Origin of the sequence: Candidatus Kuenenia stuttgartiensis (assembly GCF_900232105.1) — a bacterium.
GTDB classification, from domain to species: Bacteria; Planctomycetota; Brocadiia; order Brocadiales; family Brocadiaceae; genus Kuenenia; species Kuenenia stuttgartiensis_A.
In genome coordinates, this window is sequence record NZ_LT934425.1 from 2,248,883 (window position 1) to 2,364,225 (window position 115,343).

At 41.4% G+C, this 115,343-nt stretch carries 102 protein-coding genes and 2 pseudogenes (1 of these 104 cut by a window edge); 53 read left to right on the forward strand and 51 right to left on the reverse strand.

Going from position 1 to position 115,343, the window contains the following annotated elements; all coding sequences use genetic code 11:
- From KSMBR1_RS10330 to KSMBR1_RS10390, 13 genes are all read left to right on the forward strand, one after another.
- Nucleotides 1-1,487, forward strand: partial view of an LPS-assembly protein LptD gene (locus KSMBR1_RS10330; protein WP_099325257.1) — the 3' portion only. Its footprint begins 1,363 nt before the window's first position; 1,487 of the gene's 2,850 nt are visible here — the last part of the coding sequence; its start codon lies off the left edge, out of view; its stop codon occupies nt 1,485-1,487.
- A 17-nt stretch (nt 1,488-1,504) separates the two neighbouring features.
- Complete coding sequence (gene coaD / locus KSMBR1_RS10335; RefSeq protein WP_099325258.1) at nt 1,505-2,005, forward strand: pantetheine-phosphate adenylyltransferase; 501 nt, start codon at nt 1,505-1,507, stop codon at nt 2,003-2,005.
- On the forward strand, nt 2,002-2,799 hold the full coding sequence (locus KSMBR1_RS10340; RefSeq protein WP_099325259.1) for a TIGR00282 family metallophosphoesterase: 798 nt from the start codon (nt 2,002-2,004) through the stop codon (nt 2,797-2,799). Before coaD ends, KSMBR1_RS10340 begins: the two co-directional genes overlap by 4 nt.
- A gap of 6 nt (nt 2,800-2,805) precedes the next feature.
- A complete protein-coding gene (gene xseA / locus KSMBR1_RS10345) occupies nt 2,806-4,044 on the forward strand; it encodes an exodeoxyribonuclease VII large subunit (protein ID WP_099325260.1) in 1,239 nt (412 codons plus the stop codon).
- A gap of 98 nt (nt 4,045-4,142) precedes the next feature.
- Entirely contained in the window at nt 4,143-4,394 is a 252-nt protein-coding gene (locus tag KSMBR1_RS10350; protein ID WP_099325261.1) for an exodeoxyribonuclease VII small subunit, read from the forward strand.
- 53 nt (nt 4,395-4,447) lie between these two features.
- On the forward strand, nt 4,448-6,382 hold the full coding sequence (gene dxs, locus KSMBR1_RS10355; protein WP_099325262.1) for a 1-deoxy-D-xylulose-5-phosphate synthase: 1,935 nt from the start codon (nt 4,448-4,450) through the stop codon (nt 6,380-6,382).
- A 154-nt stretch (nt 6,383-6,536) separates the two neighbouring features.
- Nucleotides 6,537-7,325: an NAD(+)/NADH kinase gene (locus KSMBR1_RS10360; protein WP_157820519.1), complete on the forward strand. Its 789-nt coding sequence runs from the start codon at nt 6,537-6,539 to the stop codon at nt 7,323-7,325.
- Entirely contained in the window at nt 7,312-7,515 is a 204-nt protein-coding gene (locus KSMBR1_RS10365) for an ATP-binding protein (RefSeq protein WP_099325264.1), read from the forward strand. The genes KSMBR1_RS10360 and KSMBR1_RS10365 overlap by 14 nt, the downstream gene beginning before the upstream one ends.
- A gap of 36 nt (nt 7,516-7,551) precedes the next feature.
- The gene (locus KSMBR1_RS10370) at nt 7,552-8,646 is read left to right on the forward strand and encodes a 3-methyl-2-oxobutanoate dehydrogenase subunit VorB (RefSeq protein WP_099325265.1); all 1,095 of its coding nucleotides are present in this window, start codon (nt 7,552-7,554) and stop codon (nt 8,644-8,646) included.
- A gap of 1 nt (nt 8,647) precedes the next feature.
- On the forward strand, nt 8,648-9,385 hold the full coding sequence (locus KSMBR1_RS10375) for a thiamine pyrophosphate-dependent enzyme (protein ID WP_099325266.1): 738 nt from the start codon (nt 8,648-8,650) through the stop codon (nt 9,383-9,385).
- 9 nt (nt 9,386-9,394) lie between these two features.
- Nucleotides 9,395-9,940, forward strand: a complete 546-nt coding sequence (locus KSMBR1_RS10380; protein WP_099325267.1) for a 2-oxoacid:acceptor oxidoreductase family protein — start codon at nt 9,395-9,397, stop codon at nt 9,938-9,940.
- A 112-nt stretch (nt 9,941-10,052) separates the two neighbouring features.
- Nucleotides 10,053-10,643, forward strand: coding sequence for a TetR/AcrR family transcriptional regulator (locus KSMBR1_RS10385; RefSeq protein WP_099325268.1), 591 nt, complete (start codon nt 10,053-10,055; stop codon nt 10,641-10,643).
- Between the two features lie 196 nt (nt 10,644-10,839).
- Entirely contained in the window at nt 10,840-11,454 is a 615-nt protein-coding gene (locus tag KSMBR1_RS10390; protein ID WP_099325269.1) for a DinB family protein, read from the forward strand.
- Between the two features lie 543 nt (nt 11,455-11,997).
- On the opposite strand, the gene KSMBR1_RS10395 is transcribed toward KSMBR1_RS10390, so the two are convergent.
- On the reverse strand, nt 11,998-12,831 hold the full coding sequence (locus KSMBR1_RS10395) for a hypothetical protein (RefSeq protein ID WP_157820520.1): 834 nt from the start codon (nt 12,829-12,831) through the stop codon (nt 11,998-12,000).
- Between the two features lie 2 nt (nt 12,832-12,833).
- Nucleotides 12,834-13,916 carry a hypothetical protein gene (locus KSMBR1_RS10400; protein WP_099325271.1) on the reverse strand — a complete coding sequence of 361 codons (1,083 nt, stop codon included), beginning with the start codon at nt 13,914-13,916 and terminating at the stop codon, nt 12,834-12,836.
- 572 nt (nt 13,917-14,488) lie between these two features.
- On the opposite strand from KSMBR1_RS10400, the gene KSMBR1_RS10405 reads away from it, so the two are divergent.
- The 5 genes from KSMBR1_RS10405 (at nt 14,489) to KSMBR1_RS10425 (ending at nt 19,621) form a co-directional block, all read left to right on the forward strand.
- A complete protein-coding gene (locus KSMBR1_RS10405) occupies nt 14,489-15,622 on the forward strand; it encodes a PEGA domain-containing protein (RefSeq protein WP_099325272.1) in 1,134 nt (377 codons plus the stop codon).
- A gap of 175 nt (nt 15,623-15,797) precedes the next feature.
- Nucleotides 15,798-16,700 (forward strand): CsgG/HfaB family protein, encoded by a 903-nt coding sequence (locus KSMBR1_RS10410; protein ID WP_157820521.1) that lies wholly within the window; start codon nt 15,798-15,800, stop codon nt 16,698-16,700.
- Nucleotides 16,701-16,870: 170 nt separating this feature from the next.
- Complete coding sequence (locus KSMBR1_RS10415) at nt 16,871-18,436, forward strand: COG3014 family protein (RefSeq protein WP_157820522.1); 1,566 nt, start codon at nt 16,871-16,873, stop codon at nt 18,434-18,436.
- Nucleotides 18,437-18,580: 144 nt separating this feature from the next.
- Nucleotides 18,581-19,009: a YcfL family putative periplasmic lipoprotein gene (locus KSMBR1_RS10420; protein WP_099325275.1), complete on the forward strand. Its 429-nt coding sequence runs from the start codon at nt 18,581-18,583 to the stop codon at nt 19,007-19,009.
- Nucleotides 19,010-19,027: 18 nt separating this feature from the next.
- On the forward strand, nt 19,028-19,621 hold the full coding sequence (locus tag KSMBR1_RS10425; protein ID WP_099325276.1) for a penicillin-binding protein activator LpoB: 594 nt from the start codon (nt 19,028-19,030) through the stop codon (nt 19,619-19,621).
- Nucleotides 19,622-19,691: 70 nt separating this feature from the next.
- Here KSMBR1_RS10425 and KSMBR1_RS10430 read toward each other — a convergent pair whose 3' ends face one another.
- The 5 genes from KSMBR1_RS10430 to KSMBR1_RS10450 all read right to left on the reverse strand — a co-directional run bounded on the left by KSMBR1_RS10430 (nt 19,692) and on the right by KSMBR1_RS10450 (nt 24,970).
- A complete protein-coding gene (locus KSMBR1_RS10430) occupies nt 19,692-21,023 on the reverse strand; it encodes a sigma-54-dependent transcriptional regulator (protein ID WP_230405713.1) in 1,332 nt (443 codons plus the stop codon).
- Between the two features lie 157 nt (nt 21,024-21,180).
- The gene (locus KSMBR1_RS10435) at nt 21,181-22,320 is read right to left on the reverse strand and encodes an ATP-binding protein (RefSeq protein WP_099325278.1); all 1,140 of its coding nucleotides are present in this window, start codon (nt 22,318-22,320) and stop codon (nt 21,181-21,183) included.
- A 104-nt stretch (nt 22,321-22,424) separates the two neighbouring features.
- A complete protein-coding gene (locus tag KSMBR1_RS10440; RefSeq protein ID WP_099325279.1) occupies nt 22,425-22,994 on the reverse strand; it encodes a pyruvate kinase alpha/beta domain-containing protein in 570 nt (189 codons plus the stop codon).
- Nucleotide 22,995: 1 nt separating this feature from the next.
- Nucleotides 22,996-23,805: a molybdopterin-synthase adenylyltransferase MoeB gene (moeB, locus tag KSMBR1_RS10445; RefSeq protein WP_099325280.1), complete on the reverse strand. Its 810-nt coding sequence runs from the start codon at nt 23,803-23,805 to the stop codon at nt 22,996-22,998.
- A 292-nt stretch (nt 23,806-24,097) separates the two neighbouring features.
- A complete protein-coding gene (locus KSMBR1_RS10450) occupies nt 24,098-24,970 on the reverse strand; it encodes a DUF362 domain-containing protein (protein ID WP_099325281.1) in 873 nt (290 codons plus the stop codon).
- A 232-nt stretch (nt 24,971-25,202) separates the two neighbouring features.
- Between KSMBR1_RS10450 and KSMBR1_RS10455 the strand changes: the two genes are divergently transcribed.
- The 4 genes from KSMBR1_RS10455 (at nt 25,203) to ftcD (ending at nt 32,819) form a co-directional block, all read left to right on the forward strand.
- Entirely contained in the window at nt 25,203-26,873 is a 1,671-nt protein-coding gene (locus tag KSMBR1_RS10455) for an SHOCT domain-containing protein (protein WP_164994300.1), read from the forward strand.
- A 667-nt stretch (nt 26,874-27,540) separates the two neighbouring features.
- Nucleotides 27,541-29,097 (forward strand): hypothetical protein, encoded by a 1,557-nt coding sequence (locus tag KSMBR1_RS10460; protein WP_099323647.1) that lies wholly within the window; start codon nt 27,541-27,543, stop codon nt 29,095-29,097.
- Between the two features lie 870 nt (nt 29,098-29,967).
- Complete coding sequence (locus KSMBR1_RS10470) at nt 29,968-31,725, forward strand: beta-xylosidase family glycoside hydrolase (RefSeq protein ID WP_099325284.1); 1,758 nt, start codon at nt 29,968-29,970, stop codon at nt 31,723-31,725.
- Nucleotides 31,726-31,808: 83 nt separating this feature from the next.
- Nucleotides 31,809-32,819, forward strand: a complete 1,011-nt coding sequence (ftcD, locus tag KSMBR1_RS10475) for a glutamate formimidoyltransferase (protein ID WP_099325285.1) — start codon at nt 31,809-31,811, stop codon at nt 32,817-32,819.
- A 77-nt stretch (nt 32,820-32,896) separates the two neighbouring features.
- Here the strand turns inward: ftcD and KSMBR1_RS10480 are convergent, their stop codons facing one another.
- Nucleotides 32,897-33,154, reverse strand: a complete 258-nt coding sequence (locus tag KSMBR1_RS10480; RefSeq protein WP_157820523.1) for a glutaredoxin family protein — start codon at nt 33,152-33,154, stop codon at nt 32,897-32,899.
- A 506-nt stretch (nt 33,155-33,660) separates the two neighbouring features.
- Here KSMBR1_RS10480 and KSMBR1_RS10485 point away from each other — a divergent pair.
- From KSMBR1_RS10485 to KSMBR1_RS23415, 3 genes and pseudogenes are all read left to right on the forward strand, one after another.
- The gene (locus KSMBR1_RS10485; protein ID WP_099325287.1) at nt 33,661-34,953 is read left to right on the forward strand and encodes an MFS transporter; all 1,293 of its coding nucleotides are present in this window, start codon (nt 33,661-33,663) and stop codon (nt 34,951-34,953) included.
- A 209-nt stretch (nt 34,954-35,162) separates the two neighbouring features.
- Entirely contained in the window at nt 35,163-35,297 is a 135-nt protein-coding gene (locus KSMBR1_RS22720; protein WP_261341062.1) for a hypothetical protein, read from the forward strand.
- A 123-nt stretch (nt 35,298-35,420) separates the two neighbouring features.
- Nucleotides 35,421-35,713, forward strand: a pseudogene (locus tag KSMBR1_RS23415) (helix-turn-helix domain-containing protein); the annotation flags it as partial.
- Nucleotides 35,714-35,803: 90 nt separating this feature from the next.
- Here the strand turns inward: KSMBR1_RS23415 and KSMBR1_RS10490 are convergent.
- From KSMBR1_RS10490 to KSMBR1_RS10535, 11 genes are all read right to left on the reverse strand, one after another.
- Nucleotides 35,804-37,588, reverse strand: coding sequence for a GmrSD restriction endonuclease domain-containing protein (locus KSMBR1_RS10490; protein ID WP_099325288.1), 1,785 nt, complete (start codon nt 37,586-37,588; stop codon nt 35,804-35,806).
- Nucleotides 37,589-38,021: 433 nt separating this feature from the next.
- Nucleotides 38,022-38,258: a hypothetical protein gene (locus tag KSMBR1_RS10495; protein WP_099325289.1), complete on the reverse strand. Its 237-nt coding sequence runs from the start codon at nt 38,256-38,258 to the stop codon at nt 38,022-38,024.
- Between the two features lie 9 nt (nt 38,259-38,267).
- Nucleotides 38,268-39,059 (reverse strand): Fic family protein, encoded by a 792-nt coding sequence (locus KSMBR1_RS10500; protein ID WP_099325290.1) that lies wholly within the window; start codon nt 39,057-39,059, stop codon nt 38,268-38,270.
- Between the two features lie 5 nt (nt 39,060-39,064).
- On the reverse strand, nt 39,065-39,187 hold the full coding sequence (locus KSMBR1_RS22725; protein WP_261341063.1) for a hypothetical protein: 123 nt from the start codon (nt 39,185-39,187) through the stop codon (nt 39,065-39,067).
- 544 nt (nt 39,188-39,731) lie between these two features.
- The gene (locus KSMBR1_RS10505; RefSeq protein WP_099325291.1) at nt 39,732-40,421 is read right to left on the reverse strand and encodes an alpha/beta hydrolase; all 690 of its coding nucleotides are present in this window, start codon (nt 40,419-40,421) and stop codon (nt 39,732-39,734) included.
- Nucleotides 40,418-41,131, reverse strand: coding sequence for a hypothetical protein (locus KSMBR1_RS10510; protein WP_099325292.1), 714 nt, complete (start codon nt 41,129-41,131; stop codon nt 40,418-40,420). The genes KSMBR1_RS10505 and KSMBR1_RS10510 overlap by 4 nt, the downstream gene beginning before the upstream one ends.
- Nucleotides 41,128-42,384 (reverse strand): cytochrome c3 family protein, encoded by a 1,257-nt coding sequence (locus tag KSMBR1_RS10515; protein WP_099325293.1) that lies wholly within the window; start codon nt 42,382-42,384, stop codon nt 41,128-41,130. Before KSMBR1_RS10515 ends, KSMBR1_RS10510 begins: the two co-directional genes overlap by 4 nt.
- Nucleotides 42,385-42,548: 164 nt before the next feature.
- Nucleotides 42,549-43,421 carry a cytochrome c3 family protein gene (locus tag KSMBR1_RS10520; RefSeq protein ID WP_230407992.1) on the reverse strand — a complete coding sequence of 291 codons (873 nt, stop codon included), beginning with the start codon at nt 43,419-43,421 and terminating at the stop codon, nt 42,549-42,551.
- Nucleotides 43,422-43,533: 112 nt separating this feature from the next.
- The gene (locus KSMBR1_RS23420) at nt 43,534-43,848 is read right to left on the reverse strand and encodes a hypothetical protein (protein ID WP_099325295.1); all 315 of its coding nucleotides are present in this window, start codon (nt 43,846-43,848) and stop codon (nt 43,534-43,536) included.
- Nucleotides 43,849-44,317: 469 nt separating this feature from the next.
- The gene (locus KSMBR1_RS10530; protein WP_157820525.1) at nt 44,318-44,896 is read right to left on the reverse strand and encodes a Reeler domain-containing protein; all 579 of its coding nucleotides are present in this window, start codon (nt 44,894-44,896) and stop codon (nt 44,318-44,320) included.
- A gap of 41 nt (nt 44,897-44,937) precedes the next feature.
- Nucleotides 44,938-45,684: a carboxypeptidase-like regulatory domain-containing protein gene (locus tag KSMBR1_RS10535; RefSeq protein WP_172953482.1), complete on the reverse strand. Its 747-nt coding sequence runs from the start codon at nt 45,682-45,684 to the stop codon at nt 44,938-44,940.
- A 164-nt stretch (nt 45,685-45,848) separates the two neighbouring features.
- On the opposite strand from KSMBR1_RS10535, the gene KSMBR1_RS10540 reads away from it, so the two are divergent.
- A complete protein-coding gene (locus KSMBR1_RS10540; protein ID WP_099324133.1) occupies nt 45,849-47,732 on the forward strand; it encodes an IS1634 family transposase in 1,884 nt (627 codons plus the stop codon).
- Nucleotides 47,733-47,773: 41 nt separating this feature from the next.
- Here the strand turns inward: KSMBR1_RS10540 and KSMBR1_RS10545 are convergent, their stop codons facing one another.
- A complete protein-coding gene (locus KSMBR1_RS10545; RefSeq protein WP_157820526.1) occupies nt 47,774-48,136 on the reverse strand; it encodes a hypothetical protein in 363 nt (120 codons plus the stop codon).
- A 701-nt stretch (nt 48,137-48,837) separates the two neighbouring features.
- Between KSMBR1_RS10545 and KSMBR1_RS10550 the strand changes: the two genes are divergently transcribed.
- From KSMBR1_RS10550 to vapC, 13 genes and pseudogenes are all read left to right on the forward strand, one after another.
- On the forward strand, nt 48,838-49,398 hold the full coding sequence (locus tag KSMBR1_RS10550; RefSeq protein ID WP_164994279.1) for a hypothetical protein: 561 nt from the start codon (nt 48,838-48,840) through the stop codon (nt 49,396-49,398).
- A gap of 303 nt (nt 49,399-49,701) precedes the next feature.
- Nucleotides 49,702-49,893: a hypothetical protein gene (locus tag KSMBR1_RS10555; protein WP_099325300.1), complete on the forward strand. Its 192-nt coding sequence runs from the start codon at nt 49,702-49,704 to the stop codon at nt 49,891-49,893.
- 138 nt (nt 49,894-50,031) lie between these two features.
- Nucleotides 50,032-50,313 (forward strand): annotated as a pseudogene (locus KSMBR1_RS10560) (isocitrate/isopropylmalate family dehydrogenase); the annotation flags it as partial.
- 46 nt (nt 50,314-50,359) lie between these two features.
- Nucleotides 50,360-50,557 (forward strand): DUF2281 domain-containing protein, encoded by a 198-nt coding sequence (locus KSMBR1_RS10565; RefSeq protein WP_099325301.1) that lies wholly within the window; start codon nt 50,360-50,362, stop codon nt 50,555-50,557.
- Entirely contained in the window at nt 50,544-50,885 is a 342-nt protein-coding gene (locus KSMBR1_RS10570; RefSeq protein ID WP_197705163.1) for a type II toxin-antitoxin system PemK/MazF family toxin, read from the forward strand. The genes KSMBR1_RS10565 and KSMBR1_RS10570 overlap by 14 nt, the downstream gene beginning before the upstream one ends.
- A gap of 413 nt (nt 50,886-51,298) precedes the next feature.
- A complete protein-coding gene (locus KSMBR1_RS10575; RefSeq protein WP_099325303.1) occupies nt 51,299-53,059 on the forward strand; it encodes a hypothetical protein in 1,761 nt (586 codons plus the stop codon).
- On the forward strand, nt 52,984-54,447 hold the full coding sequence (locus tag KSMBR1_RS10580) for a phospholipase D-like domain-containing protein (protein ID WP_099325304.1): 1,464 nt from the start codon (nt 52,984-52,986) through the stop codon (nt 54,445-54,447). The genes KSMBR1_RS10575 and KSMBR1_RS10580 overlap by 76 nt, the downstream gene beginning before the upstream one ends.
- Nucleotides 54,422-56,029: a hypothetical protein gene (locus KSMBR1_RS10585; RefSeq protein ID WP_099325305.1), complete on the forward strand. Its 1,608-nt coding sequence runs from the start codon at nt 54,422-54,424 to the stop codon at nt 56,027-56,029. The genes KSMBR1_RS10580 and KSMBR1_RS10585 overlap by 26 nt, the downstream gene beginning before the upstream one ends.
- Complete coding sequence (locus KSMBR1_RS10590; RefSeq protein WP_099325306.1) at nt 56,026-57,213, forward strand: hypothetical protein; 1,188 nt, start codon at nt 56,026-56,028, stop codon at nt 57,211-57,213. Before KSMBR1_RS10585 ends, KSMBR1_RS10590 begins: the two co-directional genes overlap by 4 nt.
- A gap of 947 nt (nt 57,214-58,160) precedes the next feature.
- Entirely contained in the window at nt 58,161-59,663 is a 1,503-nt protein-coding gene (locus KSMBR1_RS10600) for a DUF2779 domain-containing protein (RefSeq protein ID WP_099325308.1), read from the forward strand.
- A 305-nt stretch (nt 59,664-59,968) separates the two neighbouring features.
- Nucleotides 59,969-60,442: a HEAT repeat domain-containing protein gene (locus KSMBR1_RS10605; protein WP_099325309.1), complete on the forward strand. Its 474-nt coding sequence runs from the start codon at nt 59,969-59,971 to the stop codon at nt 60,440-60,442.
- 591 nt (nt 60,443-61,033) lie between these two features.
- Nucleotides 61,034-61,261, forward strand: coding sequence for a type II toxin-antitoxin system antitoxin VapB (gene vapB, locus KSMBR1_RS10610; RefSeq protein ID WP_099325310.1), 228 nt, complete (start codon nt 61,034-61,036; stop codon nt 61,259-61,261).
- Nucleotides 61,261-61,662, forward strand: a complete 402-nt coding sequence (gene vapC, locus KSMBR1_RS10615) for a type II toxin-antitoxin system tRNA(fMet)-specific endonuclease VapC (protein WP_099325311.1) — start codon at nt 61,261-61,263, stop codon at nt 61,660-61,662. Before vapB ends, vapC begins: the two co-directional genes overlap by 1 nt.
- A gap of 411 nt (nt 61,663-62,073) precedes the next feature.
- On the opposite strand, the gene KSMBR1_RS10620 is transcribed toward vapC, so the two are convergent.
- From KSMBR1_RS10620 to KSMBR1_RS10640, 5 genes are all read right to left on the reverse strand, one after another.
- Entirely contained in the window at nt 62,074-62,658 is a 585-nt protein-coding gene (locus tag KSMBR1_RS10620; RefSeq protein ID WP_099325312.1) for an MBL fold metallo-hydrolase, read from the reverse strand.
- 57 nt (nt 62,659-62,715) lie between these two features.
- Nucleotides 62,716-63,360 carry a pentapeptide repeat-containing protein gene (locus KSMBR1_RS10625; protein ID WP_099325313.1) on the reverse strand — a complete coding sequence of 215 codons (645 nt, stop codon included), beginning with the start codon at nt 63,358-63,360 and terminating at the stop codon, nt 62,716-62,718.
- Between the two features lie 39 nt (nt 63,361-63,399).
- A complete protein-coding gene (locus tag KSMBR1_RS10630; protein WP_099325314.1) occupies nt 63,400-64,197 on the reverse strand; it encodes an HD-GYP domain-containing protein in 798 nt (265 codons plus the stop codon).
- A 118-nt stretch (nt 64,198-64,315) separates the two neighbouring features.
- Entirely contained in the window at nt 64,316-66,199 is a 1,884-nt protein-coding gene (locus KSMBR1_RS10635; RefSeq protein ID WP_099324133.1) for an IS1634 family transposase, read from the reverse strand.
- Between the two features lie 18 nt (nt 66,200-66,217).
- A complete protein-coding gene (locus KSMBR1_RS10640; RefSeq protein WP_157820527.1) occupies nt 66,218-66,667 on the reverse strand; it encodes a hypothetical protein in 450 nt (149 codons plus the stop codon).
- Between the two features lie 298 nt (nt 66,668-66,965).
- On the opposite strand from KSMBR1_RS10640, the gene KSMBR1_RS10645 reads away from it, so the two are divergent.
- Nucleotides 66,966-68,708, forward strand: coding sequence for a hypothetical protein (locus KSMBR1_RS10645; RefSeq protein WP_099325316.1), 1,743 nt, complete (start codon nt 66,966-66,968; stop codon nt 68,706-68,708).
- 221 nt (nt 68,709-68,929) lie between these two features.
- On the opposite strand, the gene KSMBR1_RS10650 is transcribed toward KSMBR1_RS10645, so the two are convergent.
- On the reverse strand, nt 68,930-69,766 hold the full coding sequence (locus KSMBR1_RS10650; protein ID WP_099325317.1) for a glycosyl hydrolase: 837 nt from the start codon (nt 69,764-69,766) through the stop codon (nt 68,930-68,932).
- Nucleotides 69,767-69,925: 159 nt separating this feature from the next.
- On the opposite strand from KSMBR1_RS10650, the gene KSMBR1_RS10655 reads away from it, so the two are divergent.
- Nucleotides 69,926-71,662 (forward strand): IS1634 family transposase, encoded by a 1,737-nt coding sequence (locus KSMBR1_RS10655; RefSeq protein WP_099325318.1) that lies wholly within the window; start codon nt 69,926-69,928, stop codon nt 71,660-71,662.
- 64 nt (nt 71,663-71,726) lie between these two features.
- Here the strand turns inward: KSMBR1_RS10655 and KSMBR1_RS10660 are convergent, their stop codons facing one another.
- A complete protein-coding gene (locus KSMBR1_RS10660; protein ID WP_099325319.1) occupies nt 71,727-72,356 on the reverse strand; it encodes a glycoside hydrolase 5 family protein in 630 nt (209 codons plus the stop codon).
- Between the two features lie 90 nt (nt 72,357-72,446).
- Nucleotides 72,447-72,734 (reverse strand): hypothetical protein, encoded by a 288-nt coding sequence (locus KSMBR1_RS10665; RefSeq protein WP_099325320.1) that lies wholly within the window; start codon nt 72,732-72,734, stop codon nt 72,447-72,449.
- 532 nt (nt 72,735-73,266) lie between these two features.
- Here KSMBR1_RS10665 and KSMBR1_RS10670 point away from each other — a divergent pair.
- Together KSMBR1_RS10670 and KSMBR1_RS10675 are read left to right on the forward strand one after the other, a co-directional pair.
- Nucleotides 73,267-73,974: an IS110 family transposase gene (locus tag KSMBR1_RS10670; RefSeq protein WP_099325321.1), complete on the forward strand. Its 708-nt coding sequence runs from the start codon at nt 73,267-73,269 to the stop codon at nt 73,972-73,974.
- A 97-nt stretch (nt 73,975-74,071) separates the two neighbouring features.
- Nucleotides 74,072-75,175, forward strand: a complete 1,104-nt coding sequence (locus tag KSMBR1_RS10675) for an IS4-like element ISCku3 family transposase (RefSeq protein ID WP_076611654.1) — start codon at nt 74,072-74,074, stop codon at nt 75,173-75,175.
- 226 nt (nt 75,176-75,401) lie between these two features.
- Here KSMBR1_RS10675 and KSMBR1_RS23425 read toward each other — a convergent pair whose 3' ends face one another.
- Genes KSMBR1_RS23425 through KSMBR1_RS20975 form a run of 5 tightly spaced genes read right to left on the reverse strand, consistent with a single transcriptional unit; the run spans nt 75,402 to nt 78,381 of the window.
- A complete protein-coding gene (locus KSMBR1_RS23425) occupies nt 75,402-75,704 on the reverse strand; it encodes a CHC2 zinc finger domain-containing protein (protein WP_099323524.1) in 303 nt (100 codons plus the stop codon).
- A gap of 11 nt (nt 75,705-75,715) precedes the next feature.
- Entirely contained in the window at nt 75,716-76,507 is a 792-nt protein-coding gene (locus KSMBR1_RS10685) for an ExeA family protein (RefSeq protein ID WP_099323525.1), read from the reverse strand.
- A 2-nt stretch (nt 76,508-76,509) separates the two neighbouring features.
- Nucleotides 76,510-77,565 (reverse strand): Mu transposase C-terminal domain-containing protein, encoded by a 1,056-nt coding sequence (locus tag KSMBR1_RS10690; protein WP_230407994.1) that lies wholly within the window; start codon nt 77,563-77,565, stop codon nt 76,510-76,512.
- 52 nt (nt 77,566-77,617) lie between these two features.
- Nucleotides 77,618-78,070 (reverse strand): helix-turn-helix domain-containing protein, encoded by a 453-nt coding sequence (locus KSMBR1_RS23430; protein ID WP_164994994.1) that lies wholly within the window; start codon nt 78,068-78,070, stop codon nt 77,618-77,620.
- 38 nt (nt 78,071-78,108) lie between these two features.
- On the reverse strand, nt 78,109-78,381 hold the full coding sequence (locus tag KSMBR1_RS20975; RefSeq protein WP_131493604.1) for a hypothetical protein: 273 nt from the start codon (nt 78,379-78,381) through the stop codon (nt 78,109-78,111).
- Nucleotides 78,382-78,486: 105 nt separating this feature from the next.
- Between KSMBR1_RS20975 and KSMBR1_RS10705 the strand changes: the two genes are divergently transcribed.
- Nucleotides 78,487-78,897: a hypothetical protein gene (locus tag KSMBR1_RS10705; protein ID WP_099323529.1), complete on the forward strand. Its 411-nt coding sequence runs from the start codon at nt 78,487-78,489 to the stop codon at nt 78,895-78,897.
- Nucleotides 78,898-79,162: 265 nt separating this feature from the next.
- Complete coding sequence (locus KSMBR1_RS10710; protein WP_261341098.1) at nt 79,163-79,474, forward strand: hypothetical protein; 312 nt, start codon at nt 79,163-79,165, stop codon at nt 79,472-79,474.
- A gap of 799 nt (nt 79,475-80,273) precedes the next feature.
- Here KSMBR1_RS10710 and KSMBR1_RS10715 read toward each other — a convergent pair.
- The 18 genes from KSMBR1_RS10715 to KSMBR1_RS10815 all read right to left on the reverse strand — a co-directional run bounded on the left by KSMBR1_RS10715 (nt 80,274) and on the right by KSMBR1_RS10815 (nt 101,706).
- Nucleotides 80,274-80,981 (reverse strand): sulfite exporter TauE/SafE family protein, encoded by a 708-nt coding sequence (locus KSMBR1_RS10715; protein ID WP_099325323.1) that lies wholly within the window; start codon nt 80,979-80,981, stop codon nt 80,274-80,276.
- Nucleotides 80,962-82,362 carry a cytochrome c oxidase accessory protein CcoG gene (ccoG, locus tag KSMBR1_RS10720; RefSeq protein ID WP_099325324.1) on the reverse strand — a complete coding sequence of 467 codons (1,401 nt, stop codon included), beginning with the start codon at nt 82,360-82,362 and terminating at the stop codon, nt 80,962-80,964. The genes KSMBR1_RS10715 and ccoG overlap by 20 nt, the downstream gene beginning before the upstream one ends.
- 1 nt (nt 82,363) lies before the next feature.
- Nucleotides 82,364-82,945, reverse strand: a complete 582-nt coding sequence (locus KSMBR1_RS10725; RefSeq protein ID WP_099325325.1) for a cbb3-type cytochrome c oxidase N-terminal domain-containing protein — start codon at nt 82,943-82,945, stop codon at nt 82,364-82,366.
- A complete protein-coding gene (locus tag KSMBR1_RS10730) occupies nt 82,942-83,112 on the reverse strand; it encodes a CcoQ/FixQ family Cbb3-type cytochrome c oxidase assembly chaperone (protein WP_099325326.1) in 171 nt (56 codons plus the stop codon). Before KSMBR1_RS10730 ends, KSMBR1_RS10725 begins: the two co-directional genes overlap by 4 nt.
- A 1-nt stretch (nt 83,113) precedes the next feature.
- Complete coding sequence (gene ccoN, locus KSMBR1_RS10735) at nt 83,114-85,246, reverse strand: cytochrome-c oxidase, cbb3-type subunit I (RefSeq protein WP_099325327.1); 2,133 nt, start codon at nt 85,244-85,246, stop codon at nt 83,114-83,116.
- Nucleotides 85,247-85,317: 71 nt separating this feature from the next.
- Nucleotides 85,318-85,470 carry a cbb3-type cytochrome oxidase assembly protein CcoS gene (gene ccoS, locus KSMBR1_RS23435; RefSeq protein ID WP_099325328.1) on the reverse strand — a complete coding sequence of 51 codons (153 nt, stop codon included), beginning with the start codon at nt 85,468-85,470 and terminating at the stop codon, nt 85,318-85,320.
- A gap of 915 nt (nt 85,471-86,385) precedes the next feature.
- Nucleotides 86,386-88,884: a YfhO family protein gene (locus tag KSMBR1_RS10750; RefSeq protein ID WP_099325330.1), complete on the reverse strand. Its 2,499-nt coding sequence runs from the start codon at nt 88,882-88,884 to the stop codon at nt 86,386-86,388.
- 1,156 nt (nt 88,885-90,040) lie between these two features.
- Nucleotides 90,041-90,673: an MBL fold metallo-hydrolase gene (locus KSMBR1_RS10760; protein ID WP_099325332.1), complete on the reverse strand. Its 633-nt coding sequence runs from the start codon at nt 90,671-90,673 to the stop codon at nt 90,041-90,043.
- Nucleotides 90,673-90,915, reverse strand: a complete 243-nt coding sequence (locus tag KSMBR1_RS10765; protein ID WP_099325333.1) for a hypothetical protein — start codon at nt 90,913-90,915, stop codon at nt 90,673-90,675. Before KSMBR1_RS10765 ends, KSMBR1_RS10760 begins: the two co-directional genes overlap by 1 nt.
- Before the next feature lie 303 nt (nt 90,916-91,218).
- Complete coding sequence (locus KSMBR1_RS10770; RefSeq protein ID WP_099325334.1) at nt 91,219-91,425, reverse strand: hypothetical protein; 207 nt, start codon at nt 91,423-91,425, stop codon at nt 91,219-91,221.
- A gap of 902 nt (nt 91,426-92,327) precedes the next feature.
- Entirely contained in the window at nt 92,328-94,790 is a 2,463-nt protein-coding gene (gene gyrB / locus KSMBR1_RS10780; RefSeq protein ID WP_099325336.1) for a DNA topoisomerase (ATP-hydrolyzing) subunit B, read from the reverse strand.
- Complete coding sequence (locus KSMBR1_RS10785; protein WP_157820528.1) at nt 94,790-95,131, reverse strand: DciA family protein; 342 nt, start codon at nt 95,129-95,131, stop codon at nt 94,790-94,792. The genes gyrB and KSMBR1_RS10785 overlap by 1 nt, the downstream gene beginning before the upstream one ends.
- Before the next feature lie 115 nt (nt 95,132-95,246).
- The gene (dnaN, locus tag KSMBR1_RS10790) at nt 95,247-96,347 is read right to left on the reverse strand and encodes a DNA polymerase III subunit beta (protein ID WP_099325338.1); all 1,101 of its coding nucleotides are present in this window, start codon (nt 96,345-96,347) and stop codon (nt 95,247-95,249) included.
- Nucleotides 96,348-96,677: 330 nt separating this feature from the next.
- On the reverse strand, nt 96,678-98,096 hold the full coding sequence (dnaA, locus tag KSMBR1_RS10795; protein WP_099325339.1) for a chromosomal replication initiator protein DnaA: 1,419 nt from the start codon (nt 98,094-98,096) through the stop codon (nt 96,678-96,680).
- Between the two features lie 36 nt (nt 98,097-98,132).
- Nucleotides 98,133-98,393 (reverse strand): DUF2835 domain-containing protein, encoded by a 261-nt coding sequence (locus tag KSMBR1_RS10800; RefSeq protein ID WP_099325340.1) that lies wholly within the window; start codon nt 98,391-98,393, stop codon nt 98,133-98,135.
- Nucleotides 98,394-98,480: 87 nt separating this feature from the next.
- On the reverse strand, nt 98,481-99,716 hold the full coding sequence (locus tag KSMBR1_RS10805) for an amidohydrolase family protein (protein WP_099325341.1): 1,236 nt from the start codon (nt 99,714-99,716) through the stop codon (nt 98,481-98,483).
- Nucleotides 99,717-99,913: 197 nt separating this feature from the next.
- Complete coding sequence (locus KSMBR1_RS10810) at nt 99,914-100,798, reverse strand: MTAP family purine nucleoside phosphorylase (protein ID WP_197705165.1); 885 nt, start codon at nt 100,796-100,798, stop codon at nt 99,914-99,916.
- Complete coding sequence (locus KSMBR1_RS10815) at nt 100,792-101,706, reverse strand: 2-oxoacid:acceptor oxidoreductase family protein (RefSeq protein ID WP_099325343.1); 915 nt, start codon at nt 101,704-101,706, stop codon at nt 100,792-100,794. The genes KSMBR1_RS10810 and KSMBR1_RS10815 overlap by 7 nt, the downstream gene beginning before the upstream one ends.
- 291 nt (nt 101,707-101,997) lie before the next feature.
- Here KSMBR1_RS10815 and KSMBR1_RS10820 point away from each other — a divergent pair, with 291 nt between their 5' ends.
- The 8 genes from KSMBR1_RS10820 (at nt 101,998) to uvrA (ending at nt 115,271) form a co-directional block, all read left to right on the forward strand.
- The gene (locus KSMBR1_RS10820; RefSeq protein WP_099325344.1) at nt 101,998-103,374 is read left to right on the forward strand and encodes a beta/alpha barrel domain-containing protein; all 1,377 of its coding nucleotides are present in this window, start codon (nt 101,998-102,000) and stop codon (nt 103,372-103,374) included.
- Nucleotides 103,375-103,661: 287 nt separating this feature from the next.
- Nucleotides 103,662-104,834: an ADP-forming succinate--CoA ligase subunit beta gene (sucC, locus tag KSMBR1_RS10825; protein ID WP_099325345.1), complete on the forward strand. Its 1,173-nt coding sequence runs from the start codon at nt 103,662-103,664 to the stop codon at nt 104,832-104,834.
- Nucleotides 104,815-105,696: a succinate--CoA ligase subunit alpha gene (gene sucD, locus KSMBR1_RS10830; protein WP_099325346.1), complete on the forward strand. Its 882-nt coding sequence runs from the start codon at nt 104,815-104,817 to the stop codon at nt 105,694-105,696. The genes sucC and sucD overlap by 20 nt, the downstream gene beginning before the upstream one ends.
- 253 nt (nt 105,697-105,949) lie before the next feature.
- The gene (locus KSMBR1_RS10840; protein ID WP_099325348.1) at nt 105,950-108,058 is read left to right on the forward strand and encodes a M1 family metallopeptidase; all 2,109 of its coding nucleotides are present in this window, start codon (nt 105,950-105,952) and stop codon (nt 108,056-108,058) included.
- Nucleotides 108,059-108,569: 511 nt separating this feature from the next.
- Nucleotides 108,570-109,310, forward strand: a complete 741-nt coding sequence (locus KSMBR1_RS10845; protein ID WP_099325349.1) for a cupredoxin domain-containing protein — start codon at nt 108,570-108,572, stop codon at nt 109,308-109,310.
- Nucleotides 109,311-109,394: 84 nt separating this feature from the next.
- Nucleotides 109,395-110,177 carry a c-type cytochrome gene (locus KSMBR1_RS10850; RefSeq protein ID WP_099325350.1) on the forward strand — a complete coding sequence of 261 codons (783 nt, stop codon included), beginning with the start codon at nt 109,395-109,397 and terminating at the stop codon, nt 110,175-110,177.
- A 52-nt stretch (nt 110,178-110,229) separates the two neighbouring features.
- Entirely contained in the window at nt 110,230-111,867 is a 1,638-nt protein-coding gene (locus KSMBR1_RS10855) for a multiheme c-type cytochrome (protein ID WP_099325351.1), read from the forward strand.
- 578 nt (nt 111,868-112,445) lie between these two features.
- Nucleotides 112,446-115,271 carry an excinuclease ABC subunit UvrA gene (uvrA, locus tag KSMBR1_RS10860; protein ID WP_099325352.1) on the forward strand — a complete coding sequence of 942 codons (2,826 nt, stop codon included), beginning with the start codon at nt 112,446-112,448 and terminating at the stop codon, nt 115,269-115,271.
- Nucleotides 115,272-115,343 lie beyond the last annotated feature (72 nt).

The following is a 115,343-nucleotide window of genomic DNA, read 5'->3' on the forward strand; positions in this document are numbered from 1 at the left end:
CAGTTGAAACATATTATCTGAATGACCAGGGAGAGTATGATATTAATCGCATACCTGTGGACGAAGAAGACCGCGGGAGCATATTATGGCGGCACCGGCAGGAGTTGCCGTACGATGTGCGCATGGATATGGAATATTCTTATCTGAGCGACCCAAGATTCCTGAGGGAATATTTACCACATGAATTCAAGACGGAAAAAGACCGCGAAACGGTATTCTATCTTCGAAGAACGGAGGATAACAGGGCGGCGACGTTTCTCGTAAATCAGCAATTCAACGGATTTGACACAACGGTAGATTCTTTAAGGGAAAAAAATTATGCGGAACGGCTTCCTGAGGTAAAATACCAGATCATTAGCGAGCCTCTTTTGGACAACCGGATGTTGTTTTCATCAGAAAGCTCAATAACGTATTTTAACAACACTGTTGAACAATCGGCTGATTTCCGGAAATACCATCCTACCCTTACCGGTTTTGATTCTGGAACGGTAAATGAAGCAACCGAAACCCGGCCGGTGGCAAGAATTGATAGTGTTGCCCGTGTAAGTTTTCCGTTTAAACCATGGATTTTTAATATTAATCCATTTGTCGAGGGGAGGGCTACCGGGTATTCTGAAAGCATAGACACCTCAGACGGGGTGGCGGAAGAACATGGGGATGTGACAGGTCGCTTTATTCCTACATTTGGACTTGACTGGAGTTCTACGCACTGGAGGACATATAGCGTATACAATGATTTTTTCAGGATTAATCGTTTACGTCATATATTTATCCCGGAGCTGCGTTATATTTACAGCCCTTTTGTTACTCGTGACCCGGGTGAATTGTATCAGTATGATGAAATCGATGCTTTGGATTCCTCTCAGATATTGGTTATGGGCGTGAAAAACAAATTACAGACAAAACGGGGGAAACCGGGACATGAAAAAACGGTGGATTTTATTGATTTCAACCTGGATTATTATATGTTTCCCACAAATTCCGGCATTTACACGGAGGGGATCAACGGGATTATTGTAAGAAAAGATAATTTTATTAATCTTGATTTCCGCTGCCAATTAAACGATATCGTTGCTATTGTTTCCGAAAGGAACGAATTTAATACTGAAGAGTTTCAGTTTGACGTCCTTTCTTATGGCGCGGAAGTGGTCAATCCCCCTGACTGGCAGTTTTTTGCAGGACATAGGTTTATCAGAGATATCAGTTCCATGATAATGCTTGCGGCAAATTACCAGATTAATGAAAAATGGAGTATTATGGGGAAGGAAAAATATGATCTGAAAACCTCGCTAGCCGATGATGATGACGGCGAGGGGAGACGCGAGGAACGGAAAAATTTAAAAACAAGCTTTGTGCTGTCCCGTTATTTTCATGACTGGGTAGGAAGCATTACCCTTGAATTAGACCCCATTAGAAATGATAATTCTTATCGCTTTGATATTAGCCCCAAGGGTCTTCAGCAAACCACGAGCCGCTTTTGGTTTTAATACACAGGGTGCAATCTATGAGAACAGCAGTTTATCCGGGGATGTTTGATCCTGTTACAAATGGACATCTTGATGTTATCCGGCGGGGAAGTGTTATTTTTAGCGGACTAATTGTCTCTGTTGGATGTAATCCGTTAAAACAAGCGTTGTTTTCTGTAGAAGAAAGAATGGAGATGATCAGGCACAATGTTAAGGATTTTAAAAACGTTGAAGTAGATTGCTTTGAAGGTATGCTGGTGGATCATCTGGCAAAAAGAGGAACAAATATTATACTGCGTGGCATACGCACGGCATCTGATTTTGAATATGAACGGAACCGGGCATTAACAAACAGGGTATTCGATAAAAATGCAGAAACAGTATTTGTAATGGCAAGTGAACAATATTTATTTCTAAACTCCGCCCTGATTAAAGAAACGGCCAGTCTGGGCGGAAACGTAAGCAAATTTGTCCCTCCGGACGTTGAAAGAGGTTTAATGCAAAAATTTAAACGCTTACAAAGAAAGAAGACGACATGAAGGTTAACGTCCTTATTTTAGGCGATATTGTGGGTAGTCCGGGACGCACGATAATAAAAAACAAACTGAAATCTTTTATGGAGAAGGAAGAGATACATTTTTGTATTGCAAACGGAGAAAATGCGGCAGCGGGGGCCGGCATTACAGATCAAATCACAAAAGAATTATTTTCTTACGGCGTGGATGTCATCACTATGGGCGACCATGTGTGGGATAAAAAGGAAAAGGTTCACGTCCTGGAAATACATAAAAATATTATACGGCCGCTTAATTATTCTCCGTATGCCATTGGAAAGGGCTTTGTGGTTGCAACGTCAAAGCTGGGATATCCCATTGGAGTGGTTAACCTGCTTGGCAGGGTATTCATGAAGCCCATAGATTGTCCTTTCAGGGGAGTGGAGAAGATTTTGGGGGTGCTTTCTAATGAAACGTCGATGATTTTTGTTGATATGCATGCGGAAGCGACCTCCGAAAAAATAGCAATGGGTTTGTTCCTGGACGGTAGAGTCAGTGCAGTTGTCGGTACCCATACACACGTAATGACTGCAGATGAAAAGATATTGCCAAAGGGAACTGCTTATATAACCGATATAGGCATGACGGGCCCTCATGAATCCATATTGGGCAGAAAATCCGATTGCGTGCTAAAGGCGATTATGACGCAAATGCCCACGCGGTTCGAAGTGGCAGAGAATGATGTGCGGATGAATGGTGTAAAGATTGTTGTGGACAGCCAAACAGGAAGGGCCGAAAGCATAATGAGAATCGAAGTGAAAGAAAAAGAAGCAAGTTGAGCAGCAATGAATAATCTGTTTCCTCTTATATCAGATGCGGTAAGGAGTCAAAAGAGAATACTGACCATTTCCGGGATTACCGGTAAGATACGGAACTCGCTGGAACAGGGGTTTTCCCACGTATGGATTACCGGAGAGGTGTCCAATTTAAAAAAACCATCCTCCGGCCACTTGTATTTGACGCTGAAAGATGAACATGCGCAGATTCAGGCGGTCATATTTAAATCCGTCGCCAACTGGATAAAATTTGACTTAAAGGACGGAATGGAAGTCCTGGCCTTTGGTTCTATCACTGTTTACGAGCCCCGCGGACAATATCAAATAATCATTGAAAACATCGAGCCAAAAGGATTTGGTGCACTTCAACAGGCATTTTTGAAACTGAAAGAACGATTGGGGAAGGAGGGTTTATTTGACCCATGCTACAAGAAACCCCTTCCGTTGCTTCCCCAAAAGATTGCCATCGTAACATCCCTTACCGGTGCGGCAATAAAGGATATCCTGAATGTCATCAACAGAAGGTTTGCGAAGATGGAAATCCTCATTTATCCAGTGAGGGTTCAGGGCGAGGGCGCTGCCCGGGAAATTGCCAATGCCATTGATAACCTGAATACTATTGCCGGGATTGATGTGATTATTGTGGGTAGAGGCGGAGGGAGCCTGGAAGATTTATGGGCGTTTAATGAAGAGGTTGTTGCCAGAAGCATTTTTACCTCAAAGATACCCGTCATTTCCGCAGTAGGGCATGAAATTGATGTCACTATTTCTGACCTGGTCGCAGACATAAGGGCGTTGACCCCGACAGAGGCTGCTGAACTGGTAGTTCCCTGCTATGATCAGTTAACAGATGCTTTGGAAAAAATTAAAGCTAGACTTATACAATCACTCTATAATAAAATAAAAACAGATCGAAGTCGTTTGTTACGAGCGGAACATAGCTTTCCCTTTAAGAGGCCGTTTGACAGGATACATAGATTACAACAGGTACTGGACGAGAATATGCAAAGGTTGGTTATGTTGTGCGGTCATACCTTGAAAATGGAAAAGGAGCAGTTGAAAGGACTTGCAAACAGACTGGAGAGCGTAAGCCCGCTAAAGGTGCTGCAAAGAGGATATTCAATTACCACTGTCCTGCAGAATGATATCCCTGTAAAATCCTGCAAGGAACTGTCGTCCGGTACAAAGGTAAGAACCAGATTATATGATGGCAGTTTTGTTTCCTCGATAATTGAAATTGAAGGGTAAGCGGGATTGCCTGAAATATATTGGTAGGAGAGGTAAGAACGTTAAAATAAGCGTATATATAAGCAAAAATTTCTGATTGATGATGGGCATTGTAGTATATGGCAAAAGTAAAATTTGAGGAGGCGTTAAAGGGACTTGAAAAAATTGTTGATAAACTGGAGAAGGGAGATATGCCCCTCGATGAAACGTTATCTGAATATGAAAATGGCATAAAATTGTACAAAAAGTGTGTTTCTATGCTGGACGAGGCAGAAAAAAAAATCCAGATATTGGTAAAGGATGAAAATGGCTCTTTCAGCACCAGAGATTTTATTGATAACAGTACGAATGACACGAATAACGCACCGTAAAAAAATAATATGTGTAGAGAGATTTTTAACAATAAACAATACCAAAGAGACAAATGAATAATATCTTAGACTCCGTTGAATTTCCGGAAGACCTGAAAAAGTTAAACCCGGAAGATTTGCCCAAACTGGCAAGTGAAATCCGTTCCTTTATTGTGGACGTCATATCAAAAAATCCCGGACATCTTTCCTCAAACCTCGGAGTGGTGGAATTGACGATGGCGCTCCATTATTGTTTCGATTTCAGGAAAGACAGAATTGTCTGGGACGTTGGCCATCAGGCGTATGTCCACAAGATACTTACCGGCAGGAAAACACATTTCTCCATACTGCGCCAATATAAAGGACTCAGCGGCTTTCCGGATAAAAATGAAAGCGTATATGATCCTTTCACATGCGGCCATAGCGGTGATGCGATATCTTCCGCCCTGGGATTGTCATGTGCAGATGAGATTATCGGATACAAACGATCCATTGTGGTGGTGGTGGGAGATGGCGGCATAGGGGCTGGTATGTCTCTGGAAGCATTAAACCATGCAGGCGATATTAAGAAAAATCTACTTGTTGTCTTAAATGATAATGAGATGTCTATTTCCAACACCGTAGGGGCAGTTTCGAAATATTTGAACAAAATACGAACAATGCCGATTTATGCGGATATAAGAAAAGAGTTACGCGGTTTGATAAAAATATTGCCGGTGCTTGGGAAGCCTATGGAGAAAACACTGGAACATCTTGTTGAATTGGTAAAAATCGGTGCTACTCCGGGGCGTATTTTTGAAGACCTCGGATTCAATTATTTCGGGCCGATTGACGGGCACGATTTTAAGGTATTAACAGAAACAATAAATGATATTAAGCATTTAAACGGCCCTGTGTTGCTGCATGTGATAACAGAAAAGGGGCGTGGTTTTGAACCTGCATACCAAAACCCCACGCAATTCCACAGCTCCGGGAAATTTAAGCTTTCTGAAGGCAAAATAGAGAAAGAGGTACAGGATGCAGGGAAAATTTCTTACACAAAAGTTTTTAGCGATGCGCTGGTGGAATTCTCAAAAACGAATCCTTCTATCGTAGGCATTACTGCGGCTATGCCGGACGGCACGGGTATGATTTCCTTTGGGGAAAAATTCCCGGACAGATATTTTGACGTGGGTATTTGTGAACAACATGCCGTTGGACTTGCAAACGGTCTTTCAACCGAAAAATTGAAGCCTGTGGTGGCAATATATTCCACATTTTTGCAGAGGGCATATGACCAGGTCTTCCATGATATTTGTTTACAAAAAAATCCAGTAGTTTTTGTCATGGACAGATCCGGGGTGGTTGGCAATGATGGCCCTACCCATAACGGCGTGTTTGATATAGCGTATCTCCGCAATTTGCCCGGCATTGTATTGATGTCCCCTAAAGACGGAAGCGAACTAAGGGCAATGCTAAAGATTGCCATCGATTCTGATGAGATAATTGCAATTCGCTATCCAAAAGAAAATATACCCGATGAAAAAATCGATTTGGAATGCAAGCCGTTTGGGATTGGAGAGGCTGAGATTCTAAGAGAAGGCAAAGACGGCGTGCTTCTGGCGTATGGTTGTATGGTACAAAGATGCCTGCAGGCGGCGGAACAATTGTCGGGAAAAGGCGTCGAAGCCACGGTAGTAAATGCCAGATATGCAAAACCCCTTGATAAAAAACTTATTTTGTCATTAGTAAGAAAACACAAACTGATTCTTACTGTTGAAGACCATGCGCTTGCGGGAGGTTTCGGCTCCGCCGTGCTTGAGATGGTTTCTGATGAAAAAGAGGATGCGGGCAAAATTGTAAGGATGGGTATTCCTGACAGATTTATGGAACATGGGCCAAGAGAGGTTATATTGAAAAATCTTGGTTTGGATGCTGACGGTATTGCAGATACATTTATTGCATCTCTCGATCTAACGGAAATAAAAGGCTCATTCGCAAATACAGGTAAGCGGCATTTAGCCGTTTAGTAGCTTCGGCAGTCTACAAGCTACAGTCGGTAGATTGCAGATTGAGGACTGAGGACTGTTTTCGTGCTTGTTTGGTTCTGGCTGTGCCAGCTTAGGGTGAATAATGAAAAAAATCCTCGTGCTAGGAAATTTTACAAAGAAAAAAATACATGATATGGTGTCGGGCTTAAAGCCATGGCTTAATAAATATGTCGAAACAGCGATTGTCGATTTGTCTCAGGACGAAATCCCTGAAGGCATATATGAAATGGCCGTGGTGTTTGGCGGCGACGGCGCTATTTTGTCCACCTGCAGAAAACTGTCCGGGAATCAGATACCCATTATTGGCGTACACATGGGGCGGTTCGGTTTCCTGGCAGAAATCACGGAACGGGAAGTTTGCAAGTCTATGGAAAAAATCTTTTCCGGAAAGTATTCGATACGCAAAAGAATGCTTCTTCATTGCCGCATTCAACGGAGGGACAAGGTTATTTGTGAGTCAATAGGCGTAAATGACGTCGTCATCTCCCGGTCTTCTTTATCGAGATTAATTTCCATACGATTGCTTATCGATGGCGAAGACGTTGCAACATACAGGGCTGATGGACTGATTATATCAACGCCTTTAGGATCAACGGCACACTCCTTATCTGCCGGGGGACCTTTAGTAACACCGGATTTGAACGCGTTTATTATAGTGCCCGTTTGTCCCCATACGCTCACAAACAGACCATTGGTGGTTTCCGGCAATACGAAGATTGAAATCGAACCGCTGTCGCAATCTCCAAGCATCGGCATGACCGTTGACGGGCAAATATATACCGAATTGGAAGGTGGAGATAAGGTGATGGTCGAACGGTCAGATATTGAAATACAAATGGTTGATACCGGAGAAAGGACTTTTTACGGTGTTTTGCGTGAAAAATTAAACTGGGGAGGACCTCCGAATTATGGCCGTAATTAAGATAAAGGAAAATTATTGCAAGGGATGCCTTTTATGCGTTCCCGTATGCCATCATAATTCTCTGGTTATTTCGGAAACACTGAATGATCAGGGACTGTACCCCGTAAGATTTAAAGAAGGGGGAAAATGCGACGGTTGTAAAAAATGTGCCATAATGTGTCCTGATGTTGCAATAGAAATTTATAACTGATGCTGTTTAATTCATGCAACTTTTTAGATACTGCGTATTATGAAACAATTACTAACGGGCAATGAAGCTGCCGCAGAGTCGGCAGTTTATGCAGGCTGCCGATACTATTATGGGTATCCCATTACGCCTCAAAATGAGCTGATTAATTATATGTCCGTGAGAATGCCTCAGGTAAAAGGCACATTCATTCAGGCGGAGAGTGAAATTGCCGCCATAAGTATGGTGCATGGCAGTGCAGCCGCCGGAGGCCGCGCTATGACTTCTTCGTCCAGCCCCGGAATAAGCCTGAAGCAGGAAGGCATATCCTACCTTGCGGGAAGCGAGCTCCCCTGTGTTATCGTCAATATTCAGCGCGGAGGGCCTGGTTTAGGCGATATCTCCGCTTCGCAGGCGGACTATTTTCAGTCGGTCAAAGGCGGCGGACATGGCGATTATCGGTTAATAGTGCTTGCGCCTAGTTCTGTCCAGGAAATGGCAGACCTTGTTTATGATGCATTTGATTTGGCGGATAGGTATTGCAACCCTGTTTTGATCCTGGGAGACGCACAGATAGGGCAACTGATGGAGCCGGTCGAATTTAAAAAGGAATTCAGGGAAAATCTGCCGTTAAAAGATTGGGCGCTGACCGGCGCTGATAACCGCAGCAGGAGAATAATAAAATCATTTTATTCCGTCAAAGGGGAATTAGAGGTATTTAACGCCAAGTTGCAGAACAAGTATAAGGAAATCGAGAAAAATGAGGTACGGTATGAAGCCGTGAATATTGACGAGGCGGACGTTGTATTAGTGGCTTACGGCACCTCTGCGCGTATTTGTAAGGAAGCCATGAGAAAAAGTGCCCAGTTTGAATTCCGGGTCGGACTAATACGCCCGATAACATTGTGGCCCTTTCCGGGTGAATATATAAGAAAAATATCTGAACGGGTAAAATGCCTGTTAGCCGTTGAAATGAGCGCCGGCCAGATGGTGGAAGACGTTAGGCTTGCGGTTGAAGGAAGATGTCCTGTCCACTTTTATGGCAGAACAGGCGGCGGCGTACCTACTTCTCTGGAAATAATAAATAAAATAGTGGAAATATTGCCGAAAAACATGGCGGCAAAGACACCTTTACCATTTGCCGGGGTGAAATAATATGCAGGCTATTTACGAAAAACCGGAAACTTTCATAGACACACCAACACATTTCTGTCCCGGCTGTGGACACGGAATTGTGCTAAGACTTATTGCCGAAATTATTTATGCGTGGGGCATTCGTGGCAAAACCATCGGACTTGCCCCCGTTGGGTGCGCCGTTCTTGCGTATAATTATCTTGATATTGACATGTGCGAAGCCGCACACGGCAGACCGCCTGCAGTCGCCACCGGTATCAAGAGGGTACACCCGGATCATTTTGTATTTGCCTATCAGGGAGATGGTGATTTAGCGGCAATTGGTATGGCTGAAATTATTCATGCGGCAAACAGGGGAGAGCATATTACGTTTATTTTCGTCAACAATGCAATCTACGGCATGACAAACGGCCAGATGGCGCCGACAACCTTGATAGGGCAGAAAAGCGCCACGACGCCTAAAGGCAGAAATCCTTCGAACGATGGATATCCTATTCGTATCTGTGAATTATTGTCTGTCCTTGAGGGCAGCAGCTATATTGAAAGAGTAAGCCTTTCGTCTCCTGAAAACATCCGGAAAACGAAAAAAGCAATTGAAAAAGGATTTAAAACACAAAAGGAAAAGAGAGGTTTTTCTTTGATAGAGATATTGTCCCCCTGCCCGATATACTGGAGAATGGGCGCAAACGAATCTATGAAGCATATTGATGAAACAATGACCGGTACCTTTCCCCTCGGTATTGTAAAGGATTGGGAGTAAAGAAGCAGAATGACGGAAAAGATTATCTTGGCGGGTTTTGGCGGACAAGGCATGATGCTGCTGGGGAAATTGCTTGCACAGACTGCAATAGCGGACTCCCTTTACGTAACATATTTTCCTTCCTATGGCACCGAGGTAAGAGGCGGCACCGCGGTGTATCACCTCGTTATTTCCAGCGAAGAAATATTTTCCCCGCTCATAGAAGAAGCTGACACACTGATCGTCATGAACCAGCCTTCTTATCAAAAATATAAAGACTTGATAACGCACGGCGGTTTGTTGCTTTTAAACTCTTCTATGGTTAAATTTGATTCATTTCCCGATGTGAAAATATATCCCATACCGGCAACGGAAATTGCCAGTAAACTGGGAAATGTGTTAGTTGCCAACATTGTTATGCTGGGCGCTTATTTGGAGGTAAAAAAATTATTTACTGCCGAGAGCATTCTAGGCCAGCTAAATATCTCATTGTGTGGAAGAAAAAAGGATTTACTGGCTATCAACCAGCAAGCTTTGGAAAAAGGCATGCAAGCAATACATTCCCTCAACGTATAGAATTTTACCTTTCCCGTGATATCCCCCCCGCTTTAATATTTTTTGTGCCATAAGCTCATGGATATTTCATCTTTACCCTTGACAGACAAGTCTGTCTGGTATATGTTGAATTATGGATAATAAAGCTGAGAATTCTCCAAGAGACAGAATAATAGAAACCGCATTGCGGTTATTTTATGAGCAGGGGTATATTGCCACTGGCATTAACCAGATAATTGCTGAGTCGCAGGTTGCAAAGGCAACGTTTTACCACCATTTTTCCTCAAAAGAAAATCTTTGCGTCTCGTATTTGCAGGTGCGTCATGTTGTCTGGATGGGTTGGTTAAGAAGCAGCGTTGAAAAACATACATCTATTGAAGACCGTATCAAAGGGGTATTTGGATTTTTAAGTGAGTGGATGACAAAATGCAATTTCAGGGGGTGTGCGTTTTTAAATATTGCATCCGAGGTACCTTCTCTTAACAGCAAGATCAGGACAGAGGTAGTAAAACATAAGGACGACTTAAGGTTATATTTAAAACAAATGTTATCTCGATTAAAGGCTTCTGATAAGCGTTATAATAATATTAATATTAAGAAGGATGTGGATATGGTTTATGTTTTGATAGAAGGAGCAATTGTTGCCAGTCAAAACTATGGACAGGCATGGCCTGTCAAGGCAGCCAGAGACGCCGCATGCATATTATTAAATATAGATATCTAAAAAATTTTTGATATTCAAAGACAGACTTGTCTGCCTTTAGTAATTCAATGTTTAGGAGGTTTAATCTTTTGCGACACTATAGTTTTTTGAAAAGGACTAAAATGTTACAAAGCTTTTTATTATACCGTTAGGGGTTTCTATTTTGAAACTCACCCAATTTATACAATTATATTGAATTAATGAAAGGAGATTGCAGATGGCATATAAATTCCTTGTAGATACTTATGAAACTGAACGTATTAAAACGCTCACCACCTGGAGTACGTTTAAAGATGACGACTTAAAAAGACGCCCTCACCCGCAGGACAAAAGGGGAAGAAATGCACATGAGCATATGGTTCATCAATGCATGGGAGAGAATGTGTGGTTTTGCAATATGCTTGGAATTGATGTAGGGGCTCTTCCATTACCATCAAATGAAACACGGCTGGAATTTATTAAATGCTATGCGAAAGATTCCGGGAAACGCCTGGATGCATTGAGAGAAAAAGATAATGCATGGTGGGAGGAAGAAGTAAGCTTTTTTAATGTCAGGCGTTCACGCGCCTGGATTGTCACAAGGAGAATTGCCCATACCGCTCACCATCGTGGGCAGATGACAATGCTGCTCAGAATTATAGGCAGGGAAATTTACAGTACGTATGGCCCAACTGCAGATACAGGAGGTTTAATGCAAAACAAGGCGGAAACAATATATCCATATCCAAGTATCGAAGCCTTGATTGAAGGAGAAACGGCTGGAGGCAATAATAAAGCTCCATTACCAGGGCCAGGTGACAAACCATGTACTGAACGGCCCGAAACAAAATAATTAAGGAACATGGCGTGGCAGGGTGGAAGCAGAATGGTTTAACCACATTGCGCTACATGATTTTTGGACTTTTGCAGACATTCCATACTTGCGGTTTGACAAATTAAAATCTCTAAAATTAAGTATGGTGTCCCCTGAATTATGCCAGTGAATTTCTTTCATAGTCTTTAAACACTGCGTAGACTACAAGGGGAAACATTGCAAATTGTTTTTTAGTAAAACACGATACAAAATGTTAAGGATTCTGAAGATTGAGCGGATTTCCACTATGCACAAACCGCTCATCTTTAATATGCTGCTGTAGAAAGAAAATGGGAAAATACACAGGGAAGAGTTTATTATGAAGCTAGGGAGAAAAGCAGGTAGAATATTAAGCGTCTTTGGAGTTTAGCGAGGCCATGTCATTTTGAAAGATTTGACCTCCGGTGTCCTTGCTAAAAATAGTGCCGAGGTTGACCTTGCAGAGTAAATTGATATGAAGCAGCCTTTGGCAAGTTCAGAGAATTATTGAGGGAATACAAATCGTTATAAAACATATTGCAATTATTTTTTAAGGAATACGAGCCGTATTCTATCAACTATTTTCTTCCATTTTTCGTCTGTGAAGAAACGTCTTTTTTCTTTAATTTTTTGCATATTTTCTGTTGTAATTTTCACAGTAGCATCAGAGGCGCCGGAAATGGGTGATTTGTTTTTTTTCCTTTCTGCAGGTTTTCCAATGGATTCTTTTCTGTTCTTGTCATCTACGTAAGCTATTATGCGAAATTGCCCTGCTTTCAGCATGTCGGTGGTGCATCCAAATGCAAAATTTGATGGTGAAAAAGAAGACGAATTAACTGTTTTTTTCAGTTTTCTTAATCCTTCTTCAACAAAAGGAATAATGATTGTGCCGGAGGGAGTTTGCGATTCCGGCAGAACTTCCATGCTTTCGGTTTGAGGCTGGGGCGGGACTCTATCAGGAATCAGACTTTCCAGAGTGTAGGACGCAGATGGGTTATTTACCAGATTATCTGCTTTCCGGAAATTTATATCGGTCCAGGGATTAAGCACCCCTGTGTAATTGTCTACTATCTCTGGCATTTTTTTCCATAAAATTTTCCTGTGAATACGACCTGTGCAAATGCCCTCCAGGGAATAAATGTCCCTGCCGAATTCATCTTTGAACATACTGCTTTGAAGGGTAAAAAGCACAGTAGTTTCCGGAAAATTTATGCAAAAAAGCGGTTTAAGCGGGGCTTTTGCGTATGCGAAACGATATTTTTTAAAAAAATCAATAAAGCGTTCAAGCAGGTGTGTCTCTTTAGAAGAAAGTAAAGGAGACGTAACAATCCACCGGTAGTCAGCAGTCAAAGTCCTCGAATATATGAATCGTTCCACATTCACGCAAAAAGCCTTACCCTTTTCCTGGTATAATCCATAAGTGTATCTATATGGCTTTCAAACTTAAGCAAGGATTCTTCGTCTCTCTTTTTCTTTTCCGAGGACTTGCGGGCGATTTCAGCAGCGCTTGGCCTGCCGCGTAAAAATGACCAGATTGAGTTTAATGTCCCGGCATCCTGAAGCACCTGCTCTATGGTTTTTTGATAATCAGATATAGATTCCTTTGCCGCATTTTTCATTTGCAACAAGGAAAAGCCAAGACAAAAATAAAGAACATATTCCGTGTTAAACGGTTGGGGCAGTCCTATAATTTTGTCTTCCGCTAAAAAAGGGATATCCATAGGGCTATCCGAATCGGTTTTCGGGGTAATTTTTCTTTCTACATTTTCTTCACCAATAACAGAAACCGGCAGGATACCGCCATTCCAGTTGCTGTTATTCCGGCAAAGTTTCACCACCGGGTCAAATACTTCCATTCCCTTATCAAGGAGTTGTTTATAATCTTCTTCCTTCCAGCAGGAATCAACAGAATCGGCCTTGGTAAGAACAATTAAGATGTTCAATTTTCTGTTGGGGTATATTCTGTCAAACCTGTTCATTATCAGATTAATAATCTTAGCACCGGAAAAATGTCTGATTTCATCAATTCTGGTAAAATGAGTAAGATGATAAGCATCTGCAACAATCACCACCACATTGCTTTCGATTAAGTGAAAAAACAGCGCTTCCAGTTCTTTTTCATCTCTATGTGCAGGTTTAAAAATATGTGATAAAAGCCCTCCTCTGAAGTCCACCCATTCTATATTTGTAATTTTATGGTTTGTTAGGTATTCGATTGCAAATGGATATACGGTGGTTTTATTCGTTCCGAGAGGCCAGTAACCTGCATGCTCTACGGTATTTTCCATAAAATCAACCAGTACATCAACTTCTTCATTAAAAGACGCCAATTCATCATCATTTTTTAGCCTTGGGATCAAAGCATAATCATGGTCTGCGTTTCCCGGCGCCAGGGTGGAGGCCATTCCGTGCATGAGAGTGGTTTTACCGGACCCTGAGTATCCTAACATGGTAATTTTCATTGCATCTTTCCTAAATAAAACAAGCCTGAAATATAAATCAACATAATACCATAATGTTAGTCAATATATTTTGGTATTTCAATTAATTTCCACAATCGAGGAACAATCATACCTCCGAAGATATACTCAACAGGCTCATAATGTGTGAATTCAACGCTGACAGTGTGAAGACGCATTACTGAAAAAAAATATTGAGAACAAATTCTAATATTGAATATCGAAATACGAAACAAATCCTAAATTCAAATGCTTTGAATGTTCAAAACATTTGTCATTGCGGGGAGTGGAGCGACTAAGCTTCGGGCTGGATGAGGATTGAAACCCCCAAGTTTTTCTATAATCATAATTATCCCTTCGGGGTTCTCCTTTTTTCCCGGAATTTTTCAAAAAACTAAAGCGTTACAATACAAATGATTTCTTACAATCCTCAAGGATATGCGATTCAAACAAACTAAATCGTGATTTATTGAGCTATATTTTATAAAATATGAGTTAATATAATGATTAAATGTGTAATATGATCGAACAAATAAGGTTTATGAAATCAGAAATATACCAAAAGGAGGTGAATTATGTCGCTTTTTTTAAAACGCATGTCTTTTGTTACAGGCTTTATGCTTTTGTATTTTATTTCCTTAAATGCATATCTTTTCGCGCAGCAAGATGATAAACAGGTGCACAAAGCGGCAATTTTTGTGGAAAACAGGGCAGGACGCCAGTTTGATAATAAGATTGCAGTATTTGAGGATTTTATTACCAGCCGTGTTGCTGAAAAGGGGTTTAACGTCATTAGCCGTGAAGTGGTAACAGACAGTTTGAAAACCTACTCCCCAGGTGCGGCAAAAGAAAACAGACTGGATACACTTCTCAGTAACAATACATCCGCACTAAGGCTGGCACAAATGATGAATGCCGACTATCTTATTGCCGCATCGATAAGTTCCTTTGGAACAGAAAAGAAAAAGTTTAAAGGATATGGCGTCGAAACAGTTAATTTAGTCACCAATCTGCGTGCCAGCTACAAAATACTGGAAGGTTTACAAGGTAGCACCCTGGTTGCGGATACAATTATGGCAAGCAAATCTGAGCGGTTTACCGAAAGGAGTACGGTTGAAGATGATGACATGATGAATATGCTGCTGGATGAGTCGGCATACAGGATTGCAGAAAGTTTGGGGAGCAAGCATATTGCCCCGCCTCCGCCAAAGCCTGATTTTGTGGAAATCACCATTGCCTGCGGCATGCAAGACCTTGTGCAACTTCCGGTAAGTGTGCCTGACGTCCTGGTAAAGGAAGACAAGACTATGGTTGTAGTGCAAAACAGCAACCTTGAAGTGCAGGTATTGGATGTAACCGTAGAACTCAACGGCGTTGTTATTGGCGCTGCACCTGGCGTTTTTAAAGCGCCACCCGGGTTAAACAAGATCCGGCTTACCCGTGAGGGATTCAGGGACTGGGAAAGAACAATTAATGTTTATAACGTACAAAGGTTGAAGGTGGCATTGCAGATGAATGAAGCTGGCTATGCAAGGTGGAAGGATAATACCGCTTTTCTTCAGCATTTGAAAAACGGCGAAAAATTAACGGATGCCAATGTTGAATTAATAAAGGGAGGTGCGCAGATGTTACGGCAAAGCGGATTCAAGATTGACGTAAAGGCAGATGTAGCCAAGGAAATAAACTCCATCTTCGAATTGTTCTGGTAGCACGGAAAACCAGGAAGAAACACTTTTGTAACACTTTGGTATTTTGAAAAATCTCAATAATAGCGGTGTTTGCCGCATAGTGTAGGGGCGAAGCGTTTACCGTAAATTGCAATAAATGCGTTCATACCCGAACGGGCAAATGCTTCGCCCTACTTTACAAGAAAGGCAGGTGTGTATGAAAAAACCGACCATGATGAAAATACTTTTTTTAGGATGTGCGCTGGCGTTTTTGATGCAAACAAGGGCGTTTGCAGAAAGAGAAACAATGGGTATTGCATCCGTTAGACCGACACAAGCTATAATAGCTGGCGCTAACAGGAGTGGAAGTAGGCTTTCTTTAGACCGCGTGATGCAATCTATGAACGGGCAATTGGCAGACCGCATTAACGCAACCAGAAAATTTCAGATAGTTGCCCGTAATGATCTTGACGATATTGTTAAAGAACAGGAGTTTGCACATTCCGGAAATGTTTCCGCGGATGACAGCACCGCTGCGAAACAATTTAAGATTTCAGGGATAAAGTATTTACTCGTTGCAACAATTGATGATTTTCAGGATTATAACGAGCTTGCAACATTTAAGAAAACAGGAAGAACCGCTACGAAACGGGTTATCAGGCTTTCATGTATCGGCAAAATATATGACACCACTACCGGCAAATTGCTGGAATCTGCCAATTTTCAGATAAGCAATAAGGACATTTCTGAAAATAAAACCTATTCGACAAGGGATGGCGATCTCAATGAAGCGCTGTTAGTGGGAATTGCACGCAAAATGGCGGATAAAATTGCTCAAAGGATGACAGATGTGATTTTCCCTCCAAAAGTACTAAGTAAAAGAGATAACCGGATTACTATTAACCGGGGAGATGAAACTGATATTGCTTCAGGTCAGATATGGGACATCTTTGCAGTGGGGGATGAATTGATTGATCCCGATACAAACGAATCCCTCGGCAGGGAAGAAATCCTGGTTGGCAAGGTGAAAATTGTTAATATACTCCCGAAGGTATCGACGGCTGAGATTATAGAAGATCACGGGATTGATAAAGGGGCAATAGTGAGAAAAGCGCAGTAAAATTTAGGCAGTAGGCAGTCTGCAATCGGCAAATTGCGGATTGCAGATTTCCATGCGGGTTGATGTTAAGGTAGAGACGCATTGCATGCGTCTCTACAAAAATATTGAAAATGCCTAAACATTAAATTGGGTGAATTGCCTTAACATAATTTTATGACAAATTTGCTGGTATGAGACACAAGAGAGAAACTATATGGCATCACATTTTATTGAGTATGACGGTATCGATGTTGTTATGTGCCGGATGCGCCAGTTACAATATGCAAACACAGAGGATAAACCAAAAGTGGAAATCCGGCAATTTCCATGAGGCGGCAGCGTTAATATCAGAACAGGCAGAAAAAAAAGGTGAATCAAAGGACGCTGTTGTGTGGAGATTGGAGCAGGGGGCAGTCCTGCGAACTGCAGGGAAATACGAAGAAAGCAACAAGGCATTTGATCTGGCGGAAGAGCTTATTGATAAGTATGAGGATAAGGCAAAGGTAAAAGTTGCCCGCGAGACGTTAGCAACTGTCACTAACCTTGCAATGCTGCCTTATGAAGGTTTTGCGTATGACAAAATTATGATGAATACCTACAAAGCGCTTAATTATCTTCAACTGGCAGAGTATGAAAAGGCGCGTGTCGAACTTTACCGCGCACATCAACGACAGGAAGATGCTGTCTATATAAATTCAGCCCGAATTGAAAAAGCGCAGGAAGAAGGGAAAAAGCAAAACTACAATATTAATCTTGCCCAAATTAATAGTGACAGTAAATTTAAGCAACAATATGAAAATAATTTTTCAGACCTTGAGCGGTTTAAAGCCCTTGAGCTTTATGTCAACCCTCTTACTGTTTATCTCGATGCCCTCTATTTTATGGCGCAGGCAACAAGCAGTTCAGACCTGGAGCGATCACTGAAATCATTTGAACGGGTGCGTAGCATGATTGGAGAAAATGCATATATCAATCAGGATATTGAAATGGTGAGACAAAGAATGATCGGGCAACCACTGCAGGCTACCACCTATGTTATCTTTGAAACAGGGCAAGCGCCGGCAAGGGATAGCATTCGTATTGATTTGCCGCTTTTTTTCATAATGCCTGGCCTTCCTTACTTTGGTGCGGCGATTCCTAAACTTGTATATAATAATGATTTTATCTCCTCTCTGAACATTTCACATGACGGTCTGACAGAGCCGGCAATGTTGTTGTCAAGCATGGATGCCGTTATTGCGCAGGATTTTAAAAATGAATTATCTCTCATAGTTACTAAAACACTTATTGCTTCTGCAATAAAGGCTGGTGCAGCATATGGCGCATACACAGGCGTAACGGGCGGCAACCAAAAAAATACAACGGCAGGGCTTGTCGTGATGTTTGCGGCATTCGTATATCAGGCGGCAATGAATCAGGCTGATATAAGGACATGGCAGACCCTGCCTAAGGAATTTCATTTTTGCCGCTTTCCTACACCGGTTGACCGGAAAATTGAACTGGAACAACCGTATTCGGGTTTCAAATTACCGGTAACAATAGATGATGGTATAATGAATGTGGTATGGGTTAAATCCATAAGCAGGAATAGTCCTTTTACGGTTGCCCAATTCAGGCTAAAAGATAGTCCGGAAGGGATAAACCTGCCGGTAAGGCGCCCAGAACCGGTAGTTGCGGCTACAGATGCTAAGGCCTTTTCCGCAGAACAAGATGTTCAAAAAGAGAAAAATACAGAGACAAAACATGAAATGCCGTAACACTTTGGATTTTGAAAAAGTAGGGGCGAAGTATTTGTTGTAAATAGTCATGAAGGCGTTAATACCCAAACCGGCAAATGCTTCGCCCCTACAAGGGAACAAGATTGAATGACCAGCAATTAAACAATTTATAAAGGAGGCAGCATGAAAAATATTACACTATTATTAGCAGGGATGTTTATTGGCATAACCTTTTTTTCTTCATGCACCACAGTTAACACCGTGGAGCGTGAAGAGCCTGTAGGAACAAAGCAGGTGGTTACTGACAAACGTGTTATTACCGATGCTACGCTTAATAAAAAGGTCAGCATCGTTGGATTGAACGAAGCCGTAACGCCGGGTGGATTTCTTCAACTGCAGATAGAAATACTTAACAGAAAAAATTCCATGCAGGAATTTACTTACAAAATAGAATGGTTCGATGAGAATGGTATGCGTGTGGATACACCTGCATCTGTATGGGTTCCAAGACAAATAGAGGGGCAAGAGACACTTTCTATTACTGCGACAGCGCCGAAACAGACTGCGCGTGATTTTCGTGTGAAATTTATGGAAAACGTCAGGGATAATTAAGAGAAGAAAGGATACAAGATGAAATTACCGTTAACCGTAGTTGTGTTGCCTGCAGTAGCATCTTTATTTTTTGCCGGTTGTTCTACCCATACAAGATATGTTGAGACCGGAGGCCCGCGTACCATCGTCACTACTGATATAAACATTCAGGACTTTTCGTATGCGGCGGAGGAAATGATTAATTCGCTTCTGGCGTCGGGTGCGTTGGATACTGCACCAATCCAGCCGGCAATGCTTGCGATAAGCCGCATTACAAACAATACTACTCAACAGATTGATACTGACCTGTTAATAAAAAAGATCAGGGTTGCGCTGAATATAAGTGGAAAGGCGCTGACAACTACTACAATCGGATTGGGTGGCATAGCCGAAGACCCTCTGGCGCAAGGCATACAACAGGAGAAAGAATTTTATAGCGACAAAACAGAGCCGCAGCGCATGCCGGATTTCTCGCTTTCAGGCAAGATCATTGAAAAACGTGAACGGCAAAATGACATAAGACAAGTAACTTATACCTTTCAACTTTCCCTCACGAATAACGCAGGCCTTGCCGTATGGGAAGATGAAAAGGAACTCTCAAAACAAAGCAAAAAAGGCGTTATTGGATGGTAGTTTTGCCTGCCGGAATTGTGCATAAATATGACTATCCTTGTGGGATGTGGATGGGATGTGTCCCCTATGCTTATATCTTGTATTTGTTGAGTTTATTGTAGAGACTTGCACGGGAGATTTTTAGTATTTTTGCGGTTTTTTCCTTATCGGCGTCATTGGCTTCTAATGTATTTATGATTATCTGGCGTTCGGTCTGTTCCAATAATTCCTGAAGCGGTTTTCCGGACAGGCCGGGGCGCGTCCCCATTTTTTCCTGATATAAGGGAACGTCTTCGGGGGTGATTCTGTTCTTTTTGCAGAGAATTACCGCGCGTTCAATTACATTTTCAAGTTCGCGGATGTTTCCGGGCCACGCATATGACGTGAGTATATTTAGTGTATCGCGGGAAAACCCTTCCACGGTTTTCCGGTTTTTCTTGTTGTGTATAGCTAGAAAATGGGCGGCAAGCAGAGGGATATCTTCTGTTCGTTCTCTTAATGGCGGTAGAAATATCCGTATTACATTAAGCCGGTAAAACAGATCGCTGCGGAAAAGTCCCTTTTCAACGCAACCCTCAAGATCGGCATTCGTAGCGGCAATGATGCGCACATCAACTTTTATGGATTCATCGCTACCTACCGCTTCAAATTCACTATCCTGCAGGACTCTCAGCAGCTTTGCCTGAACGGCAAGGGAGATATTACCTATTTCATCAAGGAAGATAGTGCCATGGTCTGCTTTTCTGAAACGCCCAACCCGGTCTTTCGTCGCACCGGTAAAAGCGCCTTTTTCGTGTCCGAAAAGTTCGCTTTCCAGCAAGGTTTCCGTTAAAGAGGAACAATCTACCTTGACGAAGCGGTGGTTATTTCTGGCGCTGTTATAATGTATTGCCTTTGCCACCAGTTCTTTTCCGGTGCCCGTTTCGCCCTGGATGAGTATGTTTGCTTCCGTGCCTGAGACATGGGAGATAATATCGTATATTTTTTTAATTTTAGGGCTTTCTCCGATGATATTGCCAAAGGTGTATTTTTCTCCAAGTTCAGACCGTAATCGGTCTACCTCTCCTTCGAGGCGTTGCATTTGCAGTATTTTTTCTATCACCAGAACAAGTTCATCGCGTTTAAAAGGTTTTGTTATGTAATCAGACGCCCCGTGCTTCATTGCTTCTACGGCGCTTGAGACGGTGCCGTAACTGGTCATTACAATCACATCAATAGCGGAATTGATCTGTTTGATTTTTGAGAGCAGTTGTATGCCGTCCATTTCCGGCATAACAAAATCCGTGAGGACAATGGCATACTCCGGATCTTTTGAAATCCTTTCTATGGCATCAGCGCCATTTGTAACGGCGTCCGCTGCATATCCTTTGCTTTTCAGGAGTTCCGTACACATTTCTCCCAATGCCGGGTCATCATCTACCACTAATATTTTTTTCAGAGTATGACTCCCTTATAAAAACCTACTACAGTTATTAGTTATTAGTCATTGGTCAACCGCCGACTGCCGACTGTAGATTGCCGACGGCAGAAGGGACAATTAAATCTTTTGCCAAAAAATGTAAAAAACAACTTTTAAGCTACTATTTGCAGGGGAGTGAGATAATAAATTTTGTCCCCTTGTCTGTATTGTTATCAAGGCGTATCGTGCCGTTATGTGCGGAAATTATGTCCTTACAAATTGACAAACCAAGACCGGTGCCTTTTCCCTGTTCTTTTGTGGTGAAAAATGGTTCGAAAATACGTTTATGATATTTTTCGGGGATGCCTGTACCATTATCTTCAAATACAATTTCCACGGATTTTTCTGCATTGTTCATCCTCGTTTTGATAAACAGGTCTCCGCCATTGGGTAAGGCGTCCACTGAATTATTTACAAGGTTTAAAATAACCTGTTGGATTTGATTTCCTTCTACCAATAAAGGGGGCAACTGTTTGTCAAATGCCCTGCGGATGTTTATTTTATGGATTTTTAAACGATGTTCCACCAGCGCCAGGATAGTAGTTATTAACGTATTTATATGATATTCCTTTTTCTCACTATCGGACTTTCTGGAAAAAATTAATAGATTTCGTGTTGCCTTCTGGCACCTGGCGATTTGGTCGGAGATGGTTTTGATTTTGCCGAGAGCTTTTTCATCATGAACTTCCTCCAATAACAACTCACAATACCCGGAGATGGTAGCAAGGGGTGTATCTAGTTCATGAGCTAGGCTGGAGGCGAGGAGTCCTATTGAAGCCATTTTTTCCGCCTGCAAAAGCTGGTTTTGCAGAGATTTGAGTTCTTCGTACGCATGACGAAGTTCGCGTATTCTTTTGCCCAATTCCAAACGCTGTTCTTCCCGTTCTTTTTCCAGCATTTTTTTTTCGGTGATATCCATAAAGATTTCTACCGCAAATTCAACCTGGCCATGTTTGTTTGGTATTGGGAATACAAAATGTTCAATGCAGCGATTTTTTCCGGCAGCGTTGTTCTCCCAGTTTATCCTTTGGTGGGGTTTGCCGTCTTCAAAGACTTTTGGAGTTACGCAATTCTCACAGAGTGCATTTTTGTTCCATAATTGTTCATAACATTTTTTCCCGACAATGGATTGGCGTGTTTTCCGGAGTTTCTTTGTTACCGCGTCGTTGACAAACAATATATTGTACTCTTTGTCGATTATATTGATATATGCGCGAATACCATCAATGGCTGCTTGTAGAAAATTCCCGGATACTTCCAACTTTATTTCCTCCAGACATTAGAAAGGTTCGCATCGGAGTTAAGGTAGAGAAGCACGGTCGTGCGTCTCTACATTTTGGTATGGAAAAAGGGCGCCGGGGTGGATTAACAACGTGGCTTCGCCAGGATTTCAAGTACTTTTACATCGAGGAACCTCTTTGAGGCGGCAGATTTTATTATACATACGGTATCTGCGCCCCTTATTGTGCCGGCAACCGCAACCACTTCTTCCCGTTCGGGGATGAGTCCCGCATCGCATGCCTCCATAACAATTTCGCAGCAAACCTTTAATCCTTCGCCCAGTCTTCGTAACGATTGTGCAACGATCATCGCCGGATAAAGTCCGTTAAATTTTTGCGAAAAAGCGGTTTCTATTGAGTGTGTAAGGATGGTGCCTGTGTAGATTTTGCCTCCCAGGGCTACGATTTGATCCCGGTTTTCAGGAAGCAATTCCTGATGATTGGGTTCCTGAAAACCGGCTGAATGAGTTACAACTACAAGGTTTACCTCTTTACCGTGCAGTTTCTTTGCCATTGCAACGCCAGTCTCACCGACGGAAGTGGCAACAACAACGTGTTTATATCCTTCAGAGACAGATGATGCGGCTATTTCTATGCATTCCTCTGTATTTTCTCTTCCCGGTTTTTCAAAATAGAAGATGTTCTTTTTCAACATGTTAAGTGTTTATTTGGCAGAATTCTTCATAATCGATAAGTTCCTTGATCGTAGCTTTATCGCTGCATACCGGGCAATTGGGATTTTTCCGGACATTCACCTTTTTGAATTCCATGTTTAAGGAATCATATATTAGTAGCTTGCCTTTTAATAACTGTCCTTTTCCCAGAATGAGTTTGATTGCTTCTGTCGCCTGGAGGGTGCCAATGACGCCTGCCAATATCCCCAATACTCCAGCTTCTTTGCAAGAAGGCACTAAGCCCGGAGGCGGTGGCTCTTCATAAAGACAGCGGTAACAAGGCCCGTCAAATGGCAGAATGGTGGTTACTTGTCCTTCAAAGCGGAAAATGGAGCCGTGCGAAAGCGGTTTTCTGAGAAAAACGCAGGCATCGTTCACGAGATATCTGGTGGGAAAGTTATCGGCGCCGTCAAGTATTACGTCATAATCTTTAATAATATCAAGGATATTGCCGGAAGTTAACCGTTCGGTATAAGGAATGACTTCTACATCGGGATTTAATGCCTCAAGGGTCTCTTTCGCCGAAATAGCCTTGGAGCGCCCGACGTCTTTTGCAGAATGTAATATCTGGCGTTGCAGGTTTGAATAATCAACACAATCACCATCGGCAATTCCGATTTTTCCAACGCCGGCGGCGGCAAGATAAAATGCGGCAGGAGAGCCAAGGCCGCCCGCACCTACCAGAAACACCCTGGCATTCAATAACTTCTGCTGGCCTTTGCCTCCGACTTCGGGGAGAATAATGTGACGGGAATATCGTTCTATTTGTTCTTCAGTAAATGATAATGACATGCTTTTTTCCTAACCTATTTGCCAAGTTGTTAATTATCTGTAGAAAAAAGGCCATGTACCATAACATGGCCCGCTTTGTATCCACTGAGCTTTACAAGGCTTAAATATCTTTTGAGAAAAAATGATAACAAATGCTATTGAGCAAATCAATACATTTTAGAGAACGTGCATTTTGCGTAACATCTCAATAAATTGAGGTTTTTATAATAATTTCCACAATCCACAATCTGCCAACTGCCAACTGCTGGCAAGCGAAAGCCATTAAATAGAGACAACGTTTATTTTTGAGAGATCATCTGTTCCCAATCCGGGCATGGCAGCAGTGGAGATATATTTTGGCTCCCTGCGAGCTTGCTGTAAAGAGGGAAGTTTCATCTTTTTTCTCTGAGCTTCGATAATAGTATGGCATATCCTGTCGAAAGCGACAGGGTCCCTTCCTACAATAATGCCGTTGTAATTCCATGTCCATTGAGGCTTGTAACCGGGGGCCTCCGTTGTATTGCGCCAGTATGACGTCACAAACAATAAACCTGACCTTGTTTACGATATAGGGATGGCTGTTCAGTTCTGCAATATAGGGATTGCAATTGTTGGTGTGGTATTTGTTCGGATTGTGCATTGCTCCAAAAAAATTCTTCATGGCAACGCTAATGCCTGCCAGGGCATGGTCTTTCAGGACGAGAACGTTAATGATGGCGGTACACATTTTAGAGACTATTTTGTTGAAACATGTTCCCACTCTTCCGGCTATCTGGGGTTCGGAGTCGTAACCGCCCTGCGGTAATTCGTCAGTACCAAAACATTGCACGCCTTTGGTTGCACGCCTCACCCGAAACCCTGCCGCTTCAAGTTCCCTGTTATACCGTTCAAATACAATGATGTTTACATCCTTCACTCCGGCAAATTTGAGTCTATGGAAAATGGCATCTACTATTGCTACATGCGACGACATAATACGGCCGAAAGGACAGTTTAGTTTGATGCCTACAATATCGTATGGACGAAAAAGCCTCTGCCATGCATGCTCTTTTGAGGCAGAGCCTGCCAGCTGCATAACTGCTGTATGCAGGAGATTTGTTATTTTTGATTCTTTTACGTTTCCATTGTCAGCAACAACGGCATCATCCCGCCCGATAACTACATCGGGAAGAACTGCAGGTTGCATATCATTTCCATGGGCAAAGTGTGCTGAACAATGTTTCAGGTATTTTGCCAGGATTGAAGTGGCGCAAAACCTCCTTCCATTAGCAATGCTTTTTTAAGAAATAATCTTCTTTCAATGCTTTTTACAGACATTTTACTTTCCCTTAAATAATTTTCAGGTAATATTCATACTTATGACAATTTATAGCAAATGCTTCGCCCCTATACTAAATATTGTACTAAACATAGCGATAATGGCATACATAAAAAGAACCCCCTTTTCCCTTTCACTTCTCGTCCTCTTATTCGTCGGCATTGGCTGCACGACCGTTAAGTATTATCCGTCAAACTTTGTAGAATCACTGAAGCATCCCACTAAATTCCCGGATATTTTCGATTTTAGTGTGCAAAATATTGAGGATGTCGTGGAAAAGAACCCTCTTCTGGAAGGTGAAGATGTAAAAATTACCGATGTTGGTGAGAATAGAAATTCCAGCATGCATGTGCTTCAATTGCGTGAAAATACCGAATATTCCTCACATTACCACAAACGCCATGATGAAGTTATTTATGTGAAAAAGGGCAACGCTATTGCGATACTTGACGGTACGAGATACATGGTAAAATCGGGGTCCATTTTGCAGATTCCCAGCAAAACGGTACACAAATTTGTGAATACCGGCGATGAAGCATTTATGGCTATTTCAATTTTTTCTCCGCCTTTTGATGGTAGGGATCAGAAATTTACACAAAAAGAGAAAAAGACAGACCGGGGGGCAAAAGAAGAAAAACGGCTTGCAGGTGTTACTGCAAAGAAAATAAAGGAAGAAGTTGAAGTCTCATCAGAGGAAGGCACAGAGAAAGAAATTATCGAAGAAACGGAGAAAGTTGCGACAGCAGAGGAAGGTATGAAAGAAAAAGCTGCTTTGCCCTTGTCCGATGTTCGGGATTTTCAAACAAAAAAAGAAGGTACTGCTTCATACGATTATCTAACGTTAAAAGAGAGGGGTAAAAAAAAGGCAAAAAATGCAGAGTCTGTTGAGCCTCCAGAAGTGGACATCGTAAGTTTGCATGAAAAACTTACCCGCCTTTTGAAGTTAAAAGAAGAAGGGATTATCTCCGCCGATGAATATGAAAAAAAGAAAGATGCACTGATCATGGGTGGAGAGAAATATACCTTTGCAGAACCAGAGAATTTGCCGAAAAGAGACTTGCCCCAAAAAGACGCTGCGCTCTTAAAAAAGGTTGATGAATATGCACAACTACCGGAAGATACATACCGTTTACCCAATGCACCATTAGATAAGCATACCGATATTGAAGAGACCTATTATAAGGAAGAGCCGTATACGCAACCGGGAGGGGAACAACGACAGGGAGGGGAGGGTTATGAGGGAACTTCAGCGATTGAGACATTGCCAACGGATCATAAGTTAAGGCTATTGCATGAAATGCTATCGGAAGGCCTGATTTCAGCAGAAGATTTTGAAATAAAAAAGAGGGAGTTGGTACTTAAAACAGAAGAAAAGACCTTTCCGATTCCTCCTCCACCAGGCGCTGACAGAGAAGAAAAGCTTAGCGCCCTTAAAGAATTATATAAAGAGGGGTTGATAACGGAGGAAGATTACCGGCATAAGTATAATGAATTAAGCGTGAAAGAGGAATCAGGGTCTTTTGCCTTTGATGAGAACCCCTATAATGAAAAAGTAAGCGAGCTGGAAGGGTTATATAATGACAGGCTTATTACAGAAGAAGATTACCGGTTCAAATACAAGGAATTAACAGGTAGGGATGTTTTTACCTCTGATATTATTGATAAAGATGTTAACAATGAAAAATTATCAGAACTTCGTGAATTGATGGAACAAGGAATCATTACCAAAGAAGACTATGAAGCCAAAAAAGCCCAATTGACAAGCAATTGACCATATTTTACCCATCGACGCGCCTCTTATCCCGCAAACGCACCAATGAGCGTTCCCACTCATGGCTTGTTCAAGTTTGCAACTTGAACCTCACGTTTTATATTGTTCCTGCCTGCTGGCAGGGGGATTTTGTCATTAAATATAGTCAAACAAGTCAGGTTTTTGAAACTTAAACCGGCAAATGCAGGCGATTCGCACTACATTTTTAGAAAATCAGAAGCTTTGTAACACTTTAGTTTTTTGAAAAATTCCCGGGATAGGAAAAATACCATGTAGCCCCGTCAGGGGCGGTCTGTTTGTAGCGCAATAAAATTCAATAAGGTAAATAGCTCCGTAGGAGCGGCCTGTCCATATTCAGGCAGACCTGTTTAATATGGATTTACAAGAGACAGGTCGCTCCTAACGGAGCTAATATCTGTTATAATATCCTATTTTGCTACAAACAGGCTGCTCCTACGGAGCTTATAGGTAATACGTTTTTCAAAAGACTAAAATGTTACGAAGCTTTTGGCTATACATATCGCAGCAAAGCCGTAACCAAAAAGGATTTAACCACAAAGGGCCTAGCGCGGCCTTTGGCCGCAACCAAAAAGGTGATTTTTAGTTTATTATAAAGTATAGTAGTATCCTCGTAAATAGTAATCAGACAATTTGGAGGACACTACTTATGAATAAGTTGATGGAATTATATCGAGACAGGATCGTGGGTGCAATAAGCGGTCTGGACAGGATTCGTTTTCGCGGGACATTGCGGTGGTTGGCCAGTGAGCGTGGGATGGGAACATTCATGAACCAAGCGAGAATTCTGCTTAAGGATTTTTCCGGTTGGGTCAATGGGCTTACGGCACAGGTGCGAGACAGTTGTGAATCGCGGGCGAAAGATTTGGGTATCGAGGTGCGGTATTTGATGAGCAGCGGTGTTGATAAGGAGAAGTTGGCTCGCCAGATCGCGGCGGATAAGAGGATTACGGAAGGTTCCATCTGCCTGTTGAGTGTGGTAGAGCCTTGTATTGCGCCGATGGTCAAGGGCAACAAGGCCAGCAAGAAGCTCGAGTTGGTAATGGCGCCCCGCAAGTGTGTCTTTGTGTATCATTATTTTAATGATCCAGTGTTTGGTTTTGGTCATGTTCGTATCCAGAGTTGGGCGCCGTTTAATATTTTCATTTGTCTCAATGGTCGTCATTGGCTGGAGCGGCAACTTCAGAAGCAAGGTATTGATTATGTTAAGGACGGCAACTGTTTTGTGCGTATAGAGGATATTGCGGCTGCGCAGGTTCTGCTCCATGAGCAGCTTAAGACTGACTGGGCGAAGCTGCTGAACGGGCTTGCGTTGGGCAGTTGCCCGGCATTGTCGCAGATTCTTCGTCCGTTGGAACCGGAGTATTACTGGTCTGCGGATGAGACGGAGTGGGCGACGGACATCATGTTTAAATCGGTTGAGGCATTGGAGGAGTTGTTTCCATCGTTTGTTCATCATGCGATGCGGGTTTGCGACAGTTCTTCGGTGATGAAGTATTTGGGTAGGCGTAACCTTGCAGGCGCTGCCCCTGATGAGGTTATCAGCGACTATCGAAGACGCTATGAAGGTATACGGGTCAAGCACAGTGTGAATTATAATTCAGTGAAGATGTATAACAAGAGCGGTAGTCTCTTGCGTATTGAGACAACGATCAATAATACGCGGGACTTTAAGGTCTTTCGGAGTCCCAATGATGATGAAGGCAAACCGGCGTCATGGCAGAAGATGCGTAAGGGCGTAAGCGATCTTCATCGACGGTGTGAGGTGAGCCAACAATGCAATGATCGTTATGGGGATGCTTTGGCGGCGGCTCAGGTAGAGGAGAAACTGAAAGAAGTGGTGAGCAGCGCTTGTAACAAGGTTGTCAAAGAGGGCAAGAGGTATCGAGGTTTGAATCCCTGGCAGCAGGATGATTACCAGATGCTGATGTTCCTGTCCAAAGGCGAAAACGCGATAAATGGATTCCGCAACCATGATTTGCGTAAGTGGCTTTACCGGGAATCCGAACAATCCGGCAAGGATCAGCAAAAGAAATATTCCGGACGAACGACCCGACGGATAAAGATGCTGCGGGCACACGGTCTAATCCGCAAAGTTCCGAGGGCCAACCGCTATGTTTTGACGGAGAAAGGCCAGAAGTTCTCTTGTTCACTGATGACCGCTTCAGCCCTTGATATTAAAGCACTTACGGAAATGGCGGCATGAAAAACACGCATAAAAAACAAGAAATTGATGGATAGTAGTACAAAGAAAAACTTACGAAAAAAAAGGTAACAATTTAGTCTTTTGAAAAATTCCAATAATAGCGATGTTTGCCGCATAATGTAGGGGCGAAGCATTTGCTGTAAATTGTCATAAATACATTCATACCCAAACGGGCAAATGCTTCGCCCCTGGTTTTTCAAAAAACTAAAGCGTTACAACCCGACAGAACCCATCAATAAGTATTTCCCGCTAAAACGTTGTAACTCCTAATTAGGAAACCTGTTTCCGGCGTACATCTTTCTGGCATACATTTCGCTCATTTATCACACCTGACGTCTGTTTAAATTGAGTTACCTATCCTGCCAATACTTTTGCGTTTGATATTTTATTGCGAATAAAATATATATATCCCGAAAAATATCAATGTGAAGCGATTCTTCTTTGTTTTTGGCCGTACGAAAAAGCGGTAAGTTACAGACCAATACATTGAAGGCGTCATTGGTGCATATAGCGTAATAATTGGTGGAAATCATTTAGGAAACTGGCTGAAATCTTACGTTCGCTTCATGTGCATTTTATTTTTTGAAAGGAGAGTTTGTATTTTTTTATGAGAGATTTGTATTCGATCTTTAAAACAATGTAACGGTGTAAGCATAAGGTGAATAGCATGGCGTATTTGTTATAACATGCTTCTTTATTCAGCTTATGCGGTAAAATGGCAAGGGAAAATGTTGAATGCGCGGCACACTTGATTTTTCTGGAATTTGCAGTAACAGTGATAATTGTGAAGAAATATCATTGTATTTGGGGAATTTGTAATCAAGAGCAGAAACCAATATTGTATATTTAAGAAAGGGGGACAAGCAAGTGATGAAAAAACTGACATTAGTATTGTATATTTTTTTTATTGGCCTCATAAGTTTTCTGTTTATAGAGGGAACAAAGGTTCATGCAAGTGCACTGTTTGAGGATGAATTTGATGGGAAATCTCTGGAAAATTCATGGATTATATTACGTGAAAATCAAAGTGATATTAGTCTTACCGAAAGCCCGGGGCATTTAAGGATTATATCCAAGGCTGAAGACTTGTGGCAAATAAATGTTAACAACAAGATTAAACTCCTTCGCCGTGGACCACATGGCGATTTTGAAATAGTCGCCAGGTTAACGTATGATCCCAAAGAAAAGTTTCAGCAGGCAGGAATAATCCTATACGAGGATGAGGAAAACTATGTAATGCTCACCCGCCAAAAAGATGACGCACAGCACGTCGTAATGAGCAGGTCTGTTTCTAAAACGGAAGGTGCGAAATCTGCCGCCACATCATTGACAACGTTGTATTTAAAATTAACAAAGTCCGGGGAAAGTATTTCCGGCGCTTTCAGCACGAATGGAGAAACATGGACGACCGTAGATCACATTTCCGGCTTACATTTTAAACATCCGCAGGTCGGCTTGGTAGGTTTTAACGCTCAACAAAAAACCACGGCCAATGCGGACTTTGATTTTTTTAAGATAAGTGCAATAGGCGGAGGGGTTGCTTCTGCAGTGGAGGAATTGCTCGAAGTAAATAAATACAACAAATCCATTCACGTTATGGCAATGTTGATGGTAGGTTTCGGATTTTTAATGGTCTACGTAAAAAGATATGGCTGGGGGGCTGCTACCGCCACCTATATTGCCGTGAGTTTTGTTATTCCTTACTACATGTACTTAAAATCAAAGGGGCTATTCGGAGAGGTAGCGGAATTTCAAATAGACCGTTTAATCCTCGCGGAATTCTGTGCGGCGTCCATGCTTATTGCAATGGGGGCATATTTGGGAAGATTAAAAATGTCTCAGTATATTATTGCGGCATTGTTGTTTGTTCCTTCCTATATGCTTAACGAATGGATTATGTTAGACGATGGAATGGGTTTGATACCAAAGGGGAAGCTCATTGATACGGGCGGGTCGATAGTTATCCATCAGTTTGGTGCATATTTTGGATTGGGCGTAATAATAAGGATGACCACAAAGGAAGACTTCTCGAAAGGTATTGAGTCCGATAAGATAAGCAATCAGTATTCGATGCTTGGAAGTATGGTGCTGTGGATATTCTGGCCATCGTTTTGTGCGGCAGCCGCCGAGGCGTCACAAATGGTTACTGCGGCGATAAACACTATTCTTTCCTTATGTGCCGCAACAATTTCTACTTATCTTGCGACAACGTTGATTCGAAAGAAAATCGTTATTGAAGATATGGCAAATGCCGCACTTGCCGGCGGTGTGGCTATCGGTTCTTCTTGTGCTCATACAACGCCAAGGGCAGCGCTGATGCTAGGTTTCATAGCCGGTATTTTGAGTGTCATTGGCTTTGCACTCATACAACCACGGCTTCAGAAAATGATTAAGGGTATTGATACCTGCGGCGTTCATAACCTTCATGGTATGCCTGGTATATTGGGTGGTCTGGCAGCAATTTTTATGGCAGGCAGCGCAGTGCCGGGATTGCAGATAAAGGGGGTTGTTATAACCTTTGTCGTGGCCATTATTACCGGGCTTGCAAGCGGGACGGTGGTTTCTCTGTTTGGCCACAGAAGAGATTCTTACAATGATGAAGAAGAATTTGTAGTGGAAGCCCACTAAGAGTGCTGCCGGAGAAGATATATTTATATAGACCTCCTGCGTTTAATAAAACGCAAGAGGTCTTTTATTTTTAAGGAAAACATATGAATAAAATAATTGAATGTGTGCCTAATTTTAGCGAAGGAAAAGATCCCCGGAAAGTAGCAAAAATTGCAGATGCGGTTCAAAGGGTTAAGGGGGTGAAATTGCTGAACGTCGAATCTGATCCGGACTATAACCGCACGGTAATTACCTTTGCGGGAGAGCCGGAAGCAGTAAGGGACGCTGCATTTTCTGCAATAGAAACGGCAGCGAACGTTATTGATATGACACTGCAAAAAGGGGAACATCCGCGTATTGGCGCAACAGATGTTTGCCCTTTTGTTCCCGTGGCAAACATTACCATGTCTGAATGCGTTAAAATCGCACATTTATTAGGTAAGGATGTTGGAGAAAGGATTGGTATTCCCGTGTATCTTTACGCGGAGGCGGCAAATGTACCCCGACGTTATTTGCTCCCGGACATACGGAAAGGCGAATATGAAGGCCTTTCAAAAAAAATGAACGATGCGGAATGGCGGCCTGATTACGGCCCTTCAGTATTTAACGACCGTGTGAAAAAAACAGGCGCCACGGTGATTGGCGCGCGGGAATTTTTAATTGCTTACAATGTGAATCTTGATACTGACGATATTTCCGTTGCCAATACTATTTCAGGGATGATCCGGTCTTCGGGGAGAATGAAATTGAATGAAAAAGGGGAAAAGGAGCGTGTTGCCGGTACGCTGAAATTCGTTCAGGCAATGGGCGTGGATTTAAAGGAATACAAAATTACTCAGGTATCCACCAACATCCTGAATTATAAAGTAACCCCGCCGCATGTTGTTTTTGAAGAGATAAAGAAACTTGCAAACGTTTATGGCGTAAACGTCCGTGGCAGCGAGGTTATCGGCCTTATACCAAAAGGCGCTATTATTGAGGCAGGACGTTTTTATTCTTCGGAAGAAAATGAACAAAACCTTGTCAACGTTGCAGTAGAAAAACTGGGATTAAGCCAGCTCAATAAATTTGTACCGGATAAAAAAGTTGTTGAGTATATGCTTGGACTGAATTGATAATTGATACACCGATGGATTTCGCCTGCACAAAAATAGGGATGGGCAGGCCTCTTTCGGCAAAGAGCCTGGAATTATCAGACAAGATATGCGTCGATTTCTTCTTTATTGAAACCATACAATATCTTATCTTCATTAACAACGACAATGGGAAGTTTGTCGAGAGATTCTATGTCATCAGTGCCAACAATTCTTATCGCATCTTTCCTTGCGTCTTCATCCTTGTCTATATCGTAGGAAATGTAATCTGCATTTCTCTTGTTTAAGTATGCAAGCAATTGATTACATTTCGGGCAAAACGGGGTGCAAAATACTTTAAATTTATTTTTAGCCATGTTTTTCTCTCTTTCTTCGTAAAAGGACATTCTATTTGTTACACCCTATAACGGTCTGCGTTTTCGTACAGGATGCTTTTACAAGTCAAGTTAAAATTCAAGCATAAACAAGGTTATCCGTCAACGAAAAAACCCTATTCGCCTCAATTGTTTATGAACAAATTATACTGCCATGAAAGAGATAGGTAATGGCAAAGAAAGTAGCACTACAGCGACATTTTATTCTTACGTCCTGCACAAAAATATGATAAGTTTTCTCCCATAAGGTGCAGTAAAATCCTTTAGACAGTAGGGTGGATTAAGCGACAGCGAATCCACCGTTCCATTATTATTGGTGGATTCGGTGCGAAAAAGCCGCACCTTAATCCACCCTACACGTTTGAAACGCCAAGTGAAACAACATGGTCTTTGCAGGCATGGTATATTAACCCTGACAGGGTTTGGAACCCTGTCAGGGTTGTTTATTTCATTTTCATGTGAAGTCCCTACATTGAGGATAAGAACATATGCTGAAGTTTAAAAACAGGCAGGAATTGGGGTGGTGTTTTTATGATTGGGCGAATTCGGCATTCGCCACAACCGTCATGGCAGGATTCTTCCCGGTTTTTTTTAAAAATTACTGGTGTCAGGGTATGGAAGTGACAAAAAGTACTGCGATTTTGGGAATGGCAAATTCTTTGTCGGGGTTTTTAGTGGCAGCGATTGCCCCAATAATTGGTGCGATTGCGGATAGCGGGTCGTATAAAAAAAGGTTTCTTATTTTTTTTGCATATCTTGGAGTCCTGTCAACAACAGCGCTTTTTATGGTGCAGAGGGGTAATTGGCTGTTTGCGGCAGTTGCCTACACAATTGGCACGGTTGGATTTTCAGGCAGTGTCATCTTTTATGATTCCATCCTTCCTTTAATAACAAATAAAAAAAGGATTGATTATGTATCTGCGCTGGGCTATGCGATGGGTTATCTTGGCGGAGGAATACTCTTTGCATTCAATATTTGGATGATATTACACCCGGCATTTTTTGGACTGAAAGATGCAAACCACGCAATACGTATTTCCTTTTTAACCGTTGCCGCCTGGTGGGGAATATTTACATTACCCATTATTTTTTTTGTAAAGGAACCCGGGAAAGAACCCCGCATTTCGCCTAAATTTGCTTTCCGAAGCGGATTGAAACAATTAACCCATACCTTACATAAGATGCAACACATGAAAACGATAGTTCTTTTTTTAACCGCCTATTGGCTTTATATTGATGGCGTGGATACTATAGTAAGAATGGGGGTTGATTATGGATTGTCAATAGGTTTCGAATACAGGGACTTGCTGCTGGCATTGCTTATCACCCAATTCGTAAGTTTTCCCTGCGCCATAGTATTTGGAAAGCTGGGTGAAAGAATAGGGGCGAAACATGCGATTTTTATTGCTATCGGAGTCTATATCTTTGCAGTAATGTGGGCAATGAGGATGAAGGCAACCTATGAGTTTTATGGGCTTGCTATCCTTATAGGGCTTGTCCAGGGCGGCATTCAGGCAATGAGTCGGTCTTTTTATTCACGCCTTATTCCCCATGATCAATTGGCTGAGTTTTACGGATTTTACAATATGGTAGGCAAGTTTGCCGTTATCCTAGGCCCTGTTTTAATCGGCATTACAGGGATATTTTTTGAGAGTTCGCGAATGGGCATCGCGTCAATCGTGATTCTCTTTATAACCGGAGGGGTACTGCTTTTTTTTGTGGATGAAAAGAAAGGTGCTGAGCAAACAAAATATCTTTCTTTACGTGAAAACGGACAGTAGGCAGTCGGAAGTTAGCAGTCAGCAATCGACAATCGGCAATCGACAAATTGCAAATTGCAGATTGTGGCCTGAGGATTGAGGATTGAGCACGAGGGGATGGGATCATATCTTGATGTGTGATTAAACCCATTTTTGAAATCAATGATCAATATGTTACCCCTTTTGCGCCTTTATCAACAATATAATAAAATCAATGCGGAGGTTATATAATGGACATTTATCCAATAAAAACAGAAGTAGATTACAAAAAAGCACTTTCCGAAATTGAAAATCTCTGGGGTTCAAAAGAAAATACAAAAAAAGGAGATAAACCAGTACATCGTTTCGTTAAAGTGTGTACGTAAAAAAATGTCATTGCGAGGAGTGGAGCGACAGCGAAGCAATCTTAAGTCCTTTGGGAACAAGAGATTGCTTCGCTGTCGCTCGCAATGACGGTATCAATGTAGATATTTTAATGAAACGCTATACTAGATATTCTTTTAGTTTTGGTGGAAGCATATGAAGAAAAACACTATCCAGTTGATCCACCTGATCCGGTAGAAGCATTAAGATTCAGAATGGAACAAATGGAGTTATCCAGAAAGGATTTAGAACCATTTATAGGAAAACGTGGTCGAGTGTCAGAAATTTTAATCATCAAAGAAGTCTTACTTTAAATATGATTAAAAAGCTTCATTTTAATCTTCATATTCCTTTAGAAATCTTAATCGGGAATGCACCCGTGGCGGACTTAGAAGCACAAAACTATCAACCTGTATAAATGCCAGATAGAAGCACTGCACTTGATTTAACCGCGTCACCCACCATTGCGCCAAACGCCTGTTGGCGGTTCGTTGTTTTTTTTCTGTCGTCATAGTCCGAAGTAATAATCTCTCATTTTGTTTGCCATAAGTTTCCTTCTCAAAGCCAGAAAGTCTTGATAGTCGTCTATGGTCATTTCCATCAACTCTGTCGGAACACAATTCACTTTTAAATTGTCCAAAAGTTCCTGCTCTGTCGAAATTCCACTTACTTGTCTGTTGTTCTCAATCATTTGCGTTTTGAGTAAGTCGAAATAGTCTTTAGGAGGCTTGTTGCCCACCTTAATGTTTATTTCTGACTGCATATACACATAGTTTGCAATCTGATTGTATTTGCTTCGGTCAAGCCCGTTCTTCTTCAAATAGTCTTTTGGAAACAAATGGTGTATGTCACCACGAAGCGAAATCAAGTCGCTAACTAAAACGTCTTTTGATAAAAATCCTTTGTCGTTAGCTTTTACTTGTGAGGCAAGAAATACGTGGAAATATGGACTACTTGCAACAGAAGTGTCCAAACTTTGTGGCAAAGAAGCGTTCCAAAATGCTTCTGAAAGTTCGGCTTCTTCTCGTTCGTTCAAAATCTCGTTAAATGGTTTGTGTTCAATCTGCTTAATGTCGAAGTCAAACGCACTTTCTGGTGAACCTGAATACCGACCTGTCAGAATTGAATAAACCAACCAACGTCTTGCATAACTCTCAATGTCAACGGAACTTACTCCAAGGTCTTTCAGTTTAAGGTAAACTATGTAAGCAAAATTTATGGCGTTTTGTGAACGGATTAGTTTAGGTGAAATAAAGCCGGCTGATTTTACAATCATTAAAAACCTTTTGAAATTGGTTTCATTGATAAAGTTGGTTACTCCGTTTTTAAGTGTCGCAAATGATTGTTGAGCTATTTCCGCTTCGTATGTTCTTGTTTCAAAATTTCTTCCTGATAACAAACTAACTAAGTCGGAAAGTCTGCCCCTGTTGAATTGTGAAGTAAAAGTAACACGAATTAAGTCATTATAGTCGGGGTCGTAAAGGTCTTCATTTTCAGTTTTGAGCCATTGCATTTTTTGAAAGAAGTCTGTTTTTGCAAACTCCTTGTCATTATCTACTATGTGTTTGTAAAAGTCTGGAGCAATGGCAAGGTGGCAGAAATAGTCAATCGCTTTTCTTAGTTCATTTCCACCATTTTCGGTGTCTGCTGCAATCTTACTCATTGCAAAGTCTGCTTGACTTAAAACAACGCCTTTTGAGTTGATGCGGATAAAAATTTCCGTAACGGTTTCAATGTCTAAGTCAGGCGAAAGTTCGATTAAACCAATTTGCTTTTTCGGTATGTTAATAAGGTTTGAGAAAGCGTTACGAACGTGCTTTTTGTCAACATCAGTATTTAGTTCAAAATAATTGTCCGCAATCTCAAATAGGTCTCCGTTTATTGCTTCTGAAATATCGTGTAGCCAGGTTTTGTCTTTAAGAATGGCTGGATTTTGAACTTCAAACCGTTCTTCAATTGGATTGAACGCTATTTTGATTTTTACTTGTTGATATGTCTTGTTGATTATATATTGTCCAAGAATTGCAGCTGTTAATGCTGTTACTCGTTGTTGTCCATCAATTAAAACCTTTTTACCTTCACTTAAACTTCCGTCTTTCAGCCTTACGTTAGGGTTTCTCCAAGCGATAACATAGCCAACAGGATAACCTTGATATAAACTGTCCATTAAGTCGCGGACTTTTGAACTGTCCCAAACAAATGGTCTTTGAATTTCCGGAATTGCAATTTCTCCTGAATTTACCCAAGCTAAAATTGTCTCGATTAAGTGTTGGTTAACTGAATATTTCTGCATCAAGTCTTTCCTTTTTTGTCTGTTCGTTTATGGTTTCGGTGTCGTCTTTACAATGACCGCCAACGTTTTGCGTGTTGCCGAAGTTGGCGATTTTCAGCACTAAAGTTCATTCGAAGCATTACTGTTTGTTGACCCACAACTGTCGTATGAAGCACGGAACCCTCTGTGTCAATGGTAAATCTGATTTTGTTTCGATGGATTTTATTCAGGTATTCCACCAATGGCGTTACTTCCCGTTCGTGTTGATGTATCAGGTTTACTCCGGGTGTGGTGATGATAAGTTCCGGGTCTTTAAACCTTTGTTGTGTTCAATAAACTGAAAAACATTGATGTGCACTATCATTGTCTTACCGCTTCCTGTTGCCATCCAGTAAGCCAATGCACTTTTTGCAAAGTCTTCAAATTCCTTGCTGTAACGTTGCCTGAAAAAAACTTAGGTAAAGTAAATCGCCAATATCTGATAGTAACTAAGGGTTACTTTCTGTTGCTTGCGGGCTTCCAGATAAGTGTTGTAAGCTTTCAGATACTTCTTTACGGCATCCAATATTTTTTCATCTAAACCAATATAGGCATCATAAGCTTCAATTTTTTCCTGTGTTGACTTGTCGAATAAATCAATCGTCTCCCTCAGGAAGTGCCTGCGTATATGTTGATATAATTTTAATTCCATAATTTTGACTTAACTGCTTTTATACTGTATTTCCAATGCCTTTGGAAGCATCAGCAGAAAAGGCAATGTTTTTTCATACTTTAAATCTTCATAGAATAATCCTATGCGGGCTAAATTATTGTAGTAGGCTTGCAGGTTGTGATAATAGTAATACTCGCTTGCTATATACCACGCATTTTGACCTAAATGGCTACTTAAAAACCATTTTTCCAGCAGCCTGGCAGCTCTGCCATTACCATCATTGAATAGATGAATTTTTACAAATACTAAATGAATGTAAGATGCATAATAGAAAATCTCTTCGGTGCCGGGCGAACCGGCAAGCAATGTTTCCAGTTCATCCCAAAAACGTTTAAATTCCTTTTTTACAATGGATGCAGGCGCAGCTTCGTATTGTATGCGTTGAGACTGCTGCTCCATAATCAGCATGTTACCTGTCCTTATCACGCCCCGTTGTGCCTCCGGCAATAACTGACGGGTAGCTATGCTGTGGGCTTTATAAAAATTGGATAGGCTAAGCCTGTTGTCCCTTGCAAATTCATAGGCGGCATACAAATCATTGGGCTTTTCGGTCAGGTTGGGCAGATATTCTATGTTGAGCACTTTGTGTTTTACATAGCTGTCAACCTCTAAGGTTTCGCCTTCTATACGGGATGAAGACATTACCGATACTGCAGTGGCAAATTTAAAGTTATCCGCAGTCCATTCTTTTTGTTTAATTGAAGAAAAGGCATCATTCAGGTCTATATCCAGCATGGATACATACGGTGACAGTAAATCGTTTTTAAGCAACTCTTCCATACTGTTTACTGATTAAAAATGTTTGCGTGAATAATATTTACCCGTGACAATCCTTTGCCTACTTGCAGTTGTTTGTCTTTGAGCGTTGCCAGAATATTGAAATCATAATTGACTTCTATTTTTCCCATTGAAGATGGGTGCATTCCCGATTTTTTGTAAATATAGTCAAAAAAATAAGGTTTTCGGAAGATGAATAATAAAATTTATTGCAAGGGTGGTACAGGCATTCCTGCCTGTATTCCGCACAGACAAAATGCCTGTGCCACCCGTATAGGCAGGCAGCTTGTGTATTAAATATCACAAGCAGGATGCTTGTGTTACATTGTGCAGATAATTACAAAAAATCGGGAATGCCCCCAGTTTCCTTTTGCTATAGTAACTCTCGATATCAAGGCTCGCGGTTAAACTATATCTTTGCAATTATAAAGTCAAGAAAATCATGTGATATAGTTAAACTTGCATTGTACAGATGCTTCAAATTTAGCGGTATATAATGGCTACTTTGTGTGAAGATTTTTGGAAGCTTTCAATTGTTACCTTCATTTGAAATCTTAAAACACCAGCAACTCTAATAGTTCCAAACAGGGTTTGTCCGTGCCACCCTTATAAAACTCGCATTTTGTGAGCTTTTTGAGTATACATCGCAAATGGAGAGCCGCCTGAGTGTCGTTGTCAATACCTGATACCATCAAAGAAATTACACACCTTCATGGAAACAATACCTTCTTTTCCCCGGTAGAAATGGTCGCTGTTTTCTATTAACTCACTTGTCACGGGCAAGTGTATTTTTTCTAAACCTTGCAGTGTGTCTTCCACTGTTGTGGCGAAATCATTTTGATTATATATGAATAATTTTGGTTTTTTACATTCCCTTAAAAAACTGAGGTTATATTTGCCAAATGGCGTGGAAATTGAAGCGAATGCCGATACGGCATCGCTTGCCGTCGCTACTCTCATGCCAACAATACAGCCAAATGAATACCCCGCAATAAATATCTTAGCGTCCCTGCCGGACTGCTTTACCAGGAAATTTAGAGCTGAATGAACGTCCGTTAGGGCATCGGCATAATTTTCACTGCTCATTGTTTTTTCCCAGTAGTGAAATATTTCTGCAATATCTTTCACCCCGCATTCGCTGTTACCAACGCCGCGGTAATTGAAACGGAGCGAGAGAAAGCCGGCTTTTGCCGAAACACGCGCAAGGCTCGTTATTATATTGTTTTCCATATCGCCGCCGAGGGTAGGATGGGGGGGGCATAAAAGAATTGCCCTGGAAGGCATTGTGTTTTCATCGTATGCCAATACTCCCTCGAGGGATAAATTATCAGAAGGGAAATGAACGTGTTCTTCTGTTATGTTCATGGTTGTGCAGAGACGTCCCTTTCTTTTTGAATGCCTTTCAAAAGCATTCGTGATAATTGGATATTGTGTATGCCATATTGTTGTATTTGCTTTACATACTTTTGCATTTTCGCGCTATTATTGTTTTCCCGGATAACCGGCTGCGTTTCTTCTCTCAAAAACTCTTTCCATTTATCATAGAGTAATCCGTAATCATCATTATGACACTCTATACAGATACTGCGGGTATCACGGAAGAGAAAATTGTTTTCTTCCTGTTTGTGGCAATCGGTACACAACACCGCCTTATACATCCAATCAGGGGTTCCGGTGACGGGAGAATGAATGCCCGCATAGCGGAACGAACCGTTTCGGTAGTCGTTTACCGCGGAATGGCATTTCAAACAATCGTCATTTGTTGCTTCATTGTGATGACATTTTTTGCAGTCGTTTTCTTCAATTATTAAACCGCCGTGTGTTTTCGTGTTTGCCGGATCGTTATTATGGCATTCACAGCATTCAATGTTCTGTAAGGGAGAATGATGGTTGTGCAAAAAAAAGCTGTCCTTATATTTTGTACGGTAATGCAAATAATTTACGTGGCACCTGTCCGTGCATGAGCCTGAAGGATACACGAACGGTGTTTGCCGCATCAACAGATTTTCTTCCCCTGATGTGAGTGAATTGAGCGAAGCGATAAAAAAACAGGCGATGATTATTAATCGTTTCATGTGCTTTCCTGCAAGACCTGATTGAGTTTCGTAATGCTGTATTCCAGAAGGTCCTTTACATATTTAATGTTGTGGGCGCCGTTACTCCCATCTTCCTTGATAAAATAATAATTCGACTCCGCTTCGGTAATAACATGCCCTGCATTCGGAAGAGGGAGTTTTTTTGCCCTTTTCAAAAGAAGCTTTAGCAACCTCATTCTTTTCGAGACGAAAGATATTTGCTCAGATACTATTTTGTCAAATCCACTGTCATGGCAATTGTTGCATACCTCCGGCGCTACTTTTGATAATAATACGTCCTTGTGGCATGCAGAGCAATTGAGCGTTGCGATAAACATGGGATCGGGTTCGTCCGCAATGCCTGCGCCGCCCGTTCCCGCCATAACCATCCATTGCGTTTTGTAGAGAGAGAGGTCAAATGTGCGGTTCGGAATATTTGAAAGCACAACTCCATTTTTCTTCATAGCGGTATGTATAATGGCACTGTGGCATGCAACACATGATGTTTTGTGATTCATTATATGGATATCATGCATGTCCGGTGCAGTATACTTTTCCTGAATAGTTTGATGGCATACATAACAATTCTCCCTGACAACGGCGCCGTTTCCCTGTACAACAGCGAAATGACAATCGGAACAACCCACGTTCTTCCTTTCTTCATAAGCAATGTGGTTAAATGTGTTGCCGTAAATTTGAATGTTTTTTTCTACGGGAGCATGACACAAGGTACATTCGGAAATGGGTTGTTTCTCCCTTGTGAGAAGCGCCTGTTGCATGCCGGCAAAATGACATACATTGCAGGTATCGGCCTCTGTCTCAAAATGTCTTCTGCCATTACCATGCGAGTGGCAGGAGACACAGCGCAACGTAAGATTGCCTGGAAAATGCTTTGTATGTGTTGCATGCCGGAAATCTCTTGTTTTTTTGAATCGGGTTGCCGTTTCTGAGAGTTTTTGTAAAGGATGACACAGTTCTGATGTACAACGTTCATCCGCCATTTCGACCGCCATTACCTTCATGCTTCTGTTTTCGGGTGCATGGCAGTCGATACAGGCAATGTTCCCTGACAAGACATTGTAGCATTTATTGTTGAATGTGACGTCCGAATGGCACTTGCCGCAATATTGTGTATACTTCACCTTCGTCACGGTAAAAAACAGCGCTGCCACAGCAATTGCAATGGCTATGAGTGCAGAGATTGCCAGCCGGACGGCGTGTCTTTTATTTAAATTTTTTACTTCTTCAAACATGATTTATTCTTCACTTACAACGTAACACTTTAGTCTTTTGAAACTGGAAATTGTCATTTGTAGTGCGACGAGGTTCGTCGCACTACATGGTAGAGACAGGTTTCAAACCTGTCTCTACTTAGATATCTCAAGTGAGGAACGAGCCGCAACCACTGGAATCAAAATCAATGCGAATATATTTTTTCCGCCAAAACGATGGATATGTCACGGTTTAATGACGTTCTTATCATTCTTGCCCTGAGGGTACAGACATTATCTTTCAGCGTAAAGTGGAATGGTATCATTCGCTTCTCCTTATAGTGCAGCGCTGTTTTCAATTCTACAAACAGGCTTGTCTCTCTGTAGCCTGCAACATGCCCCGTTTTATTTAACAACTCTATTGTCACGAGCACTTCCCGGTATCCGTAGTCACCCGTTGGTACACTATGCGGGATGCCGGTATTGGTTATTTCAAGTGCGCCTTCAATAGCATCTTCTGTTTGAACTATTTTAGTAAAGCAAAGGGACAACATATGCTCGTCAACGGGAATTAACTCCTGAAAAGAAAAAAGATGCTGCTTGCCTTCCCGCTTTGGATATATCTTTTGCCAGGGTTCATCCTGAATAAGTTTTCGGACTATTTCCGGCATATGGCAGTCCTGGCAGGTCTTTTTATCTTCGGCGTCTTTTATTTCTTTCCAGACGTTATACGTGCCGGCGTGGCATTTTCCGCAAAGTTCACTGCTCTTGTAAAACATATTCATCCCGGTAACCGGATGTGGGGCGCGGGCAGGGGTTGGTCCGGCGAGTGTGCAGTCATTTAAATGGCAGGCATTGCAATTGACCCCCTCTTCAACATGTATATTCCGAGGGACGATGCTTGCATCGGTAAAAATGGTTTCCGGTACGTGGCATCCAAGGCAAAAAGTGAATGAATAATCAAATGCTTGTTCCCTGAAGGCATTGCTGGTATAACTTCCGGCATGGGGAGAATCTTTCCATTCATGGTAAATATCAATATGGCAATCGCCGCATTTTCCCGCTTCAGGTGACTTCATGCCTGTTTCCACCAGCTCAGGGTAAATAATGCAGCCGCTGATAATGAAGGCCATCGGAAAGAAAAAGATAACTATGAAAAAGGGGAACAGACGTCTGCCCATTGATGCATTTTCAGGATTGCTTTGTATCATGCCTTCGTTTTCCTCTGAAAATGAATGGAAGGAAGATAAAGAACAAGGCGCTTGCCACAAGAATAAAAATAAAGACAAATTCGTTGTGGATACATTTTTTGAGCAAATAGACGGGAATGAAAAACCACGGAATATGTTCCGGTTTGTTTACAGGGTTAAACGGGAGCGGGAAAAATAAAACGGCAAGGAGGTCAAGCACCACAAGAAAGCAACCAACGATAATGTACCGGAACATTTCGTTCGGGAAAAAGGGTTCCAGCATATCCGGACGTTTGTTTTTCGTGTAATCTTTCATAAGATATGAAGTGTGTATTCCTCTTCTAATGTCTCTTTAGTCAATACCTTTTTTCTTCGGAAAAGACGCAGATAGCCATTGCACAAGTCATTGCGTTGATGAATTGTAATTACTAAGCAAAACAATATATGCCAAGCATTTTTAATGCGAATGTTTGTAACACTTTAGTCTTTTGAAAATTGATACACATATTTTAGCTTAATATGGGTGGCACGGACAAGCAGTGCTTGTCCGTGGTCGTGTGCAAATGGGGCTACGTCTAATTTCCACACGGACAAACGGAGTTTGTCCGTGCCACCCAAAACTAAACTGCAACATATTTTCAAAAAGCTAAATTGTTACGAATGTTTTGAGTTAAACAACCACATGGCAATGGTTAAAATAAAGAACGCAAACGATTTTGACAGAGATTTTTGCGCCTATGTGTAATATTTACAATGCCATGCCGGGTATAGTCAAAACATAGAGACTATTTTGCGCTTATTTCCAAAGTGGTGGTGTAGACGTAATCATCCGTCTCACTGCCTTTACCATCAGCATCAACGCCTGCCGCGTAAAATGTTATTGGCTCCGTAGCGTCGGTAGGAGCCGTCCACTTCACCTTCCAGTTCTTTTTCTTTGTTCCCTTATACGTATGTTCTATATATTTATCCTTGTCAGCTTTATCAAGTCCCCGATAATCATCCGCAGGAATAACCTGTGTGGTATTCCCGATTTTTTTAAATTTTCCCACTCTGTTTCCGCTTGCATCAACCGCAGTCATTTCAAACCCACGTTTTTTTCCACTGGAGTTGCTAAATGCTACCTTTAATTTGATAGTTTTTCCAGGGGTATACTCATAGGGACCGGAAATAGAAAATTCAGCATCCCCGGAATCGTTGGTGTATGTATCATGGCAACCACTTGCATTACAGGTGCCGGAATCATCAGGAGCTCCGGTACGGTAAGCATCAGGACCGCTTGCCGATGCAAATACTGCACTTGAAAACATACTGCATAACGATACACTCAACGCCAAACAAGAAAGAGAATTCTTTACTATTTTCACATTACAACTCCTTACAATAAATGTTTTTATTCATACAGATACTATTTCTTTTTTAAGGTAATTTCCAATGGTGTTACATCTGTTTGATTCATTTGATAGGATTGATTGTAAGCATCGTAACCTTTCTTATACACTTTCATGGAATACGCACCTGCCTTCACTTTTTCAAGAATAAATTCACCGCCTTCGTCTGTTTTCGTTTGATATTTGATCTTACCATTTTTACTGAGGCGTACTTTAGCGCCGGCAACGGGTTCTCCGGCTACATCAATCGTATCCGATAAATACTCCCGGGCATTATATTCAACAATCCAATCCTTTATTGTGTTATATTCACTATTGCTGTTGAGGTTCGGCCACATAGTACCCTCGCTGGAATTTTTATCAAGTTTTCTCAATAAGAGAGAATCCTCACTTCCCGGAGTAACCAATCTTGGATCCGTTACTTCAGCATATGTCGTCAAGGGTATGCTACTTTCAGAGCCACCCTCTTTGTGGCACGAAATACATTTGGCGTCGAGAATCGACTTTACACTGCTCTCATAACTTATCTCCGAAGAATTACCTCCGTTATCATTACTGGTTACCATACCAGCAAGATCGAGGTCATTTGTATTTATAAATACTCTGCCCTCTGCTTCGGTAGTATGACAACCATCCGCATTACAACCACCATTTTCTGCGCCGGTCGGCATCGATACCGTACGGCCACGATAAGATACAGATATGGTAAACGGTGCTGTTAAATCCTTCTCTGAGTAAAAATTTCCTAACTGATCTGATCGCAAGCGTACTTTTTGGCCATTAGCGTCTGTTATTTTTATTTTTGCACTCTTTCTCGCATTTGAACCTTCAGCATCATCATAAATCCCCCTTTCCGGAAAGATTTCAACAAAATCCTTATTTTAAGCGGGTTTCCACAAATTCAAAATAATATGTAGTCGCAGAATAAATGGCCTATTTATTAATACAAATCCTTTATAACCCTATAAATACTGACTTGACAAAATATTTTATTAATGATAGTGTAGTCAAAGAATATTGGGACTACATTATGCACCTTACTTATAGCGATTCTAAATACAAAGGGAAAACCTATAAATCTTACTCTATTGCCGAATCCTACAGGGATGGCAAAAAGGTCAGAAAAAGAATACTTTGGCCCATCGGGAAACTTTCCGATATTCAAGCCGAGCAAATCAAACTGATATGTAAAACAGTTGAAAACACAGATCAATTGCAGACTCAGCTCAAAGACGTTGCAGTCCTGGAAAGCAGGGCATATCTCGATATAGCCGTTGTTAATGAGTTGTGGAACCAGTGGCAGCTTGATCAGGCTTTTGACTACGATGTCACTGCAGGCGCCCTTCCTACCAATATGATTGCAAAGATACTGACTATTAACAGGTGCACCGATCCGTGTTCTCATTATTCCATTCCTCATTGGGCGAAAAAGAGCGCGCTGGAGGACATTCTTAAAATTGATCTTTCAGGCCTAAATGACGATAAAATCTATTATGAATTAGATAAAATACACAAAAACAAAATATCTATAGAGAACCACCTTTTTAACCAAACCTTCTGGAAACGTCCGGAATCCTATAAATTTATCAACTACGACCTAACTACTTCCTACTTTGTGGGATATAACTGTGATCTATCGGCATTTGGCAAGGGCAAAATAGAGTGTCATGGCAGGCGGCAGGTCTTACTGGGTGTTCTTATCAACTCTGAGGGATATCCTTTCAAATGGGATGTATTCCCCGGGAACACCGCTGAGGTAAAAACCCTCAAACAGAATATCAATGCCTGTAAAACCAGATTCAAATTGACTGATAAAAACGTCACCCTTGTATTTGACAGAGGCATAATCTCTGAGGACAATGCCAATTTGATAGAAGAAGCCAAACTCAAATACATCTCGGCATTGGATAGAAATCAGATACCCTCTTGCGGTGTCAGTTTAAAGTCTCTTAATGGGTTATCCATAGAAGATAAGGACGCCTCCGATATACCTATCCCGCAAGGGTTTTTAAACTATGATGATGAATTATACTACCATGACAATGGCGTCATAGGAAACAAGCGTTTTATTACCGGTTTTAATCCCACTTTATTTATAGAAGACCGCAATAATAGAGACGAGAAAATAACCTTTTTTAAGGATTATCTCAAAGAAGAGAATAAAAACCTTAAAAATGCCCAAAGAGACCGGCAATATGACGCAACAAAGAGCCGCATTGTAGATGAGCTGAAAAGGTTAAAGATTCATAAATATTTCGAAGACCCTGTTCTGACGTCCATCACCGTTACCCATAGACTGAAAAACGGGCAGGTCAAATCCGTCAAAAGTTTCAAAATAGAAATCAAGCTGTTAACTGATGTTATAGCCGCAGATAGATTGTTGGATGGCGTATGTGTTTTTATCACTAACCATACAGAACGGGAAGATGGAGGTGCGTTTAAAGCAAAACCCCAATCTATAGTTAGAGCCTATCGGGACAAGACAAAAATAGAAGATGTCTTTAAAAATGTAAAATCGTTCTTAAAAATCAGGCCCTTCTTTGTCAATACCGAGGCACATGTTAAAGCCGTCTATACTATCTGCATCCTGGCATATTTTATAAACCGTTATCTATCAAACCAACGAAAGGCAATAGGAGAAAAAGATTTTTTAAACTCAAAGGAACTCTATGCGCCGTTCAAAGATATAGATATCGCCACTCTTGAGGCTAAAAATACCGGTGAAACCTTAAAGAAAGCCGTGAAACTTCCCGCCGTCACACAAATGCTATTGGAAAAACTTGGAATGTCCAATGTTGTTTTCGGCCAGTAATTAAAAGACTTCCAAAAGACATGTAGTCGCAGAATCAATGTTTATAAGTGTTTGCCAAATTTGACTTTAGTAATTTCTTTCCGGAACATGGGATAAATCGTTCCCCCAATAGAAAACGTATGTTCTCTGCCTCCTGTGTGGCAACCGCTCGTCAAACAATTCCTTCCTGCGTTGTGAGAATCCTCGTCTTCACCATCATCATCATCATCTTCTTCCTCCCCATCTTCGTCTTCATCATTATTTATTTTATGATCAGCATCATTGCCCTTTTGTAATAAATAGACCCCGGTATTTTTATTCAAAACACCTGCAAATGACATTGAAATCACATATATTTGAAAAACAATTATTGCCAAAATACAGTAAATAGATTTCAGAAATTTTTTGTTCATTGAACTGTTCATAAAACGATCTTCCCGTAAAAAAGTTGAAACAAGGTATATATCCTGAAAAAGCACTTTTTGTTTGCCATTAGCTCTCAAAAAACTTCTGCCCTCTATGGCTAAAGCAACTAGAATACCATACAATTCAGAAAGAATTTGCATTGATTATAAGTATCTGAAACATTATTACTTAAAATAAATTTATCGTTTATTTTATCATTATTACAACACATGAATTTTTCAGACTTTTGTAATTTTTACAGATAACTATTGTAATTGTGACATTATTCAGGGGGTCAGAAAAAGATTCCTATCTTTTCGCGCTTTCGCGTTATATCCAAGATGCTCATAAAATATGAATTTTAAATTGTTAATTGGGTGGCACGGACAAACCTTGTTTGTCCGTGCCACCCTCTATCGATACTTAAATACTATATTAAATTTTTCTAAAAACAGATGCTTTTGACTATATCAGGAGGCTTACGTGTATTGATACCTGGATTGTATATTAAATTTTAGAAAAATAGATACTTTTGGCTATAAACAATTAGTAGAGACACGACATGTCGTGTCTCTACGTGACTCATGCTTCCCTGTCTGCGTACGTTTCCGAAGGTAGCCAGACCGTCCCGGTCTGGGCGAGTCGCCTGTCTGCGTGCCGGGACGTATAGGCAAGGCCGCTTGTGTATTAAATATCACAAGCAGGATGCTTGTGTTACATTGTGCAGATAGTTACAAAAAATCGGGAATGCGCCCGGGAAATATGCTATAGTAGCCGCATGAACGAAGAACATTCACCTATGAAATTGCTTATGAAAAGATTGCAGCATAATGAAAGTGAAGTGGTGCGCCAAGCCCTTGAAGAAATCGGCAGATCCGGAAAGGGGAATCGCGAGGCCATAAAAATGCTTCAGGATTTTTTAAAGGGAGAGCGGCGAATGCCTCTCCGCGTTTTGGCGGTTCAAACTATTGCGAAAATAAAGGAGTCCCCTCAATCTTCCACAAAAGAATTCAAAAAACCGAACGTCTTTCAGTGTCCGGGGGCGGAGAAGATAAAAAGGGTTGAAATTTTGGAGGTAACGTGTCCCCACTGCCACCAGGAAGGTACGGCGTCGGTAGCCGGTTTTGAATATGAATTCGCATGCGAGAGCTGCGGGGGCATGATAAAGCGAGATATCCCTGAAAGCTGTATCGAGAAGTGTCCTATGGGAAGCGAGTGTGTTGGTGAAGGGCGTTATCAAAAATATTTACACGGCAGAAAAAAAGCTACTGGAGATACATAGCGCAGCAAAAAGTCGCAACCAAAAATGTAGAGACGCACGGCCGTGCGTCTCTACTAATCAATGCCTTACTGTTGCTTCGACAAGCTCCGCACGAGTATGCATTTTGAAAAACGAGCATTAAAAACAAGAAGTTGATGGATAGTAGTACAAAGAAAAACTTACAAAAAAAGAGGTTTTTACAGGGCAATATTATAAACCCATTTACTGGCAAAATGGAGTAGTGTATTTCTCTATACCTACCGTAGTCATTGGCTCGTGGGCGAGAAAGACAAGGGGCTGCTGGGGTCATTTAGAGAAGCAAGGATGGTTTATATTGATTTATGTTGCAGGTATAGGTTGTATCATAAAAGTTTAAGGGAAATTGGTCAGGAGCTGGGAGGTTTAACCGTTGGAGGGATGAGTCAGGTAAGAAAGAGATTAAAAGAAAAACTGCAGAAAGACGATACCTTAAGGTTCATGTATAACCGGTGCAATAAGGCGCTCTCCGACGAATAGTTATTTATACAGGTAAAAGGATTTACCTGAATATTAATCAATTTCAACATATCCTTGTAATTAAAACTGTTAAATGTATAATCGTTTCAGGAAAAAATACATTGTTGTCAATAGGTTAGGTTTGACCCCATGCCATACCCATGGGTAAATATTGGTGATAAGGCGGCCGTCTTTGAGGCCACCCACGGTACTGCCCCCAAATATGCGGGAAAAGATATGGTTAATCTGGGTTCAGTTATTTTATCAGGGGTAATGATGTTTGAGCATCTGGGCTGGGATGAGGCAGCAAACATGATTGTGAAGGCATTGGGAAAGGCTATTCAAAAGAAGACAGTTACGTATGACCTTGAACGTCAGATGAAGGGCGCTAAATTAGTCAAGTGTTCCGAGTTTGCCGATGAAATAATTAAGAATATGTGAGGTAATTCTTCAGCCACAAACCTGAAATAAAGAAGGAGGGAACAAAATGTCGGTCAAAGAAATGATAAAGAAAGAGATTGATAAACTTCCGGAAAATCTTCTTCCAGAGGTCTTTGATTTCATTCAGTTTTTAGAAAGCAAAAGAGAAAGAATCGTGATTGCAAGAGCCTCTCAGGACTTGTCCACTGCATCATTTCAAAAAATATGGGACAATGAAGAGGATGCAGTTTATGACAGTCTATAATAGAGGAGATGTCGTTCTTGTCCCTTTTCCATTCAGCAACCAAACTATCATAAAGAAACGTCCGGCGGTAATTATTAGTTCTGATGTTTATAACAATACATCCTCTGACATTGTTATTATGGCAATTACGGGAAAAACAGGCAATCTTACCATAGGAGAATGTTTAATAGAAGATTGGCAGAGTGCTGGTTTGTTAAAGCCTTCTTCTATCAAACCAGCCATATCAACTATTGAACAAAGCTTAGTTTTAAAGAAACTTGGCAAACTTTCGCCTAAAGACCTCATTTTAATGGAAAATGTACTAAAAGAATTTTTAGATTTGATATAAAGAAGATTTGCTTATTGACTTAGCTCACCCCTGGTTTTTACAATTACTTATTAACTTAGTTTGTCCAACACATAGGAAGGGGTCAAATCTTTACCATTGACAAATATGTAATTGATAAAGATTTGACCCCATCCCTCTGCAGAAAGACGATACCTTAAGGTTCATGTATAACCAGTGCAGTAATGCGCTCTCCGACGAATAGTTATTTATACAGGTAAAAGGATTTACCTGAATATTAATCAATTTCAACATATCCTTATAATTAAAACTGTAATCATTTTAGGGAAAAAACATTCTTGTCAATAGGTTAGGTTTGACCCCATTGACTCCCCTTGCCAATAGGTTAGGTTAGGTTAGGTTAGGTTTGACCCCATTGACTTTGACTACACCCTAACTAAAAAAGGATTGATTCCATGAAACAGCTTACCAAATTGTCAAATATTGATCAGTTCTTACCCAGATGGACGAAAAGAGTTATCGCAGAAACGGGTGGGCGAGACCCTCTTGGTTTATCAAGGGTTTCGGACATGATTGTCGAATTCCTTTTAACAGGTATTACTACTCAAACGAATAGAGCAAGATACTATTCATTTTACTGCTGGAATATCTGGAATATCTGGCATATTCATCTAACGGAAAAGCCTCAGAAGTATAAAGATTTTGTTGACAGTTTTCGTAGAAGAGAGGCAGTACTTGCCATGTCCACATATGCCAACAATAGTAATACCTCACCTGTTGGCATTAAAGCCGCCCGTCCAATATTGGAGAAAGGATTCCAGAGAGGTGAGATGGACAGTAATTTTCGTGTTCTACCTTCGAATGCGCTGGGTGGCTATGGTCAGTATTACGGAGGAAGCCTGTATCAGCTTGGGTTGACGCGTCGCATTGAAAATGGAATTGACCATTTGAATAAAGGAATGGGAGAAGCATTGGCAGAAGCATTTCATTTATCTATTCATGAGACTCCTTACATCCAAAAGGAACTTTTTCGAAAAACAAAAATTCCACTTGTTGACTTTGATGGGTCTAAAAAATTGCTGACTCTCGATGCCATCATGAAAAAATCTGGAGTCATAGAACGGAAACTTCTCATAGATCTGTTTTTCGGCTTCAATGGCACTACCATTTGTGAAAGCACCTTACTCAGAAGACACACCTTGGGTCAAATACTCCACATTCTGTGTGAATATGAAAGACATGATTTATATCTAAACCTAGATAGCATCGATGTCATTTTTGTCTATGCGCCTTCTTACTTCGATGTCATTTGGTCTGAGGAGGATGATAAAACTATTCCATATAAATGTCCTGAAAAGTTTAGACGTTGTCACTCTCTTTGGAGGCAATTCTGTCTCCAACAATATTTTACAAATGCATTAGAAAACATACTATTTGCTGTTTTGGAAATAATAGGTAATGAATCAGCGGGTCTAACTATAGAAAATATTGTTTTACGATTGATGGAGACCACATTTCTCAAAGTTTTACGAGAGAAAGCAGGAAAGGATTGCTATAGACCAAGAGAAATCCTTAAAGCTTTTAACATCGAAGACATTCCGACTCATGAAGCATCATACGATTTGCAACAATTGCTTATTCCAACTGCTAAAAATAGCGAATTTGATATCCTGAGGATATCTGAGGAAGACACAGGAAGTGTTACGGCTAAGGCAATGCTACTTTTAGCAGTTCTTTATGGAAAGTGGAGAGGAATTCAGGATGAAGAAGGCATGTGTTATGTACATGAACATGCTGGTAACGGCCTTTGGTTTTGGACGTTTATGCCAATCATTGATAAATGGCTGGACAAGAATACAAAGTGGGATGAAACACTAGAAAGAATTATAAGATGTTTCATTGTTGATCAACATGATAGAATTATGTACGAGAAAAAGAGATTGGAAAGTTGCTGGTTCAGAACTGATGGAAATCGACTATTTAAAGAACAGGAATACTCACCTAAATTTCGTGCTAATCGACATCTTCAAGCAGTTAATATTATGCGTGACTTATGTCTTATAGAATCTGACGATGAAGGATACCTTTCGATTACCTCGAAAGGCAAAACAATTCTGAACAAAATACTGAACGAACATGAATGTGTAATAAGAAAGACAATCGATTCAATTTGCATGAGATACTTGATAGTAGCTCCTATGATCATGCGCTCATAGCTACGTATACTTTTGACCCAGAGTTCTTTGAGGAGTACTGTCTTGAAAAACTTAAAAGTCTAAGTGGAAATGGTAATATTTCTGTTCTCGTAGATAGGGGTGAATACGAAAAAGTCATAAAAGGAACAGACTCATCAATGCCACAAAAGGCAAATCTTCGTTATCTCTTACATCCAGTTTACGTTCTAGGTGCATTTCATTCAAAAATATTTCTTTTTGTAAATCAAGACCATGGCTTGCTTGTAATCGGAAGTGCAAATTTTACCCGTCCAGGCCTTGCATCAAATGCAGAGTTGGTGTCATGCTACGAATATGAAGTTGAGGAAAAGGAACAATTTAAGTATTTGTTTATGTCTGCATTTCACTATTTCAGACAAATAAGTAACTATTCTCTAAGTCAAACACTCGAATCCAATATTCGGGTAGTAGAACGGGAAATTGCCTGGTTAACTGAAGGGTATAACAATGAAATAAACGAATCAAATCCAGTACTACTACATAACATTGATACCCCACTATGGGAACAGCTAAAGGCGAAAATTGAACAACCCGTTGATTCTATTTCTGTGCTTTCCAGATATTTCGACCCAACACCTACCCTTCTTGATAGAGTGGATCGAGATTTTAAACCGAAAAAAATTAAAATCTTTACTCAAAACGGAATCACCACATTGACCTCACAATGGTTGAAACATCCGCTAGTGAGGAAGAGTAAAGTTGAGATATATCTATGTACATATAAAGATGAAGAACATAGCCAACCCCTTCATGCAAAAGCTATTGCTATCGAGAAAGATAAAAATATCGTATTTGCTTTTGGTAGTGCCAATTTTACTACACCAGCGATGTTGCGTACCATGAACGATGGTAATGCTGAGGTAATCTTGTGTTTCCATGGCTTAAGTAAATCGAGTATAAGCCCAGAAAGGTTTTTTGATCCAGACAATACTGCCATTCTGCTTAATCATGAAAAACAATTGAATTTTACGCAGGAGGAGGACAAAAAATCTCCATCCAATAGATATGATATATTACTTAAAGAAGCCTTGCTTGAGGGTGAACGGTTGTGCCTGATCGCTGATATTTCTGAAAAATTTAGACAATACCCTCTCATTGCTGAAATCAGTTCTCCAAACAAACCTACGCAACAAGTTAAGTTGCAGCAGTTAGATGAAGGATACTACGACGCAGACCTTTCAGATGAAATGCTGAAGAATTTTGGTGATCAATCATCCGTTGTTCAAATAAAAGCTTTGATGAACGATGAATTGATTGCACTAAGCAATCCTCTTCTATTAACCCAATCTACAAGATATTCAAACCGGTGGAAGTGTGCGTCGCGAGCGACAAATAAAGGAAGCAATGCAAAGCACAGACAAGTTCCATGAAGCGCTCAAGGAGATGAACCACTCTGGTGATTTAGATCGCCAGATACAGTTCCTGATCTATTGTGATATTCCAGTAATTGAAGCAGAACAACCATTTGCACGTAGGGCAAGACCACCTTTGGATCGGAACAAGGAAATGCGAAACATTGGAGAACGGAATCTCAAACACTTTGTAGACCTTCACGAAGCAACCATTGACTTCATAAATAGGCATTTTGGAAAGCTCAAAAAACATATAAAAAATGGAACTATAAAAGGCATACCAAACTTTATGCATATCTTTCTTGCCATTTGTTGGATTCTTGAGAACCAGATTGAAAGGGTAATTCAGGGGTTTAAGTCAAAATTAACACCGATGACTTCAAAAGAGTGGTATGACTACCGTGAACAACTTGATGAATATTTTAAATACTTCAAGGAAGTTATGGATTGTCTTTGGGGTGATTATCTAACGACCATGCTTAAACATCACACCCGCCGGGAAATCAGGGAAAAACTCGATCCTGATTTCCACTATTTGAAGGATGTCTGTTCGCAGATGTTGGGATTTAGGTCAAGAATTGAGGTCTTGCGAAAATCTCAATTAAAGGTCCAACGTGAAAGTGGCAGGGCTTTAGTCCTTCCAGAGTATTTTGAATCCATTCTCAAAGAGGAAAAATGGCACATTTATTGTGAACATATAAACTCGTCCATTGTTCAAATCAGAGCTTTAGTTGAAAATAACTCGATTGTACCTAAAAATCAGGTTCTATCAACCAATTTTCAAGAGATTAAAACTGGTAGAAGTATAGGATGTGAATATCAAATAAAGGAGGCGCAGCAAAGTACATTGCAGTGCATAGAAGCAATCAAAGAATTATACAACTCCAGCAATTCCAAGGCACTGAAACAGTTCCTGACTTTCTGTGATATTCCAGTAATCAAAAATATACAACCAATATTAGCATACAGCCCAAGACCTTCTTCTGGGTTGAGCAAGGAAACATGGAGACTTGGAGAATGGAATCTTAGACACTTCATAAATCATCACAAAGCGACACTTCACTTTATAGACAAACATTTTAGAAAGTTAGAGATACATATTAAAGATATACCTAAAGAGAACATACCAAACTTTATGCATATCTTCCTTGCCATTGGTTGGATTTTGAGGAACCAAATCGAAATGGCAATTCACTGCCTTAAGACAAAAATAACTCCCATGTCTTTAGAAGAATGGCAAGAATACCTTAAACAACTGGATATATATTTTAAAAAGTTTAGACTACTCATGGATTGTCTTTGGTATAAATATCTTTCTATCATGTTAAAATATTATGCACATGAGACAATACGGGAAAGGTTCGAACCAGATTTCCAATTTCTAAAAGACATTTGTTCGCATATGCTTGGATTTCGACCAAGAATTGATATTCTATGTAAGTCTCATTTAAAAATTCAGAGATCAGACGGAACAATAATACTTCCTGAATATTTCTCTTCTGTTTTCAATGAAAAGGATTGGAAATACTACTCCAATAATATAAAAAAGATTCATCGCGCTATTTTTAAACACTTTTTCAAAAAGAAACACAAATTATGAAAAGAGAAAAAAGGAAAGAAAAACTTAAGCACAAAAAAGACTTGGCTGCTAATAAAAAGTGGGAACAATTTGACAGAGTATTTGAAAGCATAAGCATAAAAAAAGATTTTTCAAAGTTGCAAAGGAGCTTGAAGGAAAAAGTAATATCACGACGTTATCCATCTTTTCGTATAGAGTTATCTGATGAATTAAAAAATGATTCCGAATCGATTTTGGTTGCGAAGGAAGTAGATGACTGTATTAAGCAATTAACTTTTGTACTAAAGCCCTTTAACACAACCATTAAAATAAATGATTATTTCTCAGTTGCGGTTTCCGTTGCCCATTGTTTTAAAAATTGCGAAGAACTCTCATCCTTAGAAAATATAAAAACTGCTACGAGTTTGTTGTTGTCAGAGGAAAACATAGCTGCAGTAATAAAATGTTTGTATCAAAATATAGATGCAGTACTCATAGAACATAATAAAATGGACAGATTTTTTTTTTGGGCGTCTATAGAATGTAACACTTTACCAAACGGAAAGCCTATCAGGTTGATTCGAATACATAGACAACAGTGTATGTCTAAAAGTTTTTTTGTTGATGGACAGCAAAGAATTGCATATAAATGCGGTCAGTGTTTTATGCCTTATGGAATAAAATGGGCTGGCTTGGACAACAAAAATGTTGGGTTAACTGGCTTAGAAAAGAACATTCCTGTATACATTCAATCTCATGCGTTGGAAAGGTTATACGAAAGAATAGATTGTTTTGAAAACTCAAAAAGTCTTATTTACGATTATTTGTGGTGTTCCATCTTAAATGCAAAAGTTGTTAAAAGTACTAATGGAAAATATCTTATCGAATATTGGTTTAATTGTCACAAACTGGGTTATTTGGTAACAACGATAAACGATGGAGTTGCTATAGTAAGAACATTTCTCTTTATCACAATGGATGGAACACCAGAAGGACTGTTATTGCACAAAAAACTCGGTATCAGAAGAGATGATAAAGAATACTTACATCTCGACAAACTAAGAACCTACCTTATGACTGATATTCAAGAAGACACTGAATTACGTAATGTTTTTGAAGAATGTGGGTGTGGGCATTTATTTAAGGTTGTTAAGGAAGATGCGGTAATATGCCGAACGACTGGAGATGCTAAAGACATTCGTAAATACTTAAATCTAGGTAGTTGAAAATGAAAAATCAAAAAAGCAACAAAAGATACAATGCGATACTGTTTGATATAGTTGGTACTTTGCTAACAAGACAGTCCGCAGATTTTCAAGTGTTCGCGGGGCGTTGTCAGGAAACCGGAATCACAATAGATTTAGATACTGCACGGAGAGGCTGGAAACAATCTGAGAGGTGGATTTTCTGAAGGAAATGGCTGGCGAACCCAGGATGCCTGACCACGAATTTTTCAGATGACCTGATTCCATTGCCTTGCGAACGGCGTTTGGCGAGAAGTCAGATGAAGAGATATGGAAAATGGTTTCTCTTATTCTCCCGCTTCAAGGCCCAAGACAGTCATGAGAAGTAATCGCTGGAAAATTTCACAAATCGCCCTAATTATTAAGTTGCGTTTAATGATGGTAGAGGATTAACATTTCGATTCGGGTGCATTCCCGATTTTTTGTAACTATCTGCACAATGTAACACAAGTATCCTGCATGTGATATTTAATACACAAGCTGCCTGCCTATACGTCCCGGCACGCAGACAGGCGACTCGCCCAGACCGGGACGGTCTGGCTACCTTCGGAAACGTACGCAGACAGGGAAGCATCGTAGAGACAGGTTTCAAACCTGTCTCTACAATGACCTATATTTTTATGCCCCACTAATTGTTTATAGCCAATAGTATCTATTTTTCTAAAATTTAATATATACTCCAGGTATCAATAGATGGGTGGCACAGGCTTTTTGCCTGTGCGGAATACAGGCAGGATGCCTGTACCACCCTTGCAATAAATTCTATTATTCATCTTCCGAAAACCTTATTTTTTGACTATATTTACAAAAAATCGGGAATGCACCCTTTCGATTCTCATGAGAGATGTATACTAAAGCAGAACGATTCAATCCCGATAATTTATATGATCTAATTAATTGGAAAGATAGATAACTAACATTTTTGCGTTATGAATAAATCACCCTTCATCTCCAAAACAAAATACATCGCCGGTATTCAGTGCCATAAACTCCTCTGGCATTACTACAACGCAAAGGAAGAGTTCCAGGAAGTAGATGCCGGCACGCAATCGCTATTCGACCAAGGACATTTAGTCGGTGAATACGCAAAAAAACGCTATCCAACCGGAATAGAAGTGTCTGAAGATATCATCGCTTTTGAAAAGGTCATTGAGCAATCTAAACAGTTAATCTCAAAACGCCTACCGCTTTTTGAAGCCGCATTTCGTTATAAAAACGCTTACGCCCGCGCAGATATTCTAAATCCGGCAGGAAGAAAAGCCTGGGAAATTATAGAAGTGAAAAGTTCAACCCAGGTGAAAGATATTCATCTTTACGACCTTTCTTTGCAGTGGTATACATATAAAGGAACCGGACTTGAGATCAAACGATGTTATCTTCTGCATATTAATAATGAATATGTCCGCAAAGGAGAAATCGATCCGGGAAAGTTATTTGCCCTTGAAGATATTACATCGGATGTGAAAATATTACTTCCAGAAGTTGAAGGACGATTGGAAAAAATGATCAAAGTAATTGCAGCAAAAAAATATCCCAAAATTGAAATCGGTTTACATTGTAACGACCCTTACGAATGTCCGCTGCAAGAAAAATGCTTTGATTATTTGCCAAGACACAATCCGCTGACGTTATATTACTTCAAAGGAGAGAAAGCCTTTTCATTGATAAATGATGGCGTCACCGATATTCTAAAGTTCGATGATTCCATCACACTATCCGCTAAACAAAAGATACAGATACAGAGTCTTCGGTCAAAAAGAGAGTATGTAAATAAAGAGGGAATACAGTCATTCTTAAATAAACTTGCTTATCCTTTATATTATCTTGATTTTGAGACTATCGGAACTGCAATCCCGCTGTTTGACCATGTAAAACCGTATCAACAGATTCCATTTCAGTTCTCGCTTCATATTCAAGCATCACCAAAGAGTAAACTTGAGCACATCGGTTATTTAGCAGAAGGCAAAGACGACCCCCGTCCGGAATTATTAAAGCTATTGAAAAAACACCTTGGCATGAAAGGATCGATTGTTACATACAACGCATCCTTTGAAAAAGACAAACTCAACAAAGCGTGCGAAGCATTTCCGGCTTACCGGGAGTGGAATCGGAAGATACAAGCCCGAATAGTTGATCTGTTGGATCCTTTCAAAGCCTTCTACTACTATAACTACAAACAAGAGGGAAGCGCATCGATCAAATCTGTCTTACCTGTACTAACGGGAAAAGGATATGATGGGATGGAGATCGCCGATGGTGGAACGGCGAGCAATGAATATCTGCGAGTGACGTATGGAGAAGGTGTTACCGAAAAAGAGCGAAAGACAGTTCGGAAATATCTTGAAGAGTATTGTGAGTTGGATACGATGGCGATGGTGAAAATTGTTGAAAAGTTGATAAAGATTTCCAATGGCAAAGTAGATTATTCGTAATACATTCTCTCCTGAAAAAATAACCTATCATGTTGAAACAGGTACGCAGATTCCGGGAACACAAGAATATGGTAAGTCTTCACCCATAAGGTGTGGGTAAAATCCGTTAGACAGTAGGGTGGATCAAGCGACAGCGAATCAACCGTTTCATTTATTATTGGTGGATTTGCTGTGAAAAAGCCCACCCTACACGAAATGAGAGAAAAGAGTCTTGGCGAGCATGGTATATTAACCCTGTCAGGGTTGTTTCTTTCATTTTGTGGGAAATATGCCATAGTAGCTGCATGAACGAAGAACATTCACCTATGAAATTGCTTATGCAAAGATTGCAGCATAATGAAAGCGAAGTGGTGCGTCAAGCCCTTGAAGAAATTGGCAGATCCGGAAAGGGGAATCGCGAGGCCATAAAAATGCTTCAGGATTTTTTAAAGGGAGAGCGGCGAATGCCTCTCCGCGTTTTGGCGGTTCAAACTATTGCAAAAATAAAGGAGTCCCCTCAATCTTCCGCAAAAGAATTCAAGAAACCGAACGTCTTTCAGTGTCCGGGGGCGGAGAAGATAAAAAGGGTGGAAATTTTGGAGGTAACGTGTCCCTACTGCCATCAGAAAGGTACGGCGTCGGTGGCCGGTTTTGAATATGAATTCGAATGCGAGAGCTGCGGGGGAATGATACAGCGTGATATCCCTGAAAGCTGTATTGAGAAATGTCCCGTGGGAAGCGAGTGTGTCGGTGAAGGGCGTTATCAAAAATATTTACAAGGCAGAAAGAAAGCTACTTGAAATACATAGCGCAGCCTTTGGCCGCAACCAAATTCGAAATACGAATATCGAATCTATTAAAATAAGGAATTTAGAAACCGCAAATACACGCAAATGGACGCAAATATTTTTAACGGGAGTCACAGAAATCTGGCAATCTAGTCTCTGACCACTGCCTACTGCTTCTGGCGACCGGCTTTCGCGTTCATTGGCGTCCATTAGCGGTTATCTTTCTAAACAACCTCCAGGGAATTTCGAATTACGGGGAAAATAGGAATAATAAGAGAAGTGTCCCTATATCCTATTTCCCCCCCTATATCCCTTGCTCATGGATCGAGGATGCTTCCCCTCAGGTGGCACGGCCAACTTGAGCAGAATACAACGTGATCGCGCGATATAGCAGACGAGTCCGGCACAGGGGTTGTAGCCTTGTCGTTGATCGCAGTTGTTATGCGATTAAGACGTTGAATTAATATTTACTGAATGGCATATAGTAGATTTGCAGGAAATTTTAAAATTGGCTAGACAAGGTATAAAATAAAGGCGAAATAGCGCTTGCCAATGATCCTAAAATAATATATATTCATAGTATATATTCAAAGGAGGTGTTTTGTGAAAACTGCAAAAATTTTTCAAAACGGTCAAAGCCAGGCTGTTAGGCTGCCCAAGGAGTTTCGGTTTGAGGGTGACCACGTATTTATCAAAAAGTCGGGAAATATTGTGATGCTTATTCCAGCCAAAGAATCGTGGAATTCTTTGGTAGACAGCCTTGATAAATTTACCGATGACTTCATGGGTGAGAGAAAACAGTTAGATACCCAGACAAGGGAGCCACTTTAATGAAATGTATGCTTGATACCAATATATGCATTTATCTCATCAAGCGGAAAAACCCTAAAATCCTTGCGTATCTCAAAAAACACGACATAGGGGAGGTTGGTATTTCATCTATTACCCTCGCGGAACTTCAATACGGGGTGGCAAACAGCAATTATATCCAGAGAAACAGAGAGGCTTTACATGAGTTTATCCTGCCTCTTGAAATTGCAGATTTCGATGAAAAGGTTGCTGAGGTGTACGGGAATGTGAGGGCGAACCTTGAAAAGGCAGGAACCCCTATTGGCTCAATGGATATGCTCATTGGCGCTCATGCCATGAGTCTCGGTGTAACCCTTGTATCTAATAATACCAGGGAATTTAATCGTATAAAAGGGCTTAAGGTTGTAGACTGGACCATTTGAAGGTAGGGAATCAGGCCTACGGTGACATTCAACAGCGTAGTGGTAAGACGTGCCTTGCTACTGTTTGAACACGCACCAGAGGTGGTAACCCTAAAGCGTAAAAAGGGGCATACCTTGATCAGGGGTTAACATGTCGATAGTTTGGGCTTGATCACAAATCAAGGTGTGAACCGTATCTTCACTCCTAACTCCGCACTTTAGTGCGGAGATATTCGTAAAAAACCCGACTTTAGCCAGGACTTTGGATTATTCCGTAACCCCGACAGAGTTCCAAACTCTGTCAGGGTTAAATCAACTATTCCCCGCGCATTTGACCGCCATGGATTAACAGTACTTCAGGGCTAAAGCCCCGGACATTTTTATTTTGTCAACCCCATGCTAAAGCATGGGGTTAAAGCATGGATGGATTTTTCAAAAAACTAAAGTGTTACGGCAAAATGGATTTGTGTATTTCTCTATACCTACCGTAGTCATTGGCCCGTGGGCGGGAAAGACAAGGGTTTCGTCAGGCAGGGTGAAGATATGCTTGCGGATATGTTCTGTCTGGCATTGAGCGGCCTTTGAAGAATTCGTACCACCAACTGAACCGCAAAAAAGCGCATCTCCTGTAAACACACCACCGGGGATATAGTACGACATTCCATGAAGAGTATGGCCAGGCGTGGATAATGCTTTGAATTGCAGCGAACCAACCTCAATTATTTCGCTGCCCTGCAGCATGTTATTGGCAGAATGTACTTCTCCCTCTCCGGCATAACTCTTAACAGGATAACGGCGGGAAAACTCCTGCATGCCTTCGGTATGGTCCCAATGTCCATGCGTAAAAAAGAGATATTGTAAGAGGATTTGCCGTTCCCGGATAAAAGCCTCTATTTCATCGCTGAAACCCCCGGGATCAATAAATACCCCTACCCTGGTTTCAGGGTCTGCAACAAGATACCCGTTAATCGGGTAACTTCCCACGGTAAAACGCCTGAATATCAGATTGCAAATCATGGCGTGATCTCCTTTGAGTAATTCGTTTTTTTCAAAAAATAAACGGCAAACCCCAGGTTAATCATAGCGCACCTCATCCCGGTTTGCCGCCTGATTTATATCGGTATCAACCCACTTTGTATCTACAAAATGCGCCTTATGAAACACCGCTTCATCAAGCGTGCATTTCTCAAAACTGCAACGGATAAAAATTGCTGCCCGAAAAATAGCCTTTTGCAGACGGCACTCCACAAACCGAGTATCAATGAAGGTTGAGAAGGGAAAGCGGACGAAAAAGTAATCCTCCCGCTCAAACAGGCAATCATGCCAAAATGAACCACTGAAGGCGACCTCGCTGAAAGAGGAACCCCGGAGCTGGCACTTGTGAAATGTGGAGAATCCGAAGGAACTCAGTTTTGCCGTGGTTTTTGCTATCGTACATCCGGAGAAATGGTTTGAGGTAAAAAGGGCATCCTGTATCATCACCTTTTCCCATTTACAATCCAGATAAAATCCCCCTTCGCAAAGGGCATGGTCGAAGGAAACATTTTGGAATTTGCTGTCCTGTGCCCGGAGGTAACGGAAACGCCCTTCTTCGAACCTGACAGACTGAATATGGCTTTCAATCAGGCGTTTGCCGGAAAAATCCTCTCCGGCGAGGGCCATATCTGAAAGGGTATCACGGATATAGATCGTTTTTTTCTGATTTTTCTCTGTTTTCATTGTTTGATATATCCCTTTACTCTTTGTCTTAAACGCCTGTTAGAAAATGCATTGTATCGTTATATTCCTGCCCACTGAGCTTAGATCTATAACCACAGGGTTTATTTTCTTTTTGTTGTTATCATAAAGAATTTTTATAACAGGCCTGTTAAGTGAATCTCTGTTTAAAGAAAATACAAACCCGGTAAACCCTTCGTATGCGCCATTTTTAATCTTTATCTCTGTTCCTACCGGGTATTTTGGTAATAAATCCAGAAAATATCGCACCAATTCTTTATTAAAATGTGTCTCTGCTCCGTTTTTAATAAGTTCATATACGATATCATGAGGAATCGGGGGACGAAAAGGCCTGTTTGCAACACAAGCATCATAAAAATCCGCAATAGCCGCAATTTCTGCCGGCAGTATTATTTTCGCCTCATCGCTGTAGCATATCTCATTTACATTATAGAAGTCAAAGGTATTGCTCCCCTTTAACCCCAGTGGATATCCGGAACCATCCTGCCACTCATGGTGCTGATAGGCGATGTGTGCGGCAACAAATCCCACATGTTCCAGATCCTTCAGTAATTCATACCCGAGAACAGAATGTTTTTTAATTTGTTCATTTTCATGTTCTGACAACTTTTCCCGTTTATTGAGTATTTCCATATCAATAAAAATGTTTCCGATATCATGAAGAAGTTTTCCGATAGCGATTTGTTTTAATTTATTTCTGTCCAGGCGCAATCTCTTTGCAAAGAGTAAAGCCACAATCGCAGAATCAACGGAATGCTCATAGGTATAGTTGTCATGCGTTTTTATGGTATTCAGTCCAGCCAAAACCTCCCTGTCCATAATCTCGTCAATGAAAAAGCTTATATCCCATGTTCCGGAAAGAAATTACTAAAGTCAAATTTGGCAAACACTTATAAACATTGATTCTGCGACTACATGTCTTTTGGAAGTCTTTTAATTACTGGCCGAAAACAACATTGGACATTCCAAGTTTTTCCAATAGCATTTGTGTGACGGCGGGAAGTTTCACGGCTTTCTTTAAGGTTTCACCGGTATTTTTAGCCTCAAGAGTGGCGATATCTATATCTTTGAACGGCGCATAGAGTTCCTTTGAGTTTAAAAAATCTTTTTCTCCTATTGCCTTTCGTTGGTTTGATAGATAACGGTTTATAAAATATGCCAGGATGCAGATAGTATAGACGGCTTTAACATGTGCCTCGGTATTGACAAAGAAGGGCCTGATTTTTAAGAACGATTTTACATTTTTAAAGACATCTTCTATTTTTGTCTTGTCCCGATAGGCTCTAACTATAGATTGGGGTTTTGCTTTAAACGCACCTCCATCTTCCCGTTCTGTATGGTTAGTGATAAAAACACATACGCCATCCAACAATCTATCTGCGGCTATAACATCAGTTAACAGCTTGATTTCTATTTTGAAACTTTTGACGGATTTGACCTGCCCGTTTTTCAGTCTATGGGTAACGGTGATGGACGTCAGAACAGGGTCTTCGAAATATTTATGAATCTTTAACCTTTTCAGCTCATCTACAATGCGGCTCTTTGTTGCGTCATATTGCCGGTCTCTTTGGGCATTTTTAAGGTTTTTATTCTCTTCTTTGAGATAATCCTTAAAAAAGGTTATTTTCTCGTCTCTATTATTGCGGTCTTCTATAAATAAAGTGGGATTAAAACCGGTAATAAAACGCTTGTTTCCTATGACGCCATTGTCATGGTAGTATAATTCATCATCATAGTTTAAAAACCCTTGCGGGATAGGTATATCGGAGGCGTCCTTATCTTCTATGGATAACCCATTAAGAGACTTTAAACTGACACCGCAAGAGGGTATCTGATTTCTATCCAATGCCGAGATGTATTTGAGTTTGGCTTCTTCTATCAAATTGGCATTGTCCTCAGAGATTATGCCTCTGTCAAATACAAGGGTGACGTTTTTATCAGTCAATTTGAATCTGGTTTTACAGGCATTGATATTCTGTTTGAGGGTTTTTACCTCAGCGGTGTTCCCGGGGAATACATCCCATTTGAAAGGATATCCCTCAGAGTTGATAAGAACACCCAGTAAGACCTGCCGCCTGCCATGACACTCTATTTTGCCCTTGCCAAATGCCGATAGATCACAGTTATATCCCACAAAGTAGGAAGTAGTTAGGTCGTAGTTGATAAATTTATAGGATTCCGGACGTTTCCAGAAGGTTTGGTTAAAAAGGTGGTTCTCTATAGATATTTTGTTTTTGTGTATTTTATCTAATTCATAATAGATTTTATCGTCATTTAGGCCTGAAAGATCAATTTTAAGAATGTCCTCCAGCGCGCTCTTTTTCGCCCAATGAGGAATGGAATAATGAGAACACGGATCGGTGCACCTGTTAATAGTCAGTATCTTTGCAATCATATTGGTAGGAAGGGCGCCTGCAGTGACATCGTAGTCAAAAGCCTGATCAAGCTGCCACTGGTTCCACAACTCATTAACAACGGCTATATCGAGATATGCCCTGCTTTCCAGGACTGCAACGTCTTTGAGCTGAGTCTGCAATTGATCTGTGTTTTCAACTGTTTTACATATCAGTTTGATTTGCTCGGCTTGAATATCGGAAAGTTTCCCGATGGGCCAAAGTATTCTTTTTCTGACCTTTTTGCCATCCCTGTAGGATTCGGCAATAGAGTAAGATTTATAGGTTTTCCCTTTGTATTTAGAATCGCTATAAGTAAGGTGCATAATGTAGTCCCAATATTCTTTGACTACACTATCATTAATAAAATATTTTGTCAAGTCAGTATTTATAGGGTTATAAAGGATTTGTATTAATAAATAGGCCATTTATTCTGCGACTACATATTATTTTGAATTTGTGGAAACCCGCTTAAAATAAGGATTTTGTTGAAATCTTTCCGGAAAGGGGGTTATATCGTTATTTAATTGTTTTAGCTCGATATTTTGGTGGAATGTTTTCTTGAACTTTTCGGAATTGATGCTGTTTATGATGGATTCACAGGTACTTCCTTTCATGCTGAGGTCTTTAAAAGAATCAGAAATCTTTTTGTATGTTATGATGACGCGCTTCGTCATCATCGTATGCACTTTTTCAGAAACAATCTCGGGCGTTTCTATATCCGCAGTGTCTTCTTCCTCCACATATACGCATACAATGCCTCTTCTTTTAAGGCTCAGAATATGATCCTGCGTAATCGCTATCCCCTTTTTAAGGAGAATTGCATAATTATCTCCGTAAATAGTCTTACCAAGCGCCATTCCTGGCGTAATGTTGTTTACATGTTTTCTTATCATAGATTTTATTTTATAACGGTTACCAGTAACACCAATGAGATATAAATGTATGGAATACATAATATCTTATAAAAAATATTTTTTCCAGAGATTATGCAGGACGCACCTTCAGGTTTGCCTTCCTGCAAATATTTGTTTGCAGCCTAGCCGCGCTATGAGATAATTGATATCCACTGTGGTTGTCCCCCTTTGGATGGGGTTGGGGGGAGGATTTTGGAATTTGTTTCGGATTTCGTATTTTTTATTTCGCGCTTGTTTGGTTCTGGCTATACCAGCTTAGGAGGTTATTTTAGGAAAAATGAAAAACATCAAAAACGGTAGTTTTATTTGTATTGCAGCGTTGTTCCTTTTGTTTCCATGCGGCAACCTGTCATATGGACAATCCGGGCTTCAGACTGTGCAGGAAGAGGAAGCGCAGGGTGTTCCGGAAGAGACAGCTTCCCTGACGGCGTTGAGAGGGATTATTCAGATAATGGAAGAAATTCAGGGACAGATTGCCGTCAAAAAAAATGAACTTGCAGGCATAACAGAACAGGAACAAAGAATAGAAATTATTAAAGAAATTGAGAAACTCAAAGAACATTTGAATACATCAAGAGAAAATTTTGAAGAAATTGCAACCGGCCTTGACCTGAAAATGTTCGATGCAAAACCACAGAAACAATTTGAGTGGAAAGAGGAAGCCCAGGTGCTGATTGGGCCTATCATTAATGAGTTAAAGAGTATAACCGCCCGACCAAGATTAATTGAAAATCTCCGGACGCAGGTGTCGTATCATGAAAAAAAGATTCAGTTTGTAAAAAACGCCTTAAGGAATATACAGGAACTTACTGCGCATGTGCATGATGAGCTGCTAAAAAAGCAATTAATCGCACTGGAGCACGAATGGTACAATAAAGGAAAGCAATGCTCTACGGAACTCACAATAGCCAAATATCAGTTGGCAGAGAAAGAAAGTGAAAAAAAATCTTTGCTCGAATCAAGCCAGAAGCTGGTAAAGGGGTTTTTTAAGAGCAGGGGGAAGAATTTTATCTTTTCAATAATCGCCTTTTTTTCCGTTTTCTTCCTCCTTCGTTATATCCATAGGTACGTTTATAGAAGCAGTTCTGTTTACAAGTCGGTGAAGCATTCATTCTACGTACGCCTTGCGGAGGTATTTTACCATATTGCAACCTTCATTGGCGCTACAAGCGCATTGTTAATCGTGCTTTATATTTCAGGGGATTGGGTTCTTTTGGGATTGGCGTTCATATTTATATTCGGGATGATATGGACGGCAAAACAAACCTTGCCGCGCTTTTATGAACAATGCAAACTTTTGTTAAATTTGGGAACGGTAAGAGAAAATGAGCGGGTAATATATAATGGCTTGCCGTGGAGGGTTGCTTCCTTAAATCTTTACACCTATCTTGTAAACCCAGAATTAAAAGGAGGAATGCTCCGGCTTCCAATCAGGGAACTCGAAGGGATTCGTTCCCGTCAATTTCATAAGGATGAACCATGGTTCCCCTCTAAAGAAAATGATTGGGTAATCCTTGCGGACGGTACCCTGGGCAACGTGGTTATCCAGACTCCGGAGATAGTTAAGCTTTTGGTTATCGGCGGAAGCGATAAAACCTATTCAACCGTGGAATTCCTGCAACAAAAACCTATAAACATTTCAACGGTGTTTTGCCTTCATATTACGTTTGGCGTTGATTACCAGCACCAGGCAATAAGCACTTCAGAGATACCGGGCATATTGAGGGAAATAATTTTAAAAGAACTTTCAAAAAGCGGTTATGAAAAAGATATCAATAGCATTGTTGTTGAATTTAAAGAGGCGGGGTCGTCTTCCCTCAATTATTCAATCCTTGCCAATTTCTCCGGACGGGTAGCCAGGGACTATTACAAACTTTCCCGTGCCATTCAAAAAATAGCGGTTGATGCGTGCAACAAGCATGGCTGGACGATTCCCTTTACGCAAATTACACTTCATAACGCAGAAAAGCCGCAACCAAAAAGAGTTTTACCACAAAACACGAAGCACGAAAGGTACTAAGAGGAACCTACAAAATCATGTAGTGCGACGAACCTCGTCGCACTACAAATGACAATTTCCAGGCGCTTTTTGTCAAAATATTTATTGCCCCTTCGGCAATCTGCAAATTGCCGATTGCCGACTGAGGACTGTTTTCGTGCTTGTTCGGTTCTGGCTTTGCCAGCTTGGGGGTTAGAGATAGGATTTGCTATTTCCCGCCCCCCCTTCGCATCATTTTTGTATTACTCCTTGCCAACCTTTACATTGAGCGTTGCCTTCAGCCCATCTGAGGTGAATAGTACTTTTGCATTACCTTTCTTATTTCCGGCAGTGATGGTGAATGTTGCCTCCCCGTTTTTATCGGTTTCTGCCGTTTTCGCCGGTATTTTTATGAACTTCTTCCCCTTTTTAATTTTTGCTTTCACCGTAACGCCTTCAGAGAAGCAATCATTGTCGCCCTTTACCGTCACGGTAACTTCTTCACTTTCCCCCCTTGCAAGGCTTAATTCAGACGCCGCCGTTATAGATTTCGCATCACATTCACCTGGCGCCGGACTTGGTGTTGGAGTTGGGGTTGGGGTTGCACTTGCATCTGCATTTATAAGTTCCTGTACTGCTATATATGATGGCTTTTCAATAAAAGTTACTTCGCCGGTGGTTTGGTCATCTATGACCTGTGCGAGCAATCCTTCTGCAACATCTGCCGCCTCTAATTCATCATTATCCCTCAAGGTGACAAATACCTTATCAACGCCATTGTCCAGAATGTCATTTATGGAGGAAGCATAGTATTCCGCCTGCGATATGAGGCCGTTTTTATAATTCTTATCCGTTTGATAATTAGGGTCAGATGTGTATCCATGTTCCGATACCCATACCGGACCGTCGAAACCTATCGATGAAAACATCTCTATAAACTCTGCAACCATATCTGGCAATTTATCGAGATCATCACGAACGTGAATGTTGGCAATGTCAAATTTATCCGGGGCATTTTCTGCCACTTCCTGCAGCCATTCAGAGAGATCCTCATGGTCTAGCGTGAGTTTATCACGAAATAAGGTGTAAGACAAAGACATCAAGTTGCAATCCAATGATTTGTATCGGGTTGCGACTTTTTTTGTCTAAAAAATTATGTATACACTGAATAATACTATATTTATATTGCATTATATGCCTGTATATACTATTATACACGGAGTATTAATCTATTACGTATACACTAACAACTAATAGCCATGGCTACCATTCAATCTAAAAACTCCAGAGGTTATAAATATTGGTATATTGTCGAATCGCGGCGCGTTAACGGCAAGCCCAGGCCCATCGTCCTGGCCTATCTTGGCAAGGCAGACGATTTATTAAAACAACTGCAAGGTCTTACCGAAAAATTACGGCTCAAATCTTATTCACATGGCGCGGTAGCCGCATTGCTAAGTGTGGCCAATGCCCTGGACGTCCCTTCCGTGATTAATAAATATATAAAGTCGCCACGGCAGTATTGTGCTAAAAAACCTGTTCGAAATAATCTGACCGCCGGAAGTACCCTCTTGTTGGGTGCCGTGGGGAGAGTGTGTGTGCCTACCAGCAAAAGAGGATGGTGGGATTGGGCAAAGACGACTACTGCCGAATACTTACTCAGACACAGCTTGAGTAAAATAGACAGTCAGCATTTCTGGGATTTGATGGATGCACTTCCTGAAGAATCCATTGCAGAAATCGAGCGCGAATTAATTGAAAAGACATTTAAAACATACAACCTTCAAAGCGACACACTGTTTTTTGATACAACCAATTTTTTCACGTATATCGACACAACTAATCTGCGATGCACTATTGCCCGGCGGGGGAAAAACAAACAAAAGCGATACGATCTCAGGCAGGTCGGGTTGGCGATGGTCGTTACACGTAACGACATGATACCGTTGTTTCACCATACCTATCAGGGGAACATGGCGGATGCAAAGGTGTTCAGCGCGGTTCTTGAGACGATAAAAGACAGGATGACCGGATTAGGTTTCGACAGCAAAAAGCACACTATTGTTTTTGATCGTGGAAACAATTCCATGGACAATATGGCTATTGTAGAGAGATTGGCATTGCATTACGTTGGAGCGCTTACACCGTATCATCACAAGCAGTTGGTAGGGGATGCCATGTGTAATTTCAGGGAATATGACGTTGACGGCAGTAAGATACAGGTGTACCATGACAAACGGGTTATTTGGGGGCAGGAAAGAACCGTTGTCGTATTTATTTCCGAGAAATTAAAGGTTGGGCAATTAAGGGGAATGTCTAAGTCTCTGGAAAAGGCAGAACATCAGTTAAAGCTCTTACAGCAGCATCTGTGTAATCCAAAGGGAAAGATGCGGGACAAAGAGGGTCTGGAGGATACGATAAGAAGTGTAGTGAAATGTCAATTTGCGAAGGATGTTATCGATTGGTCGTTAAAAGAGGTATCTGAAGGCAAGTTTCAATTGAATTTTTCAATCGACCAGAAAAAGCTCGAAGAAATAGAAGGGGAACTGGGGTTCAGGATTCTTATGACAGACCATCACGATTGGGATACCGCGGACATTATAAAAGCCTACTATGGGCAATCAAAAATTGAACATGCCTTTAGAAATCTCAAGAACCCCTATCACCTTGCTTTAAAACCGCAATTTCACTGGACGGATCAGAAAATCAGGGTGCATTTTTTTATTTGCGTCCTCGGATACCTAATGGCGGCGATTGTGTGGTATCAGGCAAAAGCGCACGCACAATTTAGTGGAACGTTAGATACCCTGTTAGACACCCTTAATAATATAAGGCTTTCTGCTATGCTTGAAGAAACAAAGGCCAGAGGGAGAGTTAAGGCTACCTACAAATTGGAAGAAATGTCCGACAAGGAATCTCTGTTGATGAATGCGTTAGGCATTATGGATTTCCACAAACATCGGCTGAAACTTCAAGGACTCAGTGTATACAATTGATGTTGTGCTTAACGCATTGACTGTATTTATGTTACGTTGCTTCATGCCTTATTTTGTGATAAACTCACGCTAGAGGCATAAAAACGCCCGCAATAAGAATGTTTGCAGAGCTGTCCGCCGCCTTAATAGCGTCATATGTTGTGGAGAGCAATTGTGCATATTCCGAAGCATCGCCGTAAAAGAATCCTTCGCATGCAGTGCTGGTGCAAGTATATTCATTGGGTTCGTTCCAAACTTCCCAGTAATGAATATCGCCTTTGTATCGTCCCACAATCATGGCAATCCATTTTGCCCATTGATCATAATCTGCAGGTGGGCAAAAATTGGGGTCATAGGCGGCCTCTCCTGACGGACAATTCCCTGCCCAGTCTGGCATGGAAGTGAGTGTTCCCAATATCTGTACGCCATATTTTCCCGCCAAATCTACAATAATATCCATTGGTTCCCACTCCGGAGGTGCGTCTTCCTGAACAAAAATGGAAGACAACTGAACATCAAGCCGCAGGTAAGCAATCCCCAATGCCGAACTTTTTGAAAAGAGTTCTTCGATATCAACTTCCGGCATATCCGGGTAAATCATGGAATGGGCGCCGTAATTCTCGCGGCTGTATGAATAAGAGTCGTTAACAAAGGAGAGGCTTGATATTACCAGGAGGAGGCCTCCAACTGTTTTTTTAACCCAGTAATTATTCATTTTCCCGATACCTTTCCTTAGACTAATGTGTTTTGGCGGTTATTAAATTAGGTGGGGTTTTAAAATGCAAAAACCCAGCGGCATTTATTTTTACCCACCCCTCATATACCAATAAATTGTAGCATTCCAGGCATCTGTTGTCCAATCACTCGTATCTGTGTTTACTAATTGACTAATGAATCCAATATATCCGCCATCTACATCGGCATAATCAACCCTCCATTTTTCACGATGATGCGCATTGCCACGACTACAGGCGGGTTCAGGTTTGTAACCTGAACCTATGAGTTTATGCGTATAATGGGGCCATGTACTGTGGTAAAATGCCAATTCCCAAATCACAAAATCCCTGTTTGTAAGCTGGAATTTATTTGTCATTTGTTCTGTTCATAGAAGGCTGTATAAAAAGTATAAAACGTTTGGTTCAGGTTGCAAACCAATGTCATTAAGTTAAACAACCTGCCAGAAAAGTTCCCCTTAATAAAGGGGGAAAAAGGGGGTTGTTTTTAATAAAATAATTCTTAACACTTAGTTATTTGAAAAATCCAAGGGGATATAAAAAACAATGTAGCCCCTTTAGGGGCGGTCTGTTTGTAGCGCAATAAAATTCAACAGGTAAATAGCTCCGTCAGGAGCGGCCTGTATATGATTGACAGGAAGACAGGCCGCTCCTGACGGAGCTAATATCTGTTATGGTATCCTATCTACCACAAACAGGTTGCTCCTACGGAGCTTATCGGTAATACGTTTTTTTAAACCAAAGTGTTACAATAATTCTTAACTTAATGACATTGGGTTGCAAACCTGATAATCATATAGAAGGCACCTCCGAGCGCACTCTTCATGGTAAAATGGAGGATACCGTGAAAGGCGATTGTTAAATAATAACAAAGTAAGGAGGGAGCGAGCAATGGGATATTTCGTAGGAATAGATTTACATGGTGATAATAATTATATTGGAATACTCGATGAGGAGGATCGGAAGGTATTCAAGAGGAGAAACCGTAATGACATCAATGAAATAAAGCGCGTATTAGAGCCATACAAAAAAGAAATAAAGGGTATAGTAGTAGAATCGACCTTTAACTGGTACTGGATAGTGGATGGTCTGATGGAGGCAGGCTATCAGGTACACCTGGCAAATACATCGGCAATGCAGCAGTATGAGGGATTAAAGTACATTGACGACACGAGGGATTCGTTTTGGTTGGCAAAGATGTTACGGTTAAAGATATTACCAGAGGGATATATTTATCCCAAAGAGACGCGGTCAGTGAGGGATTTACTGAGGAAGCGGATGATGTTGGTACAACAAAGGACAGCGCATATATTGAGTATGCAAACGATGGTAAACCGTAACAAAGGAGTACCGATAAGCGGTGATACGATAAAGAAGCTGAGTAACGAAGAGGTAATGGGGATGTTCAGCGACGTGCATTTGACCATGTCAGCACAGTGCGATCACGAGGTAATAGAGGTATTAAATAAGCAGATATACAAGATAGAGAAAGCGGTATTAAAGGAGGTGAAGCTAAAGAAGCCGTATAAGAAATTGCTCAAGGTGCCTGGGATAGGCGAAATCCTGGCAATGACGATAATGCTGGAGACTGGGTGCTAAGCCCCATAAGCGCTAACTTGTTTTATTGACAAATTTTATTCATCATGGTATTTTTATGTTAATTATCCCGCTAATCACTCTATAGGAGGATAAAGCCATGATGAGAGAAGATTGGGATCTTCTAAGAACTTTCTTCCCAAACGATTGGAAAAGTTTAGCCGTTGATACAAATGCTTTAAAAGGCTTGCGCAAGGATAAATCTGAAGAAAAGCTTCTTCGAACATTATTAATTCATTTAGGATGTGGCTATTCATTGCGTGAAACAGTAGTTCTAGCCAAGCGTGCTAACTTAGCAGATTTATCCGATGTTGCCTTATTAAAGCGATTAAAAAAGAGCAAAGAATGGCTATATAAATTATGTTTATCTTTATTCCGTGAGCGTGGCCTCCAAATTAATAAACGGAATAATTTTCATCTTCGCTTATTTGATGCAACAACAGTAAAGGAACCTGGGAAAACAGGAAGTCTTTGGCGCATTCATTATAGTATTGAGGTTCCTTCATTATCTTGCGATTTCTTTAAACTTACGGGAACTGAAGGAGAAGGCACAGGAGAATCTTTTCGGCAGTTTCCGATGAAAAAAGATGATTATATTATAGCTGACAGAGGTTACTGTACTGGCCAAGGAATTCATCATGCAACAAGGAAAGGCGCTTATCTTAGCGTTAGAGTTAATTCGCAATCTCTACGGATATTCGGCGAAGAAAAGAAACCCTTTCCTTTATTGAAAGAAATCCAATATTTAAAAAGACCCCTTGCTATAAAATCATGGAACGTTTTTATTCCAAACGTTGATAATACTGAATATGTCAAAGGTCGTCTTTGTATAATACGCAAAACAGAAGAAGCCATTAAAATAGCTCATAAAAAACTTAAAAGACATGCAAGCAAAAAGGGCATTGAACTAAAACCGGAGACCCTTATTTATGCCAAGTACGTAATAGTATTCACAACGTTTCCTGAAAATCAATTTACCGCTTTTGATATCTTAGAATGGTATCGAGTTCGATGGCAAATTGAACTGGTCTTTAAAAGATTTAAACAAATAGCACAATTTGGACACTTACCTAAATACGATGATGATAGCTCAAAAGCTTGGCTTTATGGCAAACTATTCGTTGCTCTTTTGACAGAAAAACTAATAGATTTTGCTACGTCTTTTTCCCCCTGGGGATACTTCATTGTCAAGCAAGAAGACTAAAAGCAAATGGCGTGAATTTGCTTTTATGCTTAATCAAGTAAAACGGGCTATAGAACCAGCGTTATCATTACAGGAAGTTCTTAAGTGCTGGAATGACATTGCTTGTTCTTTAGCAGAAAATACAAGAATCCGAAAAACACAGATATCAAAATACTTCGAGCGCACCTAAAACAAGTTAGCGCTTATGGTGCTAAGCCCCACAATAAATGAACCTGGAATTCTCAGATTAAGTGGAATTAATATATTGAGGTAAAACGGATTTTAGCAGATAGACAGCATCTGGGAAAGAGGAGTTGGAATCTACCATGACGATGTCGATGGTATTAAAGTTTTTTTTACAACGGAAACACCTGGCGAGGTTCGTATTTGGGTTGGTGGCGGAATTAAATTCAGAACAGAGAGGGCAGAGGAAGCGGAAATAGCCTTCGGAGTATTTATGAGGTATGGAGAGGACATCAGCGATGAGTCGATCGATGGGGATATCGTTTCGTAATGAGCGCAAGAGTTGAGGGGAAAAGAGACGGGCCATGGTAGACCTCCTTAAAAAGATTGAATTTCAGCAAGAGCCTGATGGAAGATATCCTGGGTAATTTTCTGTGATTGTCTGATGGAAGCGTTAATCAGGCAGGCGGTGGAAATGGCGTTGATTTGCCTTGGGATGCCGGCGGAGAACTCATGGATCAGGTCTTTGACGTCTGAGTCAAAGATTTTATCGGATGCGCCGGAAGATTTCAGATGGAAGTCTATGTATGCAGCGGTTTGAGTTTTAGTAAGGGGATGAATGTGGTAATGTACCGAGATGCGTTGTGCGAAGTCGGCATGGATGTCTCTTTTGAGGATATATTTGAGGTGTTCCTGTCCCGAGAGGATGATTTTGAGATGAGTGGAAGAATCAAGCGGAGAGCTGACAAGGAGTCTGAGGTCTGTGATGGCGTCGGTTTTCAGGAGATGAGCCTCGTCGATAACGATAATGGGAGTGAGATTTGAGCGCAAGGATTTATCCATAATTTGGAGGAAGAGCCGGTCTTTGGTGTGTTTTGGTATTTCACCGAGCTGGGAGACGATTAAGGAGAGAAGGCTGGATGATTTTAGGTGGGTAAAATGGAGGTAGATGGGGAGAAACAGGTTTTGGGGGATTTGTGAGAGGAAGAGTTTGAGGAGTGTGGATTTTCCGACTCCCGTCTGTCCGTAGAGGACGGCGATAGAGCCTGAGTGTAAGAGGTATTGGAGTCGTGCAAGCCCCTGGGTAAAGCGTTCGTCTTTCATGATAAGGCTGGTGTTGATTCTTTCAGAGAACGGCTGAGTAGTCATGGAAAAATGAGAAGTAAACATGGTTAAGAGACCTCCTTTTTCGAGTAAGCGATTTGTAATTCACGAATGATATAGGGTAAGGTTTTCACGGAGGCATTTTGGAATGCCTCCGTGAGCAATGATTCGTTGAGAGCGGGGATACGGTTGTAGCATTTTTTAAGCGATTCGAGTTCATGAGAGCTGAAGGCGGAGAGAGAGCCTTTGTGTCCCATGAGGAGTGCGAGTTTCTGGACGAATGCCATGAATGGCCAGGGTCGTTCGGAGATGATTTGGTGGTAATCAATGCCTTTGGCCTGAGCCTGGAGAATGGATTTGTGTTTCTGAGTGATAAGGTCGAGGTAATTATGTTTTGGTTTTGAAGGTGAGGCGGCTGGAGTTTCAGCGCCCTGGTCGCGCAGGTAGAGATTTCCCGAGCCGAGGTATTCACCGTTTGCGGAATAGATCAAGACCTTTTTGAGATCGCCGTATGGGTCGTAACGGACTTCTACTTTATCGCCTCTGAGTTTGGGGTCAACACGGTAAAAGCGGTTATCAATGCGGACATCGGCAAAGGTTCTGTCAACGGTTCTGGGGATGCGTTTCATGAAGAAGGCAAGAGCGGCGTCCATATCGACGTGTCGGATGACGGTAAGCCCCTCGTCGTAGCGTTGTTTTGGAGATTGATTGGTTTCGGAGTGGATTCTTGCGTGATAGACAACGGCAAGGTAAGCGGAGAAGGCCTGGTTAATGGCATCAAGGGTGATAATGTCGCCGGAGCGGACTTCCGACTCGAACTGTGTCTGGCTGGTGCCGAAGAAACGTTCGACCAGTCCGCCGGGAGCAGGGTCGCGTGGTGGTCTGTGGATGAGTTTAATGCCGAGGTTGTAACAGGCAGAGCGCAGGGCGTCAGAGTGGTAGACCTTGGCATTGTCGAGGTAGAGTTCTTTGGGCGAGCCGTGGATAGTCCAGGCCCTGATGAGAGAATCGATAAGGATATCGAGGGTTTGTTTGAGATAATACCGTCCTTCGACCACATAACGGCTGTAGCAGTCGATAAAGAGACAGAGGTTTGTGGGAAGCGCCTCGCCGTCAACGAGCACGAAAGGGCCTTCCTGGAAGTCGCCAATCCAGAGGTCGTGGGTATGCTCACGGCTAAGAGCGTATACGCACCTTTTGCTGTGAGACGCCGAGTTTGAGCCGGGTCGCCCCTGCGAGTCTGAGATGGCGGTAGAGGGTGGATTTGGGGATCGTTTTCCCATAGTATTTCTCAAGAAAGCGGTTGAGGCAATCGTCGCTGCGGCGTGGTTGTTCTTTTTTGAGTTCAACGGCTTTGTCGATAATTTCAGGAGAAAACCTTCTGGATGCGCCACGGTCGCTCCTCGCCTTTCTTGCAAGAGATTGAAATCCATCTTTGCGGTAGCGGTTGAGTTTTCTCCTGAGGGTAGAGATAGTGGGTCTTTTCCGCTTTCCGTTGGGGAATACGACCTCCTGAAGGCAGAGTTTTTTCAGAAAAAGGTTGGTCTGCTCCTTCTCAATCTCACCGAAGATGACAGGATGCAGAAGATTGCACCAGAATAAAGCCCATTTTTCGTCTTTCGATTTCATAATTCACCTCCTTTTTTAAGTGTGGAGGTGATTGTAACTCAAGACCAGCCGCTTTTTGTTGCCAGTTCGGGGAAAAATGAATGCCCAAAAATTCGGTGATATTCCGGCTCGGCGCTGAACAATTGAATCGATTGATCGAGGGAGGTTTTTCGTTGTTTGCTTTTATACTTTCCGTGGTAAATGGGAAACATTTGGCGAAAAACCGGAGAGTTGGGGTCGGCCTGCCTGATGAGGTCAAAGGCGTTGCGGAGTGTGTATTTCAGTGAGCCAAAGAAACGCAGCCACCTCCAAACGGTTGACCAGGCAAGCATGCGGTTGTCTATTTCCTGTGTTCGGGTAGTATATCCGATGGCAGAGGAGACACTCCGGTAGGTTTCTGTATCATCTTTGACATAAGCCTGACTGAAGGAGAGACAGTGATCCTTTACGTACCGCTTGTAAGGGAGCGCATACTCAGGATAGGAAGTAAACGTCTTCTTGCACAAGGAACATTTCCAACGTCCCAGGAAAGATTCTATCGTATGAACAAGGGAGTCGATAATAACGTGAAACAACCGATATCTGCATTCATGAAGGGTGAAATTGACATGGGTACTCTTGCACTTTGGACAAAAGCATGGCTTCTGTTTTGTCGCAATAAGCTTTTCATGCTTGTGGATTTTTTCTATAATATTCACGCACTGCCTCCTTTGTATAGGGGGGAAATGGGCAGGAGGATGAAGTTTCCCAACGTTCGGTCCTCCTGCCCTGAGTTTTTTATGTTCCGGAAAAATCTTACAAAACTTGTCCTCGTGAAAACGGGGAACTGGGAAGTAAACCGCCGTTAGGAAGTTTGGAAGTGGTTTTAACCTCTTCCAAACTATTTAATGAGGCTTTACTCCGCCTTACGGACGGAACTTCTTTCTAACGGGGTAAACGATGTATTTTTCTTAACGTGAACAAAAAATCAAGTGAAATACTTACGCAGGATAAAAAAAATGCGGGGTAGCTGGGTAAGATTTTTCAAATCATTTGCTGGGTATTAGACTCAAATATTCTGAGACTAATTGGGCATTTTTGGAGCATTTATTCTAAGACGTAGCAACTGGGAACATAGAGCGATTTAGTGATGTGGGGATGTATTCATCTTATTGCAGATGCGTATCGGCAAAAAAATTATCGAATGGTAAGAGCAAAGGGAAAGGAAACCGTAAGAACGGGAATAAATACCTTGCGTGGGCGTATGTGGAGGCAGCGCATTTTCACGTAAGATTTTGCGAAAAGGGAAGGAAATGGCATCAGAGGAAGGCGTCAAAGAGCCATGTAGTTCTGGCAACGAAAGCCTTGAGCAATAAGCTGGCCAGGGCATGTTATTACATAATAAAGGAGCAAGTAAACTACGACGAGAAAAAAATGTTTGGGTAGCAAGCAGATTAGGTGGTGCAAGGAACCGGTTGCGGGTTAGGTAACCAATCCATGAAACCTGATTGGAAGTTGTTCCACCTTTTATTATGAGTTGTGCCGGTAAAGGAATCGGCGAAAAAGAATATTCCATTCTGATCTGCCCATACCATGAGCCGTGAGGTTTTGGCCGTAGAGCCGAATATTCTGTGAATAACGATTGGACACTGGTATGGAACCGATGGTTTTCTGGGACAGAAGATAAGTCAGGGGCGGTGAGAAAGTCTTTCACAAAGCCTTGATCCCGATGGGTGAATGGTGCGGATGAGAACGATACCAAAACAATTGCGAAATACCACGGGCGTAGATAAACGTGAACGGTATAGTCATTTTCGTAAACAGCAGTAAGAGCGATTCCGTACTTGGAGGGGTATTCAAAACGTGAAAATGTAGATATTTTTGCGACCGGAGATATTTTGTCCTTGACAAAAGCCTTCTAATGAGTGAACCCGCGAATGTAGTTTCCGGTGCCATTACGTTTCCAAACAGATACTTCACTATGTTCAGTACAAGATTTGGAAACGAGTTGTGCTTCGTTAGTTTAATAGATTACACTAAATAGTTACGATTCTTTTCAAAAAACTAAAGTGTTACAAACTATCAGTATCTGTGATTTCCATGCGGAGACCGGAAAGGCTGTCTTTCAGTCTTAGGCTTATTACTGACATTATTTGACTCCTTTCAGCCTTTTAGTAGCATCATCTATTATTCCATAATTAAGTATGGTGTTCCCTGAATTACCAAACAACGTCTCTATGAAATTTTAATGGCAACAGTTGGAGTTTATGCCGGTTAATTTTATGATTACGCTTGATATGCCAATAAAAATCAAAAATACGCCCACAAAAGCCATTGCCTTATTATTAAGGAGTTGTACCGGTTTTTTTGTCAGGTAGGAAATGCCGGAGAGTGCGGGGATAGTGCCTAACCAGAACGAGAAAAGCAATATGCCGCCCCATAGTGGATTGTGCGTAGTAACGGCTATAAGGATAAAACCATATAACCATCCGCATGGCAGTAAAGGGCTGAGGACACCTATTAAAAAACCCGCTCTCTTTGGCGAAACCCTGGCTTCTAATAAACGCCCTACTCTTTTCTGGTAAAATAACCGCAGAAAATACGGTTGTTTTATGTGCAGATTGCCCTCTTTCAGAATACGGAATCCGATAATAAAGAAGGTTATACCCAGGAAAATCGTTGATACAAAAGAGAGGTATTTCATTTCTGAATGGATAAATTTTGAGCCAAGAAGCCCCGCCAGGGCACCAATGCAAAAGTATCCTAAAAAGCGTCCTATATGGTATGAAATCAGCCCCGCTTTGCTGTGAGCGCTTGCGGCCAATGCCAGGCCGCCGCACATTCCTACACAGTGGACACTGCCGATAAGGCTTGCGGCAATTACTGCAAAAGGAACAAAGAAGGGTGACATTTCTCCAATGCGTTGTATTATATTATTTGACAGGTCCGGCAAGGGTTAACTCCTTTATGTAATTTCGGGTTGTTTTGTTGTTTGATGTAGCAGCAATGTGTAATTGAAAATTCAGTTGCCCTTTTTCGCTCAAAAGCGATTTGGGAAACGTTATGAAAAAATGGTTTTTTGTTGTTTTTCCCGGCGCAATCATTTCAGGATACGTCGGCGCTATAATTTCAATCCCTTTATTTCTGCTATCTTCAGCGTGTTTAATATCCACTTCTATCTCATGAAAGCTCTGGTTTTTCAGATTCAGCGTGTAATGGTTTGAGATGAGGGGTTCTTCCCGGGATTTGGTAATTACCCGATAAGGACTTTCCTGCGCTCTCAATACGGTAATATCCAAATCAGGCCTGTTTGAAATATAGGAGGCTAATCCTATCAGGCAGGCGGAGACTAATCCCAGGTAAATCATGTTTTTAATACGCCAAAAACCTGAGGGTCTTCCTCTCAGGCCGTTTTCCGACTCATACCGTATAAGCCCCTTCGGCTTTTTAACCGTTGCCATTACCGTGTCGCATGCGTCAATGCAGGCAGTACAGGCAATACATTCCATTTGCAGCCCTTTGCGGATATCTATTCCTGTTGGACAAACGGCAACACATTTATAGCAATTAATGCAATCTCCCGGCTCTTCCGTCTTCGGTTGCAGCCCTTTTCGCGGTTCACCTCTTTTTTCATCGTAAATTATTGCAAGGGAGTTTTCGTCCATTAATACCGATTGCAATCTTCCGTACGGACAGATTGATATGCACAACTGCTCCCTAAACCAGCCAAAATTCAACATCACCACAATGGTAACAATACCTGTGGTCAGAAAAACCGCCCAATTTTTAAAGGGGGAAATGGCAATCATTGAGACGAGATTTTCTGCTCCGGCAAAATATGCAAGGATTGTGTGAGAGATAACAGCGCTTGTCAAAAAAAACAAAGACCATTTAACTGTTTTTTTGATTAATTTCTCTTTGTGAAAAGGCGCCTTCCGGAGTTTGATTCTCGCAATATGGCCTCCCTCTACGAAAGATTCAATTTTTCGGAAAATTGCTCCAATAAAAACCGTTTGCGGGCAAGCCCATCCGCACCATACCCTTCCCCAGGCAGAAGTGGCAAAGACGATTCCCATGGAAAAACTTGCCATCACGAAGAAGAGCATGGGCGTGTCATGCCCCCAGAATTGTAAGCCAAACAGCGAAAATCTTCTGTGCGGTATGTCAATGAGAATTGCAGGAAAACCGTTTATTTTTATCCAGGGAAACAGAAAAAATGCGATGAGCAGCGCTATTTCAACAATGGTTCTGTACTTTCTGTAGAATCCGTAAACTGCCATAGGATGGGTTATGCGAATACCCTCATGGGACGGATTGTAGAAGTTTTTCGACATATTATTCTTCTACAAGTTCTCCTTCCGGGTCTCTTGGGTTTTCAGGCATGGAACCTCTTAATGATTTTATATAAGCGGCTGTTTGCTGAATGTTTTCATCTGTAATTCTTCCTCTCCATGCAGCCATGCCGGTGTCGGGAATGCCATCGCTGATTATGCTTGCTATTTCGCGTATTCCCCCTCTGCCGTGTAACCAGTAATTATCCACCAGGTTTGGCCCGATCAATCCTTCTCCTTCTTCTCCATGGCAGGAAGAACATTTTGAGGCGTACACCTCTTTCCCCTTTGCCAATGCATCCTTGTCAGCCAGCAGCGTAGTGAGCTGCGCTTCAGTTATTTCAGGCAGTTCCATCAGTATTTCTTCCGCTTGCATCATATTCGCAGGTGGAGCAACAGTCGCGGCTACCTGCAATTTCCCGTTCCTAACGCTTCCGAAATGGTACCCAAGGTAGAAGACGGCAAAAAGGATCGTTGTATAGAAAATATACATTAGCCATGCCGGGCATGGGTTGTCATATTCGGTAATCCCGTCGTATTCATCCCCTGTCATAGGAGTATCTTTTACATGAGTATCCCTGTTCATGATCGTTCCTCCTCGCGAAGCGGCAAATGGGACATATAATCATAGTGTTTGGCAGCGCCCTTCCTTTGAATCCAAAAAAGGATGCCCAGAAAAACAAAAAAGAATAAAAAAAATCCAATCGCCGCCAAATACGTATCGGTAAAGTGTGCTAAAGCCTGTTGTTTCATGTTATTGAACTCCTTTCTGTCCAAGCGCCTGGAGATATGCTATTAATGCAGTGATTTCCTTGTCTTCCACATTTTCTTTCACGCCTTGTTTTTTAAGAGATTCGGCAATTTCATGCGCCTGTATTTCCGCCATAATATCTGCATCCGCCCGTTCTTTTTCTGAATAGGGAGCGCCCATTTTATGGAGGAGGGATATCTTCTTTCTTATGCCGAAAAAGTGAATCTTCTTCTTTGCCAGCCAGGGGTAGGCGGGCATAATGGATTCCTTTATGACGGCACGGGGATTTATCATATGCATGTAATGCCAAAGGTCGGGGTATTTTTTCCCCAGTCTTGCAAGGTCTGGCCCCGTGCGTTTCGACCCCCATTGAGAAGGCCTGTCGTACATGGATTCTTCAATAATGGAAGCGTGCCCGTATCGTAATATTTCCGGGGGCATCGTCCGGATCATTTGCGAATGGCAATTGTGGCACCCTTCTTTTATATAAATATCACGCCCTTCCAGTTCCAAGGGTGTGAATGACGCCATTTTGTTCTCCGGCGTAATGTATTTATGAATGGAAAGTGTGGGGACTATTTCAATGACAGAGCCTACCATGATGGCAATAAGCGCCAAAACACTGAACGTAACCGCCATCCCTTCAAGCCTTCTATGCCCGTGTTCTGAAAGGGGAACGGTCTTAGGGGATACACTTATTTGTATTGTATCATTTTTTAAATCGGGGGGCGATAGTCTGATGGTCTTGCAAATGTTATACAGCAACAGGAAGAAACCGCCTAAGAACAATACTCCCCCTATTGCGCGGAAGTAAAAGAGCGGAATTATGCGAATGACGGTTTCAATGAATTCCGGATAGACAAGATTTCCTTTATTGTCCATTTCCATCCACATCAAACTTTGTGTAATTCCTGCGGCCAGCATTGAAATGTAATAAAGAAGTATGCCTAAAAGGCCTACCCAGAAATGTATGTTTGCGAGTTTTTTGCTATATAATTCTGTTTTCCACAATTTCGGGACAATATAATATATCATTGCAAACGCAAGAAATCCGTTCCAGCCCAATGTTCCCACATGAACATGTCCTATAATCCAGTCAGTGTAATGGCCAATAGCGTTTACCGGCTTAAGGGAGAGAAGCGACCCTTCAAAGGTTCCCATACCGTAAAAAGTAATGGCCGCCACAAAAAATTTAACGATTGGTTCAGTGCGTAATAAATGCCATGCCCCACGGATCGTCAACAGCCCGTTTACCATACCGCCCCAACTTGGCGCCCATAGCATGACGCTGAAAATTACACCCAGGGTTTGCAGCCAGGCAGGCAGCGCCGTATTCAAAAGATGATGGGGGCCTGCCCAGATATAAATAAAGATAAGAGACCAGAAGTGTAATATCGAAAGCCTGTAGCTGTAAATAGGCCTGTTTACGGCTTTTGGCAAATAGTAATACATTAATCCGAGAAAAGGCGTAGTAAGGAAAAAGGCGACGGCATTATGTCCGTACCACCATTGAACAAGCGCGTCCTGTATTCCGGCAAATACAATATAACTTTTAAACAAACTAACGGGCAGGCTTATTGCATTAATAATGTAAAGCACTCCCACGGTAATGACCGTAGCAATGTAAAACCAGATGGAAACGTACAGGTGTTTTTCATTGCGTTTCAGCAAAGTGCCGAAAAAATTAATGGCAAATATAACCCATACCAAAGCGACAAGAATATCAATGGGCCATTCCAGTTCAGCATACTCTTTCCCTTGCGTTAACCCTAGCGGTATTGTAATGACGGCCAGTACGATAATACTTTGCCAGCCCCAAAAGTGCAGCCTGCTTAAGGTATCGGAAAACATGCGCGTCTTTAATAACCGCTGAGAAGAATGGTATATGCCGGCGAAAATGGCATTGCCGGCAAATGCGAAGATGTTTGCGTTGGTGTGTACCGGCCTTAGCCGTCCGTAAGTAAGCCACCCGGTATTAAAATTTAATTGCCAAACCGCTATTTGAAATGCCACAAATACCCCTATTGTGAAGGCGATTGCCGCCCAAACGATGGTGGCTATGGTGAACATTCTGGCAATTTTGTCATCATATTCAATTTGAATACGATTTGAGGTATCAACGTTTGATGCGCCCATGTTTCTTCTTTTCTCCAATTAAATTTAATAATTTTTTTGCAAAACTTCAGTTGTTTAAAATGTTGCGCTTCTTATATTTTTTTGTTCCAGTCATCAATTAAAATTTTATGTGCTGGTGTTTCAAGATCGTCAAATTGTTCATTTTTCACCGCCCATAAAAAGGTATATACAAAAAATGACGCTAAAACAATTGAGATGGGAATCATTATGTAAAGTATTGTCATTGTTAGATATAATATTATTCTGCAAAAACATGTTTTTTCATGAAGTTTTTTGCCGCCCCTTCATCCCCTCATTGTATGGGGAATAGGAAAGATGGGTGGTCTTTAATTGCGGCGATGCTGCGATATGTTTTATCTATTAATGAATGTGAAAAACCATATCAGGAAATTATAAACAAATGTTTTATTAAATCAAAAACAAACTTTGTCTTTCTTGCTACTGCTGGATTGCTACCGGAACCAATGTCAGCCTGATAGAAGAAGCCAAGCTCAAATACATCTCGGCATTGGATAGAAATCAGATACCCTCTTGCGGTGTCAGCTAAGGCATTTACGACAATTTAGAGCAAATGCTTCGCCTCTACACTATGCGGCAAGACCTTTTCTTGCACTTCAAATGCATCGCTTGTAATGTAGAGAACAAAAAAGCACTTTATTTTACCCTCTCTCTTTCGTTACTACAGAGATACTCCCGCGCCATTTTGCCTGTTTTGCTTATTTTTGCCCATTTATAAGGTAATTCTATTGTTTTTTACTTTCTTCTCCACTTATTGACGGGAGCTTTTGGCACAAATTCTTGATCCGCGTCTTTCGTAAGGTAACTTTGACGTTGTCGTGGGGAAGTGTCCCTTTAATCAGGCTGAGTTTTTAAAAGGCAAAAACCCAATGGCATTCATTTTTACCCACTCACTTGCCTGAAGAGCCAATATTTGAAATCCCTTAATGCCGTAGCAAGGCACGCCTTGCCACTACAATTTGCATGAAAAACCCCTGGCAGGGTTAAAATAAAAAAGGATGCTTGCTATACAATACCCCTCTGACTACAGGCATGTGTGAAGATTTACAAAAAATCGGGAATGCATCCCCATAAATTGGCAATATTATTTGCTATGCATCTGTTTCCTACCCGGCTTCTGACTATGCCAGCTTAGGGTCTTTTCGGTATACCGCTAAATAAATGCATGATGGGATTATTAGAATAAACGCGGAGAGGGAAATTATCATGCCTATGACAAAAGATTTTGGTTCGTACAAAAACCTGACGATGTGTTCTCCTTTTTCAAGGAAGACAGACCGTATCACGTAATCTGTTTTATATATCCTGCTCCTCCTGCCGTCCACATAGGCATTCCATCCCGGATAATACGTATCGCCCAGGACAAGGTATCCATCTTCCGCAAGAGACGCCTTAATTGTTACACTGTTTGGCGTATACTCAAGTATTTCCGGCAATGGTTCGTTTCGTATGTTTTGCAATCCGGCAGTGCGGACAGGCGGTAATGGTTCTTCTACAATAATATATTCTTCCGGTTGAAATTCATCGCCTGAAAGTTCCTTAAATATTGCATCTCTGCCATGAAGTTCCTTTGCCTTCCGGACAATAAAAGCGCGCGGCAGTGCATGTGTGTTTTCAAAAATGGCGTATTTTGCGTCATTGTATAATAATGTAAAACCCGGATGATTTATTCTTGCGTTTGAGGGAAGAAGTAGATATTTCACATTTAGGAGGTTGGTAAGTTTTGAAATGTTAGATACCTCCATTACTATGTTTGGCTGTTCAATGGGTTTTCCGCTTAACAGATTAACAAACTCGCTGTATTCCTTTATCACATTGGCGTCGTATCCTCCTATATTTGCAATATAGTGCGCCATGCCCTGATTCAACTCAAAATGTCCGATCGTTGTTATGCGGGACGGGCGAGGGTCTTTCTTCAAGACATCGGTTACTTCTTTATTCCAAAAACAATCCTGAAGATCGAATGTGACCATATAGCGGTTTCCAAACATCCACAAATCTCCAAATAGCAAGGCGATTGTAAGAGGAATAAGCACCTTCTTATTGAATCGTCCGTTTATCCATAATCCGACAATAAGCAGGCTGAGTATTGCCAGTATTATAACTTTTATAGCACTCTTCCTGGCTACGGCAAAGGTCGTTTGCAGAAAATTGGCATTATTCAGACCAGGCAGCGTTGTGTAGCGGTCGCCCCATGAGTAAATTTTGAGGATAATCGCATGCCATGCGCCAAATCCCGCGTTAAACAAAAAGAATATGATAAAAAACATGCTTATTGCGGCAACTATGCCAATAGCAATTATAAGGAGGAATTTTGTCTGCTTTTTCATGGAAAAAACATTTTGTAAATATTCCATCCCAAACCCGGCAAGCACGGAGAGAGAAAAGGCAACGATGAATATAAACTTGGAATTCCCCCGAAACATGTTAAACCCGGGCACAACAGCATAGAGTACTTTGAAGATAGGGATAAATTTGCCCAGAGCAAGGATTGTTGTTATTAATGCTATAATTAAAAAAATCCTGGTATATTTGCTTTTAAAATTGAATGCGGCAATGCTGCATAGCATCAGTGAAGGGATTCCCAGATATAACGACATTTCCCATAGATAGCATCGTCCCCAATACGGCGCATTAAACAAATCGCCAAAGAAATCGGGGATAAAGAGGGTAATAAAGTTTTCAGGTAAAAAAGAAAACTGCCCCACCCATTCATACGTGAGTGTTTGCCTGGTGGAGTGCTTCACCATTTCAAAGGCAGGGAGCAATTGTATCGAAGAAAGAAGGGCGCCTGTAGTATAAATGACAAAAATGCCGGCAAATGAATAACCCGCCCACCTCCCGTTTTTGTGTCCGGCAAACTCTTGCAGAATACGCACGATAAAGTACAGCGATACGGCAATTGCCGTATAAAAGAAATACTGGGGATGCCCTGCCAATATATTGCAGGCAACGGCAACGCCTCCGGCAAGTGCATACAAAAGATTTCTGGTTCGGATAAAAAGCTCAGAAAACAAGAGGATAAGCGGCAGCCATATCATGGTGCACAGATTTGGCAGGTGCCCGGGATAGACGTGAAATATCTGCGGAGCACAAAACATAAAGATAATGGCAGAAATTATGCAGCTTGTCCGGGATAGCCCGCCTGCCTCTCTGCTCTTCAAAGGAGATGCACCCTGCCTTTCTGCTCCGGAAAAACGAAGATATTTCATGTAGAGATAGGTGAACACTCCGGACAAAAATACGTGCAGGATGATGCTGTAATTAATTGCAACATTAATGGGAAATAGGAGAAAAATAAGATTAAGCGGATAAAACAATGCGGACTGTATGCCGCCAACGAAGGGCGATCCGCTATAAATATAAGGATTCCAAAGGGGCAGTGTACCCTTTGCCAGCGTATCAAAACCAAAATACCTCCAATAAAAGAGCTGATGGCGGGTATCAGTATTTTGGTCACTCAGTATGCTGGTATCAAAGGGGATAACGACCTTGTGAAAGTATGCCAGGGTAAGGAGAAACAGGAGAAGGATGGCATACCAGTCATATTTCGACCAGGCTTCAGATGGGTTTGTAATTAAAATCGAAGCTGAATAATTGCTGTAGTTCTTGTTTAGCATTTGTTCTTTATTTATGGGCGTAGTATATTATTTAGGGTCTTCTAAGTTTTGTGTGGGTAAATTTTCAGTATAGTTCTTTCTCAATACCATAAGGAATAATGTTTTCCGGGTAAAATAAGACTACAAAAAGCTGTACGTGCAGGTTTATACTATTCAGGCAAGAGAATGGGGTATTCATGAAAACCTGTAAAATCTTATCAGGATTATATTCACATTCTGGATTTCGATCTCGAAGTAAATTAACTGGTGTTTATGGTGATCCGTATGCGATGGTCATCAAACTGGTACGCCGACAAAAAAAACGTTTGCTCTGTTTGTCATACACCATCAAAGACATATTACGATAGCGAAATCAAACGGGCGATAGACTTTTCGAGCGGCGCATTTAGAATCTACGTTGAATTTGAATACCGCCGTGTGTTTTGCAAGAAATGTATGCCATGAAAGTAGAAACGTTGTCATGGCTTGCCTCGAATACTTGAAATACCCAGTTTCCTGATTCAACAGTTGCCAATATTTGATGCGGAATTTTGTTTCCAAGTGTTGCAATGTCATAATGCTATGTTACGCCCTCACTAGTATAACGTTTCATTAAAATATCTACATTGATACCGTCATTGCTAGCGACAGCGAAGCACTCTTAAGTCTTTTGGGAACAAGAGATTGCTTCGCCGCTCCACTCCTCGCAATGACATTTTTTTACGTACACATTTTAACGAAACGATGTACTAGCCTTAACAAGGACGCTTTCCAATTCTAAATCTTCTGTAATCCTATCAAAGACATCAATATCATTATTTTTTTCATATCAATCGTAACTATTCAGCGTAAACGATACACGGCTCGTTCCCAAACCTTGTACTGAGCATAGTGAAGTATCTGTTTGGGAATGCATTTGTTCGGGAAACTCCGGTTTCTCGCCTGTTTGCTGATAGATAGGGAATAAAATCACAGGGTTAAGACAGTTTGCAATTTGTCAAGTCAGACCCTCACTGGAAACAAAGTTTTCAGTGCAATTACGTTCCCAAACAGATACTTCACTATGTTCAGTACAAGGTTTGGGAACGAGTTGCGCTCTGATCTCCGGTAGTTTAATAAATTACGCTGAATAGTTACTATCAATCTCTTTCCCAGTCACTGTAAAAGGCAGCCGGATTTAAAAATAAGGATTATGTTTCTTTTCTTTACCAATTGTGGTAACGGGGCCGTGTCCGGGGTATACCAATACGTGGTCTTCCAAGGTGAATAAGCGGGTTTTTACTGAGTTAATCAGCGTATCGTGAGAGCCTCCGTAAAGGTCTGTCCTTCCAACAGAACCTGCAAACAATGTATCTCCTGCAAAAATTGCGTTATTAAAAAGGAAACACACGCAGCCGGGGGAATGCCCGGGGGTATGGATTATGCGTATTACTTCATCTCCGAGGGGGAGTTCTTCGTTATCAATGAGGTAGCGGTCTACTTTGGGTTTGGGAATCGGGGGTAATCCAAAATAATTTGACTGTTCGTCAAGAAAGTCAAGAAGCGGGACGTCTCCCTGATGAAGTAAAAATGGTGCGCCTGTTAAAGCATGAAGCTCGCTTACCCCGCCGACATGGTCAAAATGTGCATGAGTATTGATAATGTATTTCAGGGTAAGGTTTTGTTTTTTGAGGATTTCAACAATTTCTTTCACATTGCCGCCTGCATCTATTACTGCGGCAGTATTATCTGACCTGGAACCGATAATGTAACAATTAACCGATAATGGGCCAACTTCTAATGTCTCAAATATTATATCCGGTGATTTCATCAGCAGGAAAAACGCGCCTTGTAATAGAATGGAAAGGTCTTGCTGTTAAAAGAGGTATTTTCTTCCAAATTATTTACATCGATAGCTTCTCTGGCAAAAGTGCTGTGGCATGTTTTGCAGTTCCACAATTCGCGGCCTTTAAATAATCCCTTTTGCCTTTGCATGCCAAAGAAAATAAAATTCGTCCCTTTACAATGAGGACACACAAATATTTTCTGCTTCAACTCTTTTTCTGCTATCATTGCTCCCTCCCTCCTGAAATTATTTCCCGCAAACTTTATAGTATTTAATACGTATAATCAACAAAAAACCTTTTTATATTTTTCCTTGAACAAAGGAAAGTTGCACACTTTATCTAATGGGGAAATTAGCGGGGCTTTTATGTGCTTTAAAACACCCCTGTACCGTAAATAACTCATTATTAGTAGAGTATCTGACTGTTTTGGTTATTATACATTGATTCTTTTTGTTTGTTTCATAATGAAAATACCATCTTTATCTTTCATTCCCATGTAATCGGGCATCCGGAAATGTGGATCGGCAATTCATGGATTTACACTACCGGATTCCTGCCTTCGCAGGGATGATATTTTCGATCCCTCTTGTATTTTTGTGAGGCAGGTATGCTGCCTTTTATTAAGCAACAGCTTGTTTTTTGTTGTCATAAAAGTTTTCATTTCGCTGTAACAATCATCGCAACCATAAGGGTATTCAATACAGACAGAACAATTTTTTTTGCTATACTTTTTCATGAACAATTCACTCCTCTTTTATTCAATTAAATAACTATCGGTGATGAATGTTTATAAAAATTCTGATATCACTTTTCGCAATTATAGTGCCCGAAGAATGTATTCATATGCGTATGTTGAAAAATGGATACATTTTTCCCGGGAAAAACCAGAAACTGTGGGGATATAAAGTACATCAAAAAAACAATTTATGTATTTAAAAACTATTATGAGATGGTAATAAAAATAGTTAAGGATTGTTTTTGCGGGAATCAAGCCTTTCCTCTTAAAAAAGGTGTTAATTTCGCTTTTTTCAGGCAAAAATTTCAATGAATATTCTGTAAGTATTTATTTTAATAAGCGTTACATGAATGATGCAAATTTTGCCATGGTCTTAATTATTAGACAAGGGTTTCTAAGGAGGGGCAATATTTTCAGGGTATTGGCGCAAAAAATGCGTTTTGTGACAAAGGCGATATAATCAATGTAATGTGCATTTATAACATAGGTCGGGAATTTTTAGATAGGCGAATAGATCAAATTATCACGACAGCGACATTTTATTCTTACATCCTGCGCAAGAATATGATAGGTTTTCACTCATAAGGTGTGAGTAAAATTTATTAGACAGTAATGTGGATTAAGTGACAGCAAATACACAGTTCCTTCATTATTATTGATGGATTCGATGCGAAAAAAACCGCTCCTTAATCAACCCTACCCGGGAAATAAAAATGTTGCAGCAATGTTGTTTAGTACCTTAAGAGTTATAGCCAAACAAATATGATTTTAGAAATTTGGCGATAAAATGGCTTTCTAAAAAACAGATTTATTTGACTAAGCATATTATCAAACACACCCCAGTCCCCTCTAAAAAGAGGGGACTGGGGTGTGTAAATTTTTCGAAAACATTATTTGTTTGACTATATATCTAAATTTCGTACTTCCAGGGCATGTTTTTCTATAAATTCCCTTCTTCTTTGAACGTCTTTGCCGGCTAAGGTGCTGAAAATGGAATCTGCTTTTGCCGCATCCTCAACTTTTACTTTCAGCAACGTTCTTGTATTGAAGTTCATGGTTGTTTCCGCCAGTTCTTCTGCGTTCATTTCTCCCAAACCTTTATAACGCTGGATCTCCATGCCTTTCCTTGCGATTTCCCTTATTTTTTCCAGTATTTCATTAAGAGAGAATGCATTAATCTCTGATTCGCCGGCTATTAATTTGTATTTTGGTTTCTCATCATTTTGTCCGCGAAAATATTCATCTATTGTAAAGCCAAAACCCTCTATCAGATTGATTGTTTTTTCAATTTCCTTGCATTCGTGATATTCAATTACCTCGATTGCCCCGCCTTCTCCTTTTTCTTTCTCATCAGCCATATCATCTTCTTCCAGGATTTCCAGTTCTTTTCCTTCTTTTTGTTGTTTCTCTTTTATGTACGCTTCCAGATCCTCTTCCGAAGAAAGATACGTTATTTTGTCTTTGTATGTTACTTTATAATAAGGCAGTTTTCCCGTTTCCTTGTTTCTCAGCGACAAAAATTTTCTAAGAGAGACACCCTTTTTGCTTAAAAATTTAATGTGCTCTTCCATCTGAACAAGGAGTGGCAATAGTTTTTCCAGCGTTTGGCTGTCGAGCGTCTCTTTTTTATCACTGCATATTTCCATTACCGTTCCTTCTATGCCGAACGTGATTAATTTTTTTTGCAGTCCCTTATCGTCATAGATATATTCCTGTCTTTTGTTTTTGACTATTTTAAATAACGGCGGCTGCGCTATGTAAACATGTCCTTTGTCTATCAATTCGATCATCTGGCGGAAAAAAAAGGTGAGCAAAAGGGTTCTGATGTGGGCGCCATCAATATCCGCATCCGTCATAATAATGATCTTTGCATATCTCAGGTTTTTCAGGTTGAAATCATCAATCCCGATGCCTGTGCCTAAAGCGGATATGAGGGTTCTGATTTCTTCATTGCTGAGCATTTTATCAATGCGTGCCTTTTCAACATTTAATATGACTCCTTTGAGCGGGAGGATTGCCTGAACCCTCCTGTCTCTTCCTTGCTTTGCGGTACCGCCTGCAGAGATGCCTTCCACTAAAAAAAGCTCCGATGTTTCAAAATCCCTGGAAGAGCAGTCCGCCAGTTTCCCGGGAAGGTTAGAACTGCTTAACGCTCCCTTTCTTCGGGTAAGGTCTCTGGCTTTTCTTGCGGCTTCTCTTGCCCTTGAAGCCTCGATTCCCTTGTTAATAATGGCCTTTGCTGTTGACGGCGTTTCCTCGAAATATATGCCAAGTTGTTCCCCGATGATTGTTTCAACAATACCCTGAACCTCTCTGTTCCCCAGTTTTGTTTTTGTTTGTCCTTCAAATTGAGGTTCGGGTAGTTTGATGCTGATAACCGCCGTAAGCCCCTCTTTGTAATCATCTCCCGTGGGGGCTTTCTCTTCGCCTTGTATTTTTTTATTTTTAAGGTAGTTGTTTAGTGTTCGGGTAAGCGCAGCCCTGAAACCACTTAAATGAGTACCGCCTTCCACCGTATTTATGTTGTTTGCAAACGAATAGATATTTTCGTTGTAGCTTTCATTGTATTGAAAGGCCACTTCCACGACGATTTCATTAATTTCCTTTTCAAGATATATGATATCCTTATGAATCACTTCTTTGCCGCTATTCAGTTCTTCTACAAATGCCCTTATACCGCCTTCGTACTGGAACGTTTCATTTTTATCCGTTTTTTCGTCGGTAAAGGTTATTTTTAGCCCTTTGTTGAGAAATGCGTATTCCCGCAACCGCTTTGCGATCGTTTCATAACAAAATGCGGTGTCTTCAAATATTTCATGGTCTGGTTTAAAAACAATTTTGGTGCCCCGTTTTTTCGTTATTCCCCTTGTTTCCACCGGTGTAATAACTTCCCCCTTTTCGTACCTCTGGAAGTATACATGTCCATTCCTTTTTACTTCCACTTCAAACCATTCGCTTAAGGCATTTACGACAGACACCCCGACGCCGTGTAATCCCCCTGACGTCTTGTAGCTTTTATGTTCAAATTTACCCCCGGCATGCAGCATTGTCATAACGACTTCCAATGCAGATTTGTTTGTTTCCTTATGTATATCGACAGGGATGCCGCGTCCGTCATCAACAACGGTTACACTGCCATCGACATTTATTTTTACGGCAATGTTTTCGCAGAAACCGGCAAGGGCTTCATCCACACTGTTGCAAACGATTTCTTCAACCAGGTGATGCAACCCATTGGCGGTGGTATCTCCAATATACATTGCCGGGCGCTTTCTGACGGCTTCAATTCCCCCTAATGTTTTTATTGACGTTGCATCATAGGCATCTGCTTCCAAAACGGCGTCCAAAGTATCATTGTTCGTCATTATTTTATATTTCCCACCTTAAAACGAATGTCATCTATAGATTTTTTCCCCATTAACTCGTTGATCTTTTGAATTATAGCATGCCGTTCAAAGTTAGTCAAATGGTGAATCAGGGCGGAGGATTCAACATTTATATACAAAATCCGGTTCTTTAACCCATCGATCCTGGTAATCTGGTATATTTCATCGCCGACGATGTTTCGCCATGCGTTCCTGATATTATTATGGAGGGCATTGGTGCGGGAGAGGGTTTTGGGGGGAAAGAGTTCCTTTAGTAAATCGCCAATATGTTTGGGCTTGTTTTTGTTAATAAAGTATCGGTCACGCAATTCATCTTTCATAAAGCAAAAATCCATAATTGTATAAATGTTGCAGGGACGACCCTAAAATTGACCAATGACTAATGACCAAACTTAGAAATTCAACCTTTTTGGTTGAGGCTTGTGATGTGACCTATTACTTCCATTCAACGGGCATCATGACGTTTATTTCTTCATGCCCGGTTTTAAACAATGCTGCATCGTCGATTTCGCCAAGTTCAATGGTGATCGTTTCGCAATCTGAAGCCTTTAAAAAATCTAAAATGTAATCGGGATTGAAGGTATTCGTATAATCAGGTCCGTCATATTGCGCAGCAATTTCCAATGCAGCCTCCCCGACATTTGCGGCGCTCGAAAAGATTGACAGTTTGTTTTTTGTTAATGAAAATTCGACCACGCGGTATTCGTCATTGGTGACAAATGACGCCATTCTTACTATGGATAATAGTTCATCCCGGTTTACTTCAATCTTTTTATCGTTATTTTTGGGTATCACCTCATCATAGTTTGGATATTTTCCCTCTATGAGTTGCGATATTACTTCTCCTTTTTCTCCGATGAAATGTATTTGTGATTCGCCCATCCCGACCATCAATGTACCTTTGCATTCAGATACAAAACGCTGCAAAAAAGCGAGGCATTTTACGCCCACTATTCCCGACATGGAAACGTTTTCCGGATTACGGACCTTTCGTTTTACCACTGCCAGCCTGTTCATATCGGAGCCTACCATGATAATGGTATCGCCAAAAATTTTAACCGATATCCCGCTGTAAATGCTGAGCGCTTTTATGGAAGATACCGCATATGCAACCTTTTCCACCATCTTACCAAGTATTTCACCGTCTATTTCGACAAATGAGGTTACGTCTGTTTTTGTTATATTGGGGAACTGAAGGCAGTCGTCCCCCAAAATCTTAAAACTACCCCCCTTTGATTGCAATGTACAATGGCCTGCTTCTACCGTTACAGAAATTTCTTCGTTGCCCGCCCATTCCCGGAAAATATTATTAGCCCTCGATGCAGGCAACACAATACCGCCCTCGCCTTCGCATGCCTTTGCCGGTATCCTGTATTTAACAAGCACTTCCAGATCTGTTGCGGTTAACTCGGCACAGTTGTCCGCCACTTCCAGCTTTACACCCTGCAGAATTTGTTTCATGGCGGAAGAGGGCACTACACTTGCCGTTAAGCTAAAACCTTTATGTAAAGCGTCTCCTGAAAATAGTATTTTCATTGTTATGGTTCCTGGTTTTTATGTGAAAATGGGGTAAACACGTGTTTGTTACTATACACATGCCGGTAAGGCGAAGCCTTTGGCCGGTAAAAAAAACTTAAACAACAGATTACTTGGCGCAGCCTTTGGCCGCAACCAAATTTGTAATGCGAATATCGAAATATGAAATAATTTCAAGTGACAAAAAACTCAATACTCCAAACCTTGCGTAATGCATTTTGAAAAACTAGCATAAAAAACAAGAAGTTGATGGATAGTAGAATATGTAGTGCGACGAGGTTCGTCGCACTACAAATTACGATTTCCAGTTTCAAAAGGCTAAAGTGTTCCTTATTTCAACAATTCACCTTCCAGCTTTTGTATAATAAACGAAAGATTTTTATCATTCCCTGCCTTTTTGATGATAGTTTCATCACCATGTATTACGGTTGAATGGTCTCTCCCGCCAAGGTATCCCCCTATTTCTGTCAGGGACATATTGGTTAATTTTCTCGAAAGATGCATAGCAATTTGCCTTGGCAGCGCCACGGTACGCGTGCGGCGCTTCGATAAAAGCTCTGAAACGCTCACATTAAATTTTTTTGAGATAGCGCCGAGAACCGCTTCAATACTAACGGTTTTTTTACTGCCCGATATTTCCCGGGAGACCTTTCTGATGAAATCGAAAGAAACGGCATTATTTGTTGCCTTTGCTTCATTGCTCAGCCGCGCAATGGCGCCTTCCAGTTCCCGGATATTGCCCGGTATATTTTCCGCGAGGTATACGGCAGATTCATGGGAAACCTTAATATTCCAGGCGGCAGCCCTTTTTTCAACAATTGCGGCTCGTGTTTCCAGGGAAGGCGTACTAATGCCGCATACAAGCCCCCATTTAAAGCGGGATACCAAACGGTCTTCCATGTATGCAATAGATTCCGGGGGATAATTGCTTGTGATGACAATTTGTTTTCCGTCATTATAAAGGGCGTTGAAGGTATGGAAGAACTCTTCCCTGCTTCCGTAGGAATTCTCAAAAAATTGTATATCGTCCATCAAAAGCACGTCCACATTCCGGTAAAACTTTCTAAATGCTTCCATGTTGTTGGATTGTATTGCGGAAATGTAGTGGTTTACAAAATGTTCACAGGATAAATAGAACGTCTTCAAACGGCCTTGTTGAAGGATGAAATTATTAATGGCGTGCATAAGGTGCGTTTTCCCCAATCCACTGGCGCCATGGATAAAAAGAGGGTTATATGCATATCCCGGAGAGCCGGCAACGGAAACTGCCGCTGCGTGCGCCATACGGTTATATGCGGCAACAACAAAGTTTTCGAAGGTATATCTTTTGTTTATTGATGAGAGAGAAACAATATTCATAGACGATGCATTTGCATTAGAGATGTCATTGTCTTTGGATTGTAATTGCATTTGCGTTGTGATGGCAGGTTTTTCCGCCGAAATAATGTCGATTTCAAATGAGGGGTGCAGCAGTTTATACACTATACTAGAAATGAATTCCAGGTAATCTGCGCATATCCGGTTTTTTATGGAATCGCCTGGCACGGCAAACGTAATGCTGTTATCGGTAATAGAGGAGATTTCCATGCGGGAAAACCATTGGTCATATTGTTCCGGAGGAACGGTTTTTCGTATCTCTGCACGGATGCTTTCTATCAGGTAATCACTTTCTGTGGAGGTGAGCATCTGTATTGTTTGAAATCCATATGACGAGGGATTGAGTTGTTGTTTGTCGTTATCGTTATACATGGGAAGCCGCCTGTATATTTTCAATATGATAAAAGATCAAAGCCATATGCCATTTTTATCTGATTTTACGTTTATCTTGTTAATATTCAATAATTTATTGTTTTCGCATATTTCAATTTCAAAATGTCCGTGTATGCCATTGTGAGTGAGGTGTTTTTTTAACGACGATGCGGGAAATTTTATTGTTTCGCCGGACGCGGTAGTTGTCTGTATGTATTTCGCAGTGCCCCTATAGTAAGCCAGATACTCATCCGGAGAAATATTGAGTGAAAATTGAAAACGCCGTGTCGTGGTCATTTTAAATTGCGATAAATGAAATGGTGAGCGGTAAATAGGGTAAATATTCTATAATAATACGCCAAATACTTTCCTCATTCTCATTCTTCATTTACTTGCATGATAACAAACAGCACCTGCTATCATGGTAAAAATATTTTTAGCCGATGAATCAAGTATTTGATCATAGACGCTGCCGGTCGGGTTGCCGGGCAATCTGATACCGCACATGTCCGCTTCAAAGCCTTCTTTTAGCTGGCCGATAGCTGTTTCCATCCCTAGCGCCTTTGCGCCATTTTTTGTAGCGATTGAAAATAGTACCTTTGGTGGTAATGAATAATGGGTATGTAAAAATTTCATCTCTTCCAGTATGTCTAATGTATCATTACTTGCCAAACTGTCCGTGCCTAATCCTACGTTGATCCCTTTTTCCAGTAGTTTTGGCAGCGGATGATTTTTGTGGCCGAAGAAGTGGTGACTTTTTGGGCAAAAAGCTATGCTGGCGCCTGATGCATGTAGTAATTGAATCTCCTCTTCAGTAAGATAATTGCAATGAATTAGCAGTGTTTTTTCGTTTAACACCCCCGCTTCATATAAATATTGTATGGGTTTACGTTCCGGAGGTTGCCATCCTTCAGGCATTGCCTTTAATTTTTGCAGCAAAACAGGCAAATGCCCGGATCCTTTTGCGAGAAATTCAATTTCATCCTCTGTTTCTGCTATGTGGGTACAAATCAGAATGTTTCTTTCTTTGGCAAGTTGGGAAGCGGCCACATACAGTTCTTTCGAAACAGAATAAGGGGCATGGGGAGAAATGCCTGCATGGTAAAGGTCTGTGGCTTTTATTTTCGCCAATTCCATGGAAGTTTTTGCTATTATTTTTTGCGCATATGCAGGATTCAGCCCAATGATCTCTTTGTAAACAACCTTGCGAAGCGGGTTTTTTTCCAATACGGAAAACGAGTGTTCAGCACTTGCAATATCTGCCACCGTAGTTGTGCCGCCGGCGATACACAATGCGATTCCTTTTTTTATTGAAGCAATGGTGTCGTCTGCTTTCCATCTTGATTTTAGTGCGATTAGTTGAAATACCCAGTGTGTGAAATTGCTGGTGGGGGCAATAAGGTTTTTACTTTCCGTCAGGTCAAGATGAGTATGTACGTTTATAAGCCCTGGCAACAACGCAGTATTTTTCAAATCAATAATTGCCGCATTATCCCCCAGATTCCTGATTTCATCAAATGTACCCACCTTACGTATTTTGGTGCCTTCGATAGCTATGGCGCCATTTTCAATGTAGTGGTTATTGTCTTGTACAAGATACTTTGCTTTTATGACTATCATGAGTAATATGTTTTGTATTGCAAAAGATAATCGAAATGATTTCAGAAAGTATGAGCCTAAGGTTCATGTTAAGGGACTCGTAATTTTTCGTCATACCGTAGCAGTCGGCAGATTGCAGATTGTGGACTGCCAAATGTAGATTGCAAAAGTAACCATTAAATATTTTGCCAAAAAATGTAAAGAAATTACTGATAGTACTAAGGCATTGCCACCCAACTATGCCAATCAGGGCCTATATCTCCCCTGCGTTTGTAGCGTTCCATTAACGATTGGCACTGGCAGGTCATTTTTTGCTGACTACTATTTTCTGCTATTTTCTTTATAATTTGAGGAAAAAGTGCGACAGCACTTCTCACCGCTTCGCGGTCGCTGTCAGTTGCGAGTCCCTCAAACAATTCTCCCGCTTTAAAAGGTCTGCTTGCGATTCCCTCCGCGTAGTTTGTGACGTAACAGATAGATGCGTAACACATTTCTAGTTCTTTGGCAAGAAAGACTTCGGGGACAAGCGTCATGCCGACAAGGTCTCCGCCGTACAACTTATATTTTCTTATTTCAGCGGGTGTTTCCAGCCGCGGCCCCTGTGTGCACACATAGACGCCTTTGCCGGTAATGCCAATGCCTAGAAATTTTAGTGTGTGCAGGATACTTTCTCTTAAGGTGGGGCAAAAAACAGGAAACTGACGTATAAATCCGATTCCCAGATGCTTATAGAAGGTTGATTCTCTGCCATGCGTTTCGTCGATAATATCGTCTATCAATACGTATTCGCCGATTTTGTAATTTTCATTCATAGCGCCGGGGCCTGACCATGACACTATTTGCTTGGCGCCCAGTTCTTTTAGTGCGTAGATATTTGCCCTGTAGTTAACAAAGGGTGCGGTAACGCCGTAGCCTTTTTCGCCATGACGCGATAAAAAAAGCATTTCTGCATTAGCATCTCTGATGAAATATACCGGCTGCGACCGCCCGTAAGGGGTATTGATCTCCCCCAGCCTTTTGCCTTTAATGCAACCGCTAAGAAGCAAATCATAGGCCTGGCTACCGCCAATTACCGCAAGGGAGGCTTTGGTGTTGTTTACCAAGCGTGAACCTCCCGTTTTTTTTCTATCGCTTTTGTGGGACATTCTTCCGCACAGATCATACACCCTTTGCAGTTGTCATAATCAGCAAAGGGAAAACCCTCTTTATTAACGGAAATACAACTGTCCGGGCATCTGTTGACGCATATCATACATTTTGTGCAGGCATCGTAATTCCATTGGGGTTTAAATATTCTCCAGTTGCCGGTTTTTCGCCGGGGAGTGTTTGCTACGGAATATACCGCAGGGCTCGAAATAGTTGCAGGTTCAAAAGTAACAGAGAAGACGGGATTATCCTTATGAACAATTTCCTTTGCATCGATCATTACCGAAGAAATGGCATGGAAACAATAAAGAGAGGCCTTGATATTTTTTTCGATGAGGCCCCTATCCTGTATTATTTCTGACACTTCCTTTTCGACAGCTTGTCTTAAGAAATCTTCTTCCATCCTGGTAATCTTTGCCGCAACACCCCCCGACAGTGTGCTTAGAATTGGTTTCCCCAGCATTTCAAAACTGATTTTTGTAATGTCAAGCGTTATTGTTTGTCCGGTAAGATGGTATTTTGTTTTTATTTCTTCAGGGGTGTGGGTGGTATTGATAAAAACAATGCCGCCATTTTTTAATCCTGATAAAGGACTTGCTGCGGTATCGTCCAAAAGGGTCTCATCCATTATTATGATACCATCGGGGTCGCTTATTACTCCCCGTTCCTGTATTGGTTCTGAAGAAATACGTGTACAGGCTAGTATCGGTGCGCCCCTGCGTTCCGCCCCGTAAAGCGGAAAGTCCTGCGCATAAAATCCTCCTAAAAAGGCTGTTGTCCCCAGTATTCTGCTGGCAACTTTTGCGCCCTGGCCGCCTCTTCCGTGAAATCGTATTCTGTAAGTAAAGGTATTTTCTGTTTTCATGATAAAGAATTATCCGGTTCAAATAATTTTTTAACGTAGTACAAGATTATACTCAAAAAAATAGTTTCCAGGCAAGAAAACGTTTTTTTGGGTATTTTCAAGAGAAATGACGGTGCTGTTTTTTATAATACCAGGTTGTTCCGTAAAAAATACCAATGTTATTTTGCTAATATTGTTTACAGAGCAATCATTTAGCTTGACTTGCAAAAATGATACATATAGAATTTAGCGACTTTTGACTCATTAATTAACGAGGTGTATTGGGAAACTTAAATACAAAGGAAAACAAAGATGCTCCGATTAAACAAACAACGTAATACTTTAGAACCCGAAGAACATCATTTTGAATTGAAAGATTCGGAAGAACCGAATCTTTTTCGCGATATATTCCCGTACGACAAAGTGCCCAAGATACCATTCAATTACCGGCTTAATCCAATGAATATGCCTGAAGAAATCTGGATTACCGATACTACATTCCGGGATGGCCAGCAGTCAATGCCGCCTTATACGGTGAAACAAATAGTGGATTTATTCGATATGATACACAAGCTTGGCGGCAAAAGAGGGCTTATCCGGCAGTGTGAATTTTTTCTGTATAATGAAAAGGATAAGGAAGCCGTACGAAAATGTATGGAGAGAGGGTATAAATATCCGGAGATAACGGGCTGGATTCGTGCGGTAAAAAGCGATTTCAAACTGGCAAAAGAAATGGGGCTTAAGGAAACGGGTATTTTATGTTCCTCTTCTGATTACCATATTTATTTAAAATTAAAGAAGACGCGAAAACAGGCGTTGGAAATGTATCTGGATATCGTACGCGCGGCCCTGGAAGAGGGCATGATTCCAAGATGTCATTTTGAAGATATAACAAGAGCAGACCTTTATGGGTTTGTAATACCATTCGCAAAGGAACTCATGAAGCTGTCGAGAGAAAGCGGTATCCCCATAAAAATCCGTGCTTGTGATACCATGGGAGTGGGGGTAAGCTACCCCGGTGCAGCGCCGCCGCGCAGTGTTCCCGGAATTATTTACGGACTGACGCACTTTGCGGACGTCCCTTCCGAATGCCTGGAATGGCACGGCCATAATGATTTGTATTTAGCGATGAGCAATGCAACTGCCGCCTGGTTGTATGGTTGTAGTGTTATTAATGGGGCTTTGCTGGGTTTGGGGGAACGTACGGGGAACACGCCAATAGAAGCCCTGGTTATTGAGTACCTTGCGTTACGGGGCAACGATGACGAAATTGATACTACGGTAATTACTGACATTGCGGACTACTACCGGAATGAGATTGGATATCAGATCCCGCCAAATCAGCCTTTGGTAGGCTCTGGATTCAATGTGACCAGGGCGGGCATACATTCGGACGGTTTATTAAAAAATGAAGAAATCTATAATATTTTCGATACCACTAAGTTGTTGAAAAGGCCTGTAGGTGTTTCTATCACGGATAAGTCAGGAATTGCAGGGATCGTTCAGTGGATTGATATTTATTATAAATTGCAGGGAGATGAGAGAATCTCTAAGGACCATCCGGGCGTGGTAAAGATCAGGGAGTGGATTGATGAACAATATGCCATGGGCAGGATTACTTCTGTTTCCGAGAAAGAAATGGTTGAACTGGTAAATATTCACCTCAAAGACGTTTTTGCCGGCAGGTAGCATAAGGCATGGTAATGTCTGCCATGATAAATTTCACGGCGTATAATCGGCACCCAATTTCCGGTAGGCAGTGTTTTACCCTACATGCCTAAGCTAACATGGCAAAAACCAAACAAGCACGAAAACAGTTTTCAGTCTGCAATTTGCCGATTACAGATTGTAGATTGTAGAAGTTACCAGTAAATATTTTGCCAAAAAATGCTAAGAAATCACTGATAAGGGGTACTAAAGCCCCTGACATTTTTATTTTTCAAAAAACTAAAGCGTTACGGTTTTGAAAGAATACTTTGAGAGTATATGAATTTCAGGCAAAGGACATATTAAAGACGTATAGCATCTGTGTTCCCCGTGGGCGGGTGGTGTCAGCAGCCGACGACGCCCGAACGGCATATAAAGAAATCGGCGGCGGTAAGTGTGTGGTAAAGGCGCAAATACTTGCCGGCGGGCGCGGAAAGAGTGGCGGCGTCCGATTCGTCAATTCATCCGAAGAAGCAGAGTCATGTATCTCCGGCATGCTCGGCTCAAGGCTTACAACATATCAAACTAACCAGGAATCCTTTGAAATTAAACATGTTCTTCTGGAAGAAGCTGTTTCGATTCAAAAGGAGTTCTATCTTGCCATAACGATTGATCGTTCCTTACAATCACTTCTATTAATAGTGAGCGCTGAAGGCGGTGTTGCCATAGAAGATGTCGCGAAAAAGACGCCCGAAAAAATTTTCAAAGAACCTGTTGACCTGTTTTTTGGACTGCTGCCATTTCAGTTGCGTCGTATTACGGAAAAATTAATGATTTCAGCGAAACTGTCAGAGAAGGTAAACGAACTGATAAAAAAACTATTCTCTGTCTTTATAAATAAAGATTGTTCGTTGCTGGAAATCAACCCTTTGGTGCTCACAGAGAATAATGAACTGGTTGTGCTTGACGCCAAAATGGAGTTAGACGATAACGCCATTTTTCGCCATCCGGAGTTAGAGTACATTTTGGCGGAACAGGATATTCCGCCTGATGAAGCATTGGCAAAGAAGCATGGGCTGAGTTATATACACCTTGATGGAGATATCGGATGTCTTGTAAATGGTGCAGGCCTTGCAATGGCCACCATGGATAGTATTAAACTTTGCGGGGGGGAACCGGCAAATTTTCTCGATGTCGGCGGTGATGCGTCTCTGGAACAGGTGACGCGGGCGTTTAAAATAATTTTGTCCGACAGAAAAGTAAAAGCCGTCTTGATCAATATTTTCGGCGGCATAATGAAATGCGATGTGATCGCCGAAGGCATCATAAGGGTCGTCAAAGAAGCGGATATTCCATTTATCGTAAGACTGGAAGGTACTAATGTGGATTTGGCCAGAAAAATTCTTGACGACTCCGGGTTAAAAATTATTTCTGTCGGGAATATGAAGGATGCGGCACGTTTTGCGGTAAAGGCGTCAAAAGGTGAGTATATTAATCAATAAGGAAACAAAGGTTGTATGCCAGGGTATAACGGGACAAGCCGGAAGTTTTCATGCAATGCAGATGCTGGAGTATGGGACTAAACTGGTTGCAGGGGTAACTCCCGGTAAAGGTGGTACGATACATAATGGAATTCCCGTGTTCGGAAGCATGCTCGAGGCTGTTAATAAAACGGGGGCAAATGCCTCTGTAATATACGTCCCGGCCTCTTTTGCCGCGGACGCTATAATGGAAGCAGTGGATGCGGAGATAGCGTTGGTGGTATGTATTACGGAGGGAATACCCACACTGGATATGTTAAGGGTGGTAAAATACCTTGCCGCCGGAAAATCAAGGCTTATAGGCCCTAATTGCCCCGGCATTATTACGCCTGACGCTTGTAAAATCGGCATTATGCCTGGATACATTCATAAAAAAGGCAGCGTTGGAGTTGTTTCGCGCAGCGGTACCCTCACGTATGAGATTGTATGGCAACTTACGCAACAAGGTATTGGGCAATCAACATGTGCCGGGATAGGAGGCGACCCCATCATAGGAACGCATTTTGTTGATATCCTTAAGATGTTTCAGCATGATGAAGAAACATCGGCGATTGTGCTTATTGGCGAAATAGGCGGAAGTATGGAAGAAGAGGCCGCTGAGTATATAAAGAAGGAAATTACAAAGCCGGTTATCGGCTTTATTGCCGGCAGGTCAGCGCCGCACGGCAAGCGTATGGGACATGCCGGAGCAATCATTGCCGGTGATAAAGGCAAGGCTGTTACAAAGGTCGCAGCGTTGCAGGATGCGGGCGCCTTTATGGTGGATAACCCTGCGGATATTGGCATAACCGTATCTAAAATTTTAAAAGACGCCGGGAAGTAGATTGTCTTTTATTACCGGAGTAATTCATTGCGATTGCTCCGTTACGAGCGAAGCGCCACTTCGCTCACCAAATCCCAAATCCCAAATCGTAAATAGTAAAAAGAGAAACCACAGATTGCTCAGATAAAAAAATGATAAATCGTAAATCTCTCCGGTATTTTTTCTGTTTCCTTGATAATTGCTGAGGCATTTGCTAAAGTAGCCTCGTAGTACTACAACATAAATGTTTTTATAAAGGATTATTGCGGAAAACATGTTTTTGATTATGAGGTTAATGTATCGAATAGTGCCTCTTCTCTCTGTTTTGTTGAGTGTAATATCCCTGGATGCGCATGCCAGAGGGGTAAGTAGCAGCATTAAAAGCCACGTCATTGAGGTCGAATTCTCTCTGAATGAAAATAAGCTCAGAGCAGAGGATCATGTATGTGTGCAAAAGGGCGAGAGCAATGAGGTGCTGTTTCTCATCAACAAGTCGTTTAAGGTGACGTCAATAGCGTCTTCCGGTAAGGATCTGGCATTTAAGCCGGGAAAAATGGGAAATGCTCAAACAATGAAGATTACCGTCCCGGCAACGGTAAAAAGTAAGGAAACTATTTGTTTTGACATCAAATATGAAGGACTTCTTCCTTCTCTGCCTGACTCCTTCAGCGGAGAAGACATTGGCGCTACCTCCGGCATTATTGGAGAATATGGTGTTTATTTGAGTCCCGCGTGCAGATGGTATCCCGATATGGCTGATTCACTGGCAACATTCAAGGTTACCGTCGTTATGCCGAAAGAATATGAGGCCGTAACCCAGGGGATTCTTGTGAGTAAAAAAACAGCAGATAATAAAGTTTCTATAACGTGGGAGGAAGGCAATGTGTCCGAGGGGTGCAGCCTTGTGGCGGGGAAATATAAAGTGACGGCAGTGCGGCATAATGATATTGACATTTACGCTTACTTTTATCCGGAAGAACAGCCCTTGGTTGATACATATTTGGATGCAACAAAACGATACCTGGATATATACCAGGATTTAATTGGAAAATACCCGTATAAAAAATTTGCCATTGTTGAAAACTTCTTTCAAACAGGTTATGGTATGCCGTCATTTACCCTGCTGGGCAGCGAAGTAGTGAAGCTCCCCTTTATTGTTGACATTTCATTAGGGCACGAAGTTTTGCATAACTGGTGGGGAAACTCTGTTTTTGTTGATGATAGCCGGGGGAACTGGTGCGAGGGTCTCACGACCTATATGGCGGATTACTATTATAAGGAAATAAAAGGTGACGTTGCCGCAACGACCTATCGTAACGAGATTTGCAGAAAATATACCCATTATGTTACCACGCAGAATGATTTCCCACTGAAAATGTTTCTAGGCAGAAGCGACAAGGCAACGCAGGCTATTGGATATGGAAAAACGGCAATGGTTTTCCATATGCTGAGAAAAATGCTGGGCGATGAGGTTTTTTACCAGGCGCTCAGAGATTTTTATAAAAATATGCTGTGGCAGCGTGCGAATTGGGAGGATATTGAAAAGGTATTTGAAAAAGTGAGCGGCCTGGAATTGGCGTGGTTTTTTGATCAGTGGGTGAACAAAAAAGGCGCCCCCGTTATCGAATTGGGTGAAACGACTGTTAATAAGGAAGGAAATGCGTGGGTTGTAAAGGCTGAAATCCTGCAAAAAACGAACGAACCGTATCGTCTTCATTTGCCTGTCTACGTACAACTGGAGGAGGGCATTTTTCATACGACCGCCGAAATAAAAAACGCTTCTGACCGTATTTCCCTGCCGGTAAAATCCCGCCCCGAAAACATTGCGATAGATCCTTACACAGAGGTCTTCCGGCGCTTGCATGCGGATGAGATTCCTCCTACGATAGACCTTGTAATGGGAGACAGTAAAATTATCATCTATCCGGCAAATTGTGAAGATTCCATGAAGGTGGAATATAAGAAACTGGCGCATATCCTGGCGAATGAACGGGATTCTATTAAGGCGGATACCGAAATTACCGAAGTGGAAATAGCGCAAACAAGCTTGTTTATACTGGGTGGCGTGGAAGAAAACAAAATAAGCAAACTCGTTCAAAATAACTTACCCGTGGGATTATCGCTCACAAAAGATGCCTTTGGCGCTGATACCGTTATGTACGGCGATAAAAAGGATGCCTTTCTGGTAACAATAAAGCATCCTTCTCATAAGGAAAAAGGGATTGCTTTGTTTGCGGGATTTAGCCCCGAAGCGATAAATAAAGCAGGATACAAAATTCAACATTATGGGAAATACAGTTATCTTGTTTTTTCTGACGGAAATAATAGGGTGAAAGAGGTCGTTAGCATCGGGGATAGCCCGCTGCAAAAAACCCTTCAATGATTTGGTAGCTGGCATAGGCAGACCAAACAAACAATAAATAAAAAATACGAAATTCGAAGTACGAAATACGAAACGATTTTCAAAATACAAAGTCCCAATTAAAAACCGGGTTTTGAATATTTCCTAGACTCGTTACAAACAGAGAGTTTGGGAACAAGCAGAAATTTTCCTCATTACCTCCCCCAAAGGGGGAGAATGTTCCCCGCTGGCGTGGATGCAGGAAGTGGATTCGTATTTAGCATTTCGGGTTTTACTATTAGATTTGACTTGTCTTGCGAATATATATTGCAAAGGGTGTTTAATGGGATTTGTATTTTTGAAAGCAACATTTCATAGTTGAAATTGCTTTTGCGGGAACGGCGTGTGAAGCAGGCATATTTGCATGGTTTAATGTGTTTGAAATCAGCAACTTATGGGATATTTCAACTTTCATTTCTTTTTGTCCGGCGAGGGAACGGTTTTTGTCCGTTTACAAAGGATTGTTAAACTTTTTGGAAAACGGTGGGGCTGAATGAAACAAACACTATCTTTATCTTTGTGTATTTTTGCGTGGTTTTTTTATTGCACTCTTTTTTGTTCAGAAGAGATGCTGGCAGGTGAGCATTATACCGTGGTAGAGGTGCAGGATGGGGGATGCATTACCGGATATGTCATCCGTGGGGGGGACGCCGGGATGCCTTCAATAGACTTATATGCAGGGTGGGAATTGCCGAAATCTTCCCAGGTTATTTCTGAAAAGCTAGAAGTAAACAGGGTAAACAACGGTGTGAAGAATGCCATCGTCTCTATTTCTAATATTGTGCGGGGAAAAAAGGGGATAGTCCCGCCAATTCATCCCGTCATAGATCAGCAAAGGGGGGTATTCGTTCCTCGTGTAACGGCTATACTCGCCGGCACAACGGTTGATTTGCTGAATGGTGATGAGGAAATGCACAACATTCATACCAAATCAATGAGAAATCAACCTTTTAATCTTGGCATGTCGTATAAACAAAGAGTCTTGAAAAAATTTGATTATCCTGAGACGATAAAACTGTCTTGTGATATACACCATGAATATGCCTGGATTGTTGTTTTTGGGCATCCTTATTTTGATGTAACGGATAGGAACGGATATTTTGAAATATGCGATATTCCTGAAGGCACTTATGTGTTTAGGGTATGGCATGAAGAATTAGGAAAACGAGAAAAGGAGGTAATGATACGGCCGAGAAAAACAGAAAGTATAGAGATTGTTTATGAGCAGAATTAATGGGAAATGAACATTGTAACAATGACGGGTGATTTTTAATTAGGTTTTTTTTACATTCGCAACCGGAAAGGAGGATTTGCTGATATGAAACCTAAGGGTTTATTTTATACATTTGGCTTTCTGAGCGCCGCAGTATTTTCCTGTGCAGTGCTGACTGTTGTCATGCGCCCTAATACTGCATCAGCAATTGAAATTCCCAAAGAAGTTACTGAAGAAGGAAAAAATGTTTACAAGAAGTATTGTGCCCCTTGCCATGGTGAAGAGGGTGGCGGAGATGGACTACTTTCAAGATCGATGCTCCCCAAACCTCGCAATTTCACACTGGGGGCTTATAAGTTTAGGACGACACCAAGCGGTTCGCTTCCTACAGATGAAGATATTTATAGGACGATATCATATGGTGTACCAAATTCTACCATGATTCCCTGGGATATTTTAACCGAGGAGCAACGTGCTTCCGTAGTGCCGGTTCTCAAGAGTTTTTCAGAAGCCTTCGAGTATCGCGAACCGGAACCTTCCGTTGATGTTGGTCTGCCGTTGAGACCGACAGAAAGAACCATTTTGGCAGGGAAAAAAATATATGAAGAAAAATTAGAATGCTGGAAGTGTCATGGTGTTGAAGGTCGCGGAGACGGCCCAAGCGCATCGGAACAGGAAGACGATTTTGGATTTCCGATAAAACCATTCGATTTTACTACTGGTAAGTTTAAAGGCGGCAATTCGCCAACTGATGTTTATCTGAGATTTACCACGGGCTTGAACGGAACACCAATGCCTTCTTTCGCGAAAGAACTTAGCGATGACGAAAGATGGTATTTAACCCATTATGTTATGTCACTCGTTCAACCAGAGAAATGTAGAAAATAAAAAATTAATAGTTTTCTGTCTTTAAATGTTGACCATACGGAGGTGTTTTGAAATGAAAAAGATATTATTGGGCATGGTTGCGTTTGCTGTGATGTTGCCCGCTATAGTGGAATGGACTTCGGGCCAGTCAAATGTAGCCTGGGCTACAGAACAAAAAACCGAAGAGATTCCACCGCCAGATTTGTATAAGGATACGCCTGCCTGGTACCAGGCAGTTTACAAAGACAATGTTGGGCTGAGTGAGGGTTCAGGTCCATTTACCAAGTACTTTAAGGCACAGATGCTGGATATGTACTGGCAGCCGAACAGACATTATGAACCAATGGAAAATCTGGACCATTCAATTTTCATTGAACAGGAGAGGAGGGATTTGTGCGTTATATGTCACGAGGAAGCCACCCCAGGCATAGTAGCGGACTGGAGGAGTTCCGGACATAAACATCCAAAAAGCACCCCCTATCTTTCAAGCAAGACCGCCCAGATAGAGAAAAACGTCGGCAGGGTTCTAGACGAGGTACACTGCTTTGATTGCCATGCCGATACGGAAAAGAATCAGATAAGGATGCCTACCGGTGAAGTATGCGGCGGATGTCATAGGCAGCAGTTTGATGAATTCCTCAGGGAAAGAGAGGTTGGCCGCCCAAACCACTTACAATCATGGGAGGCGAATACTATAGTTCCTTGGTATGCAGAGGCTGCGAGAAGGGGCTATTTATATGGACAGCATGGTTGTGATATGTGCCATTCCGGGGCTGAAAAGTGCGATGTTTGTCATACCAGGCACAAGTTCAGCGCTGTAGAGGGCAGGCAGCCAGAAGCCTGTATGACGTGCCATATGGGTCCTGATCATCCTGATGCAGAATCCTATGGCGAATCAAAACATGGCAAGATTTATGAAAAAGAGGAAGAACATTACGACTTTACAAAGCCACTCGTAGAAGTTCGTCCCGGAGAGGATTATCGTACGCCTACATGTCAGTACTGCCACATGTACGAAAAACATGGCAGATTTATTCATAATCCTGTTATGAAGGGTATTTGGCGTATGGGAACGGTTCCGCCTTCTAACTTAGAGTATACCTCTTCGCTCAAGGACTATCCTTACGGAATTAAGATCATCGCAGATAAGATCGATATTTACTCAGAGGAAAATGTTGCCAAGAGGTCATATTGGTTAGAGGTTTGCGCTAAGTGCCATAGCGACCGTTTTGCGGATACCTACCTGAAATCATTGGATCAATTCATGTTTCAGGCGCACACCCTTGCTGATCAGGCGCAAAAAATCGTTGAAGACCTGATTGCTGATGGTCTTTTATATCCTGATGCAGCGAACAGAGATCCCTATCCGTTAAGCGATGGGATTGTTAAAGAACTTAGTGCGGATTTCCTTGGCGAACCGGTTTATAATGCATTTAAGACGCTCCAGGGTAAATTCCCTGTTGTAGGACCTATTCTTGGCGTCTATGGTATGTTCTTGCAAATGCAGGATAATCCGTCTGACATCGAAAATATGTACAACAGATTATGGTTCTGGTATAAACTACAGGGGTACAAAGGAACTGCACACGCCCAGCAGGATGTTTCATGGTGGTGGGGACAGGCTCCTATGATGATGGAAATGACAAGGATACAGGCAGAAGCTGCTCGTTTACGCAGATTAGCCGGGATTGAAAAGACAATCTCCAAGTAAAAGAGCGACGGCATACAAAAATAAAAAGCCCATGATATGTATAATATCATGGGCTTTTTTTATTAAATGCGGACAAACATGAGAAAGTTGTAATATACTCAAGATGCTTATAAAATGTGAATTCTAAGTTGTTAATAGGGTGGCACTGATTTTATTTTATGGTTGGGTGGGTTAAAACGATAGCGAATTCACCTTCCCAGCTATAACACTACAACGGTATTTTTATTTCAGATATTGCGGCAATTTTTTGTATACTTCATCTGAAAATGAAAGAAACTACCCTGACAGGGTTTGGAACCCTGTCAGGGTTAATACACCATGCTTGCAAATACTATGTTGTTTCATTTGGTGTTTCAAACGCGTAGGGTGGATTAAGCGACAGCGAATCCACCTTTCCATATTAATAATTGTTGGATTCGGTGCGAAAAAACCGCGCCTTAATCCATCCTACTGCTTGACGGATTTTACCCACACCACATGATGGGGGAAAACTTATCATATTCTTGTGCAGGACGTAAGAATAAAATGTCGCTGTAGTGATAATTGCTTTTTAACAAATATACAAGAACTTACAAAAAATGAAACACTCTATTGTCGCTTGCGGTATACGTGTACATAATTTAAAAAATATTGACGTTGAAATTCCACATAACAAATTAGTTGTCATTACGGGTGTGAGCGGTTCTGGCAAGTCCAGCCTTGCATTTGATACCCTTTTTGCAGAGGGACAAAGAAGGTATGTGGAATCTTTTTCTGCTTACGCGCGGCAATTTCTTGAAAAAATGGACAAGCCTGATGTCGATCACATAGAAGGTATCCTGCCTGCAATCGCTATTCAGCAGAAAAATCCTGTAAAAAACCGTCGTTCGACTGTAGGCACCGCAACAGAAATCAACGATTACCTGCGGTTGCTCTATGCCCGCATTGGAAAGACGTATTGTAAAAGCTGCAAGCGGCAGGTACGGATTGACACTGTTTCGCATATTGTAGAATTTATACTCTCCTTGCCGGAGGGCACGAAATTTCTAGTCACATTTCCTCTCAATATCAGCCAAAAAATTTCGGGTGAGGAACAAATAAATCTCCTGAAAGAACGCGGCATAGTGAGAATCCTGGCTGATAACGACATTGTTGACATCACGAACGAACAAAACAGTTTTGACATCCGTGCCGCAAAGACTGTGTACGGAATTATCGACCGGCTGGTTGTAAAATACACAATAAAAGACCGCCTTATCGATTCTCTGGAAACCTCATACCGTATGGGTTCAGGGCACTTAAGTATCTTTTATACTAACGATGCGCTTTCCAGTGAAGCGATAAAACCATCAACAGATGATCTTGTGCGCATTCAGGATTCACCATGGGTTGAAATGAAATATAGCAAAAAGTTTTTTTGCAGTTATTGTGCAATTGAATACCCCGAACCGTCCCCTGCCTTATTTTCCTTTAATAATCCAATAGGGGCATGCCCCAAATGCCAGGGATTCGGTCACACGATAGACATAGATATGGATGCCGTTATTCCCGATAAAGAGAAATCTCTTGAACAGGGTGCGATAGTTCCCTGGAATACCCCCGCATACAGGGAGTTGTATGAGGAACTTGAATCTGCCGCCTCAAAATATGACATTCCCATGGATGTTCCTTTCCGGAAATTGACAAAAAAACAGTTGAATCTGCTTTTTGAAGGAACAAAGGATTTTTGCGGTATTAACGAATTTTTCAACTGGCTGGAAGGCCGAAAATACAAGATACACGTTCGTGTTATCCTTAGCAAATACAGGGGCTATAATGTGTGCCGCACCTGCGAAGGAACCCGATTGAAAAAAGAGGCGCTTACCATAGTAATTCAGCAGAGAAGTATTGCGGAAGTTTGCACTATGACCATAGAACAGGCGCACATGTTCTTTCAAAAGCTGCAGCTTTCTGACTATGAAAGAAATATTGCGCACTTAATCCTGCAGGAGATAACAAAACGTCTTGGCTATATGATCAAGGTCGGACTCGGATACCTCACTCTGGACCGTATGACTCGTACGTTATCAGGCGGTGAAGCCCAAAGGGTAAATCTTACCACATCATTAGGTTCTTCTCTGGTAAACACCTTGTACATACTGGATGAACCGAGCGTAGGGCTACATCCCAGGGATACTGACCGGTTGATTCATATACTGACGCGGTTAAGGGACATTGGAAATACCGTTGTTGTGGTGGAGCATGATGCGGAGGTTATAAAGAACTCAGATATGATTATTGATTTAGGACCCGGCGCCGGAGAAAACGGAGGGAGGCTTGTTTATCATGGCACCTTTGCACAACTGCCCGCAAATAACTGTTCTCTGACTGGGCAGTATTTAAAAGGAGAAAAGGCGATAAAAATACCTTCTTCCCGGAGAAAGCCTTCCAGAAAGGCTATCGTTTTAAAAGGCGCGTCGCAAAATAATTTAAAAAATATCGATGTCACATTTCCGCTTAATATGCTAGTCTGTGTGACGGGCGTTTCGGGGTCGGGAAAGAGTACGCTCGTACAGGATACTCTTTACGGCGCACTGAAAAAGAAGCTGGGAATTTATTCAGGGTTTGTGGGAAAACATACGGCCATTGAAGGTGAGAGGTTTATCAATGACATCCTTCTCGTTGATCAATCCCCTATTGGGCGCACACCACGTTCTAATCCCGTAACGTATATAAAAATATTCGATGAAATAAGAAAACTTTTTGCCTTCACGAGGGAGGCAAAAGCGCGCAAATTGACCATCGGTTCATTCTCTTTTAATATTGCCGGCGGAAGATGTGAGTTTTGCGAAGGCGCGGGATATGTAAAGGTTGATATGCAATTTCTTGCTGATATCTTTGTCACATGTGAGAAATGCGGCGGAAAGCGGTTTAACAAAAAAGTACTAGAGGTGAAATATAAAAATAAAAATATCCATGAAGTTCTGAGCATAACGGTGGATGAAGCAATTGAATTTTTTCGTGAATCTGTGAATATCACAAAGGTATTGAAGTGTTTGCAGGAAACCGGGCTAGGTTATTTAAAATTGGGTCAGCCAGCAACAACCTTGTCGGGGGGTGAAGCGCAACGTCTCAAGGTATCCACGTATATATCGCAGGAAAATATGGAGTCAATGCTCTTTGTCTTTGACGAACCAACCATCGGCCTGCATATGGATGACATTCAGAAATTACTGAATTGTTTTCAAAGATTGCTCCAGGCGGGACATTCTCTCATCGTGGTGGAACATAACCTTGATATTATTAAATCCTCCGATTATATTATCGACCTTGGCCCTGAAGGGGGCAATGAAGGGGGATATGTAATCGGATGCGGAACGCCGGAGAAAATTTCTAAAATAAAAACAAGCCATACGGGCGCATACTTAAAACCATACTTTTTGTAACACTTTAGTTTTTTGAAAAAATAAGGGCGAAGCATTTGCTCTGTTTGTGTTTGAACGCATTTATGACAATTT

Bases quoted from the DNA above. Each gene is read 5' to 3' on its own strand.
- KSMBR1_RS10845 (WP_099325349.1), top strand. From the start codon at position 108,570: ATGAAACAAACACTATCTTTATCTTTGTGTATTTTTGCGTGGTTTTTT.
- KSMBR1_RS10340 (WP_099325259.1), top strand. From the start codon at position 2,002: ATGAAGGTTAACGTCCTTATTTTAGGCGATATTGTGGGTAGTCCGGGA.
- KSMBR1_RS10505 (WP_099325291.1), bottom strand. From the start codon at position 40,421: ATGAACATAACAGAAGAACACGTTCATTTCCCTTCTGATAATTTATCC.
- KSMBR1_RS10635 (WP_099324133.1), bottom strand. From the start codon at position 66,199: ATGGCCTATTTATTAATACAAATCCTTTATAACCCTATAAATACTGAC.
- KSMBR1_RS10440 (WP_099325279.1), bottom strand. From the start codon at position 22,994: ATGTTGAAAAAGAACATCTTCTATTTTGAAAAACCGGGAAGAGAAAAT.
- KSMBR1_RS10575 (WP_099325303.1), top strand. From the start codon at position 51,299: ATGAAACAGCTTACCAAATTGTCAAATATTGATCAGTTCTTACCCAGA.
- KSMBR1_RS10510 (WP_099325292.1), bottom strand. From the start codon at position 41,131: ATGAAACGATTAATAATCATCGCCTGTTTTTTTATCGCTTCGCTCAAT.
- coaD (WP_099325258.1), top strand. From the start codon at position 1,505: ATGAGAACAGCAGTTTATCCGGGGATGTTTGATCCTGTTACAAATGGA.
- gyrB (WP_099325336.1), bottom strand. From the start codon at position 94,790: ATGACGAACAATGATACTTTGGACGCCGTTTTGGAAGCAGATGCCTAT.
- KSMBR1_RS10585 (WP_099325305.1), top strand. From the start codon at position 54,422: ATGCAAAGCACAGACAAGTTCCATGAAGCGCTCAAGGAGATGAACCAC.
- KSMBR1_RS10570 (WP_197705163.1), top strand. From the start codon at position 50,544: ATGACAGTCTATAATAGAGGAGATGTCGTTCTTGTCCCTTTTCCATTC.
- KSMBR1_RS10415 (WP_157820522.1), top strand. From the start codon at position 16,871: ATGAGACACAAGAGAGAAACTATATGGCATCACATTTTATTGAGTATG.
- KSMBR1_RS10730 (WP_099325326.1), bottom strand. From the start codon at position 83,112: ATGAAACAACAGGCTTTAGCACACTTTACCGATACGTATTTGGCGGCG.
- dnaN (WP_099325338.1), bottom strand. From the start codon at position 96,347: ATGAAAATACTATTTTCAGGAGACGCTTTACATAAAGGTTTTAGCTTA.
- KSMBR1_RS10540 (WP_099324133.1), top strand. From the start codon at position 45,849: ATGGCCTATTTATTAATACAAATCCTTTATAACCCTATAAATACTGAC.
- ccoG (WP_099325324.1), bottom strand. From the start codon at position 82,362: ATGTCGAAAAACTTCTACAATCCGTCCCATGAGGGTATTCGCATAACC.
- KSMBR1_RS10565 (WP_099325301.1), top strand. From the start codon at position 50,360: ATGTCGGTCAAAGAAATGATAAAGAAAGAGATTGATAAACTTCCGGAA.
- KSMBR1_RS10645 (WP_099325316.1), top strand. From the start codon at position 66,966: ATGAAAAACATCAAAAACGGTAGTTTTATTTGTATTGCAGCGTTGTTC.
- KSMBR1_RS10360 (WP_157820519.1), top strand. From the start codon at position 6,537: ATGGTGTCGGGCTTAAAGCCATGGCTTAATAAATATGTCGAAACAGCG.
- KSMBR1_RS22725 (WP_261341063.1), bottom strand. From the start codon at position 39,187: ATGGGAAAAATAGAAGTCAATTATGATTTCAATATTCTGGCAACGCTC.
- KSMBR1_RS10760 (WP_099325332.1), bottom strand. From the start codon at position 90,673: ATGAAATCACCGGATATAATATTTGAGACATTAGAAGTTGGCCCATTA.
- KSMBR1_RS10460 (WP_099323647.1), top strand. From the start codon at position 27,541: ATGAATAAGTTGATGGAATTATATCGAGACAGGATCGTGGGTGCAATA.
- KSMBR1_RS10520 (WP_230407992.1), bottom strand. From the start codon at position 43,421: ATGAAGTCACCTGAAGCGGGAAAATGCGGCGATTGCCATATTGATATT.
- KSMBR1_RS10580 (WP_099325304.1), top strand. From the start codon at position 52,984: ATGTGTAATAAGAAAGACAATCGATTCAATTTGCATGAGATACTTGAT.
- KSMBR1_RS10590 (WP_099325306.1), top strand. From the start codon at position 56,026: ATGAAAAGAGAAAAAAGGAAAGAAAAACTTAAGCACAAAAAAGACTTG.
- vapC (WP_099325311.1), top strand. From the start codon at position 61,261: ATGAAATGTATGCTTGATACCAATATATGCATTTATCTCATCAAGCGG.
- KSMBR1_RS10725 (WP_099325325.1), bottom strand. From the start codon at position 82,945: ATGAACAGGGATACTCATGTAAAAGATACTCCTATGACAGGGGATGAA.
- KSMBR1_RS10620 (WP_099325312.1), bottom strand. From the start codon at position 62,658: ATGATTTGCAATCTGATATTCAGGCGTTTTACCGTGGGAAGTTACCCG.
- KSMBR1_RS10605 (WP_099325309.1), top strand. From the start codon at position 59,969: ATGAAATTGCTTATGCAAAGATTGCAGCATAATGAAAGCGAAGTGGTG.
- KSMBR1_RS10495 (WP_099325289.1), bottom strand. From the start codon at position 38,258: ATGGAATTAAAATTATATCAACATATACGCAGGCACTTCCTGAGGGAG.
- KSMBR1_RS10685 (WP_099323525.1), bottom strand. From the start codon at position 76,507: ATGTTTACTTCTCATTTTTCCATGACTACTCAGCCGTTCTCTGAAAGA.
- KSMBR1_RS10640 (WP_157820527.1), bottom strand. From the start codon at position 66,667: ATGATAAGAAAACATGTAAACAACATTACGCCAGGAATGGCGCTTGGT.
- KSMBR1_RS10555 (WP_099325300.1), top strand. From the start codon at position 49,702: ATGGTTTATATTGATTTATGTTGCAGGTATAGGTTGTATCATAAAAGT.
- KSMBR1_RS10375 (WP_099325266.1), top strand. From the start codon at position 8,648: ATGCAGGCTATTTACGAAAAACCGGAAACTTTCATAGACACACCAACA.
- KSMBR1_RS10455 (WP_164994300.1), top strand. From the start codon at position 25,203: ATGGCATACATAAAAAGAACCCCCTTTTCCCTTTCACTTCTCGTCCTC.
- dnaA (WP_099325339.1), bottom strand. From the start codon at position 98,096: ATGTATAACGATAACGACAAACAACAACTCAATCCCTCGTCATATGGA.
- KSMBR1_RS10600 (WP_099325308.1), top strand. From the start codon at position 58,161: ATGAATAAATCACCCTTCATCTCCAAAACAAAATACATCGCCGGTATT.
- KSMBR1_RS10625 (WP_099325313.1), bottom strand. From the start codon at position 63,360: ATGAAAACAGAGAAAAATCAGAAAAAAACGATCTATATCCGTGATACC.
- KSMBR1_RS10450 (WP_099325281.1), bottom strand. From the start codon at position 24,970: ATGCAACCTGCAGTTCTTCCCGATGTAGTTATCGGGCGGGATGATGCC.
- KSMBR1_RS10815 (WP_099325343.1), bottom strand. From the start codon at position 101,706: ATGAAAACAGAAAATACCTTTACTTACAGAATACGATTTCACGGAAGA.
- KSMBR1_RS10485 (WP_099325287.1), top strand. From the start codon at position 33,661: ATGCTGAAGTTTAAAAACAGGCAGGAATTGGGGTGGTGTTTTTATGAT.
- KSMBR1_RS10675 (WP_076611654.1), top strand. From the start codon at position 74,072: ATGATGAGAGAAGATTGGGATCTTCTAAGAACTTTCTTCCCAAACGAT.
- KSMBR1_RS10765 (WP_099325333.1), bottom strand. From the start codon at position 90,915: ATGATAGCAGAAAAAGAGTTGAAGCAGAAAATATTTGTGTGTCCTCAT.
- KSMBR1_RS10670 (WP_099325321.1), top strand. From the start codon at position 73,267: ATGGGATATTTCGTAGGAATAGATTTACATGGTGATAATAATTATATT.
- KSMBR1_RS10630 (WP_099325314.1), bottom strand. From the start codon at position 64,197: ATGGACAGGGAGGTTTTGGCTGGACTGAATACCATAAAAACGCATGAC.
- moeB (WP_099325280.1), bottom strand. From the start codon at position 23,805: ATGTCATTATCATTTACTGAAGAACAAATAGAACGATATTCCCGTCAC.
- KSMBR1_RS10425 (WP_099325276.1), top strand. From the start codon at position 19,028: ATGAAATTACCGTTAACCGTAGTTGTGTTGCCTGCAGTAGCATCTTTA.
- KSMBR1_RS10365 (WP_099325264.1), top strand. From the start codon at position 7,312: ATGGCCGTAATTAAGATAAAGGAAAATTATTGCAAGGGATGCCTTTTA.
- KSMBR1_RS23425 (WP_099323524.1), bottom strand. From the start codon at position 75,704: ATGGCCCGTCTCTTTTCCCCTCAACTCTTGCGCTCATTACGAAACGAT.
- KSMBR1_RS22720 (WP_261341062.1), top strand. From the start codon at position 35,163: ATGGACATTTATCCAATAAAAACAGAAGTAGATTACAAAAAAGCACTT.
- KSMBR1_RS10515 (WP_099325293.1), bottom strand. From the start codon at position 42,384: ATGTTTGAAGAAGTAAAAAATTTAAATAAAAGACACGCCGTCCGGCTG.
- KSMBR1_RS10480 (WP_157820523.1), bottom strand. From the start codon at position 33,154: ATGGCTAAAAATAAATTTAAAGTATTTTGCACCCCGTTTTGCCCGAAA.
- KSMBR1_RS10650 (WP_099325317.1), bottom strand. From the start codon at position 69,766: ATGTCTTTGTCTTACACCTTATTTCGTGATAAACTCACGCTAGACCAT.
- xseA (WP_099325260.1), top strand. From the start codon at position 2,806: ATGAATAATCTGTTTCCTCTTATATCAGATGCGGTAAGGAGTCAAAAG.
- KSMBR1_RS10410 (WP_157820521.1), top strand. From the start codon at position 15,798: ATGAAAAAACCGACCATGATGAAAATACTTTTTTTAGGATGTGCGCTG.
- KSMBR1_RS10420 (WP_099325275.1), top strand. From the start codon at position 18,581: ATGAAAAATATTACACTATTATTAGCAGGGATGTTTATTGGCATAACC.
- KSMBR1_RS10385 (WP_099325268.1), top strand. From the start codon at position 10,053: ATGGATAATAAAGCTGAGAATTCTCCAAGAGACAGAATAATAGAAACC.
- KSMBR1_RS10840 (WP_099325348.1), top strand. From the start codon at position 105,950: ATGTTTTTGATTATGAGGTTAATGTATCGAATAGTGCCTCTTCTCTCT.
- KSMBR1_RS20975 (WP_131493604.1), bottom strand. From the start codon at position 78,381: ATGCTTGCCTGGTCAACCGTTTGGAGGTGGCTGCGTTTCTTTGGCTCA.
- KSMBR1_RS10350 (WP_099325261.1), top strand. From the start codon at position 4,143: ATGGCAAAAGTAAAATTTGAGGAGGCGTTAAAGGGACTTGAAAAAATT.
- KSMBR1_RS10400 (WP_099325271.1), bottom strand. From the start codon at position 13,916: ATGAAAATTACCATGTTAGGATACTCAGGGTCCGGTAAAACCACTCTC.
- KSMBR1_RS10390 (WP_099325269.1), top strand. From the start codon at position 10,840: ATGGCATATAAATTCCTTGTAGATACTTATGAAACTGAACGTATTAAA.
- KSMBR1_RS10850 (WP_099325350.1), top strand. From the start codon at position 109,395: ATGAAACCTAAGGGTTTATTTTATACATTTGGCTTTCTGAGCGCCGCA.
- KSMBR1_RS10855 (WP_099325351.1), top strand. From the start codon at position 110,230: ATGAAAAAGATATTATTGGGCATGGTTGCGTTTGCTGTGATGTTGCCC.
- KSMBR1_RS10785 (WP_157820528.1), bottom strand. From the start codon at position 95,131: ATGAAAGATGAATTGCGTGACCGATACTTTATTAACAAAAACAAGCCC.
- KSMBR1_RS23420 (WP_099325295.1), bottom strand. From the start codon at position 43,848: ATGAAAGATTACACGAAAAACAAACGTCCGGATATGCTGGAACCCTTT.
- dxs (WP_099325262.1), top strand. From the start codon at position 4,448: ATGAATAATATCTTAGACTCCGTTGAATTTCCGGAAGACCTGAAAAAG.
- uvrA (WP_099325352.1), top strand. From the start codon at position 112,446: ATGAAACACTCTATTGTCGCTTGCGGTATACGTGTACATAATTTAAAA.
- KSMBR1_RS10405 (WP_099325272.1), top strand. From the start codon at position 14,489: ATGTCGCTTTTTTTAAAACGCATGTCTTTTGTTACAGGCTTTATGCTT.
- KSMBR1_RS10545 (WP_157820526.1), bottom strand. From the start codon at position 48,136: ATGAACAGTTCAATGAACAAAAAATTTCTGAAATCTATTTACTGTATT.
- ftcD (WP_099325285.1), top strand. From the start codon at position 31,809: ATGAATAAAATAATTGAATGTGTGCCTAATTTTAGCGAAGGAAAAGAT.
- ccoN (WP_099325327.1), bottom strand. From the start codon at position 85,246: ATGGGCGCATCAAACGTTGATACCTCAAATCGTATTCAAATTGAATAT.
- KSMBR1_RS10820 (WP_099325344.1), top strand. From the start codon at position 101,998: ATGCTCCGATTAAACAAACAACGTAATACTTTAGAACCCGAAGAACAT.
- KSMBR1_RS10500 (WP_099325290.1), bottom strand. From the start codon at position 39,059: ATGGAAGAGTTGCTTAAAAACGATTTACTGTCACCGTATGTATCCATG.
- KSMBR1_RS10490 (WP_099325288.1), bottom strand. From the start codon at position 37,588: ATGCAGAAATATTCAGTTAACCAACACTTAATCGAGACAATTTTAGCT.
- KSMBR1_RS10770 (WP_099325334.1), bottom strand. From the start codon at position 91,425: ATGAAAAAGTATAGCAAAAAAAATTGTTCTGTCTGTATTGAATACCCT.
- KSMBR1_RS10750 (WP_099325330.1), bottom strand. From the start codon at position 88,884: ATGCTAAACAAGAACTACAGCAATTATTCAGCTTCGATTTTAATTACA.
- KSMBR1_RS10660 (WP_099325319.1), bottom strand. From the start codon at position 72,356: ATGAATAATTACTGGGTTAAAAAAACAGTTGGAGGCCTCCTCCTGGTA.
- KSMBR1_RS10800 (WP_099325340.1), bottom strand. From the start codon at position 98,393: ATGACCACGACACGGCGTTTTCAATTTTCACTCAATATTTCTCCGGAT.
- KSMBR1_RS10665 (WP_099325320.1), bottom strand. From the start codon at position 72,734: ATGACAAATAAATTCCAGCTTACAAACAGGGATTTTGTGATTTGGGAA.
- KSMBR1_RS10655 (WP_099325318.1), top strand. From the start codon at position 69,926: ATGGCTACCATTCAATCTAAAAACTCCAGAGGTTATAAATATTGGTAT.
- ccoS (WP_099325328.1), bottom strand. From the start codon at position 85,470: ATGACAATACTTTACATAATGATTCCCATCTCAATTGTTTTAGCGTCA.
- KSMBR1_RS10380 (WP_099325267.1), top strand. From the start codon at position 9,395: ATGACGGAAAAGATTATCTTGGCGGGTTTTGGCGGACAAGGCATGATG.
- KSMBR1_RS23430 (WP_164994994.1), bottom strand. From the start codon at position 78,070: ATGAAATCGAAAGACGAAAAATGGGCTTTATTCTGGTGCAATCTTCTG.
- KSMBR1_RS10805 (WP_099325341.1), bottom strand. From the start codon at position 99,716: ATGATAGTCATAAAAGCAAAGTATCTTGTACAAGACAATAACCACTAC.
- KSMBR1_RS10470 (WP_099325284.1), top strand. From the start codon at position 29,968: ATGAAAAAACTGACATTAGTATTGTATATTTTTTTTATTGGCCTCATA.